The sequence below is a fragment of the Terrabacter sp. Ter38 genome (assembly GCF_024519435.1).
Lineage (GTDB): Bacteria > Actinomycetota > Actinomycetes > Actinomycetales > Dermatophilaceae > Terrabacter.
Genome location: NZ_JALJRZ010000004.1, coordinates 225540 through 337996, shown reverse-complemented (window position 1 = coordinate 337996; position 112457 = coordinate 225540). Strand labels below are relative to the sequence as shown.

The following is a 112457-nucleotide window of genomic DNA, read 5'->3' as shown; positions in this document are numbered from 1 at the left end:
CGACCGGCTCCTGGTCCGGCACCGGCAGGAGTCGGTCAGAGCCGACGCGACCGGTCACGCCGGATCACGACAGCCCGCCTCCTGCACCCGCTGCGCCGACCGATCGCGCGGTCGCGCAACGAGGCCCAGAGCCCACTCGGCACCCAGCCCGCCCGGCACGCCTGACCGGGCGACCCGGCACACGACCACTCAGCCCGTCTGCGCCTTGAGCGCGGCCCGGACGATGTCGACCGCTGCTGCGGCGTCGAGCCCCGCGTCGCGGGCTGCTGCCGCGAACTTCGCCGCGAGCGCCATGACCGCGACGTCGGCCGTGTGCTCTCCGGACGCCACGACGGTCCCGGCCCGACGCCGCGTCTCGACGAGTCCGGCCGCCTCGAGCTCCTTGAAGGCGCGCGCCACGGTGTTGGCGGCCAGGCCGAGGTCCGCGGCGAGGGCCCGCACGGTCGGGAGGCGGTCGCCCGGCAGCAGGCGGCCCGTCGCGATGAGGCCGGCCAGCTGGGCACGGACCTGCTCGAAGGGGGGCTCGGCGACCTCGAGGTCGACGACGATGCGGAGGTCCTCGCTCATCGGGACCCCGCACCCGACGACGAGGCCACTGCCGCAGGCTGATTGGCTGTACGCGAACTCGGCACTGCAGGCGCGTCCCAGAGCAGGCAGAAGAGGGCGACGACCAGGCAGACGAAGCCGAGAAGCGTCAACGAGAAGGCGACGTTCTGCGTCCAGTCGGTGGGCGCGACGGGCGCGGGCGGGAGCTGCGAGCCGCTCACGGCGCCGCGCAGCCGTTGGGTCACGTCGTTGAGCTGCGGGCCGATGGTGAGGCAGAGCCCGGCGGCCGTGACGAGGGACCCGGCGGCCGACCACCGCAGGACCCGCACCCGCGCCCCGAGCCGCAGGGCGCGGTCGAGGGCGCGGTCGTCGGCGTACGCCGGACGGGCATCGGCGACGCGCAGGGCGAGCCACGTGGCGACCGCGAGCAGCGCGAGGGCACCGACCGTCCCCAGCGTGTAGTCGCGGCCGGGGTAGGCGCTCGTCGTCGTGACGACGACGCCCTCCCACTCGCGCATGCCCATCCGACCCCCGGGCGCGGACGTGAGCCACCCGACGAGCAGCCCCACGGCGCAGAGCACCAGCCCTGCGACGTAGTAGCCCGTCAGGCGCACCGACTCGGTGCCCCGGCGGATGTCCAGGGCGGCCTCGCGGCGAGGGCCTGGCGTCGACCGGCGGGGCGCCCAGCGCTCGGCCAGTGCCGCCACGAGGATGCCGGCGATGCCCGCGAGCGCCGGCACGGCCGGGTGGGCTGTGGCGCCCTCCCCCGACGACGACGCGGCGCCCCCGTCGACGCCCGCGCGGGCGACGGCATACGCGAGCAGTGCGCCGACGACGGAGCCCAGCGCGGCCCGGCGGCGGGCTCGCGCGGCGAAGGCATCGAGCCGGCGTGCGCCGAGCCAGCGCGCAAGGTTGACGACCAGCGCCAGCAGCACCACCGGGCCGAGGTACCACGTGACCACGCGCGCATCCATGCCGTTCCCCTTCGTCGGTCTTTGTCGCAATCATTTAACGCATTGATACAAAGCAGGTCAAGCGACCGGGACCGGGGTGAGCGGGGTCACGCCGATCCCTCGACAGCCCGGCCGCCGTCCGCGATCGCACCCGCTAGCATCTACTACGTCATGTAGTTCTGGCGCGACCCTCGCGGAGCCCCCATGGATGCAACGGACCTGGCACGGTGGCAGTTCGCCATCACCACCGTGTACCACTTCCTCTTCGTGCCGATCACGATCGGCATGTCTCTCATCGTCGCCGTCTTCCACACCGCCTGGGTGCGCACGCACAACCCGCAGTGGATGAGGCTGGCGAAGTTCTTCGGCAAGCTCTTCCTCATCAACTTCGCGCTCGGACTCGTCACCGGCATCGTGCAGGAGTTCCAGTTCGGGATGAACTGGAGCGACTACTCGCGCTTCGTCGGTGACATCTTCGGCGCCCCGCTCGCCATCGAGGCCCTCCTCGCCTTCTTCCTCGAGTCGACCTTCCTCGGCCTGTGGATCTTCGGCTGGGGCCGGCTCCCCGAGAAGCTGCACGCCACGACCATGTGGCTCGTGCACATCGGCACGGTGCTGTCGGCGTACTTCATCCTCGCCGCCAACTCCTTCATGCAGCACCCGGTCGGCTACACCTACAACGCCGCCAGCGGCCGCGCGGAGCTGACCGACTTCTTCGCGGTTCTGACCAACAAGGTCCAGCTCGTCACCTTCCCGCACGTCATCTTCGCCGCCTACATGGCCGGAGCCGGCGTCGTCATGGGCGTCTCGCTCTGGCTCATGCGCCGTGAGGCCAAGGCCGCTGCCGACGACGCGCAGGACGTGGCCCGCACCGACGCCCCGATGTATCGCAGGGCGACGCGCATCGGCGCGGTCCTGACGCTCGTCGCCGCCGTCGGCGTCTCCGTCACGGGCGACGTGCAGGGCAAGATCATGACCGAGGTGCAGCCGATGAAGATGGCGGCCGCCGAGGCGCTCTACGTGTCCGTCCCCGCCGGCGAGGGGGCACCCTTCTCGGTGCTGACGGTCGGCTCGCTCGACGGCTCGCACGCCAACGCCCTCATCGAGATCCCCGGCCTGCTCAGCTTCCTGGCGACGGGCAACGTCCAGGGCGCGGTGCGGGGGATCAACGACCTCAAGGCCGAGTACGCCAAGACCTACGGCGCGAGCGGCAACCCCCGGGTGGCCGACGTCGCGACGGCCTTCGTCCCCAACATCCCGACCACGTACTGGACGTTCCGTCTCATGATCGGTCTCGGGATCGCCACGGCGCTGATCGCGATCGCCGTGCTGTGGCTGACGCGCAAGGGACGCACCCCGACCGCGCGGTGGCTCGCGTATGCCGCCGTGGCCGCTCCGCTCCTCCCCGTCTTCGCCAACAGCTTCGGCTGGATCTTCACCGAGGTCGGACGCCAGCCCTGGCTCGTCTTCGGCCTCATGACGACCGCCAACGGCGTCTCGCCGAGCGTCTCGATGGGTGAGGTCATCACGTCGATGGTCGTGTTCACGCTCCTCTACGGCGCCCTCGCCGTCGTCGAGATCAAGCTCTTCCTGCACTACGTCCGCAAGGGAGCCGAACCCTTCGAGGAGCCGCAGGACCCCGCCGACCGGGACGAGGACGCACCCCTCGTCTTCGCCTACTGAGAAGGGCTGAGCTGCCATGGATCTCGCCACCTTCTGGTTCATCGTCATCGGCGTCCTCTGGACGGGCTACCTCGTCCTCGAGGGCTTCGACTTCGGCGTCGGCATGCTGCTGCCCGTCCTCGGCGGCACGCGCTACGCGTCCGACGCCGCCGACGCCGAGAAGCGCCGCCGCGTCCTGCTCAACACCATCGGCCCCGTGTGGGACGGCAACGAGGTCTGGGTGCTCACCGCCGGTGGCGCGACCTTCGCGGCCTTCCCGCACTGGTACGCAACGCTGTTCAGCGGCTTCTACCTGCCGCTGCTGCTCATCCTCGTCGCGCTCATCCTGCGCAACCTCGGCTTCGAGTACCGCCACAAGCGTCCCGAGGCACGGTGGAAGGCCCGCTGGGACCTGGCGATCTTCTGGGGCTCGCTCGTGCCGGCGCTGCTCTGGGGTGTCGCGCTGACGAACATCGTGCGCGGCGTGCCGATCGACGCGAACAAGGAGTTCACCGGCAACCTCTTCACGCTGCTCAACCCGGCCGGTCTCCTCGGTGGGCTCGTCTTCGTCGCGCTCTTCCTCACGCACGGCGCGATCTTCGTGGCGCTCAAGACCGACGGGAAGATCCGTCACGAGGCGCGCCAGATCGCCGAGCGCGTCGGCGTCGTCGCCGCGGTGCTCGCCGTCGCCCTGCTCCTCTGGATCGGCATCACCGACGGCAAGCTCGCCTCGTGGGTCACCACGGTGGTCGCGGCGGCCGCCCTCCTCGGCGGCCTCGCGGCCAACCGGGCCGGGCGCGAGGGTTGGGCCTTCATCGGCACGGCCGTCACCATCGGCATGGCGGTCGCGACGTACTTCCTCGTGCTCTTCCCGAACGTCATGCCCAGCTCGACCAACCCGGACTGGAACCTCACCATCGCCAACGCCTCGAGCACCGACTACACGCTCAAGGTCATGACGATCGTCGCGCTGATCTTCACCCCGATCGTGGTGATGTACCAGGGCTGGACGTACTGGGTCTTCCGGAAGCGCTTGACGGTCAAGCACATTCCCGAGGACGCACCGCGCGAGCCCGTCTCCCGCTGACCGACCGACCTCCACGACCCACCCGTCCGAACCGACCAGAGAGCACAGACTCCGTGAAGCCCTTCGACCCACGACTCCTCCGGGCGGTCCCTGCCGCCCGGAGGCCCGTGGCCGTCCTGGCCGTGACCGGCATCGCGAGCGGTGTCACGACGATCGCCACGGCCTTCGCGCTGTCGGCGGTCGTCGTCGCGGTCGTCGAGGGGACCGACCTCGCGTCGCCCCTCACCTGGCTGCTCGGGCTCTTCGTCGTGCGGGCCGGCCTCGCCGCGTCGACGGAGCGGGTGGCCGCGTGGGCCGGGGTCTCCGTCTCGTCGGCGCTGCGGGCAGCGCTGCTGCGCCGGTGGGGCACCGTCGACGCCGACGCGCGGCTCGAGCCGGGCGCGGCCATCTCGCTCGCGACCGCGGGCACGTCCGCCGTGGAGCCGTACGCCGCCCGATTCCTCCCGACGCTCGTCACCGCGGCCGTCGTGCCGGTCCTCGCCATCGCGACGCTCGTCGTCGTCGACTGGCCGAGTGCGGTCGTCGTCGCGCTGACGCTGCCGCTCCTGCCCGTCTTCGCGGCACTCATCGGCAAGGCCACCGCCGAGTCGACGGAACGCCGCTGGGCCGCCCTCGCTTCGCTCTCGGGCCACTTCCTCGACGTCGTGCGCGGCCTCCCGACCCTCGTCACGTACGGACGCGCCCGGCGCCAGGCCACGACGGTGCGCGAGGTCAGCGACCGACACCGGCGCGCCACCATGGAGACCCTGCGCATCGCGTTCCTGTCGTCCGCCGCCCTCGAGCTGCTCGCGACGATCTCCGTCGCCATCGTCGCCGTCACCGTGGGCCTGCGCCTCTCGCACGGCTCGATGGCTCTCGGGGCGGGACTCGTCGCGATCCTCCTCGCGCCTGAGGCCTACTGGCCGGTGCGCCGGGTCGGCGCGGAGTACCACGCCGCCGCCGACGGTGCCGTCGCCCTCGACGCGATCCTCGCCCAGCTCGACCCCCCCGCGGCCGTGCCCGGGTCCCTCTCGACGCCCGCACCGAACGCTGCGTTCGGTGGGAGGGCGCCGGGGAGTGGGCGGGTCGGGGAGGTGCGGGTCGCTGGCCTCACCTACGCGTATGCCGGGTCGCCGGCTCCCGTGGTCCGTGGCCTCGACCTCGTGGCGGGTCCCGGGCTCACCGTCGTGACCGGGCCGTCCGGAGTCGGCAAGTCGACGCTGCTCGACCTCATCGCCGGGCTGCGCCGGGCCGGCGCCGGGACCGTCGAGGCTCCCCCGTCGCACTACGTGACGCAGCGGCCCTTCCTCTCGACCGGGTCGGTGCGCCAGGCGCTGACGATCGGGCATCCCGCCACCGACGAGCAGCTCTGGGAGGCCCTGCGCGTCGTCGGCGTCGACGGCGTCGTCGCGGCGCTCCCCGGCGGGCTGTCCGCCGACCTCGGCGACGACGGCTTCGGCCTGTCCGCCGGACAGCGCCAACGGCTGGCCCTGGCCCGCGCCTGGCTCGCCCCCGAGACGCTGCTGCTCCTCGACGAACCGACCGCGCACCTCGACCCAGAGGGCGCCGAGCACGTCGCGGCCCTCGTCGCCGAGCTCGCCGAGCGTCGTGTCGTCGTCGCTGTCACGCACCGCGACGAGCTGCTCGCGCACGCCGACCACCACCTCGTCCTCGCCGCCGCAGACGCAACCTCCGTCGAGGTGATCCCGGAGGCGACGGCGCTGTCGACATCACCTCGAACCGCCGGAGAGGAGGACGACCGATGAGCACCGCCTCCACCCCCGACCCCCGCGTCGAGGTGATCGCGCACCCCACGCCGGTGACGGCAGCACCTCGAACCGCCGGTTCGCGGCGGCGCGTCTGGTGGCCCTCGGCCGGCACCGTGCGCGGCGGCCTGCTCGGCGGCATCGCCACGGCGTCGGGCATGGCCCTCACCGCGACATCGGGATGGCTCATCGTCCGGGCGTCCCAGCAGCCCGTCATCCTCACCCTGCTCACCGCGATCGTCGCCGTGCGCGCCTTCGGCATGGCGCGACCCGTCTTCCGCTACTGGGAGCGGCTGACGAGCCACGACGCCGCGCTCGAGATGCTCGCCGAGCGGCGGACCTCCGCCTACGAGGCGCTCGTACCGCTCACACCCGCCCGGCTCGGGCGCCGCCGCCGCTCCGACGTGCTGACCGGGGTCGTCGACGACCTCACCGACGTCGTCGACGCGCAGGTGCGAGTCACCGTGCCGGTCATCTCGACGGCCGTCGCGGGCGGCATCGCCATCGCGCTCACCCTCGTGCTGTCCCGGCCCGTCGGCCTCGTCATGCTCGGGCTCGGCGTCGCCGTGTGCCTCATCAGCGCCCTGGCGGCGCACCTCGAGTCCCGCTCCCTGCCAGAGCTGCTCGCGGCCCGCGCCGAGGTGACCCGCGTCAGCGAGCTCATGGCGAGCCAGTCGGGCGAGCTCCGCGCCGTCGGGGGTTGGGCGACGGCACTCGGTTGGCTCGACGAGGCCCACACCTCGCTCGACCGGGCCACCCGACGCATCAGTCTCGGCCGGGCCGCGGCGGCCTCGCTCTTCCTCGTCGTCGTCGGGGCGGCGGTGGCCGCAACCGCCGTCATCGCGCAGGACCTCGCCGTCTCGACCCCGGTCAAGGCGCTGCTCGTGCTCACCCCGGTCGCCGTCTCCGAGGCCATCACCCCGCTCGTCGACGCCATGCGGGCCCTGGCCCGAGCCCGCGGCAGCGAGCACCGCATCGACGCACTGCTCGACCTCACCCCGGCCGTCGCCGACGAGCCCCACCACGCAGCCGCCGCCGAGGCCGGCCACGCGCCCGACGACACGTCGGGCGTCCGGCCCGAGCACACGGCATACGCACGCAGTGACGTCACGGCGCGGGCACTCACCGCCTCGTGGACGGGCGAGCGCACCGACCTCGCGTCGACCGACCTCGACGTGCCCGCGGGCAGTCGCATCGCCGTCACGGGGCCCAACGGCAGCGGCAAGTCGACCCTGCTGGCCGTGCTGGCCCGCCACCTCGACCCGTCGGGCGGGACCTACCGCCTCGGCGCGACCGACGTGCTCGGTCAGCCGCTCGAGGAGACCCGGGCTCGCATCGCCGTCGTCGACGACGAGACCCACGTGTTCGCCACGAGTCTGCGCAACAACCTGACGCTGGCCCGGCCCGACGCCGACGACGCCGACGTCGAGCGCGCCCTCCGCGCCGCCGGCCTCACCCTCCTCCTCGAGAGCCTGCCGGACGGCCTCGAGACGACGCTCGGGTCCGCCGGCCGCGGGCTCTCCGGCGGCGAGCGGGCCCGCCTCGGCATCGCCCGCGCCCACGTCAGCGGCCGCCCCGTCGTCCTCCTCGACGAGCCGGTCGCCCACCTCGACCCGCCCACGGCCCGAGCCGTCGTCGAGGACCTGACGCGCCTCGGCAGCGCACCGGGTACGACAGGGGTGGCGGGTGCCGCGCCCGCGCAGACGATCATCATGGTGACCCACCGCGACGACGGGGCCGACCTGTTCGAACGTGTCCTCGAGGTGCGCCGCCCGTCATCGGGGACGTTGTCCCCGCCCACCGCAGACCCGGTCCCCCGCTCGGGCGACCGCACGCACGAAGCCGACCCACCCCGTCGGTAGATTGGAACGCCATGCCCAGCACCCCCCGCAACCGTCTCGGCGACCTCGAGCGTGTCGTCATCGAAGAGCTCTGGACCACGGCGGACGCCCATCCCGAGGGTCGCACCGTCCGCGAGGTCCACGACGCGATCGGCGTCGAGCGCGGGCTCGCCTACACGACGCTCATGACGGTCCTCGACCGGATCGCGAAGAAGGACCTCGTCCGCCGCGAGCGCGACGGGCGCGCCTGGCGCTACACCGCGGCGTCGACCCGTGCCGAGCTGACGTCGGAGTCGCTGCACCACACCCTCGGCGAGCTCGCCGGCGACACGCGACGCACCGCGCTGCTGCACTTCCTGGACGAGTCCACCCCGGAGGAGCTCGACGAGCTCAGGGCCGCGCTCGCCGAGCTCGAGGCCCGGCGCCCGGACGAGGCGAAGCGCTGACCGACCGATGACCCCCTCTGCGGCCCGCCGCGCCACCTGACCGTGCTCGTCGTCGCGGCCCTCGTCGTCCTCGCGGTCCTGCTCGCGTGGCCGGTGCCGCGCGCCCTCGCCCGCGCGACGTCCCTGCGCCGCGCGCCCCGGGCCGCGCTCGTGCTGTGGCAGTCCACCGCCGCCACCGCCGTGCTCGCCGCGCTGCTCGCGGCACCGGCCGCGATCCCGCTCCTCGTCGGGAGGCAGGTGCGCCTCTCGGAGCACTGGGTGACGCTCGCCGTGGCCGCCGCGCTCAGCGGGGTCGTCGCCGTGCGGCTGCTGCTCTCGGGCGACCGGGTCGGGCGCAACCTGCGGACGGCTCGCCGGCGCCACCGGGATCTCGTCGACCTGCTCGGCGTGCCCGGCGAGGGCGCCGACCGGCACATGCGCGTCCTCGAGCACACGACCCCCACCGCCTACTGCGTCCCGGGCGTCCGCCGGCGCGTCGTCCTGACCCAGGGCACCCTCGACCGGCTCGGCCCCGACGAGCTGTCGGCGGTCCTCGCACACGAGCGGGCCCACCTCGGTGCCCGCCACGACCTCGTCATGGAGTTCTTCACCGTCGTCCACGAAGCGATGCCCGGCTTCCTGCGCTGCGACGACGCCCTGCGCGAGGTGCACCTGCTCATCGAGGTGCTCGCCGACCGGGCCGCGGTCCGTCACGCCGGGGCTGTCAGCACCGGGCGCGCCATCGTCGCCATGGCCGGCGGACCCAAGCCGGCCGGCGCCATGGCGATGGCCGACAGCACGCGCGTCGCGACCGCGCGCATCGGGCTCCTCGACGCCGAGCGGATCGCCGGGCTGCCGATCCCCGTCGTCGCGGCGATGATGTATGCCGTGTCGGCCGTTCTCATCGCCACGCCGCTCGCGCTCTACCTCGGCGCGATCGCCGAGCTCACGCTCGTCTGAGGGCCTGCCGACGCGCGGGCCCGCCCTCGATAGGGTGGCGCCATGCGCGTACTCGTCAGCGGCGGAGCCGGCTACATCGGCTCGCACACGGTGGTCCAGCTCGTCGCGGCGGGGCACGAGGTGCTCATCGTCGACAACTTCGGCAACAGCAAGCCGACGGTCGTCAACCGTCTCGAGGCCCTGACCGGCACCCACCTCGACGTGCGGTCGTTCGACCTGCGCGACCACGACAAGACCGAGCACCTCTTCGCCAACGAGAAGATCGACGCGGTCATCCACTTCGCCGGGCTCAAGGCCGTCGGCGAGAGCGTCGAGCTGCCGCTCGAGTACTACGAGAACAACCTCGTCTCGACCTTCTCGCTCGTGCGCGCGATGCGGCGACACGGCGTGACGAAGCTCGTCTTCAGCAGCTCGGCCACGGTCTACGGCCACAACAGCCCGCCGCTCACCGAGGAGATGTCGACCGCGGCGACCAACCCCTACGGCTGGACCAAGGTGATGATCGAGCAGGTCCTGCGCGACGTCGCCGCCGCCGACCCGGAGCTGCGGATCGCGCTGCTGCGCTACTTCAACCCGGTCGGCGCGCACGCGAGCGGCACCATCGGCGAGGACCCCCAGGGCATCCCCAACAACCTCATGCCGTTCATCGCCCAGGTCGCGGTCGGCCGACGCGAGAAGCTGCTCGTCTTCGGTGACGACTACCCGACCCCCGACGGCACGCCGTTGCGCGACTACATCCACGTCGAGGACCTCGCCGCCGGCCACCTCGCGGCGCTGACCAAGCTGGGCCAGGTCGACGACCCGGTCTCGACGTGGAACCTCGGCACCGGGCACGGCACGAGCGTCCTCGAGGTGCTGCACGCCTTCGAGCAGGCCGTCGGGCGCGAGCTGCCCTACGAGGTCGTCGGCCGCCGGGCTGGTGACCTGCCCGAGTCGTTCGCCGACCCGTCCCGCGCGCACGCCGAGCTCGGCTGGCGTGCGGAGCGCACCATCGAGGACATGTGCGTCGACCAGTGGCGCTGGCAGAGCGCCAATCCCACCGGCTACCCCGACGCCTGACTCGTCCACGGACGCGACGTCCGTCCCGGCCCCGAGACGCCACCCGCGGCAGCCACGCGAGGGGCAGGCCTGGGGTCAGACTGGGGTCAGGGCTGGGGGTCCAGGGCGTCGTAGTGGCGGAAGGACGACACCCTCGCGACGGAGGCGATGACGAGCACGACGACGAGGACGCCGCCGACGACGGACGGCACCCACGTCGCCGTCAGGGTCGCGAGCGTCCCGGCGAACATCTGACCGAGGCGCGGTCCACCCGTGACGACCACCGTGAAGACGCCCTGCGTGCGGCCGCGCAGGTGGTCGGGCACGGCGGCCTGGAGGATCGACTGCCGGAAGATCGCGCTGATGTTGTCGGACCCTCCGGCCACGGCGAGGCACAGGGCCGCGAGCGCGAGCGCCCAGCGGTTGGCGTCACCGAAGTCCATCGACGCCACCGCGTGCCCGCCCAGCTCGGTGACGGCGAGGACGATGCCGAAGCCGAGGATCGCGAGGCCGTAGGAGACGATCGCGTTGCGGATCGCGAGGCCCTGCCAGCGCAGGCCGGTCACCCGACCGGACCCGAGGCTCGAGACGATGCCGCCGACCGCGAACGACGCGAGCAGGATGCCGGCCGTGACCGACCCGCCGCCGATGACGATCGCGCCGACGGCGGGGAAGAGCACCATCGGCTGGCCGAACGTCATCGCGATGATGTCGACGATGAAGCTCATCCGGACGTTGGGCGAGCGCCGCAGGTGCGCGAGCCCGTCGACGACCGAGCGGAAGCCACCGGTGGTCGGCCGCTCACCCTCGGGCCGGATGCGCGGGAGGGTCCAGAGCCCGAAGAAGCCGGCGAAGAAGAGGACGACGTCGACGGTGTAGGTCCACGCGTAGCCGGCCCGTGCGACGAGGACGCCGGCGATGCCCGGCCCGACCGTCACCATGATCCCGGCCGAGATGCCGAGCAGCGCCGCGGCCTTGGGCAGCTGCTCCTTGGGCAGCAGGCGTGGCGTGATCGCCTGTCGCGTGGCCGAGGCGATCGTCGCCGCCACGGCGTTGACCGTGGTGATGACGTAGAACATCCAGACCCGCTCGGCCCCGAGCCAGACGATCGTCGCGAGGAGCAGGGTCGAGGCCCATGCCACCGTCGAGGCGGACAGGGCCACCGTGCGCCGGTCGAAGCGGTCGGCGATGGCACCGCCGTAGAGCCCGGCGATGACCATCGGCAGCAGGGAGAACCACGCGACGAGCGAGACCATGAAGGTCGAGCGCGTCAGGTCGTAGATGTGCAGCCCGACCGCGGTGTTGGTGACGAAGGTGCCGACCCCGGCGAGCGTGTTGCCGAACCAGAGCCGGGCGAAGGGCGGGCTGACCCGCAGCGGCGTCAGGTCGACGAAGTGCGACCGACGTGCGGCCGGGGCGGGAGCCTCAGGGCCTGGGGGTGCATCGGTCACAGAGTGAAACTACGCCACCGCCAGGTCGCCCGGCGGCGCGGGGAGGCAGGCCTCGGCGTCGCGCAGTCGCGAGCCGTCGCGCACCCACACCCAGCGTCCGTCGACGGTGCGACGAGCCACCTGGGTGCGCACCGTGCCGTCCGGGGCGGTCGACGTCGTCATCGCGAGCCCGCCGGTCACCACGGCGCGGGCCGACACCGCCGGCGCCGGCCCACCGACCGGACCGAGGACTCCCGCGGCCAATGCGGCAGCGAACGCCGTGCGGATGGCGGTGGAGCCCGCCGCCTCGCGACCGCGCGGAAGGCTCACGACCGCGTCGGCGGCATACAACCCCACGATGCCGTCCAGGTCGCCGGACGCGACGCAGGCGGCGAAGCGGGACTCGAGGGCCTCGGGGGCACTGGCCCCCACGGCGGACGGGTGCGCGGTCGTCGTCATGGTCACACCGTCCCACCGGCCACCGACAGCCCCACCTGCCTCACGGCCAACCCCAGCACCGGCGCACCGAACGCCGCCTCGACCCGCTCGGCGCCACCGTGACGAGGTGGGATCGCGCTTCGGGCCTCGCGGCCCGATCCGCGGTGTTCAATGGGCACCATGTCGTCTCGCCCACTCCACGTCACCTTCGTGTGCAGCGGCAACATCTGCAGGTCGCCCATGGGTCACGTGATCCTCCAGCGCCTCGTCGACGACGCGGGCATCGCCGACCACGTCCGGGTCAGCTCGAGCGGCACCGGCGACTGGCACGTCGGCGAGCACGCCGACCCGCGCACCGTCCAGGTCCTCGCCGAGCACGGCTACGACGGGTCCCGGCACCGGGCCCGCGAGTTCGACCCCGACGAGTTCGACGACCTCGACCTCGTCCTCGCCTCCGACGAGGGACACGTGCGCACGCTGCAGCGACTGGCCCGCACCCCGCGCAACCGCAGCAAGATCCGGCTCGTGCGCGAGTTCGATCCCGAGGCCGTCGCCGCGGGCACCCTCGAGACCGGGGACCCGTGGTACGGCGGCCCCGAGCACTTCGCCCGGTGTTTCGCAGAGGTCGAGGCGGCTTGTCATGGCATCCTTCACCACGTCAGGGACCAGCTGGACGGCCGGCTGGCCGGACGCGCACACTCCCAGCACGACCCGGAGCAGCCCTGACCCGATGCGAGACCTGAATCTGACTGTGCCCGACTATCCCTATGGTTCCCCGTGCTGGGTCGACCTGCTCGTCAGCGACGTCCCCCGCGCCCAGACGTTCTACAGCGAGCTCTTCGGCTGGCGCTGGCTGGCCGGCGACCCCGCGACCGGCGGCTACACGATGGCGCTCCTCGACGGCCACCCCGTCGCCGGCATCAGCCGCAAGCCCGAGACGGCGCCGATCCCCAGCCAGTGGACGACCTACCTCCGCGTCGGCGACATCGACGTCGCGGCTCGCGCCATCCACGCCTACGGCGGACGCACCCTCGGACGCCCCGTCTCCATCGGTGCCCTGTCCCGCACCCTCATCGCCGTCGATCCCGGCGGCTCCTACTTCGGGGTCTGGGAGCCCGGCGACCTGCCGGGCAGCGGCATCCTCGACGAGCCCGGGTCGCTCACGTGGAACGAGCTGCTCACCCGCGACTACGAGATGGTGCAGAACTTCCAGTTCGGCGTCTTCGGCCACGAGTTCACCGACGAGACCGAACCCGGCGGCCCACGCTGGGCGACGGCGCACACCGGCGACGGCAACCCGGCCTACGGTCTCGCGGAGATCGACGGCGAGTGGCCCGCCGAGATCCCGCCGCACTGGGTGGCGTCCTTCGCGACCCGCAACGTCGTGCCCGGCCTGGCGCGTGCGCTCGACCTCGGCGCGACGCTGCTCCAGGGACCGTTCGACGGCCCCTACGGCATGGGTGCGGTGCTGAGCGGCCCTGAGGGAGAAGTGTTCTCGCTCCTCGTCCCCGACCTCGACTGACCACCACCCGAGCGTCCACGACCCACTCACCCGCCGACCCATCGACGTCAGGAGCCACCCGTGCCCGTCCACGAGGAGTCCTTCGCACCCGGAACGCCGTGCTGGGCCGACGTCATGGTCGACGACCTCGACCGCGCCCGCGCCTTCTACGGCAGCCTCTTCGGCTGGACCTTCCAGGACCTCCCACCCGAGGCGGGCGGGTACGTCATGGCCCGCAAGGACGGCCACGTCGTCGCGGGCGCCATGGCCAAGAACCCGGACGACCCCGGGCAGGTCAGCGCGTGGACGGTCTACCTCGCGACCGACGACGTCGAGGCCACGGTCGAGCGTGCCCGCGAGGCGGGCGGCGTCTTCTTCCTCGGGCCGATGGACGTCCTGCAGGTCGGTCGCATCGCCGTCGGCGCCGACCCGGCCGGGGCCGCCTACGGCCTGTGGCAGGCCAAGGAGCACACAGGCACCGACCTCGTCGACGAGCCCGGGTCCCTCTGCTGGGCCGAGTCGATGAGTCGCAGCTACGAGGCGAGCAAGACCTTCTACGCCGATGTCTTCGGCTACCGCCTGCAGGAGATCGGCGAGGGCGGCTTCCAGTACTCCGTCGCGACGCTCGAGGGTGACACGCCCATCGGCGGCATCGGCGCCATCCCTGCCGCGGCGCCCGCCGACGTGCCCTCGCACTGGATGACCTACTTCGCCGTGGCCGACGCCGACGCGGCGGCCGACCGGGTCACTGCGCTCGGCGGCACCGTCATGCAGCCGCCCTTCGACACCCCCTACGGCCGGATGGCACTCGTCGCCGGCCCCCAGGGCGAGACGTTCTCGGTCATGCAGCTCCCCGCGCAGCCCGCCGCCGACTGAGACCCCGCGGACGGCGGGCGGATGCCGCCGGGCCCGGACCGCGCTGCACCCGCGGACCGCGCCGGACGGCATACGAACCACGTCTCGCGCTCTGGGAGGATGTCGGCATGGCAACGCTCGCTGACGCAACCCCGCCCATCGCGCTCGGGGCGCTCGACGGTCGCTACCGCGGCGCCGTCGCGCCGCTCGTCGACCACCTGTCGGAGGCAGCGCTCAACCGGCAGCGCGTGCACGTCGAGATCGAGTGGCTCATCCACCAGACGAGCCACGGCGTCGTGCCGGGCGTACGGCAGCTCACCGACGACGAGATCGCAGCGCTGCGAGCCGTTGTCGAGGACTTCGGCACCGCCGAGGTTGCCGAGCTCGGCGAGATCGAGCGGGTCACCGTCCACGACGTCAAGGCCGTCGAGTACTTCCTCAAGAAGCGCCTCACGGCGATCGCCCCGGCGCACGAGGACCAGGGACTCGCCGAGCTGATCCACTTCGGCTGCACGAGCGAGGACATCAACAACCTCTCCTACGCCCTCATGGTCAAGGGCGCCGTCCAGCAGGTGTGGCTGCCCAGGGCGCAGGCACTCGTCGCGCAGGTGTCAGATCTGGCGCGCGAGCTCAAGGACGTGCCACTGCTCGCGCACACCCACGGGCAGCCCGCGACGCCGACGACGATGGGCAAGGAGCTCGCCGTCCTCGCGCACCGCCTCGGCCGACAGCTGCGCCGCATCGAGGAGCAGGAGTACCTCGGCAAGTTCAACGGCGCGACCGGCACCTTCGGGGCGCACGCGCTCGCCCTGCCCGACGTCGACTGGCCCGCCGTGTCGCGCGCGTTCGTCGAGGGCCTCGGCCTCACGTGGAACCCGCTGACGACGCAGATCGAGAGCCACGACTGGCAGGCCGAGCTCTACGCCGACGTCGCGCGTTTCAACCGCATCCTGCACAACCTCTGCACCGACGTGTGGACCTACATCTCGATGGGCTACTTCGCCCAGGTCCGCGGCCACGGCACGGTCGGGTCGAGCACGATGCCGCACAAGGTCAACCCGATCCGCTTCGAGAACGCCGAGGCCAACCTCGAGGTGAGCAACGCGCTGCTCGACGTGCTCGGCGGCACGCTCGTGCAGAGCCGCCTCCAGCGCGACCTCACCGACTCGAGCATGCAGCGCAACATCGGCACGGCCTTCGGGCACTCGATGCTCGCGCTCGACAACGTCGCCCGCGGCCTCGCCGGTCTCGACGCCGTGCCGGAGCGCATGGCAGCCGACCTCGAGGGCAACTGGGAGGTGCTCGGCGAACCGATTCAGTCGGCGATGAGGGCCCTTGGGGCGCAAGGCGTTCCGGGGATGGAGGAGCCCTACGAGCGACTCAAGGAGCTGACCCGCGGTCGCCGCATCGATGGTGACGACCTGCGCGAGTTCGTCCGCGGGCTGGGGCTGCCCGCCGACGTCGAGGCCCGCTTCGTGGCCCTGACGCCGCAGACCTACACCGCCCTCGCGAGCCGGCTCGTCGACGACTACCTCGCCTGACGGCATACCCCTCGGGCTGGCGGCCACGCGCCGACCGACGACCGTTGCTCGCCGAGCCCTCGCGACACGCCGAACGACACGCCGGGCCCGGGCATCGGCGGCGACCAACGGTCGTCCGTCGGCGGCCCAGCGTCAGTCTTGCGGGCGGTCGAGCCGCTCGGCGGCGTCCCGGAGCACCTGGGCGACGCGTGAGCCGAACCGCGCCCCCGGCGTGGGATCGGTCTCGACCTGCTTGCGCAGCGCCTCGGCCTCGGCCTGCGCCGCGGCCCTGACCTCGGGGTCCTCGGACTCGAGGCGCTCGGCGAGCGCCGCCACCTGACGCACCGCGTCCCCGACCGCGGCCACCGCCGCAGCGGGTGACGCCGTCAGCTCCTGGGGCGTGCGCCCGGTCTGCCGGGCCACCCACCGCGTCCCGGGCCCGTATGCCGTCTCTTCCGGTTCGGTGCTCATGTGTCCTCCTGCGCGTCGTCGGTACGCACCCCGAGGAGGTCGCCCGCGTCGCGGTCACCCCGGGCCACGGCTTCGAGGTCTTCGAGCGAGGTGACGACGTGGCCGGCCTCGGGGTGGGCGGTGAGACCCAGGCCGGTGGAACAGCCCCAGACCTCGTCGCCGACGCGGTAGCCGACGAGGGGCACGCCGGCATCGGCCAGGTCGACGTTCACGTCGGCGAGGGCCGGGTCGTCGAGGGTCACCAGCACTCCCTCGAGCGCCCCCGCCGCTGAACGACTCGGTGGGTCGAGGGGGTTGCCGGTCAGGTCCAGCACCTGGAGCCCGTCCAGTGCGATGATGGCTGAGGCGTCGCGGATCCTGTTGCGGCGCAATGACAGGACCTGCAGGGGCAGGCCGGCGACGGGCGAGACGTCGGCGAGGTCACTGTTCTCGACGGCGAGCACGTGGAGCCCGCTCAGGAGAGACAGCACGGAGTAGTCGCCGACGTCGCAGGCGATGAGCGACAGGGTCTCGAGACCGGTGAAGCGCTCGAGCCCGTCGAGGGAGCGAGCGTGCGACACGATGAGGTCGACGACCTCTCCCGGCGTGGTTCCCGCGGCGACCGCACCGGCCTCGACGAGCTCGGCGAGGGCCCGGTCCACGTCGGTCGTCATGCGCCCGTCTCCGCCGCGACGGCAGCGGACGACGCCGCGAAGTTGGCCTGGATCCGTTGCCAGTTGAGGCGCTGCCGGAAGGCGAGCTGCGCCACCGTGAGGGCCGCGTCCTCACCGCTCTCGAGCCGGAAGAGCATTCCGACGGGCTGGCTCAGGGCGCTCTCGGGAATCATGCCGACACCGCCGTCCCAGACACGCCCGGGCAGCTGGGACTGCAGGTGCTGGATGTACGCCAGTGGCCCGAGCCCGTTCTGCGCGTTGAACTCGTTGCGAAGCCAGTCATGGAACTCCTCCGTGCCCATCGTGCCGGTCATCGAGGTCGGGTCCGCCGGGTCTCGGAACGCACCGACGTGGCCCGACATGCGCACCGTAGCCACTGTGCTGTCCGCCGCGCGCATGCCTCGTGGGGCGCGCGAGCTCGTGACGACGGGCGGGTGCAGCACGTAGCGCGTGGGCGACCGCAGCGTGTTGTGCGCGACGACCCACCGGAGGCCGTCGCGGATGTTGCCGGTGTTGGCGGTCTCGACGGCGGTCTCGATGACCCGCGGGATGAACCCCGTCGTGATCCACTCGTGGCTCGCGGGCTCGACCTTGCGGAAGAGCCGCTTGACGTAGTTCTTCGTCTCAGCGCTCGCGTTCCAGACGGCGATGAACTGGGCCCACGTGACACCGTTCGAGCTGCCGGGCGAGACCATGGCGCGCAGGAAGGCGATGACGTCGCCGGCCCGGGTGATCGCCGTCTTGATGAGCGGGTTGACAACGTCGGCCGGGAGCCCGACGAACGACCCCCAGCGGCCACCGGACGCCGTGAAGGTCATCGTCTGGATCTGCCGCAGCAGCGCCGAGTTGTCCTCGGTCGTGATCGAGCGGTTCGCGACTCGGATCATCCGCGTCACCGTGTCGCTGCCCAGCACCCGCAGGAAGTCGGTGCGCACCGTGTGGGCCGGGTCGGGCGAGTCGGTCTCGAAGGCGTGGTTCTTGAAGGTGCCGGACGAGGCGGAGCGTGGGTTGCGCTGGCTGCCGACGAGGAACCACGGCAGCAGCTGTCGGTGCGTCGACGGCTGCCCCAGGTAGCTACGAGCGCCGTCGGTCGAGACCACGCTCGGCTCCCAGATCGGCGTCGTGCCGTCCGGCGCGAGCTTGGGCCGCGCGATGGTCGGCTCCCACTGGGAAGCTACGGTCGCCGCGTACTCCGTGCCGTGGCCCTGGAGGTGCGAGGCGATGTCGCGGAGGTAGTCGTCCGGGTTCTTCTCCTCGAACAGCTCGAAGCACTCGCGCAGGACGGTGGCGAGCCCTCGCTGCCGGGACTCGAGAGCGTTGTCGGACGGCGGCTCCTGCTCGCCCCGCGGGTCGCGGTTCGCCGCCTCGAAGGCCTGGGCCAGGGCGTCGGCCTCGGCGTCCATCGACGTGAGCAGCCCGTCGAGCTCGGTCAGCTTGGCGTCGGCGGCCGAGCGGTCCTCGGCGTTCTCGATGGCGGAAAGACGTCCCCGCCACTCGGCGGCCTTGTCACGGATCGCGGTCGGGGTCGAGGCCACCATGAGCGTCGCGTCGTTGCCGGCTCGGTCGATCCAGGTGCGGTGGGCCTCGTGGGCGGCGCTGAAGCGCACTGTCGTGCCGAGCTCGGTGTCGCCGTTGTGGCCGGCCTGCGCGGGATCACCACCGATTCCCATGCGCGCCAACAGCGCCCGCCCGCGCTCGGCGAGGAAGCCGATGACCCGATCCATCGCGGCATACACGACCGCCTGCATGCGGGTGATGACGTCGGCGATCTCGCCGGGCAGTCCACCGAGGTGACAGAGGCCGGCGAGGAAGTCGATGACCGGCGGGATGAGAGAGGCGAGGGAGCGCTCGACGGCGGCGGCCAGGCCGCCGATGTTGCCGGCGATGACGTCGGCCATGCCGTTGACGATGGCCTCGACGAAGCGGAAGATCCGCGCCGCGTTGCGGAAGATCCACGAGCACACCTGGTAGATGAGGTCGATGGCCTGGGCGATGGCACCGACCGGGTTGAGCATCCCGATGACGCGGACGACGACCTGCTGGATGAGGGTCTCCACGAGATACTGCACCGCGGCCTCGAGGATCATGTTCACGATGTTCTCGGGGGTCAGCTGCTCCTTGACGAGCTCGACGAGCCCCTCGGGTCCGCGTTCGATGAGGACCGAGACGAGCTGCCAGGCGGCCTCGATGACGTCGACCGCGGTGGGTCCGATGTGCCGCACGAGGATCTCGCGGACGCGCGGCCACGTGACGCCCATGAGCTGGAGCGCGAAGGAGAAGAGGGAGCGCGCCGAAAAGTCGCGTGGCATCGGGATCGGGGTCTCGAGCCCGGAGAAGAGCCAGTCCCAGAAGCCGTGCAGCACATGGGTGCCGAAGTGGTCGAAGAACTGCTCGAAGCCCTGCTTGACCCCGGCGACGAGGTTGTTGATGAAGTTCTCGGGGTCGTCGGCGATGTCGGAGATGACCTGCTCGATGCGGGCGATCAACGCCCAGAAGGCCGCCGGGGGGATCCCGACGAGTCGGAGCAGGCCGTTGATGATGGCGCGCACGGGGTCGTCGATGAACTCCTCGATGGCCGCGACGACCCGACCGATGAGCCCGCCGGCCTCGTCCCGGCGGGCCTGCGCCTCGGCATGCACCTCGTTGACCGCCTGGACGGCGCGCTGCGACACGTCGCGCACGAAGCTCGTCTGGGCGTCGGTGACGTGCTGGCTGAGGCCGTCGAGCATCCCGGAGAACCGCGCCCGCTCCTGCGCCGCCCACTCGGGGAACTCCGCCTCCATGGCCCGGAAGGCCGTGTCGATGTCGTCACGGGCATGGTTGATGACGGCCTGCGCTGCGGCGACGACACCGTTGACGTCGCTCGAGATGTCGGTGAGCAGGGCGCAGACGCCGTCGCCGAACTCACGCTCGGCGCGGTTGTACTCGTCCGTCACCCAGTCGGGCAGGCCCCCGATGTAGTCGCCGACGGCGAGGATCGCGCCGCCGACGCCGGAGTGCCGCTCGTCGATCCAGCGCTTGACCCGGTCGAGCGTGTCGTGGAAGTCCTGCGAGAGGTGAGCGAGGCCGGCGTCCCAGCGGGCGATCGCGGTGCGGCTCAGTGGCTCGAGCAGCGCGTTGACCTGCGTCTGCGCCTGGTCGTAGATGCCCTGGGCCCGGGTCGACACCGACTCGCGGGTCTGCTCCTCCGAGGTGACCATGCCGCCCTGGCCGCCCGCGACGGCGCCGACGGTGCCGGACCGCGAGGCCCGCATGGCCGCGACCGCCTGCTGCTGCAGTGCGGCCATGTCGCCCTGGGCGGTGTCGATGGCCTGCTGCTGCTCTGCCTGGATCTGCTGTGGCGTCCGCTGGGCCGCCTCACCGAGCTCCCCCCGAGCGGCGCGCGCCTCGGCGAACGGCCCGTCCGGGATCTCCTGCGTGACCCGGGTGTCGATGCCAGAGTCGGCGATCCGCTGGTCGGTGGCCGCGACGTCGGCGTCGAGTGAGGTGTTCTCCGGCGGGATCGGGTCAGGCGCGGCACCCGCGGCGTCCACGCCCATCCCCGGTGAGGTGGGTGACGGGGCGGCGATCGGGGTCGGGTTCAGCGCGGGTGTCCCCGCCGGGGGGGAGCCCATCGCGTCGTAGCTGCTGCCCACCTCCGCGGTCTGCGTCTCCACGGACCCCGTGATCGTGGCGCCGGCCGCCTGGGCCTCGTGGGTGGGATCGGTCTCGAGGAGCTGGTCCTCGTCCTCGGGCCGGTTCTCGCGGATCGCCGTCCGGATGCGGTCGCACAAGGCGACGATCTCGGGGCTCGGCGCGGGCCGTTCGCCGAGCTCGGCGGCCAGCTCCTCCCTGGCTCGAGCCGCCGTCTCCGCGGGCGGCTCGGTGACGGCGCCCCGGGAGTCGGCGACGTTGGCGTCGGCCGTCGGCAGGTCCCGCGCCGCACCGGCTGCGCTCCGCACCGCCCCGGCGACCGACCCTCCGCGAGCCGTGGCCGCGGGGGTCAGCGTCGTGGGCGGCTCAGGCATGATCAGCTCGACCACCGGCGGGGCCGACTCCCCCTCCGCCGTCGGCTCGCCCGCGTCACCGCCGGGTATGCCGCCCGCCGCGGTCCCCGCGTCGGCGCCCACCGCGTCTGCCCCCACCGCGTCCGTCGCGGCCACCGCCGCGGTGGCCTGCTCCGCGGTCTCACCGGTCGCCGGTGCCTCACCCGTGCGTGCGGCCGCCTCTTCGGCGACCGTGCTCGTCGAGGCGGGCTCCGGCACGGTGGCCGGCACCACGGTCGTGTCGGCCGGGGGTGCCGCCGGGGCGCGCGGGGCGGGTGGCACGAGCGGTGCGGGCTCCCCGGTGACGGCGCCGAAGAGGCCGCCCAGCGCGGCCCTGATCGCGGCGTCGAGCACGGCGAGCATCTCGGGGCTGTCGACGCCGTAGACGCCGGGCGCGAGGAAGAGGTCGGCGTCGGTGACGAAGGCGGGCGCGCCTGCGACGGGGGAGTCCGGGTGGACACGGATGCCGCTGACGTCGACGCCGAGCAGTCCCCGGTAGACCTCGGCCACGCGTGGCGTGAGTGGAAGTCCCGGCGGTGTGGCGTCGCCCGGCAGGTGGATCGTCGCCTGCGCACCGCTCCGGGGCGCGTCGACGCCCTCGGGCGCCGACCAGCCGGCCTCCGCCGGGATGGGTCGCAGGTCGACGCCGAGCGTCGTGCCGCGGAGCGTCACGGCCGGGGCCGCCACGGGCTGCTCGGGCGCCCAGCCCTCGACCCGCCAGGTCGCCTCGCCGAGGTGCAGGCCGAGCAGGCCGACGCGAGCTCGCATCTCGACGCTGCCGTCGAGCGACCCGTCGGACCGGAATCCGGCGCGGCCCGTCAGCTCGGTGAAGGGCCCCCGTCCGCTGAGCACGACGGCGCCACCGTCGACGCCCCACTCGGCCTGCACGGCCGACAGCCCGCCGGCGGTCGTGGCCGGGTCGAGCGCGACGACGGCGGCATCGCCCACCGGGCGCGGCACGCTCCCCAGCACGGGCGGTCCCTCGCCGACCGGTGACCTCGGCGCGACGGCATCCCGCGGCGACCGCGTCGAACCGGCCCGCTCGGCGTTCGGGCCGGGACCCGGTCCCGCGCGGGTCGTGACCGGCGTGCTCACCGTGGCACCGTCCGCCCCGCCTTCTCGAACTGGCGACGGATGCCGTCGAGCAGGTGCGCGGTCGTGACGACCCGACCGTTCGACGCGGCGAGGTAGGCCGCATCGAGCGTCGCGTCGCGGATCTGCGCGCCGGTCAGGGGGAAGCGGCGCGCGAGCTCGCGCAGGTCGATCGCCGGATCCATGGGCAGCGACGCGGGGGCCACAGCGGCCCAGAGCCGCTCGCGCTCACCCGGCCCGGGCTCGGGGAACTCGACCATGACGTGGATGCGCCGCTGGAAGGCCGTGTCGATGTTGGCGAGCAGGTTGGAGGTGAGGACGACGATGCCGGGGTGCTGCTCGACCCGGGACAGCAGGTAGGACACCTCCTGGTTGGCGTAGCGATCGTGTGCGTCGCCGACCTCGGTGCGCGCCCCGAAGACCGCATCCGCCTCGTCGAAGACGAGGACACAGCGCTCGCGCGCCGCTCGCTCGAAGACCTTGGCGAGAGCCTTCTCCGTCTCCCCGATGTACTTCGACACGAGCGCCGAGAGGTCGACGAGGTATGCCGGGAGGCCCGCCGACGCTGCCAGCGCCGCGGCCGTCATCGTCTTCCCGGTCCCCGGCGGCCCGTGGAAGAGTGCGATGAGACCGCTGGCATTGTCGTGGTGGGCGCCGAAGCCCCAGTCGTCGACGACGGTGTCACGCTGGGTGATCCGGGCGGCGAGGTCGTCGATGCGGCTGCGCGCGGTGGCGGGCAGGACGACGTCAACCAGCGTGTGGACGGTCGTGAGCGGGCGCGCCGGGAAGTCCGACGACGCGACGGGCACCTCGACGGGCAGCCCGAGCAGCCAGGCCACGAGGGCGGGGTCGGGACGCAGCACCCCGGACAGGTCGCCGGGCGGGTCGAGGGACAGCAGCCCCTGCGCGCGCAGCCGGCCCTGCGACGAGAGCAGGACGGTGGCGTCGAGCCGCCCGCGGAACGACCGGGCGACGAGGGTGCGGGCCACCTCGCCGGTCAGGCCGACGACGGAGGGGCGATCCGTGAGGGCGCCGTAGCGCACGGCGAAGCGCTCGTCGGCGTGAGGTGCGACCGCGGCCACGAGGATGACCGCCTCGGCGGCGGACAGTCCGGTGAGCGTGACGAGCTCGGCGAGCGGGCCGACTCCCGCAAGGCGTTCGAGCGACGGCAGGCCTTCACCGTCCCCCTCGATGCCGAGCGGTCGGCCGGCGGGTCCACCCCGCCGCTCCTCGATGCGCACGGCCACGAGCGCATCGAGCATCTCGAACGCCGCCCGCAGCTCGGCGACCTCCCGCGCGCCGGTTGCGGCCCGGGAGGTCCCGGACACCGACTCCGGCCCGGCTCTCACCGGAACCTCACGGTGACGGGCGGTGACCATGGCAGCTTGAGCAGGCCGATGGGGTAGGGCAGTCGCGGCAGGAGCACGTCGAGCGGGTGGGTCGCGGCCGTGAGCAGCACCGGGTCGCGGCCGGTGTCGAGCAGTCCGGCACGCACGACCCAGGACGCCCGCACGAAGGCCTCGCTCGACCGCTCGAAGCCCGGCAGCAGTCCCGCGAAGCCGGCGAGCACGCCGTGCGCCGACTCGGCGATCTCGCGGGCTCCGCTGAGCGGCATACGTGCTCGGGGCTCGACGCCGACGTCGGGTGCCCGCCCGGCGAGGAGGCGGACCAGTGGGTCGTCGGCCAGCGACGGGTCATCGGGATCGACGACCGCGGCGAGCGCCGCCTCGCGCACGTCGACCGGGTCGAGCCGCGGGTGCAGCGCCTCGGCACGACGGCAGTGGTCGGCGAGCCACGGATAGAGCAGCACGATGCCGGCGGCGCGAGTGAGGTCGGCGAGCACGACGGGCGCGCCGCTCTCCGGCGCGACCTGGGCGACGGCCGCGAGCCGGGCGAGCACCTCGGCCTCACGGACCGGGCGCGGAACGGTGGTGGGCGCCACGTCCTCCGGCTCGGGTGCGTCCCCGGTCGACACGTCGTCCGGCGCTGGTGCGTCAGGCAGCTGGGGCGGGTCCGACAGGGACCGTGACGGCGTCGTGTCCGCCGCGGCTGCAGGGCCTGAACGTGCCTGCGGGGCAAGGGCCCTCTCGATCGTGTCGACGAGGGCTTTCCACTCGGCGTCGCCGAGCCGCGGGCGGGCCGACGCCGCCACCTGGGGGTCGGCCAGGGCGAGCACGGCGGAGGGAAGCGCTGCGGGACGCGGACCGGCCGTTGCCCTCCAGAGCCTCGCCGCGGTGGCGACGTCGACCGGCGACAGCCTGGAGCCCTGCCCCCGGGACGCGTCCGGATCCCCACCCGGCGCGACGACGTCGCGACGCCCGCCTCCATCGGCGAGCAGCTGCGTGCGGATCGCCTCGGCCCACAGCACTGCGAGCGTCTCGTCGTCGTAGTCGTCGACGGACAGGTCGAGCGTCACGGCCACGTGCTCGAGACGGACGTCGCCGACACCGGCCAGGGCCCGGTCCAGGGCCGCAGGCAGCGTCGTGGCCGCGACGCGCGCGAGTCGTCGTGCGCCCGGCCCGCGCAGGCGCAGCACGTCGACGGCCACGTCGGTCACGGCACCAGGCCCCCGAGGTCACGCAGCTGCGCGTCGAGCTGCCGACCGACGTCCTTCGGGACGCCCGCGGCCTTGACGAGGGTCCGGAGCGTGCCGAGGACCTCGAGCGTCGCTGCCGTCAGGGCGGCGGGTTCGAGCGTCTCGACCGCCTCCTCCGGCGTGTCCGGCGGCGCCACCGCCTGCGCGAGCGCGGCGTGGGCGCGGTCGGCCGCGGCGGCATACCTGCTGAAGCTGCGGTTGCGCGGGTTGGGCAGCGACCGCAGCGCGTCCACAGTCGTGCGTGCGAAGTCGGCAACTCCCTGAGCCAGGTCGCGGTCGACCTGCCCGGACGGCTTGACGATGCCGCCGATACCGCCGATGCCGCCGACGCCCGGACCGCTGATGACGCCCCCACCCCCCGGCCCGCTGATGACACCTCCGCCGATGACGCCGCCCCCGACGTGCGTGCCGATGTTCGGGTCGATGGCGATGACGCCGCCGCCGCCGGCCTTCGGGTCGAGCTTGATGCCGTCGCCGAACTTCGAGATGACCTCGACCTTGCCGGCGAGGACGTCGATCTGGTTCTGCACCGTGTCGATGCGCTTGATGCCGGACTCGAGCTCGCCGAGGCGGTTCGTGATGGTCACCGCGTCGAAGCTGCCGCGGAACGACGTGAAGTCGGTCTGGAGCGTCGAGAAGGAGCCGCCGAGCCCGGCGACCGACTGGTCGAGCTGGCCGAGGTGGGTCTCGAAGCCGGTCGACAGGCCGCGCAGCTCGGTGGCCGCCGCCATCGCCTCGGTCGCGGCGCCCACAGCCGCCGGGAGCGCCGACCCCACGGTCCGGACGTTCTGCACCGTCGGGACGCGGCCCGTCGATACGACGACGCCGTTCGCGTCGGTGCCGAGCACGACGGAGTCCGAGGCCGCGAAGCCTCCGGCGGGCGCGTAGCCGTCGAGGGTCATGACGTCACCGGCCGACATGACGCGGACGTCGGCGATGGCTCCCTGCCCCGTGATGAAGCCGCCGAGCACGGTCCTGACGTCGTTCGCGTCGTGGCCGAGGAAGTCGGTGAGCGGGAACTCCTGCTCGCCGAGCACGTCGATGGGCTGCCGCTCGTAGACGACGTCGGGCCGCTCCCACGTCTTGATCGGCGGGTTCCAGACCGGCTCGCGCGGGTCGAAGACCCACGTGTGCCGCCACTTGTCGGGGATCTCCTTGGGCGGGAAGACGATCTTGACGCACCGGTCGCCGACGCGGATGGACCCGACGGGACAGGCGACGGGCGGCTTGGGGTCGCCGACCGGTGCCGGGTCGGGTGGCGCGTAGCCGGTCAGGAGCGCCTCGACCTCGTCGCGGAAGGCACCCGCCGGGTCGGTGCACGACCCGCCGAGGAAGGCCTCGGTGAACCCCCGCGGCGGCTCCCACGCGTGTCGGTAGGTGCAGTCGAAGACCCACACGCCCGCCACCTGGTGCACCGAGCCGAGGACGACACCCGGCCGCGTCGTGTCGCGGTCCCAGGTGAGCGCCAGCAGGGCGCGGACGCGCAGCAGGTCGAGGGTCGCGAAGAGCACCATGTTGAGCCAACCGCACTTGTAGCCGCGGATGCCCGCCGTGTCGGTGCTTGCGATCGACGTGGCCTGGAGCCTGGCGATGAGGGTGGGGTCGACGAGGGGCGCGGTGCCGTTCGTCAGTCGGGCGGCGATGGCGTTGCGCAGGGTCGGGTAGGAGTTGATCGGCGACGAGTCGAGGGCGAGCCGGATCGGCTCGACGCTGAGCAGCGGCTCGGCCGCGAAGTCCATCCGCGTGCCGGTCACCCGACCGGCGACGATGCGCAGCGCGACCCCACGCGTGTGCAGCTCGGCGTGCCCGGCGCAGCCCGACTCGCCGCAGTCCGGGGTGGGCTCGATCGCGTCGGTGGACTCGAGGACGAGGCTGAACCCTTCGGCCGTGGCATCGACGAAGTCATAGGTCACCGACTCGGCGACGGGCGGCAGGGGCAGTGTCTGCTCCACCCCGAGGAGCAGCGGCTCACCGCGCTGGTCGATTGCCAGGCCGGGCCCGACCGTCAAGGTCGTCGGCGTCGAGACCGTGCCGCCCAGCCCGGCGTTGACGCCGAAGCCCACGAGCCGCCCGACGAGACGGTCGCGCTGGTGGAGGAAGTCCCGGAGGTCGTTGAGCTCGGCCTCGGTGAGAGTCTGGCCGTCCACGAAGACGGGGTACTGGTTGTCTGCCATCGCTGGATTCCCTTCGGGACTCACGTCGTCGAATCGGTCGGCAGGAGGCCGACGCCGAGGCGGTCGATGCCTCGGCCGGCGTCGATGCACTCGTAGAGGTGGATGCCGCTCGCGTGGCTCACGACCGACACGACGGAGCACAGGAGCGCATTGAGGTCGGCCTGCTGCTGCTGGACGGCGAGGGCGTATGCCGTCACCTCGTCCGCCGTGGGCGTGGCCGGGAGCGTCGGCGGGGACGCGAGCACCGCGAGGTCGGTGAAGACGGCCGGGTCGGTGAAGCAGACGCGCAGGTCGACGTGGGCCGGGGCGTAGCGCCGCACGAAGTCGACCGCCTCCTCGCGCCGCTCCCAGTCGACGAAGCCCTTCGCCGTCGACGGGTCACCCGTGCTCGGCACGGGCACGCTCGTCGGGACGAAGAGGGTCGCGGTGTAGGGCTCGGCGGTGAGGCCGGCACCCGGTGCCTTGAAGTGCTCGAGCAGGTAGGGCCGGCCGGCGGCCGGAAGGTCGAACCACAGGCAGAACCAGCTGAGGAACCCGCGTGGGGTGCCGCGGCGGCGCCACAGCCTCGTGCACCGAGCGAGGAGCTCGCGACGCTGCTGGAGGCCTCGCTCGGTGCCCGGCCAGCTGGTCGGGAAGGTGACGCTCGCCCACCGCGCGACCTCGTCGTAGGTCTCGAGGTGGTGCGCCACGAGCGCCTCGGCCCCCGCGTCGAGGGACAGGGCTGCGGGCCAGCGCAGCGTCGCGTCGGGCCCGAGCGCCGTGAGCAGGTCCTCGAGGTGCTCGACGACGGCGTGGCTCAGCTCGTCGGCGAGGCCGAGGTAGGCGTCGACCTGGGCGAACGAGAGCTCGTCCTCCTGGTAGACGGCAGGCAGCTGCGACGCGAGCCGGGTGTGGTCGGGCCCGCGGGCGGGGGTCGCGGTCACCGCGCTCTGGCTACGCATCGCCGCACCGACTCGTCAGCGAGAAGCGCACCCGGATGCAGCGGGCGTCCGCGAGCCGGGGCACCGCGTTGCGCGGGATCGGCAGGTAGCCGTGGCTCGCGGGCATGAAGTCGGGGTCGCCGTCGACCTTCATCGCAAGGTCCTCGACGCCACGCACCAGCGGGTTGCCGACGATCGCCTCGACGACCTCGGTGAAGCGCACCGGCTCCCCCGGCACCCAGCCGAGGATGGGTTGGTCGTGGCGGGGCCACGGACCGTCGACGACCGGCGCCGGGGTGGGGGCGAAGGTCTCGGGTCGACCGCGCTCGAAGAAGGCGGCGATCCGGGCCCGGGCGTCGTCGACGACGGCCTCGCGGTTGGCGCCGACCTCGGTGACGAGGGTCGCCTGGACGAGCACGGGCGCCCGTTCGAGGAGGCTTGCGCCCACCTCGTCGCAGACGACGCGCCGCGGCTCGAGGTCGTCGACGCCGTCGCGCCAGTCGGGGAAGGGCGCGCCTGCCTCCGGTCCGATGGCGATCGTGAGGACGTCGCGCAGGAAGGCGTCCCGACGCGCGGGCGTGGTGGGCTCGGTGCGGCTCTCGACGACGAGCGTCAGCGCGGCGGCGTGCTCGTCGACGGCGACGGACGCGATGGCGTCGGTGGGCAGCCCGTTCCAGGCGATACCGGTCAAACGGCCCGGGACCGTCCAGGCGCGCACGACCTCCGGGTGGGCCCGCGCCCGGCCGGCGTAGTCGTCGGCGGTCACCGGCTCGCACGTCAGCGCCTGCACCGGATGCGGTGGCCAGACCAGCGAGCGGCCCTGTTCGTCCTCGAGGTCCTCGGGGAGCAGGCCCGCCGCCTGCGGGGAGGCCGCGACGGCATACGTCACCTCGTCGGCGTCGAGTCCCGCGAGGGTCAGGGCAGAGCACGTCGCCGCGCGGGTGTCGGTCGTCGTCGCGCGGACGACGTCGAGGCCGTCGACGAGGACCTCGCGCGAGCGCCGCCACCGCTCACGGCGCACGAGGGCGACGACCTCCTCGTCCCAGAGCGGCAGTGACCAGGCGAGCTCTGCGGCGGCCGCGGCATCGACGGCCGGGACGTCGAGCGGCGCGTCGGGATCGGCGCGTCGCGGGGCGGCGGCGACGGCGGCGGCCTGTGCAGCCGTCACGGCGGACGCGACGACACCGGCCTGCTCCTGCGCGACCTGGCGCACGAGCCGGGCGCGCATCAGCGCGACCACGGCCGGACGGTCGGTGGCCCGGAAGGCGCTCGCCCAGGGCTCGGCCGACAGCAGGGCGACCGCGTCGGCGCGCGACCGGCACACCCGGACGAGGGGCTCGAGCACCGTCGCGGACGTCGCCGGGGCGGCGAGGACGGCAGCCACGGCCGACACCGGCGCGAGGTCGGCGGCGGCGAGCGCGGGGTCGGACGGGTCGGTCTCCGGGTCCCACCGTCCCGCGGGCAGCGTGGTGCCCCAGTGCCGCTCCGCGTCTGACGCCCAGGCGCGCACCTCGAGCGGCCAGTCGTCGAGGTGGCGCTCGGCCGCCCTGTAGTGCAGGTCGGCGAGGCCGTAGGCCAGGACCTCGAGCAGCGTGATGCCCGGGTCGGCGGCGTTGTGGTCGGTCCACCCGGGCGTCGCCGTGGCAGTGAGGTGGTCGACCATGCGGGCGCGCACGGTCTCCCAGTCCGCGTCGGGCGCGACCGGCACGAACCGGGTGATCGGCGTGGCCTGCTCGGCAAACGGCCCGGCGGCCGGTCTGGGGCTCACAGCTGCTCCTCGCACAAGAGGTGGTGGTCGCCGGACGAGCAGTAGAGCCCGCGGCACGGGTCGACGGCGACGACCTCGACGGGCCCGCCCGACCCGTCGTGCAGGGCGAAGTCGAGGACGACGTCGACGTCGGGCTGGCGCTCGAGGACGGCGATGAGGGTCGAGGCGTAGAGGTCGCGGCCCCAGCGGACGGGCACGGTGCCCGTCGGGTGCAGCACCCGCTCGAGGGCGGCGGTGAGCGCCTGGGTGCCGGTGAGGGCCGCGACGCCCGGGCGCAGCCGGATCGAGGCGACGACGGTGACGGGACGGTAGTCCGGGCAGAGCACGTGGAGGGTGGCACCGATCGGCGCGCGTGGCTGCACGAGGCCGACGACACGGCCGGCGAGGCTGACGGACGGCCGGGGGGCGACGTCGAGCGGTCGGTCCGGCACGACGACGAGTCCGACGTGGCCGGGAGCGCGCAGCCCGTCGCCGCCGGTGTGTGGCAGGCACAGCACGGCGGCCACCTCGGGGAGCGCGAGCGCGACGTGCTGCTCGAGGTCCCAAGGGGTCAGCGCCCGGTCGCGGTGGCGCACCCGCGCCGAGCCGCGCGCGAGGTACTCGGCGTCCGTCTCGGGCGCACGGCCACGCACGGACGCGAGGTTGGTGACCTTCTTGACGCCGGGAACCGGTGCGAGGGTGCCCTTGATCGTGCCCACCGGGAGGGCCTGCGCCGAGCTGGGGTCGAGGGCGGGATCCGCCGCCCGGGAGACGAACTCGGCCACGACGGCGTCGACGACCACGGCGAGCAGGACGCCCAGACGGTCCGGCTGGTCGGTCTCGATCCGCACCCAGCGACCGGTGTCGGCCGACAGGTCGTCACAGCCGACGGCCCACGCGCGCGGGGCGACGAAGCGGAGCAGACCCGCCTCGCGGAGCTGGTGTGAGCCGTCGGCGACCGCGAGCGGCGCCCACGTCGTGCCGTCCCAGAACTGCCAGGAGGCCACGACCGAGTCGGAGCTGCCGCACGGCGACGCGGAGTCGACGTCGAGGTAGAGCGAGACGCTCGACCCGAGCCCGGCGTCGGGCAGCTCGAGCCCGATGGCGACCATGGCCGTCGCGCCGAGGTCGGACACGACGAGCCGGAACGGCGTGAAGCGTCCGGCCGCTCCGCCGACGCGCCGCTGTCGCCGCCAGCCGCTGCTCGAATCGACGAGCGAGGCCTCGACCGGAGTCGTGGTGTACCGCACCGTCACGGCCGAGGCGATCGGCGGGACCGGTACGGGCGGCATGGTCGGCTTGGGACCCGTGCCTGCGACGGCCCGCGTCGCGAAGTCGGCGACCTTGGCCTGGTAGTCGGTCCAGCCGAAGTCGCCCTGCGCGAGGAAGGCCCGGAGGTAGTGGCCGGCCTGTCCCGCGACCGCGAAGGTCTCGGACGCCACGGCCGACCCGGTCACCGGCGCCGACAGCGTGCCGAAGCTCGACGACGCCGTCCCGACCTGCTTCCACGCGCCGTCCTCGCGGCGCTGCCACACGACCGACGGCGTCGTCGTCGTCGAGACCGCGCCGTAGATCGAGGTCCACTGCGTCTCGACCGACGCGTACTGCGAGCCGAGTGTGTTCTTGATGCTGAGCAGCTGCGTCTTGAGCGTGTCGGCCAGCCAGACGGGGATGCCCGTGCCGCCGGCCGATGACGAGAGCGGCGCACCGCCCTCCTGCATGACCTGCACCGCGACCTCGACGGTCGCCAGTGCCTTGCCGAACGCCTCGTCCGAGCGCACGTAGAAGGCGTCACCGCGCTTCGCGACGGCGCCGAACGGCTGGAACTCCTTCGTGACGTCGACCGCGCCGTCGTTGTAGAAGGCCGCCTCGGGGACGTATGCCGTTCGGTCCGTCACGCGCACCGTGACCCCGGTGAACGAGAAGCCCACAGGCACCGCCGTGCTCGTCGCGACGACGCCCTCGAGCCAAGGCACCTCGCCGTCGCGCGCGCCGCAGCCACCGGTCAGCGTGACCGTGACCGTGCCACCGGAAACGGCGCCGCCGGTCGTCCCGCTCGTCGTGCCGTCGGCGTGCGACCAGCGCCAGACGAGCGCGGACAGGCCCTCGGTGCCGGCCGCACCCGTGAAGGACACCTCGGCGGTGAGGTCACCGGCGTCGAAGGCCAGCGCCGGTGAGTGGATCCGCAGGGAGTGCGCGGCCTCCGGTCCGGCCGAGGGTCGCAGCGGGAAGTCCGGTGCCACGGCCGCAACCCCGTGGGCGCGGACGGGTTCGCCGGGGGCGAAGGACCGCACCCCCGTGAGGGCCGCACCGTGCGCCGTCAGGGCGTCGAGGGTGACGTAGCGGCGCTCGTTGCCGAAGGCGTCCTTGCCACCGCGCAAGGGCGTGCCCGGCGGCAGCACCGCGGGTGCCGCCTTGGGGTCGACGGTCGCGTGCGCGACGATGCGGTCCGGCAGCGCGGGGAGGCGGCCGACGCCGAGGATCTCCTCGAGCCACGTGCGGCGGGTCCGCTCCGGCAACGTCGCGAGGTGCGCGTCGAGTGCGGCGTACTCGGCGGCCACCGCCGCGAGCAGCTCGCGGTCGGGGGCACCTGCCGGCGAAGGCGCCGTCACGCCGTCGGGGTCGGTCGCGAAGAGCACGTCGGCCCAGGTCCCCGCGGTGTCATAGGGCGCCAGACGCGCGGCGGCGGCCATCGCGGCGGCGACCTGCCCGGGGGTGCGTCCGCCCGCGGTCATGACGCACCGGCCAGGTAGAAGGGCACGACGAGACTCGTCGGCCGCCGGTGCCGGTCGATGCGGAACTCGATGGTGACGTCGACCCGGTCGTCGGCCTCACCGGCCGGCACCGCGTCGACGGCGTCGACGATGACCCGCGGCTCGCCGAGCACGAGGGCCCGGCGGACGTCGTCGGCGAGCCGGTGGCAGGCCTCCGACGTGCGCGGCTCGAAGACGTAGCGGTCGACGCCGGCCCCGAGGTCCGGTCGCATGACGCGGCTGCCGATCATCGTGCGCAGGAGCAGCACGAGCGCCTCCCCGACGTGCTCGGCGCCGTCGTTCGTCACGAGCTCGACGGACCCGGTGGTGCCGGTGCCGTCGCCGCCCGCGCGCTCCCAGCGCGGCGGGAACGCCCAGCCGCGTCCGACCTGCGGGTAGTCGCTGGTGCTCATCCGATCACCACCGTCGGGCTGCCCACGACGACCGAGGCGCCGCAGCCGCAGGCATCACCGGCGCGCAGGGCTGGTCGGCCCTGGACGAGGACGGTCGCGGAGCCCGCGACGAACGGGCTGGCCGGGATGTGCGAGGGCGGCGGGATGACGCAGGCGTGCATGTCCCCGAGGACGGCGGCCGGCATCCCGGCGATGAGCACGGTGGCGACGCCCGGCCCGACGACCGTGCCCCCGTGCGCGGTGGTGTCACCGACGCGTGCTGCCCCCGGCATGTCTCCTCCTCGTTGGATGATCGGTGGTGTGGACTGGTCCGGACGTGCGGCGTCCGGTCAGTTGATGGTCACGAGGGACCCCTTGAGGCCCAGGGATCCCGAGGCCTTGACGTCGAGGGTCGCCGAGCTCTCGATGCTCGACGGGCCGGACGCCTTGGCGGCGAGCTTGAGCGAGTCGAGCGAGATGGTCCCGGACGACGACGAGAGGGTGATGTCGCCCTGCGCCGCCGTCAGCTCGATGCCGTCGGCGGACAGGCGGATCGCGTTGCCGCTGTCCTTGTGGGTGATGACGACCTCGGAGTCCTTGTCGGACAGCAGGATCGAGTGGCCCTTGCCGGTCTTGAGAGTCACGGCGCTGTCGGTGCCGTCCTCGAGGCGGAGGGTGTGCTGGTCGGGCGAGACGAGCGCTCGCACGGCGTTCGTGTCCGGGTCGACGGTGAAGGGGGGCTGCTGGCTCCCGTTGTAGAGCGAGCCCAGGACGACGGGGTGTGCCGGGTCGCCGCCGACGAAGCCGACGAGCACCTCTTGCCCGACGGCAGGGGCGATGACGGCCCCGTAGCCGTCGCCCGCGTCGACGTTGGAGAGGCGAGCCCAGACGCCGTCACCGCCGTCGCTGCGCCAGGGCAGGCGCACCTTGACCCGGTTGAGCGACGCCGGGTCGTCGAGCGCCTCGACGAGGCCGATCCCGAGCGCCGGTCCGCGGTCGCCGCGGCGCCCCGACCCGTCGTCGGCCGCTGCCCGCGGCACGAGCCGCGGGGGCGATCCCACCTGGAACTCGGTGACGTAGCCCCGGGCCGAGAGCCGGTGTCGTGCAGCGGTGACGTAGTGCGGTCCGGACATCCGCCGTCCGACACCGGCGATGGAGAGCCAGCCGTCGCAGCGCAGCCCCGGCTCGCCCTGCACGACGCCGGTGCCGTGGACGTGCCCGAGGGCGGAGCGCCTTTGGGCGGCAACGGCTCTCGCGTCGGCCTCGTCGGCGGCACCGACCGCGTCCGACTCGACACGCTCGGCTCGCAGCGGCCACCCGGCGTCGCCGACGGCCGCCGAGTGACTCTGCCGGTCACCGACGTCGAGGTCGGCCGCGCTCGCGCTCTGCTCGCTCTCGGTCGCCTCGGCGGCGTCGACGTCCCAGCCGACCCCGACCGCGGTGTCGATGGCCCGGGTCAGGTCCTCGGTGAGGTGCAGCTCGACGAGCGACCGGGTCCAGTCGAGCTCGAGCGGGTTCTGCGCGGCCGACGGCGGCCGGAGCACGAGCTTCGTGCCGCGGACGAACAGGACCCAGCCGAGCTCGCACGCCCGGGTCGTCAGGGCATCCCAGTCGCTGACCCGGTCGCTGGCCCAGAAGGGGTGGGTGACGCCGTCGGCCGCGTCGGTCTCGAGCGAGTAGTCGGCAGCGACGGCGGAGGCGATGTCGGCGTCGGTGACATCGGCGAGCTGGCGCGACCGCGGCGGGTGGTCCATGAGGACCGACCGCGACCGGCCCTCGACCCGGAGCACGGGAGGGCTGCCGCTCGGGAAGTGCGTCGTCAGCGAGGCGATGACGCCGTCGAAGACCTCAGTGAGGTCGGAGTGGTAGCCGACGGAGACCGCGATGCCCGCTCCGGGAGTGAACGGCCCGTCGTCGCTGTGCCGCACGACGCGCTGGTCGGCGTCCCAGTTCTGGACGAGGAGCGTGAGCCGCCCGTGGCGACCGACCTCCTCGTGCACCTCGAGCTCGACGACGTCGGCGGCGACGATCGGCTCGAGCGCGGTCCCGCCGACCCGCACCTCGAAGGCCGGTCGGTCGCGCTGGGTCGTCGGCGCGGTCATCGGGTCGTCCCCAGCGGCGGGAGCAGGAGCAGCTGCCCGGTGGTGAGCCCGCGCGGGTTGGTCAGCCGGTTGGCCGCCGCCAGCGGGCGCCAGTAGGCGGGGTCACCGTAGACCCGGGCGGCGATGGCGTCGAGGGCGTCGCCGTCCGTGACGAGCCACGTCTGGTAGAGGTCGGGCGAGGCCGGCCGGTCCTCGGCGGCAACCTCCTGCGGTGACAGCGCCTCCTTGAGTGACAGCTTGACCGTCGCCCGCAGCGGCTCCCCCGCCCGGTTGAAGAGCTTGTACGTCACGTCGGCCTGGGTCAGGATGCCGCGGAAGCTGAACCGCCCCCAGTAGCAGTGCACGTAGTAGGGCTGGTGCGTGTCGCCCTGGAACTTCGTCAGCGCGAGGAGGGCGTCGAGCAGCTCACCGATGCCACCGGGCTCGCCGACGACCCCGGTGCCGTCGAGCAACAGGTCGATCTGCACCTGGTCGGGCTCGCCACCGCTGAAGGACTGCTGCGGCGCAGACGTGCCGGCCGACTGCGTCGCCTGGTAGAGGTTCTTGCGCGAGAAGGACAGCTCGGTCGGGTTGAGCAGGGCCTGCCAGCGCAGCCCGGCGGGCTGCTCGAACTTCAGGTCGGCGTACGCGTCGATGGTCAGCTTGGTCAGCTGGGTGGCCGTGAGGTTCACCGGTCCCACTCCCGCCGGAGCACCTCGAGGACCCGCTCCACCGACCGCCGCACGATGGCTTCGATGGCGGCGTCACCGAGCGGCGCGTCGGGCGCCGGCCCGGGGGCATCCGTCCTCGGTGCGACGACGACCTCGGTGACGATCTCGCTGATGACGACGGGCACTCAGACCACCTTCTTGAGGACGAGCCCGTGGTGGGCGATCTCGACGGCCTCGACGGCGACAGCCGAGCTCTGGGCATCGAGGTCGGGGCCGGTGAGCTTGACCGGCCAGCCGCGCGTGAAGGCCCACACGCGGACCGGCGCGAGCGCGCCCTCGACGGTGCTCATGAGCACGACGGTCCCGTCGCGCGGCGTCACGACACCCGTGACGTGGAACTCGTAGAACCAGTCCCACAGCTCCTGGAGGGGGCCGGCGCCCTGGTTGAGGACGAGGTTGGGGAAGGACGCCCGCGTCGGGAAGCGGTGGGCGAAGCGGTTCTCGCCGCCCTCCTGGTACTCCTCGACGGCGACCTCACCCGCGAGCCCGGTGCACTTGCTGAAACTGACGGACGTGAGCCCGTCGATGGCCAGCACGAAGTGCGCCGTCGTGAACGGCACGAGCGCGGGTGAGGCGAGCGGGAGCATCGGCTACTTCGCCTCGATCTCGATGCCCTCGCAGGCGAACTCGACCGACTCGATGGCGACGTCGGTGCCGGTCGACTTGAGGCCGGGGCCCTCGATCTTGACCGGCCAGGCCTCCTTGATCTTCCACGTCATGACCGGCTCGCGCTCCTCGTTGAGGAGGCTCACCGTGACGTCGCGCCGCTCGACCGCGCCGATGGTGATGGAGTTGTACCACTCGAAGAGCCCGTTGCCGGCCTCCGTCGGGGCGATGCCCCGCTTGAGGGTGACGTTGGAGAACTTGCGCAGCCCGGGCTGCTTGCGCGTCGAGAACTGCGGGTCCGCGCCGCCGCGGTACTCGACGACCTCGGCCTCCATCGTCAGCCCGCTCACCTCCGAGAAGCTCGAGGTCTGCTGGCGGTCGCCCCAGCTGACGGTGAAGTGCAGGGTGGTCATGGGATACATGTCAGGCTCCTTGGCTCACAAGAGGATTCAGGCGGCGTGTGCGTCGGCTGGTCACGGCGGGTCACTCGGACAGCCGCTTGTGGCTGAAGCGGAAGACGACGAACTCCGCGGGCTTGGCCGGCGCGATCGCGACCTCGGTGATGATGAGCCCGAGGTCGATGTCCGTCTCCGTCATCGTCTCGCCGAGCCCGACGCGCACGCGGTAGGCCTGCTCCGGCTTGGTGCCCGCGAGCGCCCCTGCACGCCACTGCTGGTCGAGAAAGTTCTCCACCGAGACCTTGACGCGGATCCACGTCTGGGCGGTGTTGGGCTCGAAGACGACCCACTGGGTGGCGCGGTCGACCGACGTCTCGACCATGTTGAAGAGCCGACGGACGTTGACGTAGCGCCACGTCGTGTCGTCGGTCGCGTTGCGGGCACCCCAGAGCCTCGTGCCGCGGCCCGGGAAGGCTCGGATGAGGTTGACGCCGCCGGGGTTGAGCAGGTCCTGCCGGCGCTGGGTGTAGGCCTGCGAGAGCCCGACGATGCCGGTGACCGTCTCGTTCCCGGGCGCCTTGTGCACGCCGCGCAGCCGGTCGGTGCGGGCGAAGACCCCGGCGACGAAGCCCGACGGCGGCACGGTCGTGAAGCGGTCGATCGAGTCGGGGTCGATCGTGACGATCTGCAGGTGCGGCGCGTAGAGGGCGGCATACGTGCTCGAGAGCGTCGTGTTGCGCCACGACAGCAGCTCCGTGTCGTCGAGGTCGGGCGCGTCGACGATGGCGAAGCGCCGGAAGTTCTCGCAGTGCGTCACGACCTGGCCGACGAGGTCGGCCTGCAGGAGCGGGTCGCCGAGCGTCAGCGCGTCCGGGCAGATGACCATGGCCGGCTCGGCGACCTCCTCGAGCCGGGTCAGGCCGGCGCGGAAGTCGTCGTTCGTCGGGGCCTTGTCGGCGCCGATCCGGTCGACGGCCGTGTAGAACGGCGCCGCCGCGAGCGACACCGCCGGGGCACCACTGGCCCGCGCGGTCACGGTGACGAGCGACGAGGCGCCGTTGACGACGTCGTCCTTGGCGAAGTACGCCGGGTGGTCGGGGCTCAGGGACAGGCCGCCGAACGTCTCGGCGGGGGCGCCGCCGACGGAGACCGCCAGCGTGAACCGCGCGGCCACGACGGACGCCGACTCGACGGCATACAGCGGGAAACGCGCCTGGGCGGCGTTGGAGACGGCCGTGCTGGCCGCGAACCGGAGCACGTACGTGTCGCCACCCGCTGCGTCGACGCCCGTGATCGGCGCGTAGGCCGTCCCGAGACCGAGCACGTCGCCGACCCGGGGCGCCACGGCGCATCGGACGGCGATGCCGTCGTCGGCGTCGGCCTGGAGGGTGAACGTCGCGTCCGTGTACGTGTCGGTCGCGACCGGCGCGGGAGCCAGCGTGAACCCGCCGGCCGTCCGGGTCGCGACGACGGCGGGGGTCGACCCCGCGCCGGTGAAGGTCACCTTGGCACCCGCCGGGAGGAAGCCGTACGCGTTGCCGACGTCGGCCGCGGACAGCCCGGTGATGCCGAGGCCCGAGTCCGCGAGCAGGACCGCCGTGACCGCCGCGTTGACGGTGACCGGGCCGCTCGGGGCGGCGGTGGCGCCGACGACGACGAAGCGGTTCGTCTGCCAGGAGGCGGTGCGGCCGTCACTGGTCGTGAGGCGCGCTGCCGCGTGCTCGACGCCGCTCGCCGTCAGCTCGGACGCGATGGGCGCGGTGAGCGGACGGTCGAACGCGAGGGCCGAGGCCGAGACGTTGAGCGACGGCGGTGACCCGGCCGGGGCGCCGGCGATCGTCGCGGTGGCCCGGTAGTCGGTGCGCCGCTGGACGAAGGCCGCGCCGGGGACGGCGCCGAGGGACGCGTCGAGGGTCAGGGTGACCCCGCTGCCGGCGGTCGTGACGTCGGTGACGACCGCGCTCGAGCGCGTGCCGTTGGGGGCGACGGCGACGACGACGTCACCCTTCTTGAAGCCCTTGCCGGACGGGAGGAAGACGGCGGTGGCCGCCGCGGCGGCCGCGCTCGCGACGACCGAGCCAGCGGGGAGGGTGACGGCGGCGCTCGCGCTGCCGACCGTGATCGACGTCGTGGTCAGGGCCGTCACGAGCGCGGTGGGCGGTGCCGCGACCGACCCGCTCGTCGGCGCAGCCACCAGGGCGACGGTGTCTCCGGGCTTGAGCCCCGCGGTCGAGGCGACAGCGATCGTGCCGTTCCCCCCGCTCGCGATGGCGCCCGTCGCCGACGTCGTCGTCGCGCGGTAGAACGAGCCCGACGCGGCCGACTCGTCGGCGGAGACGGCGACCGACAGGTCGTTGCCCCACGTGCCGGGCGAGCTCGCCTCGATGTCGAAGCTCTCCGTGCCCGCGACGTCGAAGACGGTCCACGAGGCGCCGGTCGACGGGTCGACCCGGACGATCCAGGCGGCGGGGCCGCCGTTCTCGAAGTAGCCGAAGACCGACTCCCCCGTGAAGCCCCGCGACGTGGCGGCCCCGAAGGTCCGCACGAAGTCGGCCCATCCCGTGACACGCGTCGGCTCCTTGACGGGCCCGCGGCGCGTCGTGCCGAGCACGGCCACGACGCTCGTGGGGGCGGCTGCGATCGGTTGCGGCCCCGAGGGGACCTCCTCGACGTAGACGCCGGGTGAAAGGTAGGTCGTCACGGTGCCCTCCTCGGCTCGTGCTCTGTCGTGCGGTTCAGGTGGGGTGCGGTTCGGGTGCGATTCGGTCGTGGTGCGGGTCGTGGTGTGGTGCGGTGCGGGTCGTGCGGTGGTTGCCCTTGGCGCCGTCGTCAGGTCGTGTCGACGAGGTGGACGGTCGTCGTCGCCCTCGAGACGTCGACGGAGAGCGTGCGCAGCGGCTGGCCACCGACGAGCAGGTCGAGCGGCGTGAAGGCGGCGGTCCACTCGACGGGCGCGGACCGGTAGGTGCCCGGATCGACTTCGGGGAGCGCGACGCTCGGCTTCGGGTCGGGACCCGAAGTCGCGCGCGCCGTGACGGCGACACCGGTGCGCGGCGCTCCGGTCGACGGGGTCGTGAGGACGACGGTCAGGCTCGAAGGGACGGGGTGGACGACGACCTCGACGTCGGGTGCGGTGAGGTCGACGACGAAGGTCCGCGGGGGTCGACCGGTGAGCGGCGGTACGACGAGGACGTCGGCGAGCGCCCCGTTCGTCAGAGTGACCACGACCCTCGGCGGCACGGCGGGCACCGGGGCGTCGGCGCGGACGGCGACGACGAGGACGTCCGGGAGCACGCGGAGGGTCCAGCCGGCCGGGGCCGGCTCGAGGTGGGCGTCGAGGCCGCGCAGCCGCGCCCCGGTCGAGGCGTGGACGAGGCGCACGGTGTGGCGCAGCGTCGTCGTGACCGTTGCGAGGTGCGGGGCCGCCGGCTGGACGCTCACGTCGCCCCCACCCAGTCGATGCGGTGCTCGCGGACCCGGCCGCGACCGTCCCGCTCGAGGACCGGCACCGGAGCGACGTCGACCTCGTAGAAGAGGGCGAGCCGCCCGGCCCGACCGAGCGACCCCCAGACCTGGTTGCGCTCGTCGGCGTTCGGCGCGAGCAGCCGGACGGCGATGCTCTCGACCTCGTCCGACAGCGGCGGCGTCAGGTCCGGCGGCCGCACGATCGGCGTCGTGTGGAAGGCCTGGACGACGCGGCCGAGCCGGGTCTGCGCCTCGTCGTGGTCGCCGACGTAGGTGACGAGGTAGGTCAGCTGGAGCGACAGCGGCGCCCGGACGAGGCCGGTGAGCCCGTCGACGAGGGGTCGGTTGCGCAGGTGCGGGTGCTCGGCCACCGCGATGAGCGCGAGGATGCCCTTGGTGTCCGGCAGGGCCGTCTTGTCGCCCTGCGAGAGCGAGTGGAGCACGATCCACGTCCCGAGGTCGGGGGTGGCCCGGTGGATGACGTCTCGCAGCGCCTCGCTGACCTCGCGGATCACGGTCGCTCCCAACGCCTCGGGCTCACGCCGTCGTCGTCGAGGCGTGCCTCGACGATCTGCTCGATCTCGGCGAACGATCCCACGTAGGTCTCCTCGTCCGTGGCCATGTCGCGCACCCGGGCCCTGATGACGGCCGGGAGCGTGTCGACGTCGCGGGGCTCGGCCCACACGTCGATGAGGAATCGCCGCCTCCACGCTCGCATCACCAGGCCGTGACCCTTCTGCTCAGCCACGAGCGTCCCGGCAACCGATCACCGACCGCTCACGAGACCCGCGCCCCCCGATCACGACCCGCTCACCGCCTGCTCACCGCCTGATCACCACCGACCCCACCGTCGAGAGGCCACGTCCGGCCCACCTCGTCACGTCGAGAGGCCACGTCCGGCCCACCTCGTCACGTCGAGAGGCCACCTCATGCCGCTCCCGGCGACACGGCATACGCCCTCGTTGCCCGTCAGGGCATGCGGTGCAGGCGGTCGAGCGCGCGGTCGACGATCTCGGCGAGGCGCACGACCTCGCGTCGGGCCCGTTCGAGCTCGGCGACGAGCGCGGCCACCGACGCGGCCTGGCCGGCGTCGCCCCGGGTGATCCGGGCGTAGAGCGCGACCGTCTCGGGCATCGGGTCGGCGCCGAGCTCCGCGAGCAGCGTCAGGCGGCACTGCTCGAACTGCCGCTCGACGAGATCGTGCCGGCCGGACGCCGCGTAGGCGCCCATGAGGTGGCGGTGGATGTCCTCGCGCAGCGGCTCGACGGCGAGCGCGAGCGTCCCGTAGCGGTCGACGGCGGCGACGTCGCCGCGGTTGCCGTGGTGCTGGACGAGGTAGTCGAGGGCGGTGAGGTAGAGGGTCTCGATGCGGTGTCGCGCCCCGAGCACCCACTCGTCGTCGCAGACCTCGACGAGCCGGCCGCGGTGCAGCGCGACGGCGTCCTCGAGCCGGTGGACGTCGTCGTCCGTGAGGTCGACGACGTTGCGGCGCAGGACGGGAGCCAGCAGGTCCTCGAAGCGGACCGCGTCGACGGTCATCGGCACGGCCCGGCTCAACGCGACCGACCGTCCACCGGAGCGGCCGACGAGCTCGACGCCCGTGCTCGCGCGCACCTCGGACTGGAGCCGCCAGACGGCGGTGTTGAACCGGCGGCGGGCCGAGTCCTCGGGGCAGTCGGCGAAGAGCTGGGCAGCCGCGACCGCGCGTTGGCGCCCCTCGCGTGGTGCGAGCGCGAGATAGGCGACGAGCACCGCGGTACCCGGCGACAGCGCCACGGGATCGTCTCCCGAGACGAGCGTCGGAGCACCGAGAAGATTGAGTCTGAGCCCCGAGACGGCCACGCTAACCCCCACACATCGAGGTGGGCTGCTCACCCCAAAAAATACGCCCGAACCGCGACTTTCGTGACCGGTTTGGCCGGATCCGTCGACCTCTGGCCAGGGAGTGCGCGTGGCCCCTTCAGGTATGCCGTCCGGCGGGCTAACGTGCGAAGGCATGGCCCGCTCGCGTCCCGCCCGGCTCAGTGACGTCGACGAGGCAGCCGCCGCGCTGCCCGAGGTGACCCGCGACCCACCGGTCGGCGGTCGACCGGGCTTCCAGGTCAGGGGCAAGACCTTCGCCTTCGCCCGCGGTCCGCGCAAGGACGCCGTCGACCCCGAGACGGGCGAGCCCTACGACGACGTCCTCGCCTTCATGTGCACGCCCGAGGACAAGGAGTCGATGGTCGCCGACCCTGACTCCCCGTGGTTCACGACGCCGCACTGGAACGGCTACAACGCCGTGCTCCTGCTCGAGCGGGACCTCGGCAGGCTCACGGCGGAGGAGATCCGCGAGGTCGTCACCGACGCGTGGCTGACCAAGGCGCCGAAGCGGCTGGCGAAGGAGGTGCTCGGCGGTCCGTGACGGGAGGGGAATACCCCAGAGGGGTATCCTGTTGAGGAGGACGAGGAGGTGCCATGGCTGGATACGCCGGCAGCAAGGACGACTACCTGAAGCGGCTGCGCCGCATCGAGGGTCAGGTGCGGGGGGTGCAGAAGATGGTCGACACCGACACCTACTGCATCGACATCCTGACCCAGGTCAGCGCCATCACCAAGGCGCTGCAGGCGGTCAGCCTCGGCCTGCTCGAGGACCACGTCGCCCACTGCGTCGTCGATGCCGCCCGAGAGTCCGACGAGGCTGCTGCCGAGAAGGTGCGCGAGGCCTCGGAGGCCATTGCCCGACTCGTGCGCAGCTGAGCACCCCACCGACCACCGCCCGAGGAGGCACCCGATGAGCACCACCACCCAGACCGAGGTCACCGTCACCGGCATGACGTGCGGCCACTGCACCGCCGCCGTGAGCGGTGAGCTTTCGGCGCTGCCCGGCGTCGTCGCGGTCGCGGTCGACCTGCACCCCGGCGAGGACTCCCCCGTCACCATCACGAGCGAGGCCCCCCTCGACCCGTCCGCCATCGCGGACGCCGTCGCCGAGGCCGGCTACAGCCTCCGATGACCGAGGGCCAGGCGCCGGTGACCACGGCCGAGCGGACCCCCGACGAGGTCCGCCTCGCCATCACCGGCATGACCTGCGCCTCCTGCTCGGCCCGCATCGAGCGCAAGCTGTCGAAGGTCGCCGGCGTCGAGTCCGCAACCGTCAACCTCGCCACCGAGAAGGCCCTCGTCTCGTTCACCGCCCCCGTCACGATCGAGCAGATCGTCGCCGAGGTGAAGAAGACCGGCTACGGCGCCACCGTCATCGACGGCTCTCGCCCTGCGCCGCCGGCCCCCACCGCCCCGAGCACGTATGCCGTGTCGTCCGACAGTGCCCCGGGCGGCTCCCCGGGTGGCGAGGTGGCGAGGCCCGCCGCCGGTGCGCTGCTCGAGAAGCTGCGCGCCCAGGAGTTGGCTCGCCGGAAGGTCCGCGCCGCCGCTGCGACCACGACGGTCGACGCCGGTCCCGCGACGACCCCGACGCCGCCCGCAGCGCACGAGGACCACGCGGGCCCCTCCGGTCAGGCGGGTCACGAGGCCGGGACGGGTCGCGGCGGCTCCGTTGAGAACCACCTCGACCACACGCCCGCGCAGGACGTCCTCAAGCCCCGGCTCGTCGTCGCCATCGCGCTGACGATCCCGGTGCTGCTGCTCGCCATGGTGCTGCCGACGTTCGGGGCGAGCCCGTGGCTCGAGCTGCTCCTCGCGACGCCCGTCGTCTTCTGGTGCGCGTGGCCGTTCCACCGCGCCGCTGCCGTCAACGCCCGTCACCTCGCCTCGACGATGGACACCCTCGTGTCCCTCGGGGTGCTCGCTGCCTGGGGCTACTCCGTCGTCGAGCTGCTCCAGGGCGGCATGCACCTCTACTTCGAGGTCGCCGCGGTCGTCACGACGTTCCTGCTCGTCGGCCGCTTCCTCGAGGCGCGCGCCAAGGACTCCGGCAAGGACGCCCTGCGCTCGCTGCTCGACCTCGGCGCCAAGGACGTCTCCGTCCTGCGCATCGACCCCCAGTCGCGGATCACGAGCGAGCTGCGCATCCCCGTCGACCAGCTCGTCGTCGGCGACCAGTTCGTCGTCCGGCCCGGTGAGAAGGTCGCGACCGACGGCACGGTGCGCGACGGGTCGAGCGCGGTCGACGCGAGCCTCGTCACCGGCGAGTCGACGCCCGTCGACGTCTCCCCCGGCGACGAGGTCACGGGCGGCTCGATCAACACGACCGGACGCATCGTCGTCGAGGCCCGCAAGGTCGGCGCCGACACGATGCTGGCCGGCATCCAGCGTCTCGTCGAGACCGCCCAGACCGGCAAGGCCGACGTCCAGCGGCTCGCCGACCGCGTCTCCGCGATCTTCGTCCCGGTCGTCCTCGTCATCGCCGTCGTCACCTTCGTCGCCTGGCTCCTCACGGGCCACGACCTCGGCACGTCGCTGGCCGTCGCCGTGACGGTGCTCATCATCGCCTGCCCCTGCGCCCTCGGTCTGGCCACGCCGACCGCGCTGCTCGTCGGAACCGGCCGCGGCGCCCAGCTCGGCACGCTCATCAAGGGGCCGCAGGTGCTCGAGGACACGCGCCGCGTCGACACCGTCGTGCTCGACAAGACGGGCACGGTGACGACCGGCGAGCTGCGACTACGGAGCATCTCCGTGCGCGGCAAGCTCTCCAAGAAGGCCGCCCTCATCGCGGCCGCCGCCGTCGAGCAGGGCAGCGAGCACCCCATCGCGCAGGCCGTCGTCGACGGCGCCCGGCTGGCCAAGCTCGACCTGCCGCGCATCCGCGACTTCCAGTCGAACCCGGGCGAGGGGGCGACGGCGCGGATCAAGGACACCGAGGTCACGGTCGGCAAGGCCGTCCTCTTCGAGAGCGTCGACCCCGAGCTCGTCGCCCACGCCCGCAGTCACGCCGGCACGACCGTCTACGTCGGCTGGGACGGCGTCGCCCAGGCGGCTCTCACCGTCGAGGACACGGTGCGCGACTCGTCCACGGCCGCGATCGCCCGGCTCCGGGCCCTCGGCCTGACGCCCTACCTGCTCACCGGCGACAGCGCCTCCAACGCGCGCAGCGTCGCCGAGCAGGTCGGCATCGACGCCTCCAACGTGCGCGCCGACGTGCTGCCGGCGCAGAAGCACGCCGTCGTCACCGAGCTGCAGAAGTCCGGCCGGGTCGTCGCCATGGTCGGCGACGGCGTCAACGACGCCGCCGCCCTCGCCCAGGCCGACCTCGGTCTCGCGATGGGCTCGGGCACCGACGTCGCCATGGACTCGGCCGACATCGTCCTCGTGCGCACCGACCTCGACGCCGTCGGTGACGCGATCGGTCTCTCCCGCGAGACGTTGCGCATCATCAAGCAGAACCTCGCCTGGGCCTTCGGCTACAACACCGCCGCCATCCCGCTCGCCGCGTTCGGCCTGCTCAACCCGATGATCGCCGGCGCGACGATGGCCCTGTCGTCGGTGCTCGTCGTCAGCAACTCGCTGCGCCTCAAGCGCTGGGGCCGCTGACGCGCTGCTCAGCCCTGCGCGCCCGGGTTGAGGTATCGCGACCGCGAGTCCGGCACCTCGGATACCTCAAGCGGGTGGTGGCGACCGGTGGCGGCTAGGTTCGGGTCATGGTGGCCTTCGTGAAGTCGGTGACGTTCGACTGCGCCGAGCCGTTGCGGCTCGCGAATTTCTGGGCCGCCGCCCTCGGCTCGAACGTCGACGAGGACAGCACGGACGAGCGGGCCTGGGTCGAGCCGGCAGGCTGGGGCGGCCCGACCCTGTGGTTCCAGCCCGTCCCCGAGCCCAAGACCGCGAAGAACCGGCAGCACTTCGACCTGCGCACCATGGACACCGTCGAGGCCGAGGTCGAGCGTCTCGTCGCCCTGGGCGCGACCGTCACCGGTCGCGACGGCGACGTCGTGGTCATGGCCGACCCCGAGGGCAACGAGTTCTGCGTCGAGTCCTGACAGACGCCGCGGGCACGACACTGTCGGTCGACGTGAACGCGCGGCAGTCTCAGCGGCGCGGCTACCTCAACCGGGAGGCGGGGCGTCCCCGGGCGACGACCCCAGCGCCCCACGCGGCGGCGTCCCCGAGTCGCCGGCCGTGAGCTGCGGCGCACCGGAGCCGGTCAGGTACGCATGGACGTTCGCGGCCACCTCGCGCAGCGGGCGGGGCGGCAGGTAGGCCGACGCCCCCGCGTCGAGCAGGCGGCTGACGGGGCCCGGTGCGCTGACGCCGAGCTCGTCGTCCTCGATCTCGGTGACGATGATCCGGGCCCGGGGGAACATCCCGCGCAGCGACCCGAGCAGCTGCGGGCTCACCGGGTGGGTCAGCACGACGTCGGCGCTCGTCGGGGCCCTGAGCAGGTCGAGGACGATGTAGCCGTCGCCCAGCTCGTCGGAGAGTCGCTGGCGCGCGGCCGTCGACAGCTTCGTCGCGGTCGCCACCACCACGACCCCCTCGGGCACCCGCTCCGGACCACGACCGTCGTCCTCGCGACCGACCCGATCCGGCTCCGGTCCGCCCACGACGGTGCCCACCAGGACGCTCGGCTGGTGCACGAGCACGCCGATCTCACGCCCGTCGCGGCGGAGCACGACCTCGTGACCGGCGACCATCGCCTCCACCGCCGCGCGCACCTCGCGGGGCAGCGTCTCGAGGTCGAGGGACGGCACGGCCCCCCGACGGTCGCGTCCCGGCACCGGCAGCTCCAGCGGCATTCAGGCACCGTAACCGAACCGCGCGCGGCTGCCCGGTCCGCGACACGGCATACGCCCTCGGGACGACGAACGGCGGCCACCCCGAAGGGGTGACCGCCGTTCGCGTGCGAGTTGGTGACTCGGTCAGATGGTGACCTTGCCGGCCGGGGTGTCGAAGGTGACCGACAGCAGACCCGGCGTGCCGTGTGGGGCGACGAAGGTGAAGTCGATGCCGCCCTTGTCGAAGGTGTCCTCCGGGCCGAGCCACTCGCGCACGCGCTTGGGGTCACCGGCGATCTGGAGGTTGTCGATGGAGACCGACGTGTCGGCGCCCGCGGAGGGGTGCACCGTCATGTCGTCCCACTCGATGAAGTAGGGGACCTGGGGGTCCGCCATGAGGCCCTTGATGCCGAGCTGGCGCCACTTGAGCTCGGTGCCGTCGGGACGGTGCCGGTTGCCCGGGACCGACTCGCGGCCGAGGCGCTGCTCGACCACGGCGATGTCGTCGACGGCGACGACCCAGCCGAGCCAGCCACCGCCGGCCTCGGACGCGGCGCGGACGGCCTGCCCGAAGGGGGCCTTGTCGGAGGCCGGGTGGTCCAGCACCTCGACGACCTCGAGGTAGTGGTCCTTGGCCAAGGGGAAGATCACGTTGCGCGTGCCGAACCGGGGATGCACCCCTCCGTCGACCGGCGCGACGCCGATGAGCTCGGACAGTCGGGCGGCTGTGGCCTTGAGGCCACCGGCCTCCGCTGCATAGGAGACGTGGTCAACTCGCATACAGAACATCGTGACACACGCCAAGGGGTGCTCTTGACCACCCCTCCCCGTCTCTTGCGGGGCTCGTCACACGCGTCACATGAATGAAACCTGAGTGTCATCTCGTATGCCGTCCCGCTGGCTCCCGGAGGGCCGTCCGGTCAGCGCGCGTCGCGTTGGCGGACCGCCTCGTAGAGCACGATCGCGGCCGATGCGGCGACGTTGAGGCTGTTGGCCTTGCCGTGCATGGGAATCCGGACGCGATGGGTCGCGGCGTCGAGCAGGGTGCGGTCGGCGCCGTGCTTCTCGCTGCCGACGGCGATGGCCACGCGGCCGGTGTAGTCGACGTCGGTGTGCAGCACGTCGGTCTCCGGGGTCGTGACGACGAGCCGGATGTCGTGGCTCGCGAGCCACTCGAGCGCGTCGGCCGTCGTCGCGCTCGCGGCCGGCACGGCGAAGACCGTGCCCTTGCTGGCGCGCACGACGTTGGGGTTGCCCCAGTCGGTGACGGGGTCGGCCGCCACGACGGCGTCGACCCCCGCGGCGTCGGCGGTGCGGAGCATGGCGCCGAGGTTGCCGGGCTTCTCGACGCCCTGGCTGAGCAGGGTGAGGTGGTCGGGCCCGTCGACGCGCAGGTCGCCGAGGGAGACGCCGATGCGGTCGACGACGGCGATGAGGCCGTCGGGTCCCTCGCGATAGCTGACCTTCTCGAAAGCGCCGCGGCTGAGGTGCACGACCTCGACGCGGTCGTCGCGCAGGCGCGCGAGCAGGTCGGTCTGGTGGCCGATGTCCTGGCTCCCGGCTTGGCCGGCGGGGCTGAAGAGCTCCTCGCAGACGTAGACGGTCCCCGGGCGCACGCCGGCCGACAGGGCGAGGCCGATCTCCTCGTAGCCCTCGACGAGCGTCTGGCCGGTCTCCTCGCGCGTGCGTCGGCGGCGCAGGGAGAGCAGGCCCTTGAGGCGCGGGTTGGACGCGGACGTGATGGTGAGCTCGCGGGAGGCGTGGGTCGGGTTCGTCATCTTCGTCATGGCCGGCCCAGCATCCCATCCCCGCAACACACCGAGAAGGTCGCAACACCCCGTGATCCGACCACGGTGTGTTGCGACCTTCTCGGTGTGTTGTCCGGTGGGTGCACTCGGGGGCTGTGCGCGGGCCGCACTTCTATGGTGGAGGTCGATCGCGATCGAGGAGGCTCCGTGACCGAGTTCCCCCGCCTGATGCACACCGCCCTCGACACCGAGGACGCCCGCGCCCTCGCCGAGTTCTACCGCGCGCTGCTCGGCCTGCACTACCGGCCCGGCGACGAGCCCCCGGCAGGCGGGGCCGAGGACGACGCCGACTGGCTCGTCCTGCTCGACGCCGAGGGCGTCCGGCGACTCGCGGTCCAGCAGGTCGACGGTCCGCTGCCGCGCTCGACGTGGCCCACCCACGAGGTGCCGATGCAGCTGCACGTCGACTACGCCGTGCCGACCTTCGCCGAGCTCGAGCGTCATCGGGACCGGGCGCTCTCACTGGGCGCGCAGGTGCTGCTCGACCGTACCGACGACGACAGTGAGCCGCTCGTCGTGCTCGCCGACCCGGCCGGCCACCCGTTCTGCCTGCTCGTCGCGCCCTGAGAGCCACGGTGTCGGTGCGCAGGCGTAGCGTCGTCGGAGCGAGGAACCAGACCGAGACCCGGAGGTGCGAGCCGCCATGACCACCCTCGAAGGACGCCCCAACACCGCACTGCTCGTCATCGACGTCCAGAACGACGTCGTCTCGGGCGCGCACGACCGCGACGGCGTCATCGCCCGCATCAACGGCCTCGTCGACAAGGCGCGCAACGAGCAGGTCCCCGTCATCTGGGTGCAGCACTCCGACGACAACATGCAGATCGACACCGAGGGTTGGCAGTACGTCCCCGAGCTGGCCCGTGCCGAGTCCGAGCCGCTCGTCCACAAGCGCTACGGCGACTCCTTCGAGGACACCGACCTCGAGTCGGTCCTCGCCGAGCGCCGGGTCGGTCGGGTCGTCGTCACCGGCGCCCAGACCGACGCCTGCATCCGCTCGACACTGCACGGCGCTCTCGTGCGTGGCTACGACACGACGCTCGTCGGCGACGCCCACACGACCGAGGACCTCCGTCAGTGGGGTGTCCCCGTCGCCCCCGAGCAGGTCATCGCCCACACCAACACGTACTGGTCCTGGTCGGACGCGCCCGGCCGCACGGGTGATGTCGTGCCCGCGGCCGAGGTCGACTTCGACCCGCGCTGACCAGGGGCGTAGCCCGCGACGGCCGGGCACGAGCGCCGGCCCAGGCTGAAGCCATGCTCGACACGGTGGCCGCGCTGCCCGTCTGGCAGGCGTTCCTCGCGCTCTTCGCGAGCGCGATGGTGCGGTCCAACGGCACCTACTGGGTCAGCCGGCCGCCGTCGTCGGGTCGACCCTCTGGGCGGTGCTCTACGCGACGGTCGGGCTCGCCGTGGTGCAGGCCTGGCTCGCAGCCGAGGCCGGGTCGTGGTGGGGCGTGGTGGTCGTCGTCCTCGTCGTGGCCGGAGCCGTCGTGTGGGTCGTGTCCCATCGCCGCCGTGCCCACCTGAGAGCGCAGCCCGTCCCCGGTCGAGTGAACGCTCCGTTTCCCCCTAGTCAGCGCCCCATCCCCTGACACGACCCGAACACGGGCGTGACGTGCGCGCCGCCTGCGCTCACTACGCTGCGATCGTGTCCACCGAGCCCGGCTCCGGCCCTGAGCGCCGCCCCGACCCCGGCCGCGGTCTCGTGCTCGTCGTCGAGGACGAGCCGGCCATCGCGGACGTGTTGCGGCTCAACCTCCGGGCGGCCGGCTACGGCGTCGAGGTCGTCACGGACGGGGCGAGCGCCCTCGACGCGGCGCGCGACCTGCGCCCGAGTGCCATCGTGCTCGACATCGGCCTGCCGGTCCTCGACGGGATCGAGGTGTGTCGCCGCCTCCGCGGGCGCGGCGACTGGACGCCGGTCCTCTTCGTGACGGCGCGCGACGACGAGGTCGACCGCATCGTCGGTCTCGAGCTCGGAGCCGACGACTACATCACGAAACCCTTCTCCCCGCGGGAGGTCGTGGCACGGCTCGGGGGGGTGCTGCGACGCACCCGCGGGGAGTCCCAGTCACCCGAGGTGCTCAGCGCCGGCGACCTGAGCATCGACCTGACCAGCCACGAGGTGCGGGTCGCCGGGCGCGAGATCGCCTTGACCGCCACGGAGTTCGACCTCCTGACGCACCTCGTGCGCCGTCCGGGGGTCGTCTTCACTCGCGAGCAGCTGCTCAGTGACGTGTGGGGATATGCCGCGACGGCCGGCGGGCGCACCGTCGACGTCCACGTCGCCCAGCTGCGCGCCAAGCTCGGCGACGCCAGCCCGATCCGCACCGTGCGATCCGTCGGGTATGCCGCCGCGCGGGCTCCGCACGAGGGTGCCGCCCCGCCCCCGGACGCCCCGCGAGCGCCCGGGCCGAGACCGTGACGGGCTCGCGCGGGACGCTGTCGCGACGGATCGTCCTGCTCGCCGTCGGCATCGCGGTGCTGACCGCGCTCCTCGCCGGCCTGCTCGCCGTCGGCCTGACCCGCACGTCCGCCGACGACGCGGCCCGGCGCACGCTGTCGCGCATCGCCGACGCCGCCGCCGAGCGCGCCGACTCGGGCGTCGTCGCACGGGCGGCCCAGAACAAGGCGGTCCGCACGCTCGGCGCGCTCGGGATCGAGTCCGCGAGCATCGGACGCGGCGGCGCCATGACGTCGACGAGCGCCCTCGCCCGTGACGCCCTGACCCCGGCCCGGCAGAGGGCCCTCCTCGCCGGCCGCACCCTCTCGACCCGCGACGACCTCGGTGGCGCACTCGTCCTCGTCGAGGGGCGACCGACCGACGCCGGCGGCATCATCCTCGTACAGCGCCGGTCCGATGCGACGGCGGACTCCGACCGGCTCGTGCGCCGCGTCCTGCTCGCGCTCGTCATCGCCGCCGTCGTCGCGGTCGTCGTCAGCATCGCCGTCGCGAAGCGCCTGTCCCGGCCGCTGCGGCGCACGGCCGACGCGGCACACGCCCTCGCGGCCGGTCAGCGCGACGTGCGGGTGCCGGTCGAGGGTCCCGACGAGGTCGCGGAGGTGGCGAGCGCCCTCAACTCCCTGTCGAGCTCGCTGGCCCGGTCCGAGGAGCGCCAGCGCGACTTCCTCCTCTCGGTGTCGCACGACCTGCGCACGCCCCTGACCGGCATCAGCGGCTACGCCGAGTCGCTCGCGAGCGGCGTCGTCCCCGCCGAGGACACCGCCCGGGTCGGCGGCGTCGTCCTCACCGAGGCGAAGCGTCTCGAGCGGCTCGTCGGCGACCTGCTCGACCTCGCGCGGCTCGGCGCCGACAGCCAGAGCGTCCACCCTGAGCGCACCGACCTCGTCGCCCTCGGCCGCGAGGTCGAGTCGGTCTGGTCCCGGCGGTGCGCTGCCGTGGGGGTGTCCTTCACCTTCGTCCCGGCCGTGGCCGTCGTGTGGACGGTCACCGACCCGGCTCGGGTGCGCCAGCTCCTCGACGGGCTGCTCGAGAACGCCCTACGAGTCACGCCGTCGGGCCGCCCGATCGTCGTCGAGGTGCGCCGCGAACCGGGCTCCCCCACGGACGTGGCCGTCATCGAGGTGCGCGACGGCGGTCCCGGCCTGACCGACGAGGACCTCGCCGTCGCGTTCGAGCCGTCGGTCCTGCACGAGCGCTACCGCGGCATCCGTCCCGTCGGCACCGGCCTCGGCCTGGCCATCGTCGGGCGGCTCGCCCACCTGCTCGGCGGGACCGTGCAGGCCGGGCACGCGGCCGAGGGAGGCGCCCGCTTCACCCTGCGCCTCCCCCACGCCACCACGTCCTGACGGCGCCGGCCCGCCGTCGGCAGCGGACGGCATACGCCCTCGGCGCCGTCCGCGGGGCGCGCGTCGCATGGATCGGCGCATCGTCCTCCCTCCGGTGGGGTCAGGACCCCACCGGAGGCCACACCATCGGCAGGACCATCCGGCTCTCGGAATGAGCCGGGCACCCCGTCGGTTGACGAGGCATGACCACCTGGGGCTTCATCGGCAGCGGCAACATCGGCAGCACCGTCGCCCGGCTCGCGATCGCGGCCGGGCACGACGTCGTCCTGAGCAACAGCAGGGGTCCCGAGACCCTCGCGGAGCTCGTGGCCGAGCTCGGCCCGCATGCCCGAGCCGCCACGGCGCAGGAGGCCGCCGCTGCCGGCGACCTGGTCGTCGTGACGATCCCGCTCAAGGCCTACCGCGACGTGCCCGTCGACGAGCTCGCCGGCAAGGTCGTCATCGACACGATGAACTACTACCCTCAGCGCGACGGTCAGATCGAGGCTCTCGACGACGGCTCCACGACGAGCTCCGAGCTGCTCCAGGCGCACCTGCCGCAGTCGTACGTCGTCAAGGCCTTCAACAACATCTACGTCCAGCACCTGCGCGACCTCGCCCAGCCGCTGCTGCCTGCCGGCGCCGACGGCCGTAGTGCCTTGGCGATCGCCGGCGACGGGCCCGCCGCGAAGGACGCCGTGCGCCGCGCTTTCGACGCCATCGGCTACGACACCCTCGACCTCGGCCCGCTCGCCGAGGGCTGGCGCACCCAGCCCGGCCAGCCGGCCTACGGGCTCCAGTACGCCAAGGACGAGGCCGACTGGACTGCCGGGGCCCGCCCGGTCAGCTCCGACGAGCTCGCCGGCCGCGCCATGCGGGCCACGCGCGAGGCCTGAAGGCGACGCTGCCGGCGCGCAACCCTCGACAGGCCGTTTGGGCGGCGGTCGCGCCACCCGTACGATGATCCGCGAGGGGAGTACTTCCTCGCGCGCTCCGGTCAGTACGGTGGTCCGACGACCACCCCGGTCCGCGGCCGACGGCAGTCGGTGAAGGAGACCTCAGACATCACGGTCTGAGGAGACTCATGCTCACTGCCCTATCCGCCGCCACCCCGGCGCCGCCCGCTGGCTCGCTCGAGTCGATCGGCACGCCCACACTGTGGATCGCGACGATCGCCGGGGTCGCCGCCCTCTTCGCGATCGACTTCCTCGTCACCCGCCGCCCGCACGACCCGAGCATGCGCGAGGCGATCGGCTGGTCGGCGTTCTACATCGCGATCCCCGTCGTCTTCGGCGGCTGGCTCTGGTGGCGGTACGGCTCCCAGCAGAGCGTCGAGTACTACGCCGGCTACCTCGTCGAGAAGTCGCTCTCGGTCGACAACCTCTTCGTCTTCATCATCCTGCTCTCGGCCTTCGCCGTGCCGCGCGAGCTGCGCCAGCGGGTGCTGCTCATCGGCGTCGGGGGCGCCCTCGTCCTCCGTGGCATCTTCATCGCGCTCGGCGCGCAGATGATCGCGAGCTTCGCCTGGACCTTCTTGCTCTTCGGCGCGATCCTGCTCGCCACGGCGGTCAAGGTCGGCCGCGACGCCCTCTCGCCCACCGACCACAGCATCGACGTCGACCAGCTGCGCAGCGTCAGGCTGATCCGCCGATTCCACCCCGTCACCGACACCTACGCGGGCACCAGTCTCGTTGTCCGCCAAGGCGGCCGGCGCGCCCTGACGCCGCTCGCCCTCGTCGCCGTCGCCATCCTCGGCACCGACATCGTCTTCGCCATCGACTCGGTGCCGGCCGTCTACGGCATCACCGGCGACCCCTACCTCGTCTTCGCGACGAACGCCTTCGCGCTGCTCGGCCTGCGCGCGCTCTACTTCGTCCTCGAGGGCGCCCTGGCCAAGCTCGTGCACCTCGGCCACGGCCTGTCGCTCATCCTCGCCTTCATCGGCGTCAAGCTCGTCCTGCACTGGGCGCACGGCGTGTGGCCGGCCGTTCCCGAGATCCCGACGCTGCTCTCGCTCGGTGTCATCATCGGCATCCTCGCGGTCGTCACCGTGACGAGCCTGGCGGCCAACACGCGGTCGGCCGAGCAGGCCGACGAGCCCGAGGACGAGGCGTCGTCCGTGCCGCACGCCTGACCGGACGTGGGCCGGCCGGCCACACGGCATACGCGGTCGTATGCCGTGCCGACGGCCACGAGGGAGGCGTCCCGTGGGGCGGCCGGGACGCCTACATCGACTGCGCACCCCGTCCGGCCCGTCCCCGGACGGGGTGCCGCGTCTCAGCTCGTCGCGCTCGGGGAGGGAGAGCCGCCGGGCTGGGACGTCGTGACCTTGAAGACGACGAGACGGGCCGTCGGGTTCGTCGCGCCGATGCCGGTGACGAGCGCCTTGGCCCCGACCGTGACGGCCCCGATGGTCGAGTCGACGCCCTTGCCGTTGGAGCGGACGCGAACCTTGGTGTCGGCTGCGATGGCGAAGGTCTGCGAGAAGCCGTCCTTGGCCTTGACCGTGATCGAGCCCTTCGAGACGGCGGTGACGTCGCCGCGGATCGCCTGGTGGGTGACCGGACCGGACGTGGCCTCGGTGACCCACGTGCCGTGCAGCGCCCGGAGCATCCGGGCGCGCAGACCCTTGCGGTCACCCTTCACGGCGGCCGCCCCCTGGCTCGAGTCGTCGAGGGCCGGGGTGGCTACGGCTGCCGAGACGAGGTCGATGGTGTCGCCGTCCGTCGCGGCCGCGTCCTGCACGGCCGTGGCACCCACGGCGCTGGCTGCGGGGCCGGTCGAGTCGGTCTTCGAGCAGGCGCCGAGCGCGAGGCTGCCGAGGACGAGGACCGCCGCACCGAGGGCGGTGGAGGAGCGCTTGAGGCCGGTCGCCCGGCGGGTGTCGGTGTTCATGGCCCCTACGTTCGCGCACCCAGGTGAAGCCTCGGTCCGGGTCGTGTTCGGATCGTGTTCGGGCGGCGGCCGCTGGGCCAGAGCGCAGGCGCAGCCGGTCGGAGTCAGCCACACACCGGACGCGGCGGGTGGCTGGCTCCACGGTGTGCGCCACGAGCGATGGACGCGCCCACCGCACGCCAGGGGCGTGTGCCGTCAGGCGAAGACCGGGCCCACCGCGGCGTAGGCGCCGGTGAGGGCCGTGCGGACCGCCGAGAGGGACGGCACGTCGCTGCCACCCTGGAAGCCGGTGTCGAGCCGCATCGGCTTGCCCCACGCGGTGAGGTCCTCGATCGTCGTGCCGGTCGCGGCACCGGACAGCTGCCCGAACCAGTCGGCGCGGCCGTACGTGACGTCGCCCCCGATGCAGACGAGGTCGACCCACGACGGGTCCGCGAGGCACACGTTCTCGTAGGGGTCCGGGTGGTGCCGTTCCAGCACGACGAGGTCGGCGGGGCGGCCCTGCGCGACGGAGCCGAGGTGGTCGTCGAGCCCGGCCAGCCGCGCAGCGACGGAGGTGACCATGGCCACGAGGTCGGCGGCTGCGATCGAGTGTCCCTGCCGAGCGAGCTCGCGGCGGGCGACCTTCATCTCGGCGAGCAGGCTCGTGGAGCCCGAGGGCAGCCAGTCGGCCCCGAGGGCGACCGGCATCCCGGCCGCGATCGCCTCGCCCGCGAGGGTCGTCTCGCCGTAGAGGCGCAGGTTGGACTGCGGCGACCACACGAGCCGGCAGCCGAGCTCCGCGACGGTGTGCAGGTCGTCGGCGGTCAGGGTGCTGCCGTGGATGATGTTCGTCGCCGACGTCGCCCCGCCGAGCGTCAGGAAACGCTGGAACTCCTTGGCGCTCACAGCATCCCCACGCCTCCCCTCGCACAGGTGCAGGTAGAAGGCGTTGACGTCTCCGGCCGCGATCCGCGCCATGACGGCCTCGAAGCTCGGCAGCCCGAACGACCCCGAGGGCAGGTCGATCATCGAGCGCGCGCGGTGTGCACCGAAGGCCCACTGGTCGAGGTTGCGCACGAGCGGCTCGGACGACGCGCTGCTCGCACCCGACGCGCCCTGGATGCCCGTGACGCCGCCGACGAGCGCGCGCACCTCGGCGTAGCGGGTCTGTGTCTTGGGCGGCACCTGCGTGAGCAGGAGGTTCTGCGGGTCGCGGACGAGAGCCTGGTAGGGCTTGGACCGCCGCCACGCGTAGCGGTTGTCGTAGAGCTTCGGCGGCTCCCACGCGGCGAAGACGTTGAACTCCGGGTGACCGTGCAGGTCGAGCAGGCCGGGCAGGATGACGCCGTCGGTCTCGAGCACGGCGACGTCGGTCGGCTTGCGCTTGGAGACTCGGTCGATGAGCCCGCCCGCGACCGTGACGTAGCCGCTCGACCACGCCCCGTCGGGGGTGATGACGGCGCCGTGCAGCGCGAAGGGTGCCGGCGGCAGCGCCCGGGAGCGGCGCGTCGGCTCGGGCAGCTCCTCGGTGATGCCGCGGGCGTAGGCCTTGGCGAACGGCCCCGGGCCTGCGCCGGACCCGCCCGGCTCCCAGTGCTCGTTGGCGGACGTCGTGCCGGCGCTGGGTCGCGCCGGTCGGGTCACAGAGCTGGCCATGTGCGGGCTCCCTTCGGGACGACGACGGTGATCGTCGCGCGCTTCGTCTGCTTGTCGTCGCCGGTGCGGCTCGCCCACGCGTCCACGTCGCGCCACCACGCGGGCGCACCGGGCGGGAGGTCGACCTCCGGGATGGGCGCGAGGTCCGTGGGACCCCACGTGGCGGCATACGGGGTCAGGTCGGTAGGCCCCTCGGGGGTGACGTGCGCCGCGAGGTCGGCGAGGTGTTCGTTCCAGTTGGCGATCTGAGCGGCTGTCGTCTCGGCGAGCGGCTTGCCGGAGGCACGTGCGAATCCCTCGGCGTACGTGGGGTGCCGGATCGCTGCGAGGTGCAACGATCCAGCGGTGTCGGGCTGGGTCCGCGCCCATGCGGCGTACGCCGTGGCCGCGAGGTCGCCGAGCGCGACGACGGCGGTGACGTCCGTGCCGACGAGAAGGGCGTCGAGCCAGCGGTTCCGGTAGGCCGCGATGGCGGGGTCCTTGGCGTGGCGGCTCCCGGCGGCCTGCCCGAACACGCTGTAGAGGTAGACGTTGACCATGGCGTATGCCGTGTGGACGCCGACCTTGGCCAGCAGCCCCTGGACGCGCTGCCCGGCCTCACCGACGAGGATGCGGCGCGAGATCGCTTCGTGGGTCGCCGGATCCTGACCGAGGACGAGCACGCGGGCGCTGCCGTCGAGCCGGCCACGGTGGAAGACAGGCCCCCACTCGGTGCGGAAGTCGTCCGACGGGTAGACGTCGTCGCCGGGATAGTCGGAGACGAGCGACGCGAAGGGCTCGGCGCCGTAGCCGACACAGCTCTGGTGCACCACGGCCATGGCAGACCTCCACCCGATCGACAGCCGTTGTCAGTGCAGGGTGTCTCGACGGTAGTCCTGATACATCGACCTCGTCGGCCGTTTCGTGTCTGTGGCGTTCAGTCCTCGCGGGCCGCCCGGCGCAGGAGGAGCGCCCTCTCGGCGTCGTTCTGCGTCATGCCGGCAGCGCGGGCGAACTCGGCGCGGGCCTCCTCGTCGCGGCCGAGGCGGGCGAGCAGGTCGCCACGGACGCTCGGCAGCAGGTGGTAGTCGGCGAGCGCGCCTGACGCCACGAGTCCGTCGACGACCTCGAGTGCGGCGGCCGGCCCGTCGGCGTAGGACAGGGCCACCGCACGGTTGAGGTCGATGACGGGCGACGGGCGACTCGCTCCCAGCTGCGCGTAGAGCGCGACGATGCGCGGCCAGTCGGTGGCCTCGGGCGTGCGGGCGCGGGCGTGGCAGGCGGCGATGGCGGCCTGCAGCACATAGGGACCGGCGGGCCCCCGGGCAGCGTCGACGAGCGACACGGCCCGATCGAGAGCGGCGAGTGCATGGCGGATCAGGGCCCAGTCCCACTTCGTGCGGTCCTGGTCCAGGAGCAGGACCGGCTCGCCGTCGTGACCGATGCGGGCCCGGGTGCGCGAGGCCTGGATCTCCATGAGGGCGAGCAGGCCGTGCACCTCGGGCTCTCCGGGCGCCAGGGCCGCGAGGACGCGCCCGAGCCGGATGGCCTCCTCCATGAGGTCGCCGCGCACCCAGTCGCGACCTGACGTGGCGGCATACCCCTCGTTGAAGATGAGGTAGACGACCTCGAGGACCGACGCGAGCCGTGGTGCCAGCTCGGCGCCCGACGGCACCTCGATGGTGACGCCGTCCTGGCTCAGGGTCTTCTTGGCCCGCGAGATGCGCTGGGCGATGGTCGGCTCGGTGGTGAGGAAGGCACGGGCGATCTCACGCGTCGTCAGCCCACCGATCATCCTCAGCGTCAGGGAGATTCGCGCCTGAGCGGTCAGGGCGGGATGGCACGCGGCAAAGACCAGGCCGAGGACGTCGTCGTCGATGTCCTCGAGCGCGGCGTCGAAGTCGCCCTCGGCCAGCTCGGCCACGCGCAGCTCCTCCACGTGTCCCACCTGCTGCAGCTTGCTCGCGAGGTTGACGTCGCGCCGGATGCGGTCGATGGCGCGCCGCCTCGCGGTCGCCGTCAGCCAGGCACCCGGCTTCGTCGGGATGCCGTCGCGGGGCCACTGCTCGAGCGCCTGCACGAACGCGTCCTGCGCGAGGTCCTCGGCGAGACCGACGTCCCCGACGACGCGGGCGACGACGGCCGTCACCTTGGCGGCCTCCATGCGCCACACGGCCTCGAGCGTGCGCTGGACGTCGTCGTGCGATGCGCGGGTGGCCTGTGACGCGGTGGTCTCGTGGGTCTGGTCGGCGGTCGATGACACCCCGACACTCTGGCACGGACCGGTGTCGTTCAGCCCCGGGCGGCGTTGCGCGCGGCCTCGGCGCGCATCTGCTCATCGCGCTCGCGCATCTCGGGTGTGAAGGCGTCGCCGAAGTCCTCAGCGGCGAACACCTGGCGCAGCTCGAGCGCCTGACCGGGGTCGGGCGCGCACGACACCGGCCACTTCCGGATCCACTCGAGCGCCTCCTCGCGGGAGCTGACGTCGATGATCGTGAAGCCGGCGACGAGCTCCTTGGCCTCGGCGAACGGCCCGTCGGTGACCACCCAGTCGCCGTCCTCGTACGTGACGCGCGCACCCTTGGCGGTCGGGTGCAACCCCTGCCCGTCGACGAAGACGCCGGCCTTGAGCATCTCCTCGTTGTAGGCCTGCATGTCGGCGAACTGCTGCTCCGTGCCGGTCGTGCCCTGCTCGGTCTCGGGGGTGCTGTGGACGATGATCATGAAACGCATGGCGGTCTCCTCCTGCAGTCGGTGCACGGTCGTCGGACCGTGCTCACCTCTACGTCGAACGGGGCGGACCGTTCTCGACACGACACCCGAGAGTCCTTCGGCGACGTCTCGGTGGCCTACCGGGTCTAGAGCTCGAGCCGCGCGGTCGCGGCCGACTCGACGCCGTCGCGGAAGGGGACGCCTGCCCGCGCGGCCTGCCCGACGGCCTCGAGCACGGGGACGAGGCCGTCGTCGTCGACGTGGCCGGTCACCTCGTCGGCGACGGCCTTGACCTGGTCGGGGGCGTTGCCCATGGCGACGCCCCACGCAGCCCAGTGGAGCATCTCGAGGTCGTTGCGCTGGTCGCCGCACGCGACGGTGTGGATCGGCTCGACGTGCAGCTGGCGACGGACGAGCTCGAGCGCACTCGCCTTGGACACGCCCTCGGGGTTGATGTCCAGCCACGCTGACCAGCCGACGGCATACGACACCCCGTGCAGACCGGCGCGCTCGACCAGCTCCATGAACTCCTCGGCCGTGGCCTCGGGCTGGCGCAGGGTGACGCGGGTGACGGGGTGCGCGATGAGCTCGTCCCAGTCGACCTCGCGCGACTCACCCATGAGCTCACCGTCGGGGAAGTGCTTGCTCACCTTGAAGCCGACGCCCGGCTCCTCGACGGCGATGAGCGCGTCGGGGAGGGCGACGCGCATCTTCTCGAGCACCGCCCGCGGGTCGAAGGTCACCATGTCGATGATCGAGTAGCCCTCTGCCGCAGAGGGGTCGATCCTGAGCGTCAGTGCGCCGTTGGAGCAGATGGCGTATCCCTGGCGCAGGCCGAGCGCCTCGAGGATCGGCGTCGTCGCGATGATCGAACGGCCCGTCGCGATGACGACGGCGACGTCGTCGGGCAGCGCCTGGACGGCGTCACGGACGCGGTCGGAGAGCTCGCCCATGTGGTTGAGAGTCGTGCCGTCGAGGTCGAGGGCGAGCAGTCGCTGTGCCATGCGCTCACCGTATCGTCCGGCTCGAGCCGCCCATGCAGGCCCGGACGCTCGTCGCCGGAGCGCCGCGCAACCGTCACAGCCCCGTCACCCGAATGTCGCCTGCGTCACTGCTCCACCACACGGAGCAGTGACGCAGACGCGACCCGCTGACGTCGGCGACGCGGGGCCTCAGGCGAGGCGGCCGAGCGCGTCCTCGATGCCGCGGTGGAGCGTCGGGTAGGCGTAGATCATCGAGCGGAGCCGCTCGATCGGGACCTCGCCGTGCACGGCCACGGCGAGCGCCCCGAGCACCTCTCCCCCAGCCGGGCCCATCGTCGTGGCACCGACTAGGACACCGCGGTCGGCGTCCGCGACGACCTTGATCAGGCCGTCCGCCTTGGCGATCCAGCCGCGCGTCGTCTCGCCCAGCGGAGTCACGCCCACCTGGACGTTCGCGAGCTTCTCGCGAGCCTGCGCCTCCGTCATCCCGACGGCGCCGACCTCGGGATCGGTGAACGTGACGCGCGGGAGGGCGGCATACTCCGCCGGGGGGCCGTCGTCGCCGAGGACGTCACGGATGACGACACCGGCCTGGTACATCGAGACGTGGGTGAAGGCGCCCTTGCCGGTGATGTCGCCGACGGCCCAGACGCCATCGGCGACGCGGCAGCGGTCGTCCACGGGCGCGGTGCGCGAGTCCCTGGCGACGCCGACCGTGTCGAGACCGACGGCGGCGGGGTCGGCGCGGCGGCCGGTGGCGACGAGGAGCTTCTCAGCTGCCAGCGTCGAGCCGTCGCCCAGCGTGACCGTGAACGTCGAGCCGTCGTGGGTGACCTTCTCGGCACCGACCCCCTCCCGCACCGTGATGCCGTCCGCCTCGAGAGCACTCTTGAGGTGCTCGGAGGCCTCCGGCTCCTCGAGCGCGAGGATGCGGTCGGCGGCCTCGACGACCGTCACGTCGACGCCGAACCGGGCCATGACCTGGCTCAGCTCGCAGCCGATGGCACCACCGCCCAGGACGACGACCGACCCGGGCAGCTCGGTGGCTTCGACGATGTCGTGGTTGGTCCAGTAGGGCGTGTCCGCGAGGCCGTCGACGGGTGGGATCGCCGCCGTCGTGCCGGTGTTGACGACGATGCCCGTGGTCGCCGAGTAGGCGGTGCCGTCGACGTCGACGCGTCCCGGGCCCGCGATCCGGGCCGTGCCGCGCACGAAGGTCGCGCCCTTGCCGGTCAGGCGCTCGACGGCGACCCTGTCGTCCCAGGTGTCGGTGGCCTCCTCGCGGATGCGCGTGGCGACGACCGACCAGTCCGGCGTGACGTCGCCGACCGATCCGGCCAGCCCGTCGACACGGCGGGCCTGGGCGAGAGCATCGGCGGCGCGGATCATCATCTTCGAGGGGATGCAGCCCCAGTAGGGGCACTCGCCGCCCACGAGTCTGCGGTCGACGCCGAGCACGCGCAGGCCGCGCTCCGCGAGGCTCCCGGCGACGTGCTCACCGCCCGGTCCGAGCCCGATGACGATGACGTCGAAGGTGTGGTCGGTGTCGGTGGCCATGCCACAGCCTTACCCGCCGGGGCCCCGCTGGGAAGAGCGGGCGTATGCCGCCGGGTCGACGCGCGCTCGCCGGCCGACCGGGCGCGACGGGAGAATCGGGCCCGGACCGGCTCCTGCGCGGCGAGGACGCTGCCGATGACGAGGACCATGGCGACGAGGTGCACCGGACCGAAGGGCTCGCCGAGGAGCGCGACGCCGAGCAGGACGCCGACCACCGGGTTCACGAGGCCGATGATCGAGGCGGAGGTCGGGCCGAGGATCGCCAACCCCCGGAACCACAGGACGTAGGCGACGCCGCTGCCGAGGAGACCGAGGTAGGCGAGCGCCCCCGCAGCCGGCAGGTCGAGGGCCGGCGGTGCCCCCTCGACGACGAGCCCGATCGGCAGCAGCACGAGCCCACCCGCGACGAGCTGCCACGACGTCATCGTGACGACGTCGACGGTGGGCGCCCACTTCCTCGTGAGGACGAAGCCGCACGACGACAGCACGACGGCGAGGAGCCCGGCTCCGAGACCGACCGGGTCGAGTGGCTTGTCGAGTCCGTTCTGGAGCACGAGCAGCGCCACCCCGACGAGGCCGACCAGGCCGGCCGCCCCCGAGACCCGGGCAGGTCGCTGGTCAAGGAGCAACCACGAGACACCCATCGTCACCATGGGAGCGGTCGCGACGAGCGTGGCCCCGAGGCCGCTCGGGAGGCGGTAGGCCGCGACGAAGAGGAGCGCGTAGAAGAGCCCGATGTTGAGCGAGCCGAGGACGAGCGAGCGCCACCACCAGTCGCCCCGAGGCAGGCGCCGGAGCCACAGGAGCATGAGCAGGCCGACGGGCAGGGCCCGCACGGTGGCGGCGAACAGCGGACGGCCAGGGGGGAGCCACTGCTGCGTGACGGCATACGTCGATCCCCAGATGGCGGCGGGGAGCGCCGTCAGCGCGACGTTCGTCCAGCTCCTCCGATTATCTTCCATGGAAGGCAAACTACCTTCCGGGGAAGATATATTCCACCCATGGAGCGACGCGAGGACCACGCACAGCACGTCGTCGACCAGTGGGCGGTCGTGCGCCCTGAGCTCGACGTCACCCCCGTGCTCGTCATCGGCCGGCTGCACCGCGTCGCCCTGGCCCTGACGACCGAGCTCGTCAAGGTCTACAACGCACACGGTCTCGGCGAGGGCGACTTCGACGTGCTCGCGACCCTCCGTCGCACCGGCGAGCCGCACGAGCTGACCCCGACCGAGCTCATGGACCAGACGATGGTGACGTCGGGCGCCGTGTCCAAGAGGCTCGACCGCCTCGAGGGCGCCGGCCTCGTCGAGCGCCGCGTCGCTGGCGGCGACCGCCGCAGCCGCATCGTCGTGCTCACCGAGAAGGGGCGTGAGCTCATCGATCGCGCGGCGCCCGAGCACTTCGCCAACGAGGCGCGCCTGCTCGAGCCACTCACCGCGTCAGAGCGCGCCACCCTCGCGCGCCTGCTCGGCAAGCTCGGCGCCTCGCTCGGGGTCTGACGGGGCCTACGCTCCGATTCCATGACCGTCACGTCGCTGGCACTGCTCGGCGTCGCCGCGCTGCTCATCGGCTTCGCCAAGACCGCCATCGGCGGAGTCGCAAGCATCTCCATCGCGATCTTCGCCTTCGTGCTGCCGACGAAGGAGTCGACGGCGGCGATCCTGCTGCTGCTGCTCATCGGTGACGTCGTCGCCGTGTGGCACTACCGCCGCGACGCCGACCTCGGTCTGCTGAAGCGGCTCATCCCCGCCGTGCTACCCGGACTCGCCCTCGGAGCCCTCTTCCTCTCGTGGGTCGACGACGCGACGCTGCGCCGCGCCATCGGCGGCCTCCTCCTCGTCCTCGCGGCCCTCCAGCTCGTCCTCACGTGGCGCGCCCCCGACACGGCCCGGGTCGGCTCCTCACGCGCTGCCGCGCTCGGCACGGGGGCAGCCGCGGGCTTCGCCACGATGACGGCGAACGCTGCCGGCCCCGTCATGACCCTCTACCTCGTCGCGCAGGGCGTCGAGAAGCGCCGCTTCCTCGGCACGGGCGCGCTCTTCTTCTTCGGCGTCAACCTGTGCAAGCTTCCCTTCAGCATCGGGCTCGGTCTCTTCAGCACCGAGACCCTCTGGCGCACAGCCCTGCTCGCCCCGCTCGTGCTCGTCGGCACCTGGGTGGGGCTGCACACGGCACGGCGTCTCAGCCAGACCCGCTTCGACCAGCTCGTGCTCGCCGCGACCATCGTCTCGGCGCTCGCGCTCGTCGTCCGCTGAGGCTCGCCGGGGTTCGCGCCTTAGGGTGCTCATCATGAGCCGCGACGCCGACGACGACCTCGATCTGATCCGCGCCTCTCGACAGGCCTGGGGAGGTCTCGAGACGCTCCACGTGCTCGGCTACTTCGCCGACGAGGTGCGCGACGCCTATGTCGCCCTCGGCCTGCACCCTCGCCTCAGCTACTTCGCCGCGCGGTCGGCCGCCTTCGGGGCGGTCGGGCCGGAGGTCCCGACCGCGACGTTCTACGTCTTCGCACCGTGGCTGCACGCCAAGGCGCTGCCCGCGTCGTGGGCGGTGGCGAGCCCCGAGCAGGTGCAGCGGGCCCGTCGGGACGGCATGACCGTCGTGCTCGACCGCGTCGTCGGGGACACCGACGTCACGGAGCTGCTCGACCTCGGCCGCACCGTCTGCGCGGGCCTCACGGCCCCCGGCCGTCCGTTGTATGCCGCCCACGCAGGGCTCGCGTGGCCCGACGAGCCCCGCCTCGCGCTCTGGCACGCCGCGACCCTCGTCCGCGAGCACCGTGGGGACGGTCACGTGGCAGCCCTGCTCCGCGCCGGGCTCGACCCCGTCGAGTCGATCGTCATCGGCGGCCTCTTCTCCGGCAACACCGGCTTCATGAGGTCGAGCCGCGGCTGGTCGGACGACGAGTGGGCGGCCGGCGTCGAGCGGCTCACCGACCGGGGACTCGTCGACGGCGACGGGCTCACGGAGGGAGGGCTCGCCTTCCGCAAGGACCTCGAGCGCGAGACGGACCGGATGGCCCTCGAGGGCTGGGTGCACCTGGGGCTCGAGGGCACGCGCCGGGTCGCCGAGCTGACCGCGCCGCTCCGGGCGGCCGCGCTCGGCAGCGGCATCCTCCCCGACTGGGTCAGCTCCCGCGGCTGACATGCCCCCATCGCGGTTCGAGGTGATCCTGCGACGCACGTCGGTGTCGGGATCACCTCGAACGAGCCGGCGCCCCCGCGGGTTCGAGCCGACGTCAGGGGGTGAAGGCGTCGCGGAAGCGTTGCAGCGCTTGCTCGTCGTCGCCCGACGCGAAGCCCTCGAGACCGACGGGGCCCGTGTAGCCCATCTCGACCAGGGCGCGCGCGATGGCTGGAAAGGCGATCTCGCCGGTGCCGGGCTCGCGACGGCCGGGCACGTCGGCCACCTGGATCTCGCCGATGTGCGGCAGGGCCCGGCGGCAGAGCTCGATGAGGTTTCCCTCGCCGATCTGGGCGTGGTAGAGGTCGAGCATCAGCGTGAGGTGCGGGCTGTCGACGGCCTCGACGAGGGCGAGGCAGTCGGCGGCGGTCGCGAAGGGCACGCCGGGATGGTCGACGGCGGTGTTGAGGTTCTCGAGCACGAACGTCACACCCTCGCGCTCTCCCAGCGCGGCGATGCGCCCGAGGGTGCGCTCGGCGGTCAGCCACATCGGCCCGGTCGCGACGGGCTCGGGCCGCACGGGCAGTCCCCGGTCGTCGAGGCCCGTGCCGTGGAGGTTGAGCCTCGGGATGCCGAGCCGCTGCGCCACCGGCACCGACTCGGCGGCGGTCGCGAGCAGCTCGTCCGCCCCCTCCGCGTCGCCGAGCCGGCCGCGGGCGTAGCCGGTCATCGACGAGTAGACGACGCCCTCGTCGCGCAGGGCGACGAGCTCGTCGACGTCGTGACGCGTCCAGTCCCAGATCTCGACCTGGAAGCCGAGCGCGTGGATGCGGCGCACCCGCTCGGCGAAGGGCAGGCCGAGGTAGACCATCTCGGCGCTCACCGCGAGCGTGAACGGGCTCGCCATCAGGCACCCGCTCCGGTCGCCACGCGGTCGGCGTCGCGGATCGTCACCGTGCCGCCCGTCTCGACGGCCTCGATGCAGGCGAGCGCGATCCGCAGCGCGGCACGGGCGTCCTCACCACCGACCTGCGTGGGCCCACCGGCACGAACCGCGGCGCAGAAGGCCGCGAGCTCGGCGGCATACGCGTCGGTGAAGAGGTCCGTGTCGGCGCGGGCCGTCGGGGCGGCGACCCCGGCCGCGCTCCAGTGCGCCGTGCTGAGGTGGGCTGGGCTGCCGACGGTGACCATGCCGGCCGAGCCGAAGACCTCGGCCCGCACGTCGTAGCCGTAGGCGGCCGAGAAGCTCGCCTCCGCGACGGCGATCGCGCCGTTGTCGTAGCGGATGGTCACGACGGCGGTGTCGAGCAGGCCGGCGTCCTTGAAGTCGGGCGCGACGAGGGCGTCGGCCATGACGGAGACCTCGACGGCTGTCGCACCGGCGTTGAACCAGTTGAGCGCGTCGAAGTCGTGGATGAGCGTCTGGGTGAAGATCGTCCACGGCGGCACACCGGCCGGGTCGGCGAGCCCGGGGTCGCGGGTGACCGAGCGGAGCAGCTGCGGCGTCCCGATGCCCCCCGCGGCGACGGTGTCGTGGGCGGCGGCGAAGTCGCGGGCGAAGCGCCGGTTGAAGCCCACCTGCAGGGGTATGCCGGCAGCTCGGGCCGCGGAGACGGCGCGGTCGGCGTCGGCAAGGGTCATCGCCATCGGCTTCTCGACGAAGACCGCCTTGCCGGCCTTGGCGGCAGCGACGACGAGATCGGCGTGCGCCGTGCTGGCGCACGTGATGGCGACGGCCTCGACCCGTGGGTCGTCGAGGAGGACCTGCGGGTCGGTGAGCCAGTCGACGCCGAGCTCCTCGCCGAGCCGCTCGGCCGCGGCCGCCCGGGGGTCGGCGACGGCGACGAGCTCGGCCTCCCCGAGCCTCCGAGCCAGCGTCGTGGCGTGGTGGGTGCCGATGCGGCCGGCTCCGATGAGACCGATCCGGACCGGGTCGATGCGCGTCATGGGCTGCTCCTTCGCAGATGATGACTAGAGCGCTCTAGTTCGTGACTCATTGAAGCGCCCCACCGCCACGCCGGTCAAGGGCTGGCCGACATTCATGGAGCGCTCTAGAGTCGCGGCGTGGGCAGCGAGAGAGTGACGATGGAGCACGTCGCCGCACGTGCGGGCGTCTCGCGCGCCCTCGTCTCGATCGTCTTCCGCGGTGTCGCCGGCGCGTCCGAGGCGACCCGCGAGCGCGTCCTCGCCGCCGCACGCGAGCTCGACTACCGCCCGGACACCCGCGCCAGCCGCCTCGGCAGCAGCCGCACCCGCACGCTCGGCGTGACGTTCAGCGTCGGCCACGCCTTCCACGGCGACCTGCTGGAGAGCCTCTACACGCACGCCGACGCGGCGGCCTACGAGCTCGTCCTGAGTGGCGTCACGCCGTCACGCTCGGAGGCGGCCGCGGTCGAGACCCTCCTCGCCGAGCGGTGCGAGGGCATCATCCTGCTCGGCAGCAGCCAGGAGACGGCCCAGCTCGAGCGACTCGCCGCACGCCTTCCGGTCGTCAGCGTCCTACGGCCCGTTCCCGGCGGTGAGGTCGGCGTCGTGCGGACCGACGACGCCGCCGGGCTGCGCCTCTCGGTCGAGCACCTCCGTGGCCTCGGCCACCGCCGGATCGCCTTCCTCGACGGCGGTCGCACCGCGGGGGCGGCCGAGCGGCGACGCGGCTACCGCACGGCGATGCGCCGCTCACCGCCCCTGACCGAGATGGTCCTGCCCGGCGGTGTCAGCGAGCTCGAGGGTGCAGAGGCGGCCCGCGCCTTCCTCGGAATCGGCCCGCGCGAACGCCCCACGGCTGTCGCCGCCTTCAACGACCGCTGCGCGATCGGCTTCGTCGACGTGGTGCGGCAGGCCGGGCTCCACGTGCCCGGCGACGTGTCCGTCGTCGGCTTCGACGACATCACCGAGGCTGGCTACCCGCACGTGGCCCTGACGACGGTGCGCCAGGACGCCGAGCGGCTCGGGGCCGAGGTCGTGCGCACCCTCGCCGACCGGCTCGACAGCGGGTCCCCGGACCAGAACATCGGCACGACACCGGCCGCCCCGGTGGTCATCGAGCCCGAGCTGGTCGTGCGTGCCAGCACGGCTCCGGCCACGCGCCGCGGTGCGCGCTCGTGAAACCGCGTGCTGGGCTCGGCCGCGACGTCGGGCCGGATGTGCGCATGCAGTTCACGAGCCTCCCGGGCCGGGTCGTGCGGTCGTTGGCCCTCGGCGGGGACGCGCCCCGCACGACGCCGCTCGTCGTCGTCCTGCCCGGTCTCGGTCTGCCGTTCTACACGATCCCGACCGCGCGGGCCGTCGTCGCCCGCGGCCTGGCTTGCACGGTGCTCGACCTGCCCGGCTTCGGCTCCGACCTGCCGCGGCCGACGAGCCCCTCGATCCACGCAACAGGCCTGACTGCGGCACGGTGGATCGAGGCCCAGGCCGCCGGACGCCCGGTCGTCGTGCTCGGTCACTCGACGGGCGGGCAGGCCGCGCTGACCGCCGCCCTCGCCCTCGGTGCCCGCCGTCGCGACTTCTCGCTCGTGCTCGCCGGGACGACCTTCGCCCCGGAGCAACGCCGCCTGCACCGACTGGCCCTGGCTACCCCCTTCGCCTACCGCGACGACGGCCTCGACGAGATCGACCCCACGGAGGTCTACCGAGGTCGTGCCGGCATCATCGCGATGCTCCGGTCGGGGATCCACGACGTCCCCGAGGAGCGCATCGCGCACCTTCCCGTGCCCGTGACGGTGACCGCTGGGGTGCACGACGCCTTCGTGCCGGTCGCATGGCTCGACCAGCTCGCCTCGTCCGCCCTCAGCGCGCCGAGCGTGCGCACGTCACTGCTCGGCGGCTCGCACAACAACCTCTTCACGCACCCGGAGGAGATCGCCGGGCTCGTCGTGCGGGCGGCAGCCGACGCGACGGCCGCGGCCTCCGTCTGAGCCGTCCGGACTGGCAGGGTGGACCCATGCCGACCTACCTGTCCGACGACGGCACCGAGCTCGCCTACCGCACCGAGGGCACCGGAGACCCGCTCGTCGTCTGGCCTGGCGGCCCCGCCCGTGACGCGGCGTACCTCGGGGACCTCGGCGGACTCGCGCGAGTGGCCGGGCGCACGCTCGTCGTCCCGGACCCGCGCGGCACCGGCGCCTCCCCGGAGCCGGCCGACCCGACGGCATACGGCCCGTCGCGGCTCGCCGACGACCTCGACGCGCTCCGCGGCCACCTCGGGCTCGAGCGCGTCGACCTCCTCGGCCATTCCGCCGGGGCATCCGTGTGCCTGCTGCATGCCGCACGCCACCCTGCACGCGTCGGTCGCCTCGTGCTCGTCACCCCCGGCACCTCGGCGGTGGGCCTCGACATCAGCGACGACGACTGGGAGGAGCGCGTCGCGCTGCGCTCCGGCGAGCCGTGGTTCGCGGCGGCCAGGGTCGCCCTCGACTCCGACGACGACTCCCCGGCGACGCGGCAGGCGATGTCGCCCTTCCTCTACGGGCCGTGGACCGAGGCCGCACGGCGGCACGCCGTGACGGACGAGGCCCAGCGCAACCGCGGGGGCACCCTGGCCTTCCGCGCCGAAGCCGTCGACACGGCCACGACGCGGGCGGCACTCAGGTCAGTGACCGCCCCGGTGCGCGTCATCGTCGGCGAGCTCGACCTCATGCCGGGCCCGGAGGTCGGCGCGGAGCTCGCCGCGCTCTTCGTCGACGGCCGCTCCGTCGTGCAGCCCGGTGCCGGCCACTTCCCCTGGGTGGACGACCCGGGCCGCTTCGCGCGTCTGGTGTCGGCCGCGCTCGAGAACTGAGGAGCGTCAGCCCGGAACGGGGTCACGGCCTTGCCACGTGCAAACGCACGCCTCGTTGCCCTCGGGGTCGGCGAGGATCCAGAAGGCCGGCGCCCGGTCGTCGGAGACGAGGTGGCCCCCGGCGGCCAAGGCCCGCTCGATGCGTCCGGGCGCCTCGTCGTGGGCGACGGTGACGTCGAGGTGGATCCGGTTGCGCTGCGGCCGTGGCTCGTCCATCTGCTGGAACCACACGGCCGGCCCCAGCCGGAGCGGGTCCTGGACGTCGTTGGGGGCGATGACGTCCCAGCCGAGGACGGCGTCCCAGAAGGGGCGGACCGCGTCGATGTCGATGGCGTCGATGGCGATCTCGACGACCGTGAGGGTGCCTGGTTGCGACGTCAGCCCCATCTCGTCGACCACGGCGTCGACGGCCCGGCCGACCGCGATGTCGGCGTCGCTGACACCGCCGGCCGGCTCGGTCGACACGGCCAGGTGCACGACGGCACCGCGCACGTCGAGGTCGGGCTGCCGGCCCAAGGGTGCCGCCGCGGCGCCGACCCGCGCGACGAAGTCGAAGGCCGTCGCGACGTCGTGCGCCCGCACCGTGAGGTGCAACCGCTGGAGCAGGAAGCGCCACGTGGGGAGGGCGTCGGACGCCGCCTGTCGAGTCAGCTTGTCGGCCATGCCCCGACGGTAGTCCGCTGCACCGACGCGCGGGTCCTCACGGCTCGCGTATGCCGCCGCCCCGGGTCGTCCTGTCACCGCGCGGGGCCGTCGTGCCGCGGACCACGAGCTGCGGCTCGAGGACGAGCTCGATGGGCTCGGTGCGCCCCTCGTCGAGGCGCTGCGTCGCTGCCTCGACCGCGGCGGTCGCCATCGCCTCGGGGATCTGGCTGACGCTGGTGAGGTCGACGGTCGCGAGCCGGGCGATGAAGCTGTCGTCGTAGCCGACGACCGAGACGTCCCCGGGGACGTCGACACCGTTGCGCCGCAGGCGGTCGAGGAGGCCGAGCGCGGCCCGGTCGTTGAACGCGACGACGGCGGACGGCATACGCGATCGGCCAGAGGTGGCCTTTCGAGGGCCGGAGAGCGGCGCGGCGTGGCCTCTCGACGGTTCAGGGGGGAGGGCGAGGGGGAGGGCTGCGGCGGCGCTGGCGCCGGACTCCTCGTCTCCCCCGCCGTCGACGACCAGCATCTCGTCAGCGAGACCCAGGCGCTTCATGGCGCGGCGGTAGCCCTGCCGGCGCAGCGTGGCGATCGGACCGCGCGGCCCGTCGACGAAGGCGATGTCGCGGTGGCCGAGCCCGACGAGGTGCTCGACGGCGAGGCCGACGCCGGCGTCGTCGGCCGCGCGCACGACGTCGACCCCGGTCGCCCGGGCCCGGCGGCCCACGGCCACGACGTGCTGCTCCTCCGCGAGGGCCGCGAGCTCGGCGTCGGGCAACCGGGGACCGAGCAGGAGCAAGGCCTCGCAGCGGAAGTCGAGGAGCGACTCGATGGCGCGGCGCTCGTCGCGGGTGCGGGTCTGCGGGCTGACGACGATGTCGTAGCCGCGCTCGTCGGCGGCCGCCTGGAGGTCCTCGAGCAGCTCGGCGTGGAAGGTGCTGCTGACGTCCATCGTCACGCCGAGGAGCTGGGTGCGCCGCCGGGCGAGGAGGCTCGCGGTGCGGTCGGCCCGGTAGCCGAGCTCTCGGGCGGCGTCGAGGACGGCCTCGCGCGTCGCGGCACCCGGACCCGGGCGTCCACGCAGGACGAGGGACGCCGAGGCGGTGCTGACGCCGGCCCGGGAGGCGACGTCCTCGAGGCGGGGGCGCGCGGGGCGGGACGGCATACGGCTCCTTCGGGTGGCGGCGTCGCGACGGTTCAGGACAGATTGTCAGAACAAAGTGTTGACAGGCGCGGGCGGCGCTCAGCACACTGGAGCCATCGTAACTTAAAGCGCTTTAAAACGAGCGTGTTGCGCACCCAGACCGAGATGTCCAGAGAGGTACATCCCATGACGCAGTCACCCATCGGCGTCGCCGTCATCGGCGCAGGCATGGCGGGGCGGGCGCACTGTGCCGGCTACCGCACCGCCCCCACGCTCTTCGACCCGCCGCTGCCGCCCATCCGGTACGCAGCCGTCATCGACGCGAACGAGGCCGTCGCCAAGGACGCTGCCGCCCGCTACGGCTACGAACGCCACGGCGCCGACTGGCGCGAGCTGCTGACGGCCGACGACGTCCAGGTCGTCAGCGTCGTCGTCGCCAACCACCTGCACCGCGAGATCGTCGAGGCCCTCCTCGACGCCGGCAAGCACGTGCTCTGCGAGAAGCCGATCGCGGCGAGCATCGACGACGCCCGGGCCATGATCGCCGCGGCCGAGAAGCACCCGGAGCTCGCGACCGGCACGGCCTTCGTCTACCGGCGCCAGCCCGCCGTCGCCGCGATCCGCGACCTGCTGCGCGACGAGCTCGGCGAGGTCAGCCACTTCAACGGCCGCTACTGGTGCGACTACGCCCGCAGCCCGGAGACCCCGATGGCGTGGCGCTACAAGGGCGGTCCCGGCACCGGAGCCCTCGCCGACATCGGCAGCCACCTCATCGACCTCGCCGAGTTCCTCTGCGGGCCCATGGACTCCGTGAGCGGCGCGACGTTCACGACGAAGGTCACGGAGCGCGCCGTGCCGCTCGGCACGACCTACGGCCACGCCAGGGCCGAGCTGTCCGATGTGCGCGAACCGGTCGAGAACGACGACGTCGCGACCTTCACCGCGCACTTCGAGTCCGGCGCCCTCGGCACCTTCTCGATCTCGCGCATCGCGCCGGGCCACGCGAACTCGCTCGCCTTCGACCTCATGGCCGAGCACGGCGCCGCGAAATGGGACATGGACCGACCCGCCGAGTTCTCCGTCATCCGCAAGCTGCGCGACGACGGCCTCGACGGCTACAACCAGGTGCTCGCCGGCCCGGCCCACCCCTACGTCAAGGGCGGCCTGCCGATGGACTTCCCCGGCGTCTCCTTCGGTGTCGGCGACCTCTTCGGCTACCAGTGCCGCGCCTTCCTCGAGCAGGTCGCCGGCATCGAGGGTCTGCCGCCCGTCGCGACCTTCGAGGACGGCCTGCGCGACCTCACCATCATCGACGCGGTCACCCGCTCGGCCGCGGCCGACGGGGCGTCCGTCTCGCTCGCCTGACACGCGCTCGAATCCCTCACCACCCCCGACGCTTTCGAAAGGTACGACCATGCAGCTCGGCGCCTACAACGCCTGCCTCGGCGACAAGCCCCTCGGCGAGGCCCTCGACCTGATCGCGAGCCTCGGGCTCACGAGCGTCGAGATCAACTCCGGCGGCTTCCTGCCGCCCATCCACCTGCCCGTCGACGACCTCCGGGCGAGCGAGCAGGCCCGGCAGGACTACCTCGGCGAGTTCAGCTCGCGCGGCCTGACCCTGACCGCCCTCAACTGCAACGGCAACCCGCTGCACCCGGCTGCCGGCTTCCCGCACTCGCAGGACCTCGTCGACTCGATCGAGCTCGCCGCGCTCCTCGGCGTCCCGCGCGTCATCACGATGTCCGGCGCTCCTGGCGGCGAGCCGGGCACCTCTGTCCCCGTGTGGAACCCGCTCCCGTGGTGGAGTCCCTTCCTCGATGTGCAGGACCACCAGTGGAGCGTCGCCGTGCCCTACTGGAAGGACATCCAGGCCCGGGCCGCCGCGGCGGACGTCCGCGTCGCCATCGAGATGCACCCGGGCAACATCGTCTTCAACGCGCGGACCCTGCACCGCCTCGTCGCCGAGACCAACGCGACCCACGTCGGCGCCGAGATGGACCCGAGCCACCTCTTCTGGCAGGGCATCGACCCCGTCCTCGCCGTGGCCGACCTCGGCGAGCTCGTCTTCGTCGCCGCGGCCAAGGACACGCGCATCAACGACGCCGCCAAGGTGAACGGCGTCATCGACGACTCCTTCCACCGGGTCGCCGAGGGCCAGCCTGGCTACCTGCCGCTCGGCGGCGGCACGACCCTCAGCGGTTGGCCCAAGACCCCGTCGTGGGACTTCGTCGCGGTCGGCCGCGGCCACGACACGCCCTACTGGACCGAGTTCCTCCGGGCCCTGCACAAGATCGACCCGGACATGCCCGTCAACATCGAGCACGAGGACCAGGAGCTGGACCAGCTCGAAGGCCTCCGCTTCGCCGCCACCACCCTCATCGAGGCCGCGAACGGCATCTGACCCGGCAGTCCGACCACCCGGTCGAGGTAGGCGCACCGCAGATGCTGCGGCAGCGATACCCCAACCGGGTGGTCGGTCAGCGGACCGTCAGTGCTGGCGGTCGCCGTTCCAGCTGATCTCCCACGTCGTGTTGTCACCGTGCTGCTGGGTCCAGAACGTCCGCCAGGAGGCCGATGTCGTGGGCTGGGGCAGCTTGGCGCCGAGCAGACCGCCGACCGTCGGGTCGCCGTCGGAGACGTGGATGCCGGTGATCTCGTTGTCGCCGTCGTTGTAGGACGGGCCGCTCATCGAGTCGAACGTCGCGGACGCGTCGCGGCCCTCCGCCAGGAAACGGACGGGCTTCGGAGCACGACTCGGCCCGGCGGCATACGACCGCTCCTGCTCGCGACCGTCGGCGAGGTTGAAGACGTAGCCCGAGTCGAGCGCGTTGCGCTGGGTGTGGAGGCCGTCGCCGGCGTCCTCGACGACGAGCAGGTCGTCCTTCGTCGCGAAGGCGATGTTGTCGAACCCGGTGTGCTCGACGTCGCCGACCGCGGCGATCGAGATGCGGCCGGTGTCGGAGGTCGAGCTCGCCTGCGAGATGCGGAAGACGCCGCCGTACGCGCCGGGGAGGGTGCTGGAGGTGCTCGTGTCACCGGTCTCGGTGAAGTAGAACTCCTTGAATCCCGTGCCGGGCCGGAAGACGCCGTTCTCGGGGCGCTTGAGCGGCGTCGCGTTCGCGGCCTTCGCCGCAGCCGTCGCGTCGAACGCGTCGCCCGTGCCGGTGTGGATCGTCACCCACGTCGTCCGGAAGGACGAGCCGTAGGTGTGCAGCTGGCTGATGAAGGGATCGGACGGGTTCGCCTGGAGCTGCGACGTCGTGGCCGGTGTGCCGTCGGAGCGCTTGATCTGCAGGGCCTGGAGCGTGCCTCCCCGGGCGAGGTCGTTCTTGTCGTCCGGCACGAAGCGGTAGACGAAGCTGTTGGGCACCTTCCCGCCGCTCGAGCCGGCTCCGCCGATGTCCTCGAGCATCCAGACGTTGCCGGCGGCGTCGTTCTGGATGCCCTCGAAGCCACCGGAGCCGAGCGCCGCGAGCCGCGTCGCCCTGCCGCCGTCGACCGGGTCGCCGTTCGCGTCGAGGCCGACGGCGAAGACGCCACCCTTGGGGGCGCTCGACTCGGCCGTGAGGAGGAGCTGGCGGGTGAACGGGTCCCAGGTGATGCCGTCGATCGTCGGGTAGGCGTTGCCCGCGACGTCGGTGTCGGAGACCAACGTGACCCTCTTGAGGGGGTCGGTCTCGTCGAGGTTGATGCGCGTGACGTAGCCGCGCGGGCCGGTCTCGTGGCCCTGGTAGAGGTAGTGCCTTCCGCCGAGGACGAGGTAGACGTTCTTGTCGGGCTCCGTCTTGTGGGCCTCGTTCTTCGTCTGCGTCAGAGGCGCACCGTCGAGGGTGTTGAAGCCGTAGTGGGTCACGCCGTCGGCGGTGTCGGGGTTCGTCAGCGGCAAGTTGCCCCAGGCGACGGACGTCTGGCTGGCCGACGGGGTGAGGACGTTGTTCTGGACGCCGAACTTGGGGTTGGCATGCGTCACGTTGACGACGGGCAGGCCGCCGTGCGCGTCGGCCGACGAGCCGCCGAGGGCGAAGGCGGCGGCCGCGGCGAGGGTGCCGACGAGCCCCGCTTTGACGATGGTGGGAGTGTTCACGGAGAAGCCTCTCGTGCGCCCGGTGTGAGTGCCCGGGGTGGGTGAGTTGAGACCTCTCCACACTTTCGGCGGAGTCTGGGAGAACCCTTCGGATCCCGTGAACGGCGTGGAAGATCGCGCCGACGGGCCGGTGAAGTCTCGGCGACCGCGCGGCCCAGGAGGGGCCAGCGGCTCGGAACGGAAGTAGCGCCTGGGCCGGCGGCCTTGCGTTGGAGCGCACTCCAACACCTAGCGTCGATGGGATGACCGATACCTTCCCCCTGGCAGACCGCACCGTCCGACGCGTGGGCTTCGGCGCCATGCAGCTCCCTGGCGCCGGGGTCCTGGGACCGCCCCGTGACCGCGACGAGGCATTGCGGGTGCTCCGCCGAGCCGTCGAGCTCGGCGTCAACCACATCGACACGGCCCAGTTCTACGGGCCCGACGTCAGCAACGAGCTGATCCGCGAGGCCCTCCACCCGTATGCCGACGACCTCGCTCTCGTCTCCAAGGTGGGGGCGCGTCGTGACTCGGCCGGCGCGTGGCTGCCGGCCCAGAAGCCTGCAGAGCTGCGCGCCGACGTGGAGGCGAATCTGCGCGCCCTCGGGGTCGACCGCCTGACGGCGGTGAACCTGCGTCGGATGGACGCCGACGCGCCCGGTGCCGGTGAGGTGCCGCTCGAGGACCAGGTCGCCGAGCTCGCCGCCCTGCGCGACGAAGGCAAGATCGCCGGGGTCGGCCTCTCGACGGTGTCGGCTGCGGATCTCGCTGCGGCGCAGACGATCACGGAGATCGTGTGCGTGCAGAACCCCTTCAGCCTGGTCGACCAGACAGACGCAGACGTCCTCGACGCGTGCACGTCGGCCGGGATCGCGTACGTGCCCTACTTCCCGCTCGGGTCGGCCTTCCCGCACCTACCGAAGGTCGTCGACCAGCAGGCCGTCCAGGCCGTGGCGGAGCGCCGCGGCGTGCCGGCGGCGAGGGTCGGCCTGGCCTGGCTGCTGGCCCGCGCCGACAACGTGCTGCTCATCCCGGGCACGTCGTCGGTCGCGCACCTCGAGGAGAACATGGCCGTCGCCGAGCTCGAGCTGACCGACGCCGACCTGGCCGAGCTGGCGACGGTCGCCGCCTGACCGGCGCTCGGGCGCCAGCGGCGGCGTCAGCGGCGCGTCAGGAGGACGACCGGGATGACCCGGTCGGTCTTCTGCTCGTACTCGGCGAAGCCCGGGTAGCGGCGCTTCTGCTCCTCCCAGACCGGCTCGCGGTCCTCGGGGGTCATGACCTTCGCGTGCACGTCGATCGTCTCGACCTCACCCTCGGCGCCCACCTCGATCGCCACGTCGGGGTGGGCCTTGAGGTTGTGGAGCCACGCCGGATTCACGTCGAGGCCGGCGTAGGACGCGAAGACGGCCCAGCCTCCGTCGACGGCTTGGTACATCATCGGGTTCACGCGGGACTCCCGCGACTTGGCGCCGGTGGTGTGGAGCAGGAGCAGGGGCGCACCTTCGAAGTTGCCCCCGACCTTCCCGCCGTTGCCCCGGAACTCGGCGATGACCTTGTCATTCCAGTCGCTCATGGTCGGAACGCTACGCCGGCCGTTCCCGTCCTGCGCCTTCGGACGCACACTGGACGGATGGTCGCCTCGTCCCGGCCGAGCCGGCAGACCAACATCGCACTCCTGGTGCTCCTGTCAGGGGCCTTCGTGACGGGCTGGCTGGCCTTCGGCGTCGAGAGCTCGCCGGGGTCCCTGGCGGTCAGCATCACCCACGGCATCCTGGGCCTGGGCATCCTCGTGCTCGCCCCGTGGAAGAGCGTCATCGTGCGGCGCGGGATGCGTCGTCGGCGCCGGCACGCTGCCGCGATCGCCTTCTCGCTCGTCGTCATGGTCACCCTGCTCTCGGGGCTCGTGCACGCCACGCTCGGTCCGGTCGAGATCGCGGGGGTCAACGTGCTCGCCGTGCACGTGGCCTCCGCGGTGGCTGCGGTGCCGTTCGCGCTGCTCCACGTGGTCCGGCGACGGCAGCGGCTCCGGGCGACCGACGTGTCCCGGCGGACCGCCTTGCGAGCCCTGGCCGTTGGAGGCGCCTCGGCACTCGTCTACGGCGCGGTGGAGTCCGTCTCGACGGGAGCGGGTCTGCCCGGTGCCCGCCGTCGCGCAACCGGGTCCTACGAGGTCGGATCCGGTGTGCCCGCCGCGATGCCGGTGACCCAGTGGTTCACCGACGGCGTGCCCCGCGTCGACGTGACGGCCTACGAGCTGCTCGTCGGCGGGCCGGACGCCTCGACGCTGCGGGTGCCCTACCGCGACCTGCTCGCGATGGCGGGCACGACCCGGGCGACGGTCCTGGACTGCACGGGCGGTTGGTGGGCCGAGCAGGCCTGGCGCGGCGTCCCGCTCGACGCGCTGCTCGGGACGCCGGACCACGGGTCGATCGTGGTGCGTTCGGTGACCGGCTACACCCGGCTGTTCCCCGCCGAGGATGCTTCCGCGTTGCTGCTCGCCACCCACGTCGGCGGCGCCCCGCTCTCGCCCGGTCACGGCGCGCCGGTCAGGCTGGTCGCCCCCGGACGCCGCGGCTTCTGGTGGGTCAAGTGGGTCGAGGAGGTGAGCGTCGACCCACGGCCATGGTGGTCGCAGTCGCCGTTCCCCCTGCAGTGACACGTGTCCGGCGGCGCGCTGACAGCGCTCTCAGCCGAAAGTCGCGTCCACGGGGGTGGGGGGCTGGGCCTGCGGTGGAGCCTCGTCGTATGCCGGGTCGTGGCTGGCCACCTTGCGGGCTTCGGTCAGGTGCCCGCCGAGGTAGGCGCCCACCCCCGAGATGGCTGCGCCGGCGAGCGCCAGACCGGCACCGGTGCCGTGCCGACCCCGTCGCCGCGCGACCCACGACGCGGCATACACGCCGATCGCCACGGCGTTGGTCGCCGCGTGCACGATGCCCACCCGCTTGTCGCGCGACCCCGCTGCCGACCACTCGGCCCATCCGGCCCACGCTGTCGGTGCCACTGCGAGGAGGCCGGTGCCCACGAGCCTCTGGGCCGCCGCGGACGACTCACGGCCACCGAAGAGGTCGAGCACGGTGGCCGAGGTCCAGGTGCCGAGGACGACGTCGGTGAGCACGGGGTGGATCGAGTGACCCAACCACTCGCCGCGCAGCACGGAGCCGCGCCGGCCGGTGCCGAACGCGGATCGTATCGTCGGCTCGAGCACCTGCACGGCGCCGTCGAGCGCGGCCGTCTCCTCGAGCCGCAGGGTCCAGCGCACGATGGTCGGGGGCCGTTCGACTGAGCTCATTTCGCTTCTCCTCGTGGGCCTGGGTCTACCGCTACGTCCTGTCCAACCCGTACCCCCGCGGCCGCCTCATGGTCAACCAGGGGTCGGCGGGGCGGGATCGGTGCCGACACGATCAACCCAGCAGGGGCCTGATCCGTCTTCCTGGGGAGATGTGCAGGACTGGCCGCGGTCCCGACCCCGGTGCTGGCGGGCCGCGCCATCAGATCCGCAGCACGGAGTCAGGACGTCGGATGCACGCAGGGTTCGGACGCTCGACAGGCCGCCCCGTGTTCGGCAGCGTAGGCGGTATGGCTGAGACCAAGAAGAAGACGAAGAGCGGGTTCAGTGCCGAGGAACGCGCCGCGATGAAAGCGGCCGCCGCCGAGCGCAAGGCGTCACAGAAGCAGGAGGACCTCGACCGGGCCCTCGCAGATGCCATCGCCCAGCTTCCCGACGACGAACGGGCGATGGCAGAGAAGATCGACGCGATCGTGCGCGAGCACGCCCCCGTGCTCGCGTCGAAGACGTACTACGGCATGCCGGGATGGGCGCGTGAGGGCAAGGTCTGCGTGTTCATGCAGCCGGCGACGAAGTTCAAGGTCCGGTACTCCACGATCGGCTTCGATCCGACGGCGCACCTCGACGACGGCAACATGTGGCCGACCGCGTTCGCGATCCTCACGATCGGACCGGCCGAGGAGAAGAAGATCATCGAGCTGGTGAAGCAGGCCGTCTCCTGACGGCCCTCTGAGCGGGGAGGTCGGATCCGCTCAGGGGCATCCGACCTTCAGGTCGACGCACCGAGTCGGTGCCGCACCACCCTCCGGCGGAGGGTGGGCGAGGCCTCGACCTCGTAGCCGGCGTCGAGGAAGACCTGGAGCAGCCCGACCGACGCCTCGTCCCAGATCACGGTCTTCCCGGGAGGCGGCTCCGTCGGGTAGCCCTCGAGGACGCGAGCGCCGACCTGTCTTCCGTATTCGACGGTGGCGGCGGCGAGCTCGTACATCAGTCCTTGTCGACGGAAGCCCTTGCGCACGACGAAACAGGTGACCGACCAGACCCCCTCGAGCTCGGGGTCCATCCGCATCCACGCCTTCTGCCGGGCCCAGATCCTCGGGTAGTTCTCTCGCGGCTCGACCGCGACCCAACCAGCGGGCTCGTCGTCGACGTAGCCGACGAGTCCGGACGTGGGGCCGCTCGTGCCGCAGCCGGCCTGCTCCAGGAGCGCGGCGTCGCGCTCGTCCTGGGTCGTGTCGCGCCAGATCCAGCCCGGGACCTTGAGCGCCTGACAGCGGCACTTGGCGGCGCCGCCCGCATCGAACACGACCTCGACGTCCGCGATCGTCGCGTCGTTGGCCGGTCGCCAGCTGAACTCGGGCACACCCTGAGACTAGTAGCGGCCACGGGCACGCGCCCGGACGAGCGGCCGGCTGTCGGCGGGCGCTGGCAGACTCAGGCCGTGTCCAGGCCGCCGCGCATCGAGCCCTCCGGAGACGTCGTCGCGCGCATCGGGTCCAGGGCGCTGGCACTGCCCGACGCCTACGAGGAGGACGCCTGGACCGGCATACGCTGGCGGGTCCGGGCCAAGACGTTCGCCCACGTCCTCGTGGCCCAGGAGGGATACACCTCGGCCTACCGCGACGTGACCGGGGTGACCGAGCCGACCACGGTGCTGACCTTCCGCTCGTCCGGCGACGAGCTGTCGGCCCTCATCAACGCGGGGCCACCGTTCTACCGGCCGCCCTGGTCACCGACCGTCGTCGGCATGGTGCTCGACGATGGCACCGACTGGGACGAGGTCGCCGAGCTGGTGACCGAGAGCTACCGGTTCTGCGCGCCCGACAAGCTGAGGCGCCTTCTCGACCGATGACGGCGCACGGCGTGGCTAGAGGAAGTCGGCCGGGTCGAAGTCCTCGATCGCGATGACCCGGATGCGCGGCAGCGACTCCCTGAACGCCTGCACGTCGTACTCGAGGTCGAAGGTGGCCAGACCCTGGGCCGTCAGCTCCAGGAACGTGTTGCTGCGGAACTCCTGGAACCCGACGACGCCCACCCGCCGACCGTCCAGCAGATCGCCCACCTGGTCGACGAAGTCCCCGTCGTTGCTGACGAGGAGCACGTCCGCACGGCGTTGACGGATCTCGACGAGCGTCCGCTGGATGGCGATGTCGACGACCTTCTCGCCCGGCGCTCCGGAGAGGGGGACGGGCCGGTAGCCGATGGCCATCAGCGCCTGGACGAACGGCATCGGGAGCTCGTTGTTGGCGGCGAGGAAGAAGAGCCCGGCGGCCGGCTGGTTCCACAGCTCCTGCGCGAACTGGAGGAGCCGTTCCCACCTCGGTCGCTCCTCCGGGCGCGGGCGCCGTCCCAGGATCGAGGTCCCGAGCGTGGCGTCGATGTTCTCCCCGTCGATGAGGACGTACGTGATGCGAGGAGACTCAGCCATGGGACGGAGCCTACGTGCCCGGCCGCCCCCGTAGCCGCGCCGACGGTAGGCGAGCCGCCCCTAGGGCCAGTTGGCCGTGAGGTAGGCGACGACGAGGACGCCGAGCGAGACGGCCACGAGGAGCGCGCCGACCTGCGTCTCCCTGCTCCGCCGTGCCGAGAGGTCCTGCCCGGACCGTCCCGGCCCCGACTGCGAAGCCCACACGATCATGCCGAGGCCGACGACGAGCAGCACGCCGACGACGACCCAGACGTACGTCATCGACCGGGTCCGGATGCACTCGAGGCTGGGCAGCCCATGGCAGGCCGGCTCAACAGTCGTCGCCGTTCGTCAGTCGCCGCGTCCCTTCCAGTCGAACAGCGTCGAGCAGGTCCTCCCTGAGCCCGAGGGCGCGCAGGACGGTCGGCGCGATCTGTCGCAGCGAGACGGGGCAGCTGAGGGTCCGACCGCCCTTGCGACCGGGTTCGATGATCACCAGAGGGACGTGGGTGTCTTCGGCGCTGCCGCTGCCGTGGTCGACCAGCTTCGCATTCGGCGCCGCACAGACGACCCCGGTCGCCGGCTGCACGACGACGTCGGGGATCCGGCTCGCGTTGCCGCCGAGCTGCCCGGCGAAGAGCTCAGCAACTGCGGCACCGCTGGTGACGGTGCTGGCCCCCACCGTCGCGGCGTTCGCCTCGAGCACGGCCGCCACGTCGGCTGCCCGGGTGCGATCCTTGAGCCAGATGAGCGCCATCGTGTCCGCCGTCACCTGTGCGGTCAACCCGGGCTGGACGCTGTTGATGAGCGGAGCGAAGCCGGATGGGTCTATCCACCGCAGGCTGGACCGGTCGACCGGGCTGTTGGCGTGCTTGGCGGTCAGGATGATCATCGTGTCGCCGATCAGCCCGTCGGACTCGATCCGATCCAGCATCCGGCCGACCGCGCCGTCCACGTAGTCGAGCGCCTGCGCCAGCCCGGGGGCACTCCCGGCGAGGGGCCCGATGGTGGTGACGCTCTGGGGAATCGTGCCGGCGCCGTCGACGTAGCCGGAGAACTTCTGCCCGATGTTCGGTGCCTGGAAGTTCATGCCGAAGATGGCTGGGACGCCGACGACCGCGGTGCCGTCGTGGTCGAGCCCGTCGATCTCGTTCAGCACTGCGCTGACCTTGAGCTCGTCGTTGGCCATGATCTTCGTGATGTCGGCCTTGGCGGCGTTGAACTCGGGACCGTAGAAGTCGTCGATGCCGGTCCCGGAGGGACCGGACAGGATCTCGTAGCTCGGGTGCTTGTCGGCGACTGCCGTGCGCAGCCCCGCCGCGTGGGCCACCTCGTAGATCGTGTTCACCTTGAGGAACTGGTGCGGATAGACGATGCTGCACCCGTGGTCCGGGTCGCGCGGCAGCTTGGCCGGGTTGATGTCGGCGACGCTGTCGCCCGTGTTGGCGTTGACGTTGATCGTCTGGTTGAACGGAACGAGGGCGCCCCGCGTGCTGCAGTCGGAGCCGGCCGGCGAGAGGCTGTTGTCCCAGGACACGTCGTAGTAGACCCCGGTCGACCGCGGTGACCCACCTGTCGCCATGGCGAGCGTGCCGGGAAACGAGTCAGACGGTGTCTGGGCCGCCGCGTTCGAGTAGCGACGTCCCCGTGCCACGACCTCCGCCAGGGCGGACGTCGGATGCGCCGCGACGTAGGTCGTCAGGTCGACGTCGTGAAACCCGTCGAGGCTGAGCAGCAGCACATGCTCCACCTTCGGATTCAGCTGCGTCGACGCCGAACCGACCGGGGCAAAGGACAACGCCCCGACGATCGGCACCGTCACCCACGCACCAACTCGCCATCCGGTAGTACGCACGGCTCCCCCTTAGGGCCGAAGACTTTCCGACCTCAAGACGTTAGCGCCGGAATGGCCCGGTCTGACACCGTTTCGCACACATCCGTCAGCGATGACGCAGTCGCCGGCGCCGCAAGGGATGAACTGCCCCAGGTGCGAGGCCGGCCTGATCTGGACAGGGCGGCACCGCCTCGCCTCGCGCGTGCCGATCAGCCGGCGCGGCGGCCGAGGTCCAGGAGCTCAGCGCGCAGGGCCAGGGGGTCGGCGCCGATGGTCCGCATCAGCAGGGTCACCGCCTCGTCGTCGGCGCGCAGCAGCCCGAGGGCGATGTGTTCGGTGCGGATCTCGCGGTCGCCGGCGCCGATCGCCTCGCGCAGTGCCAGCTCGAGGACCGTCTTCGAACCACGTCCGAACCGGATGCGACCACCCCACCCGAACCAGCCCTCGGCGTCTCGTGAGTCGGCGTCAGCGGCTTCTCGCGACAGAGCGGTGCGGCCCGCGTCCCGGGTCGCTCCGGTGACCGGCTCGTCGAGTGCCCCGTGGCCGAAGCGACGCTCGGCCGCCTCACGGATGGAGTCGAGATCGATGCCGAGTGATCGCAGCGCCGCCGCGTCCTCCTCGCCCAGCGGAACCCCCTGCTGAGGTGGCGCCACACCCAGGCACTCGGCGACGGCATCGGTCGTGACGCCGTGGGCGGCGAGCACGTCTGCGACCGCGCTGCCTTCCTCTGTCAGTGCGAGGAGGAGGTGCACCGGGCGCACGTCCTCGGCTCCGAGGTCGCGGCCGCGGACTCGGGCCGAGACCACGACGGCGCGCGCATCCTGGGCGAAGCGTTCGAACATGGTCTACCTCCGGGCGTGCTTGCGGTGGACGGTCTGCTTCGAGACACCGAGCGCGTCGGCGATCTCCTGCCAGGACCAGCCCTTGCCCCGGGCGTTGCGCACGTGCAGAGCCTCGAGCTGGTCGAGCAGCCGACCCAGCGCGGCAACGGCCCGCAGTCCGACCCTCGGGTCGGAGCTGTCGAGGTCGCCTGCAAGGTCCGTGGCGGTCCTGGTCACGCCTGTCAGCATATGCTGACGACACCCAGGCCGTCAACACATGCTGACAGAGGCGCCCCACAGGGGTGACGCTCCCCGAGCCCCCGCCGAGATACGGCCCGGAAGGTGGCAGGACGCCCGTGGTCGCAAGACGATGCTCACTGCGTCGTCGGACTGCTACCGTCCGAGGGATCGTGATCCGTCGGCAGGAGGTGAGACCCGTGAACGCAGCAACCGCACCGGGCGCTCCCCCGAAGTCCACGATCGCGCGACTGACGTAGCCGCCACTGGGACGCCCTCCGAGCACCCCGCGAAAGGCATTCCCATGGACACCACCTCCTCGTCGGCGCCACGGAACCCACGGCACGGGAACTGGTCGACCCCCCAACCAGCCAAGCCCACAAGCGAACCCGCCCATCCCGACCAGCGCGCCCTCGTGCTGGCGGGCGCGGGAGCTGCCGGCAACGCGTGGGAGCTCGGCCTCATCGCCGGGCTCTCGGACGCCGGGGTCGACCTCACCGAGGCCGACCTCGTCGTCGGCACCTCGGCCGGGTCCACCGTGGCCGCCCAGATCACGGGCGCCGCCCGCCCCACCGAGCTGTATGCCGCCATCCTCGCCGAGGCGCCCCCGCCACCGTCACGCGGTGGCGCGGCCCACCGACGAGGCGCACCGAACGCCTCGGGCCCGAACTACCTGGAGTGGTCGGACACGATCATCGCGACGTCGGAGAGCGCATACGACATGCGTCGCCGGATGGGTGCGGCTGCCCTGGAGCGGGAGGCGGCCAGCCCGTCCGAGCCGACGCGATGGCGCGACATCGTCGCGGCCCGGCTCCCGCACCACGACTGGCCGCGACAACGCGTCCTCATCGCCGCCGTCGATGCGGACACCGGGGAGCCCGTCGTCTTCGACCGGGACAGCGGTGTCGACCTCGTGGACGCCGTTGCTGCCAGCACCTCGGCCATGACGCCCTACCGGATCGGCGAGCACCACTACCTCAACGGCGGCTACCGGCGCAGCGAGAACGCCGACCTCGCTGCCGGCCACGGGCGGGTTGTCGTGCTGTCCCCCTTCAGCGGCCGGACGCGCATGCCGCTCGAGTGGGGCATGGACCTGGCCAGTCAGGTCGCGGAGCTGAGGGCGGGCGGCAGCAGCGTCGAGACCGTCTTTCCGGACAGCCGCGCGGGTGACGTCTTCGGCGCCAACGCGCTCGACCCGTCGACGCGCCTGCCTGCCGCGCGGGGCGGCTACGACCAGGGCCTCGACCTCGCGGCGCACCTCGCCGAGTTCTGGCGCTGACCCCGGCGCCCACCGCACCCGGGTCCTGGGCCCTTCGCCGGGAGAGACCGGGCGCCGTCGCGGGACGAGTTCGCAGGTCGCTGTCCGACCGAGGCGGTCCCGTTCGTTGCCAGAGTGAGAGCAGGTCACACGCACCCACAGTGGAGAGGAACCACCACCATGTCCGACGTTGTCGCCATCATGTCCATGTCGCTCGACGGCTTCGTCGCCGGTCCCGACGACGACGTGATGCAGGTCTTCGACTGGTACTTCGCCTCCGGTGACGTCGAGTTCACCACGGGCGGCTCGGACCCCATGACGTTCAGGGTGTCCGAGCCGAGCGCCCGGCACCTCCGCGAGCTCACGCCCCAGCTCGGGGCCGTCCTCACCGGACGCCGCACCTTCGAGGTCGCCCAGGGCTGGGGCGGGAACCACGCGTGGGGCCCGGCCTTCGTCGTCACGCACGACGTCCCGGACGGGTGGCCCCGGCCCGACTCGACCGTCCACTTCGTGACGGACGGCCTCGAGAGCGCCGTGCGCCAGGCCAAGGACGCCGCCGGTGCGAAATCCGTCGGCGTCCACGGCGCCGACACGATCCAGCAGCTGCTCAACGCCGGACTGGTCGACTACCTCCAGATCGACGTCGCCGCCTTGCTGCTCGGCTCCGGGGTGCGGCTCTTCGACCATCTCGAGACGACCCCGGCCGTCCTCGGGGACCCGAGCGTCATCGCCGGGGTCGGTGTGACGCACCTGCGCTACCCGGTGCGCCCGGCCCAGTCCGCCTGACGGCCGCTCGCCCGGATCGGCCGCGCCGCCGACCCGACCGTCGTTGGCGAATCCTCGCCGCGGGCAGCAGCACGGGACGCATAATGCCGATCAGGACGACTCGCTCCCCCCTCGAGCCAGGCTGTCCGGCCCGACGATCCACGGCCGAGGAGCCCAGGAGATGCCTGCAGACGAGCACGGCGGCCACCGGCGTGGACGCCCCCGAGCGCGCGGCAGCCTGCTGGCGCTCGCCGTCGTGATCCTCTTCTTCGGCCTCCTGGGGTTCCTCGTGGCGCGGAACATCCTCCCTGCCTGGATGCCGGTCGCCTACCTCCTGCTCAGCGTCACCGCCTTCGCCATGTACCGCGCCGACAAGTCCGCGGCATCGGTCAGCGGCAAACGGCGTACGCCCGAGTCCACCCTGCACACGGTCGACCTCCTGGGCGGCTGGCCGGGAGGGCTCGTCGCCCGGCACGTCTTCCGACACAAGACGATCAAGCAGCCCTTCCGCACCGTCTTCTGGCTCACCGTCCTCGCGAACGGCGCGGCCCTCGCCTGGCTCGTGCACGAGCTGTCGTCCGACTAGCGTCACGGCCGTCGGCCTCTGAGCCGTTTCGCCGGCGCAACCCTGGTCGGCGTGGGGCCGGTCAGCCTGCGCGCACTGACCGGCTCGTGCACGCCACGCCTCGCCATCGCGCCTCGGGCGACGGACTCGGTCTTGGCCCGTTCCTCCCCCGCACGGGCCGGGCAGGAGGATCCTGAACCCATGGCTGACAGCAAGCCTGCGAAGAGCCTGGCGATCCCGTTGGCGGCGTTCGCCGCGGGCGCCGTCGTCGCCCTGCTCGTCGGGATCTTCGGCACGGTCCACGACCCGACGCTCGCCGGCACGACCACGTTCGGCTTCCGCACGGTGATCGACATGAAGGTCGTGCTGTCCGTCGTGATCGGGGTGCTCGCGCTGCTCCAGCTCATCGGTGCCTTCTGGCTCTACGGCAGGCTCGGCATCGGAGCCCCGTCGTGGCTCGGCACCGCCCACCGCCTCTGCGGCGCGGTCGCCCTCGGGCTCGTCGTCGTCGTCGCCTACCACTGCCTCTGGGCCCTCGGCCTCGAGTCGGGGACGCTCCGTGACGGGGAGCCCGTCTCCACGCGCACCGTCGTGCACGGCATCCTCGGGTGCGCCGTCATCGGTGCCGTCGTCGTCAAGGTCGTCGCGGTCCGGTCCCGGCGCGCACCCGGCTGGTTCCTTCCCGTCGCAGGGGGCCTGCTCTTCGCGTTGCTCATCAGCGCCGTGCTGACGTCGGCCGTCTGGTACATCGCAGTCCGGGGCTGGCCGGGCTCGGGCGGCTACGGCTGACCAGCACCAGGAGCGTCACCGTCGTGTGCCGGGTGCGTCAGGCCCGGCCGCCCTGCCGACTCACCCAGCGGGACGGGACGCCTCCGAGTCCGCCCGCAGAGTGTCGCTGCTGTCGAACTCGCCCGTCTGCGCCACGGTGACGGCCACCGACCGGAGCTTCTCGTTCAGCCGCTGGGACGTCCGTCGCAGGACGTCGAACGCATCCTCCGGGGTGAGCTTCAGCCGCTCCATGAGGATCCCCTTGGCCTGACCGATGACGTCCCTGGACATGAGTGCCTGCTGCAGCCCGCCGGCCAGAGCTGTGAGGTCGCGACGGTCGTGGGCTGCTCCCGCGGCCAGGCCCGCGTGCGCAGCCAGGATGAGACCGATGTTCCGCGCGTCGTCGTTGAACGCATCCGGTTCGGTCCCGTACGTGTTCAACGATCCCCCTCCGCCGTCGGTCCACAGTCTCGGCGCGGCCAGGCGGTAGGAGGCGGCGGACTCGACGCCGTGGTCGACCGGACGTGACGCCAGCGTCGGCCAGCGGGTGTCGGGGAAGGCCCGCGCGTACACGAGGGCTTCATCCACCGCGTCGAGGCAGGGGCCCTCGCGTGCGTCGTACTGCGCCTCGTCGACGGCCGATGCCGCCAGGGCCGTGGTCGCCGCCGTCCGGAACGCTCCTCCCTGCTTGAGGGTCACGCTGGCCATCTGGCATCCCGCGACGGTGCTCACCGCAGCCTGGGCGATCCGCGACAGGACCTCGTCGAAGGAGTCGGCGGCGTAGAGGTGCTCGGCGACCTCGGCGAACGCAGCGGCCAACCTGGTCGTCGGATTGGCAGCGAGCCGTCGCTCGCCAGCCTGGTCCCGGTCGACCTCGGAGGCATCGCGTGCGGCGGCCATCTCCTCACGGTGCTGGCGCGCCCGCGCCCGGCCGGCCCGGTCGGCAACCCGTGAAACAGCCGATTCAACACTGTCACCTGTAGATCCGAGCTCGGCCGCGCGGACGTCAAGCTGCCGTTCTCGCTCGTCCAGCCGAGCTTGTCGCGCGTCCGCGAGCGCGTCCATCGCGTCCGCGACGGCGTCGCGCTCCGCTGCGAGCTCATCACGTCGGGCAGCGACGAAGTCGCGCTTCTCGGCCGCCCACTGGCGCTCGTCCTCGACCGATTCCGATGTCATCGTCGTGGCCTCCTCCCAGACGCCCGGATGCTTCTTCGACTCTACGCGTCGAGGCGTGTGGATCAGATCGCTACGCGTGAAGCACCCACCGCGCGAACCGACTCGCGGCGCGCCCGACGCAGATGCGGATGCGGGCCCGCCCGCGGTTGGGCCGCACCACCGTCGGGTAGGACTCGGAGGACCAGCAACCTGACCGAAGGAGTGCACATGTCGGATGACGAGAAGGTCGCCAAGGACCTCGTGGAGACGCTGAAGGACGGCGAGCGCGGATTCGCCTCGGCTGCAGAGAAACTGCGGGACAGCGACCGCGCCGAGTGGGCCACCACCCTGCAGCGGCTCTCCGAGCAGCGCGCGGGCTTCCGCCGCGAGATCGTCGAGATGGGCCACGAGTACGGCGACGACGTCGACGAGAGCGGCTCGGTCGCAGCAACCGTGCACCGTGGCTGGATCTCGCTCAAGGACGCCCTGACCGGCGACGACGCAGGCGGCGTCCTCGGAGCGGCCGTGACCGGCGAGGACCACGCGGTCTCGGAGTACGAGAAGGCCGAGAAGGCCGACCTCAGCGACGGCTTCCGTGCCGTCGTGTCCCGCCAGCGCGCCGCGATCGTGGCTGCCCGCGACGAGATCAAGGCCCTCCAGATCGCCGACTGACGGGCTCCCGAGCACGACCCGGGATGACCCCTCCACCGGACTCGGTCCGGTGGAGGGGTCATCCCGTGGGCACGGCGCTACTGTGGCGACGAAGCCCCGAGACCAGGAGGTATGCCGTGTCGTACGTCGTCGACTTCGTTGACGTGTCCACCGAGGGGCTCGAGAGCTCCCCCGTCGCGGAGGCGCTGGCGGGCCTCCGGGCCAACGAGGCGCGCTACTACAGGAACAAGTACGACCACGTCCTCACCGTCGAGCCCGCTGCAGACGCGAGCGAGATCGTCGACTACGTCCACCACGTCCTCGCGGAGGAGCGTGACCTCACCATCGAGTCGCGACCCCTCGAGGCCACGGCGTTCGAGGTCGACGGGCTCAAGATGGCCTACGTCTTCTACGAGTCCGGGCTGGCGATCAACGTCATGTACGCGATCGACCCGGCCGGCAAGCGCGCCGTCGGGTTCAAGCTCTCCGACGGCATGGAGGTCCCCGAGGAGCTCGCCTCCCGGTTCAAGTTCGCCCGCCAGAAGTCGAAGCTCGCCGGCACGATCCGAGGCTCCTACTTCGTCATCAAGGGCGAGTACTGACCCGACCGACCACGGCCGATGGTGCCCGCCCGGGCCCGAGCGACTAGACAGGTCACGTGCACCTCGACCCGACCGACCACTTCGTCCACGTCCGCGGAGCCAGCGAGCACAACCTCAAGACCGTCGACGTCGACCTACCGCGCGACGCGATGGTGGCCTTCACCGGTGTCTCGGGCTCGGGCAAGTCCTCCCTCGCCTTCGGCACCCTCTATGCCGAGGCGCAGCGGCGCTACTTCGAGTCGGTGGCGCCCTACGCCCGCCGGCTGCTCCAGCAGGTCGGCGCCCCGCACGTGCAGGAGATCACCGGCCTGCCCCCGGCCGTCGCGCTCCAGCAGCGCCGCGGCGCCCCGAGCTCACGCTCGACCGTCGGCACGCTGACGACTCTCTCCAACCTCGTGCGGATGCTCTACTCGCGCGCCGGAACCTACCCCGACGGCGCGACCCGCCTCGAGGCCGAGGCGTTCTCCCCCAACACGGCCGCCGGCGCGTGCCCCCAGTGCCACGGGCTGGGCGAGGCCCACGACGTGGCCGAGGACCTGCTCGTCCCCGACACGTCGCTCAGCATCCGCGACGGCGCGATCGCGGCGTGGCCGGGCGCCTGGCAGGGCAAGAACCTCGTGCGCGTCACGAGGACCCTCGGGATCGACGTCGACACGCCGTGGCGCGACCTCCCCCGCACGGACCGCGACTGGCTGCTCTACACCGACGAGCAGCCGCGGGTGCTCATCGACCGTCGCGGTGAGGCCGACGACACCACCGGTCGCGACTACCACGGCACCTTCTGGAGCGCCCGCAAGCACATCCGCCACACGCTCGCCGACACGAAGAGCCAGATGATGCGCGACAAGGCCCTGCGCTTCGTCCGCAGCGTCCGGTGCCCGTCGTGCCACGGCACGGGACTGCGGGAGGACGCCCTCGCGGTCACCTTCCGGGGACTGAGCATCGCGCATACCAACGCGCTGTCGTTCACCGACCTCGCGACGCTGCTCCGCCCGGTCGCCGAGCTGACCGAGGCCGGCGCGGCGACGTCGTCCGCCGCGTCCGGCGAGGCCACCGAGGTTGCGGTACGCCTCTGCAGCGACCTCGTCGCGCGCGTCCAGGTGCTGCTCGACCTCGGGCTCGGCTACCTCTCTCTCGGGCGCAGCTCGACGACGCTCTCACCCGGCGAGGCGCAGCGCCTGCGCATCGCGTCGCAGCTGCGGTCGGGTCTCTTCGGCGTCGTCTACGTCCTCGACGAGCCGTCTGCGGGACTGCACCCGGCGGACGCCGCGCCGTTGCTCGAGGTGCTCGACGCGCTCAAGCGCTCGGGCAACTCGCTGTTCGTCGTCGAGCACGACCTCGACATCGTCCGCCGAGCCGACTGGGTCGTCGACATCGGCCCGGGCGCGGGCGAGCAGGGCGGCCACGTGCTCTACTCGGGCCCGGTCGACGGGCTCGAGCACGTCGAGGCATCCGTGACCGGGCAGCATCTGTTCGGCCGCGCCGAACGACCCCCACGTCCGCAGCGCGAACCCCAGGGATGGCTGCACCTGCGCGGCATCAGCCGACACAACCTCGACGACGTCTCCGTCGACGTCCCGCTCTGCGTCCTGACGGCCGTCACCGGCGTCTCGGGGTCGGGCAAGTCGACGCTCGTCACGCAGGTGCTCTCCGAGCTCGTGCGCCGCCACCTCGGCCAGAGCCCCGACGACCCCGAGGAGACGGAGCTCGAGATCGACGTCGACGACGCCACCGGCCTCGAGTCCTTCGACCGGCTGGTCCGCGTCGACCAGCGCCCCATCGGGCGTACCCCGCGCTCCAACCTCGCCACGTACACCGGACTCTTCGACGCCGTGCGCAGGCTGTATGCCGCCACCCCCGAGGCGCGCGAGCGCGGCTACGGCGCGGGCCGCTTCTCCTTCAACGTCGCCGAAGGACGCTGCGAGACGTGCCAGGGCGAGGGCTTCGTCTCCGTCGAGCTGCTCTTCCTGCCCGGGACGTATGCGCCGTGCCCGACCTGCCACGGGGCGCGCTACAACGCCGAGACCCTCGAGATCACCTACCGCGGCAAGAACGTCGCCGACGTGCTGGCCCTCTCCGTCGACGAGGCCGCCGACTTCCTCGCCGACGTGCCGGCCGCCGCGCGCAGCCTCACGACCCTGACCGAGGTGGGGCTCGGCTACCTGCGTCTCGGTCAGCCCGCCACCGAGCTGAGCGGCGGGGAAGCCCAGCGGATCAAGCTGGCGACCGAGCTGCAGCGGGCCCGACGCGGGCACGCCCTCTACCTCCTCGACGAGCCCACGGCCGGGCTGCACCCGGCGGACATCGCCCTGCTGCTGCGTCAGCTCCATCGGCTCGTCGACGCCGGCAACACCGTCGTCCTGGTCGAGCACGACCTCGACACGATCATCAGCGCCGACTGGGTCATCGACCTCGGCCCGGGCGGCGGCGACGCCGGAGGTCGTGTCGTGGCGACGGGCACCCCCGAGCAGGTCGCGGGCGTCGAGGAGAGCGCGACGGCGCCCTACCTCGCCGGCCAGCTCACCTCGCACGCAGCTCGGTAGCAGCCGGATCCCTCTGACGCCGTTGGCAACTCAGCTGGCGCGGGGGGCCGGCACGAGGTAGACCGGCACCGGTGCCGACCGGATGATCTTCGAGGCGCGGGAGCCGAGGAAGAGCCGGGCTGCCGGTGCGGTCGAGCTCGGCCCGACGACGAGCAGGTCGCCGTCGCTCCACTGGACGTCCCAGATCGCCGTGCTCCACGAGACGCCCTCCCCGATGACGAGCGACCGGACGAGACGCTCGGCCAGGGCTGCGTCGTGGGCTCCCACCTGGGCCCGGAGTGCACTCGTCGTGCGAGCCACCCACCGGTCGACGACGAGGTCGTCGGCCGACTCCTCGACGCTGCCGTAGATCCGCTTGGGCGGCCGGACGGCGAACGACACCGCCCGCAGGCTCGCACCGAAGCCCTCTGCGACTCGAGCCCCCGCGGCCGCGACGTGCGACGCATCCGCTGACCCGCCGAAGCCGACGCTCACCCGGCGGATGCGAGAGCCCGGAGTGGGTCGGTAACCGAGGGGGGCCAGGAGCACCGGCAGAGGTGCGGAGTGCACGAGCCGGTCGGTCACGCTGCCGAAGGAGATGCGACCCAGCGCACCCTTGCTCGACGAACCGAGCACGAGCGCGGCCGCGTCGACCTCGGCCGCGAGCTCGAGCAGACCGGCAGGGATCGACGATGCCGCCCGCACGACGAAGCTCGCCTCGACGTCCGGAGGCAGCGCCGTCCGGGCCTGCTCGAGGACCGACTCGCCCCACTCACGGAGCGGTGCGAGATAGTCCCCGTCGACGAACGCTGCGGCCCCGGCCGCGTGAGGGGTCGTCACGACGACGGCCACGGTGAGGGACTCGCCCGTCGACCGTGACAGCACGGCGGCCAGCTCGAGCGCCGACGTGCCGCTGTCCTGCGCCGTGTAGGCGACGACGATGGTCACGGCTCACGCCTGCGTGACGAGCGAGGCGGCCTCGACGTGGGTCACCGGCAGGCCGAGCTCGCCGGCCCGGTCGACGACCTCGAAGCGCTGCCAGATCGAGTCCGAGGCGGGCAGGGTCACGATGACGATCTGGTCAGGGTCGAAGTGGTTGACCGCCGCCCGGAGAGCGCGGAGCGGCCGGTAGTCGCCGAGCCCGCCGGTGGCGTCGAGGTCATGTGCGGTGAGCGCGTCGAGCGTCCGGTCCAGCCGCGCCTGGGCCGCCTCGGTCGTCGCCTCGGCGACGGACACCGCGCCGTGCGTCGAGGCCGTCCCCGTCTCCACGGCGCTGGCCGGGACGCACACGTAGTAGGTGGCCTTGCCCATCGCGTCGATGCGCTGCAGCTCGCGCATCAGCTCGTCGGCCTCGAGGGTCTGGTTGGCGAGCACGAGCACGCGACGCGCCTCACCCGTGTGGTCGGGCGCGACCCGCTCGGGCAGGCGCGCGATGCGGGCGCGGTTGATGAAGAAGAGGATGAGCACGATGCCGAACGACACGAGGCTCAGAACCAGCTGGATGCGCACGTCCTCCGTCAGGCCCATCTGGACGAGCACGAGGATGATGCCCAGAGCGGTGATGACCGACAGGGCGGGGAACCACCACATCTTCACCTTGAGCGTCGACGCGTCGGCCCGGTGGCGCAGGATGATCTGCGAGACGGCGATGAGCAGGTAGACGAAGAGGATGACGGCGCCGGACGAGTTGAGCAGGAACGAGAAGACGGTGTCGGGCGACACGGCGGCCATGATGACGGCGAGGAAGCCGACGACCGACGAGGCGAGGATGGCGACCATCGGCACGCCACGGGAGTTGACCGAGACCATCGACGCGGGCGCCTCACGGCGAGCGGCCAGCACGAAGAGCATCCGGGACGCCGTGTAGAGGCCGGAGTTGAGGCACGAGAGCACGGCCGTCAGCACCACCGCGTTCATCACGTGGTCGGCATACGGGATTCCCATCTCCTGGAAGGCCGCGACGTAGGGCGACGCCTCGAGGGTGGCCGAGTTCCACGGCAGGATCACCGCGAGCAGGAAGATCGATCCGACGAAGAAGATCGCGATGCGGGTGATGACGGAGTTCGCAGCCTTGGAGACGGCCCGCTCCGGGTTGTCCGACTCTGCCGCGGCGATCGTCGCGATCTCGGCGCCCACCATCGAGAAGATCACCGTCACGACACCCGCGGTGACCGCCAGCCCGCCGTTGGGGAAGAAGCCGCCGTGCGCGGTGAGGTTGCTGAAGTCGAGGTCGGCGTTGGGCCAGATCCCGAACACGAAGAGGGCTCCGCAGGCGAGGAAGACGATGATCGCCGCGACCTTGATCCCGGCGAACCAGAACTCGAACTCCCCGAAGGACGAGACCGAGATGAGGTTGGTGCCCGTCATGAGGAGCATGAGCAGGAGGCTCAGCACCCACGTCGGCACCCCTGGCAGCCAGAAGTTGATGACCTTGGCGCCGGCGACGGCCTCGAAGCCCACGACGATGACCCAGAAGTACCAGTAGAGCCAGCCGACGGAGAAGCCGGCCCAGTCACCGAGTGCCTTGCGGGAGTAGTCGGCGAAGGAGCCCGTGGACGGGTTGGCCACGGCCATCTCGGCCAGCATCCGCATCACCATGATGATGAGGACGCCGCACAGGGCGTAGGTGATGAATGCCGCCGGGCCGGTGTCGTGGATGACGGTGCCCGACCCGACGAACAGGCCCGCCCCGATGACCCCGCCCATGGCGATCATCGTCAGCTGCCGCTGGTTGAGCGACCGCTTGAGCTCCGGCCCCGCGCCGGCCACGTCAGGCCGTCCGATCCGTGATGGCAGATGCCAAGGGGTTCACGTGACGAGACATGGGACAGCCCTCTCGATCGGACCGCGGAGGCTGACCGCCCCCGCGACGATCTGCCCAAAGTAGCCACGCCCTGACCATCTGTCCACGCGAGACGAACGTCGACCGGATCAGGTCGGAGCCGCCATGACTGCGGTCAGGCGAGGGGCAGCCGCACCGTGACTCGGAGCCCGCCGCTCGGCCTCGTGGTGAGGGTGAGCGTCCCGTCGTGGGCCCGGGTGATGCTGTCCACGATGGCGAGGCCGAGGCCGACGCCCGCGTCGTGGGTGCGGGTGCGCCCGGCGCCCCGCTGGAAGGGCTCGGTGAGCGTGGCGACGAAGGGTGCGGCGAGGAGCTCGCCGGTGTTCTCCACGGCGAGAACCACGCCGTCCGGGCGTGCAGTGGTCGTGATCCACGCGGTGCCCCCATCGGGCAGGTTGTGGACGATCGCGTTGTGCAGCAGGTTCGTCGTCAGCTGCTGCAGGAGCGTCACCGAGCCGCGGGTGGGACTGGGTTCGCCGGATGTCACGATGGTGACCCCGCGCTTCTCGGCCAGTGGCAGGAGAGTCTCCGCTGCGTCCTCTGCGCACAGCGACAGGTCGACGCGTTCGGGCGTGAAGGAGCGCTGGTCGGCACGGCTGAGCAGGAGCAGGGCCTCGGTCAGGCCGATCGCGCGGGCGTTGACGTCGTGGAGGCGGCCGACCAGCTCCGCGTGGTCGCGGTCGGGGTCCTGGCGCGCCACGTCGAGCAGGGTCTGGGTGATCGCGAGCGGGGTGCGCAGCTCGTGCGAGGCATTCGCCGCGAACCTCCGCTGCTCCGCGACGTGCGCCTCGAGACGCGCGAGCATCGCGTCGAACGCGTCTGCGAGCTCGCGGAACTCGTCATTGCGACCCTCCAGCCGGATCCGGTGCGAGAGCGAGCCGGCCGCTGCTGCGCGGGTGGCCTCGGTGATCCTCGTGAGCGGTGCGAGCATCCGTTCGGCGAGGAGCCAGCCGCCGACGAGGCCGACGGCCAGCAGGATCCCCAGCGCCTGGAAGGCTCGTGGCGCGAAGGCGTCCAGCAGGTCGGAGCGGGTGGGGCTGAAGGGCCCGGGAAGACCCGGCCCGGTGCGGGTCCGCTCGGGCACGTAGCGCAGCAGGAACACCCACACGGTGGCGAGGAGCAGGATGCCCGCGACCATGAGGAAGCTCGCATAGCTGAGGGTGAGCTTGAGGCGGACGCTCGGGCCGGGTCTCCTAACCACCGTCTACCCGTTCCGCAGGTCGGCCGCCCTCGCCACCGGCGCCGCCCCGACCGCTGCCTGGCGCGCCGTCGATGCGGTAGCCGACTCCGGGAACGGTCGCGATGGCCCACGGTTCGCCGAGCCGCTTGCGCAGTGCCGAGACGGTGATGCGGACCGCGTTGGTGAAGGGGTCCGCGTGCTCGTCCCAGGCACGCTGGAGCAGCTCCTCGGCGCTGACCACGCCACCGTCGGCGGCGACGAGCACCTCGAGCACCGCGAACTGCTTGCGGGTCAGGCCGACGTACCTGCCGTCGCGGAAGACCTCGCGTCGGAAGGGGTCGAGCCTCAGTCCCGCGATCTCGCGGACGGGTGGCCGGTTGTGGCCGCGCCTGCGGTCGAGCGCCCGCAGGCGCAGCACGAGCTCCCGCAGCTCGAACGGCTTGGTGAGGTAGTCGTCGGCGCCGAGCTCGAAGCCCGAGGTCTTGTCCTCGATCCGGTCGGCGGCCGTCAGCATCAGGATGGGCATGCCCGAGCCGGATGCCACGATCTGGCTGGCGATCTCGTCACCCGAGGGCCCCGGGACGTCGCGGTCGAGGACGGCGATGTCGTACGTGTTGAGGCCGAGCAGCTCCAGCGCGGTCTCGCCGTCTCCCGCGGTGTCGGCCGCGATCGCCTCCAGCCGCAGGCCGTCCCGGATGGCGCCTGCGAGCAGGGGCTCGTCCTCGACGACCAACACGCGCATGACCCAAGGATAGGGAGGGGAGCCATATCGTCCGTGTAAGGAAAACGGCATACGTGCTGGCAACGCCGCCCCGTCTTGGCTGGGGGCATGTTCCCTCTGCAGCTCCCTGCGTCCCGACCCCACACCCGAGCGACCCTCGTGACCGTGGTCGGCGCCGCCATCGCGGTGGTCGGCGTCCTCAGCAGCTGTTCGTCGAAGGAGGCGTCAACGGCACCTCCCAGCTTCGCAAAGCCCCCTGCGTCCGCCTCGCCGGAGGGGACGCGCTGCGTCGCTCCCCCGCACCCGCCCGGCGAGGATCCCGGTCCCCTCCGCGACTCGCCCACCGGCTCCGGGCGAGCCTCGTCAGGCGTCGCCGACGGCCGGCTCCCTGACGGCGTCGAACCGTTCGACGACCGCTACCCGGCCCTGACGAGGCTCGACCCCGCGCTGCTCGGGGCCCTACGTGAAGCGGCCCGGGCCGCCGGACGCGACGATGTCACCATCCACGTCAACAGCGGCTGGCGCTCGTCGGCCTACCAGCGGCGGCTGCTCGACGAGGCCGACTCGACGTACGGCGGCGGCGACGACGCCGCCCGGTGGGTCGCCGGTGTCGGCACCTCTCCCCACGTGTCGGGCGACGCGGTCGACGTCGGTGACGCAGGCGCGACGACCTGGCTGTCAGAGCACGGGGCGGCCTACGGCCTGTGTCAGGTCTATGCCAACGAGCCGTGGCACTACGAGCTGCGCCCCCACGCCTCGAGCCGGGGCTGCCCGGCCATGTACCTCGACCCGACGCACGACCCGAGGATGCAGCAGTGACCCGCCCGCCCGCACGGTCGCGGTCCCTCGTCGTGCTGTTCGCCGTCTACCTCGTGCTCCTCGTGTGGACGGTGCTGTGGAAGCTCGAGGTCCCGTGGGTCGGCGGAGACACGATGGTCAAGCTCGTACCGTTCGTGCGCACCCACGAGGCGGGCCCGAGCGCCCCGGTCGAGGTCTTCGTCAACCTCGCCCTCTTCGTCCCCTTCGGCGTCTACCTCGGCCTCCTCGCGCCGAGCCGCCCGTGGTGGGCGCCCGTGATCGTCATGGCGGGGGCAAGCCTCGCCCTCGAGGTCGCCCAGTACGTCCTCGCGGTCGGCAGGTCGGACACCACCGACGTCATCGCCAACACCGCGGGTGGTCTCGCCGGACTCGGCCTGCTGGCCGTCGCCCGGCGCGGGCTCTCTGCCAGGACGACAACGGTGATGCTCCGGGTGTGCTCGGTCGGGACGGTGCTCGTCCTGCTCGGCGGAGGGCTGTATGCCGTCTCGCCCTGGCAGCCGGTGCACGTACGCGACGTCGGTCCGCTGTCCCGCGTCGATGCACCGGACGGGCACCATTCCCGCGAATGACCGGCGGGGATCGACGCCCGGGTCGTCCCCCGCGTGCTTCGTGCGTTGTCCCCGGGTGAGCCGGAGGTGGTTCGTCAGGCGTAGAAGTCGGGCTTGGCGATCATCTCGACCTTGACGACGCCCTCGTCCGTGAGCGCGCGGACACCGGCGTCACAGACGCACGCGGCGGCATACCCGTCCCACGAGGTCGACCCCGTGTGCTCGCCCCGCGCGACCGCTGAGATCCACTCCTGCACCTCCGTGACGAACGCGCCCCAGAAGCGGTCGTTGTGGTCACGGGCGATGGCGTTGCGCACCCCGACGCCGTCGCGCACGACGATGGCGTTCTGGTCGCCCAACGACACCGTGCCCTTCTCGGCGACGGCCTCGCAGCGGATGTCGTAGCCGAACTGGCAGTTGACGAAGATCTCGTCGTCGACGCGCACCCCCGACTCGGTCTCGAGGATGAGCACGAGCGGGTCCTGGAGGTGCTCGAAGCGCAGCGACGTCTTCTTGGGCTTGTCGACGCGCGCCGAGACGAACTCCTCGCCGAGCAGCCAGCGCATGGTGTCGACCTCGTGGATCGCGGTGTCGTTGATGGCCATGTCCCACGTGTAGTGCTCGGGCACGGTCGGGTTGCGGTGCGCGCAGTGGACCATGAGCGTCTCGCCCAGCCGGCCCGAGTCGAGCAGCGCCTTCATCTCGCGGTAGCTCCGGTCGAAGCGACGCATGAACCCGACCGTCACGAGCCGCCGACCGGCGGCCTGCTCGGCCTCCATGATCCGCAGCGCCGCCTCCGCCGTCGGCGTGAGTGGCTTCTCGCAGAAGACGGGCTTGCCCGCCGCGATGGCCGCGAGGACGTCCACCTCGTGCGCCGGCCCGTAGCTGCAGATCATGACCGCGTCGACCTCGTCGGCGGCGATCAGCTCGGCCGAGGACGCGTATGCCGTCCCGTCGATCCGCGACGCCACCTCGGCCGCGCGCGCCGGGTCGACGTCGGAGACGGCGACGACCCGGGCGCCCGCGATGACGGTGTGGATCCGGTCGATGTGGGCCTGGCCCATGCCGCCCGGGCCGATCATGCCGATGCGTACGGTCATGGGTGTGACTCCTTCGTCAGCGAGAACAGGGGCTCAGCGGAGGCCGAGGCCGATGGACGCGAGGTACTCGCGGGTCTGGATGGCGTTCGGCAGCGGGTAGGACGGCTCGCACGGGTACATGTCCTGCTCGCACACGACGTAGAGCTCCTTGTCGAGGTCGGCCAGGGCCTCGATGAGTGACGGCATGTCCGGCGCGCCGGCCGGCGGCGCGACCGAGCAGCCTTTGGCGACAGCGAGACCGAAGGGCCAGTCCTCGTCGTGGGCCTGCCTGACGAGGCCTTCGTCCATCGCCTTGATGTGGACGTAGGAGATGCGCTCGGGGTACTTGCGGCACAGCTCCATCGGGTCCCCGCCTCCGTAGACGATGTGGCCGGTGTCGAGGCAGAAGCCGACGTAGTCGGGGTCGGTCGCCTGGAAGACGCGATCGATGTCCTCGGGCGTCTCGATGTGGCTGTCGCCGTGCGGGTGCAGGACCATCGTGAGGCCGTAGTCCTCCTTCATGATGCGACCGAGCTTGTCCGCATTGGAGATGTAGGCGTTCCACGCCTCCGTCGACAGCACGCGGTCGTCGGTGAACTCCCACGTCTTGTCGTCACGGAAGAGCGGCGGCAGGTGCACGATGTACTCCGCCCCGACGGCGGCGTGCGTCTCGGCGATCTCCCGGAAGGTCTTCTCCGTGTCGGCCCAGGCCTCCGGCTTGTGCAGGACGCCCCAACCGGTGCCGGCGACGACCTGGAAGCCGCGCTGGTCCATCTCCTCCTGCAGGCGTTTCGGGTCCTTGGGGAAGTAGCCGAACGGCCCCGTCTCCATGACCGAGAAGCCGGCCTGCGCCATCTCGTCGAGGGCGGTCTCCCAGTGGATCTGCTTCTCGTCCTCGGGGAACCAGACACCCCACTGGTCTGGACAGACACCGATCGTCAGCTTGCTGTAGCGGTCGTCGGTGTTGCGGGCCTTGGACTCGGCCATGGTCAGTCGTTCCTCTCGAAAAGTGTTGCGGATCAGTCGTTCTGGGGGAAGCCGAGGTTGAGGCCGCCGTGGCTCGGGTCGAGCCAGCGAGACGTGACGACCTTGCCGCGGGTGAAGAAGTGCACGCCCTCCATGCCGTGAGCGTGGGTGTCGCCGAAGAGGGAGTTCTTCCACCCGCCGAAGGAGTAGTACGACACCGGCACCGGGATCGGCACGTTGACGCCGACCATGCCGACCTCGACCTTGCGCTGGAACGTGCGGGCCGCGCCGCCGTCGTTGGTGAAGATCGCCGTGCCGTTGCCGTAGGGGTTGCTGTTGATGAGCGTGAGACCCTCGTCGTAGGACCCGACGCGCACGACTGACAGCACGGGGCCGAAGATCTCGTCGTCGTAGAGCGACATGCCCGGCTTGACGTGGTCGAAGAGGGTCGGCGCGAGGAAGTAGCCCTCACCGTCGGACTCGTAGGAGTCCTGGCGGCCGTCGACGACGAGCGTCGCGCCCTCCGACACCCCGGCGTCGAGGTAGGACGTCACCTTGTCGCGGTGCTGCGACGTGACGAGCGGACCCATGTCGCAGCCGCGGGTGCCGTCACCGGTGACGAGCTTGCCCATGCGGTCCTTGATCTTCGAGATCAGCTCGTCCGCGATGGGTTCGACGGCGACGAGCGCCGAGATCGCCATGCACCGCTCCCCCGCCGAGCCGAAGCCGGCGTTGACCGCGGCGTCCGCGGCGAGGTCGAGGTCGGCGTCCGGCAGGACGAGCATGTGGTTCTTGGCGCCGCCGAGGGCCTGCACGCGCTTGCCGTGCGCGGTGCCCGTCTCGTAGACGTACTTCGCGATCGGCGTCGAGCCGACGAACGACACCGACTTCACGTCGGGGTGGGTCAGCAGCGCGTCGACGGCCTCCTTGTCGCCGTTGACGACCTGCATGACGCCGTCGGGCAGCCCTGCTTCCTTCCACAGCGCCGCGACCGCGATCGCGGCCGAGGGGTCCTTCTCGGACGGCTTGAGGATCACGGCGTTGCCGCACGCGATGGCGATGGGGATGAACCACATCGGCACCATGGCCGGGAAGTTGAAGGGCGAGATGACCGCGACGACGCCCAGCGGCTGACGGATCGAGTAGACGTCGACGTTCGTCGAGGCGTTCTCCGAGAAGCCACCGCGCATCAGGTGCGGGATGCCACAGGCGAACTCGGCGACCTCGAGACCGCGCGTCACCTCGCCGAGCGCGTCGGAGAGGACCTTGCCGTGCTCGGCGGTGATGAGCGCGGCGATGTCCTGCTTGCGGTCGTTGAGCAGCTCGCGGAAGGCGAAGAGCACGCCCGACCGCTTGGCGAGCGAGGCGTCGGCCCACTCCTCCCACGCGGAGGCGGCGGACTTCACGACCTCGTCGACGAGCGAGGCCGAGGCCAGGTCGAGCACCCCCGACTGCTCCCCCGTCGCGGGGTTGAAGACGGGCGACGTGCGCTCGGCGGTGCCGCTCCACGGCTGTCCGTCGATGAGGTGGGTGATGCGGGTAGGCGTGCTCATGAGGATTTCCTTCTCTTGCAAACTGGTTCAGGGGTATGCCGCGTGGCGGCCTTCAGGGAGAGACGAGCGTGGGGGGCGTCGACCACTTGTCGAGGTAGGAGCGGATGGTGTCGCGCATGTAGGTGCTCGACTCACGCGCGCGGTCCTCCCAGGCGAAGACGCAGGAGGTGACGATGCCGTCGAAGCCGATGCGCTCCAGGCCGGCGAAGAACTGGCCGAAGTCGACCTCGCCCTGCCCGATGTCGAGGTGCTGGTGCACCGTGACCTGCGACCCGGGCGGGTTGACGATGTAGCGCAGCCCGGACGACGCGGTGTGGTCGTAGGCGTCGGCGACGTGGACCATCGTCAGCAGGTCGCCGGCCTTGTCCATGATCCCGTCGGGATCGTTGCCCTGGTGGAAGGTGTGCGGCGCGCAGTAGAGGAACGACACGTTGGGGCTGTTGATCCCCTTGATGAGGTCGACCGCACGCTTGCCGTCCTCCTCCCAGTCGTCGGGGTGCGGCTCGAGCACGAGCCGGATCCCCTCCTTCTCGAAGACGGGCAGCAGCTCCTCCATCGACTGCCAGAACATCCGCTCGCACACGGCCGCCTCGCGCGGGTTGCCGTTGAACTCGGAGTTCATCGTGTCGACGCCGAGGTCGCTGGCGATCTGGATGGCGCGCGTCCAGTAGCGCACGGCGGCCTTGCGGTCGTCCTCGTCGGGACCCGACCACCGGAAGAGCGGCAGCACCGACGACACCCCGACACCGGCCGAGCGCAACGCCGTGCGGAAGGCCGCGACGCCCGCGTCGTCGACGCGAGGGTGGTTGAAGAACGGGATGAAGTCGTCGCGGGGCGAGAGCTCGATCCACTCGTAGCCGAGATCGGCCACGAGAGAGGGCAGCTCGAGCAGCGGCGTCTCACGGAACATGTAGGGATCGAGGGCGAGCTTCATGACGCGGACTCCGGGTGAGAGGGGGTGCCGACGGGAGTGATGAGCGGACGCTGGGTGGCCTTGTGGTCGACGTACTCCGCGTACGCCGTGCGCGTCGTGTCGAGGTCGCTGACCGCCGAGACCGGCACGTCCCACCACGACGCGCTGTCGGGTGCGTGGACGAGCGGGTCGGTCTCGACGTGGATGACGACGGGGCCACCGTCGGCCGGAGCGGCCTTGGCCTCCTTGATCGCCTGGTGCAGCTCGTCGAGGGAGTGCACCTCGATGACGTGCGCGCCGAGGGACCGCGCGTTGGCCGCGAGGTCAACGGGCAACACGTCGCCGTCGAGCCGCCCGGACGACTCACCGCGGAAGCGGTAGCTCGTGCCGAAGCGCTGCGAGCCCAGCGACTCCGACAGCGACCCGATCGAGTGGAAGCCGTGGTTCTGCACGAGCACGACGATGACCTTGATGCGCTCCTGGACCGCCGTGACGAGCTCGGTCGGCATCATGAGGTAGCCGCCGTCGCCGACCATGGCGAAGACGTCGCGCGACTCGTCGGCGAGACGGATGCCGAGCGAGGCCGGCACCTCGTAGCCCATGCAGGAGTAGCCGTACTCGACGTGGTAGGCCTTGCGGTCGCGCACCCGCCACAGCTTGTGGATGTCGCCCGGCATCGAGCCCGCCGCACAGAGGACGACGTCGCGGGGATCGGTCAGCTCGTTGACCGCGCCGAGCACCTGGCCCTGGGTCAGCAGGCCGTCGGCCAGCCGGTCGGTGACCTCCGGAGCCGGGTGGAAGGCCGACTCGACCGAGGCGTCCCACTCGGCCCACAGCGCGGCCTGGCGCGACCGGTAGGCGTCGTCGACGGCATACCCGTCCAGGGCCGAGGTCAGCGCGACGAGCGCCTCCCGGGCGTCGGCGACGATGGAGAGCCCGGAGTGCTTGCCGGCATCGAAGCGCCCGACGTTGATGTTGACGAAGCGGACCCCGTTGTCCTGGAAGGCCGTCCGCGACGCCGTGGTGAAGTCGCTCCAGCGCGTGCCGATGCCGATGACGACATCGGCCTCGGCGGCGAGCGCGTTGGCGGCCGTCGTGCCGGTCGAGCCGACCGCACCCATCTCCTGCGGATGCCCGTGCGGGAGGGACCCCTTGCCGGCCTGAGACTCACCGACGGGGATGCCGGTGGCCTCGCAGAACGCGCGCAGCGCCTCCTCGGCGCCGCTGTAGTGCACGCCGCCACCGGCTACGACGAACGGACGGCGCGCCGACCGGATGACCGCAGCGGCGTCGGCGACGTCGACGGCCTCGGGCAGCGGACGTGCCACCCGCCACGTGCGCGGTGCGAAGAGCTCGACGGGCCAGTCGTGCGCCTCCGCCTGCACGTCCTGCGGCAGCGAGATCGTCACAGCGCCCGTCTCGACGGGGTCGGTGAGCACCCGCATCGCGCCGAGCAGCGCCGACGGCAGCTGCTCGGGACGGCTGACCCGGTCGAAGAACCTCGACAGCGGGCGGAAGGCGTCGTTGACCGTCACGTCGGCGGCATACGGCAGCTCGAGCTCCTGGAGCACCGGGGACGACACCCGTGTCGCGAAGGTGCCGGACGGGAGGAGCAGCACGGGCAGACGGTTGATCGTCGCGAGCGCCGCACCGGTCAGCATGTTCGTCGAGCCGGGACCGACGGATGCGGTGCACGCCCACGTCTGGAGGCGGTCCTTCTGGCGGGCATAGGCGACGGACGTGTGGACCATCGCCTGCTCGTTGCGGGCGAGCACGTACGGAAGGTGCTCCTCCCCGTCGGCGAGCTCGTTCTGCAGCAGCGCCTGGCCGATCCCGGCGACGTTGCCGTGGCCGAAGATCCCGAAGCAGCCGGCGAAGAGCTTCTGCCGCTCGCCGTCGCGCTCGCTCCACTGGTTGGCGAGGAAGCGCACCACGGCCTGGGCCACGGTCAGACGCACCGTCCCGGCCGCGTGGGTGTCGCTCGTCATCGAGCACCTCCAAGGGGAAGTCGGGGGTCGACCGGCTGGCCGGACCACGTGTCGCGGACCCAGCCGTGTGCGGGGTCGTCGCAGATGAGCCAGGCCCGCTCGGCACCCGGGCCGGCCATGACGTTGAGGTAGTAGAGGTCGTAGCCGGGGGCGGCCATCGCCGGGCCGTGCCAGCCGTGCGGCACGAGGACGACGTCGCCCGAGCGCACCTCGGCGAGCACGTCGATCGGCCGGTCGTCGGTGCCGTAGACCCGCTGGTAGCCGACCGGGCTCGTGCCTGCAGCCTCCGGAGCACCAGCCGACGGGGCGACCTCGAAGTAGTAGATCTCCTCGAGCTCCGTCTCGACCCCCGGCCGCTCCTCGTCGTGCTTGTGCGGCGGGTAGGAGCTCCAGTTGCCGCCGGGGGTGATGACCTCGCAGGCGATGATCGAGTCGGCGGCGAGGACGCCCGGGATCGCGAAGTTGCGGACCTCGCGGGACGCGACGCCGGCGCCGCGCAGCTCGACGGGCACGTCTGCGACGCCCACGTGACGGAACGGCGGCGTGTGCCGTCGCGCCGCGCGGGCGCCGCAGACGGCGACCGAGGCGGGACCGCCCTGGGCGGTCACCGTGACGTCGCAGTCGCGCGTGGCGTAGGCGACGTCGGTGGGCCCGGCGAAGACCGAGGCCCGACCGGCGAGGACGGCCTCGTGCTCGAGGCCCTCCGGGTCGACGGCGGTGACGGCGACGGATCCCGAGAGCGGCACGACGACGTGCTCCCACTCCCCGGCCGCGACGGTGCGCCTCTCACCGGCAGCCAGCTGGGCGGCATACAACCGGGTGTGCGACCACCCGTCGACGGCGTCGTCGATGGCCACCGACCACTCCGATGTGCCGGCGCTCCCCCGGGGGCGCACCCAGCGCTCGTTGTCGCTCACGCGCCGACCCCGCTCCCGTGCACCAGCTCCGCAGCGATGTCGACGGCTGCGGCGACGTCACCGCCGGGCGGGAAGAGCAGGGCGCGTCCGACGACGAGACCGCGCACGGCAGGCAGGTCGAGCGCGTGGGCCCACGAGGCGTAGGTGTCCTGCGGATCGCCTTGGGGGTCCCCGCCGAGGAGAAGCGTCGGCAGGGTGGTCGCGTCCATGACGCGGTCGAGCTCGTCGACGACGGGCAGCTTGAGCCACGTGTAGGCGCTCGAGGCACCGAGCCCCGCGGCGATGTGGACCGACTTGATGGTCGAGTCGGGGTCGAGCTGGTTGACGACCCGCCCGCCCTCACGCGTCGACAGGAACGGCTCCACCATGGCCATGAGCTGGTGCTCGGCGAGGTCGGTGACCGCCTTGGCGCTCGCCTCGAGGGTGGCCACCGTGCCCAGGTCGTCGAGGCAGATGCGCGTCAGCATCTTGCCGCCGTCGATGCCACGTGCCGCGATCTCGGCCGCCGTGTAGGCGGTGAAGCGGTCGTCGAGCTCGAAGGTCGCGCCCTGGAGGCCGCCCCGGTTCATCGAGCCGATGGCGACCTTGTCGTCGAGGGCGCCGAGCAGGAGCAGGTCGTCGAGGACGTCGGGCGTGCCGAGCACGCCGTCGACGCCGGGCCGCTGGAGGGCCGTGACGAGGCGCTCGAGCAGGTCGCTGCGGCTCGCCATGGCGGCGCCGGCACCCCGCACGCCGAGGGCGCCACGGGCGGGGTGGTCGGCGGCGACGAGGAGCATCCGGCCGTCCTCACGGACGAGTGGGCGACGGCGGCGCGCGGCCCACGCGGCGGCGATGCGCCCGGGTTCGCGCACGCGGATCTCGGTCAGGTCTGCGACCCGGACGGTCGGGCTGACGGCGGGCTCGTGCTGCGTGGTGGTCATCGCGCCTCCTCGGCGGTGGTGGCGAACGGTGAGGCCTGCGGGCCGGCGGCGGCCAGGCGCTCGTCGACCTCGGCGGAGGTCGGCATCGCTGTGGAGCACTCGAGCTTGCTGGCGACGATCGCACCTGCGACGTTCGCGAACTCGAGGACGCGCCGCAGGTCCCAGCCCCCGAGCAGGCCGTGGCAGAGGGCGCCGCCGAACGCGTCACCGGCACCGAGGCCGTTGACGACGTCGACGGGGAAGGGCGGGACCTCGAGCCGCTCGTCGCGGGTCGCGGCGAGCACCCCCCTGGGGCCTTGTTTGACGACGGCGAGCTCGACGCCGCGCTCGAGCAGCGCGTCGGCCGCCCGCTGGGGGTCGGTCTCGCCGACGGCGACCTCGCACTCCTCGCGGTTGCCGACGGCGACGGTCACGTGGTCGAGCGCGCGCCCGACCTGCGCGCTCGCCTCGGCCGGGTCGGACCAGAACATCGGGCGGTAGTCGAGGTCGAGCACCGTGTGGGTCCGGCGGGCCCGGGCCTCCCAGGCCCGGAAGTGCGCGGCGCGGCTCGGCTCCTGAGACAGCCCTGTGACCGTCGCCCAGTAGACGCCGGCGTCACGGATCGCGTCGAGCGGCAGCTCGTGCGGCTCGATCATGAGGTCGGGAGCCGTCGGGTAGCGGTAGAAGTACAGCGGGAAGTCGTCGGGCGGGAAGACCTCGCAGAAGGTGACGGGCGTGGGCGGCCCGGCAACGGCAGAGACGAAGGCGTCGTCGACGCCGAAGTCGCGCAGCGCCTCGTGGATGTAGCGGCCGAACGCGTCCTGCCCGGTCCGTGTGACGAGCGCGGTCCGGTGCCCGTGGCGGGCCGCCGCCACCGCGACGTTCGTCGCGCTGCCCCCGAGGAACTTCTCGAACGTGCGTACCTTCTCGAGCCCCACGCCGTGCTGGAGCGGGTAGATGTCGACGCCGGTGCGACCGATCGCGACGACGTCGTATGCCGTGTCGCCGGCCGCGGGGGTCGTGGTGTCCATGGCGTCCACGTCGCTCACAGGCTCGGGATCTCGTCGAGCGAGACGACGCGACCCTCGCGCCGGGAGAGCTCGCAGGCATCGGCGACGCGGAACGCCTGGAGCGCGTCGTCGACGGTGCACGGCGAGGCCAGCGCCCCGCGGGCGACGGCCGCGAAGGCCGTGAGCTCGGCGCGGTAGGCCGGCAGGAAACGCTCCATGAACGACCAGTGGCGAGGGCCGACCGGGTAGGTGGCACCGGGCTCGGCGGAGGTGACGGCGAGCGAGTCGTCGTAGCCGACGCCGATCGTGGCGTCGCTGCCGAGGACCTCCATGCGCACGTCATGGCCAGCGCCGTTGTAGCGCGTCGCGGAGAGGTTGACGAGCGTGCCGTCGTCGAGCGTCAGGACGGCCGCGGCGGTGTCGACGTCGCCGGCCTCGGAGAAGAATGCGGCGCCCTTGTTGGCGCCGGTCGCGTAGACCGAGGCGACCTCGCGTCCGGTGACGAAGCGGATGATGTCGAAGTCGTGGATCGAGCAGTCGCGGAAGAGGCCACCGCTCGTCGGGATGTAGGCGGCGTGGGGCGGCGCCTGGTCGTGCGTCTGCGCCCGGATGCTGTGGACGAAGCCGAGCTCGCCGCCCGCCACCGCCTGCTGGGCGCGCTGGTATCCGCGGTCGAAGCGTCGCTGGAAGCCGACGTGGACGGGCGTGGTCGTCGTGCGCACGAGCCGTGCGAGGTCCAGCGTCTCGTCGAGCGTTGCCGCGACGGGCTTCTCGCAGAAGGTGGGGACGCCGGCCTCGAGACCGAGACGGATGAGCGGCGCGTGTCCCGGCGTCGCCGTCGCGATGACGAAGCCGTCGACGCCCTGGGCGAGCAGCTCGGCCGGCGAGGCGGCGAAGCCGACCTCGAGCTTGTCCGCGACGGCGCGGGCGGCGTCGGCGTCCAGGTCGGAGACGACGACCTCGTCGACGTCGGACAGGTCCCGGAGGGTCTCGGCGTGGAACGCCCCGATGCGGCCGACTCCGGCCAGTCCGATGCGCATGTGCACTCCCTTGGATCTTCGCGGTGGGCGGCGGTCCGGTGGGGGTGGTCGCCGCAGGTTCCGGTCGGCGAGCGCCTCGACGTCGTCGTCCCTACGAGAACGATGGTCGTGCCGAGCACCATGCCGTGTCAAGCAAATGTTAGGACATTCTGATGTTTGATCAATGTCTTGACATGACGCCCGTCGGGGGAGCATTCTCCAATCGCTGGCACCGACGCCGGGACCGCGAACCGCCTCCGGCAGAGGGCCGCCAGATCTGAAGAGACGAGCCACGCGGACCCGCCGGGCCACGTGCGATGGATTCGCACCCGGAGCTTCCGCGAAACCCCTCCCGCAACAGCTGATCGGCGGGATCCACCGTCAGAGAAACGTCGCGCCACTTCGGCGACCGGGCCACCGCGACGCAACGAAAGGAATCAACGATGACTCCGACTCGGACTCGCAAGAGCCTGACCGTCGCAGCCGGCATGGCCACGGCTGCCGCCCTCGCCCTCGCGGCGTGCAGCAGCGGCGGTGCCCCCGCCAGCACCGCCAACGCCGGGAGCGGCAGCGGAGCCGGCGACAACTCCGGCTACACGTTCGCCATGGTCACCCACGAGACCCCGGGCGACACGTTCTGGGACAAGATCAAGGCCGGCGCCACCCAGGCAGCGAAGAACAGCGGCATCACGCTCAAGTACTCCAACGACCCCGACCCGGCCAAGCAGGCCACGCTGATCCAGAATGCGGTCGACTCCAAGGTCGACGGCATCGCCACGACCCTCGCCACGCCAGATGCACTCGCCGGTGCGGTCAAGTCGGCCAACGACGCCGGCATCCCGGTCGTCGCCTTCAACTCCGGCATCGACCAGTACCAGGAGGTCGGCGCCAAGATGTACTTCGGCTCCGACGAGAACCTCGCCGGTGAGGCGACCGGCAAGCGCATCGCGGCCGCCGGCGGCAAGAAGGTCCTCTGCGTCATCCAGGCCGCGGGCTCGGTCGCGCTCGAGGCCCGGTGCGCCGGCGTCAAGAAGGGCATCCCGGCGACCGAGAACATCCAGGTCAACGGCGCCGACGACCCCTCGGTCGTCTCGGCCCTGCAGGCCAAGCTCGCCCAGGACAGCTCGATCGACTGGATCGTCACGCTCGGGGCACCGATCGCACTCGACGCCCTCAAGGCGATGGACGCAGCCAGCAGCAAGGCCAAACTCGCCACCTTCGACCTCAACGTCGACGCGGCCCAGGCGATCCAGGACGGCAAGATCCAGTTCTCGGTCGACCAGCAGCCCTACGTCCAGGGCTACCTCGCCATCCAGTCCCTCTACCTCAACAAGAAGAACGGCAACGACATCGGCGGCGGCCTTGCCGTCCTGACCGGCCCCTCGTTCGTCGACAACAAGAACATCGCCGTGATCCTCCCGTTCGCCAAGAACAACACGCGCTGACCCACCGGGCGGCCCGCCCGGGCCACCAGGACGGGCCGCCCCTCGCACCTCACTCCTCGCACGTCAAACGGATCGGAGAGGTCCATGAGTCAAACCACCAAGACTCCACCCTCGGCACCAGCCGAGGCGTCGAACCGGGTCACGCTCGGCTGGTCGAACCGCCTGCTCGCCCGCCCCGAGGTCGGGGCGCTCGTCGCGGCGATCGTCATCTTCGTCTTCTTCCTCATCGTCGCCCCGGCCTTCCGGTCACCCGCGTCGTTCTTCACCGTGCTCTACCAGTCCTCCACCATCGGCATCGTCGCGGTCGCCGTGGGAATGCTCATGATCGGCGGCGAGTTCGACCTCTCCGCCGGCGTCATCGTCACCACGGCGGGGCTCGTCAACGCGATGTTCTGCTACCAGCTCGGCATCAACCTCATCGTCGGCGCCGTGCTCTCGCTCGTCTTCTGCCTCGCCATCGGCTTCCTCAACGGCTACCTGGTGGTGAGGACCGGCATACCGAGCTTCCTCATCACCCTGGGCACCTTCTTCGTGCTGCAGGGCGCCAACCTCGGGGTCACGAAGCTCGTCACGGGCTCGGTCTCGACGCCCAACATCAACCAGATGGACGGCTACAAGACCCTCGACGCGATCTTCGCCTCGAGCTTCAAGGTCGGCAGCGTCACCGTCGAGATCACCGTGCTCTGGTGGTTCCTCTTCGTCGCCCTGTCGGCCTTCATCCTCCAGCGCACCAGGATCGGCAACTGGATCTACGCCGTCGGCGGCAACGCCGACTCGGCGCGCGCCGTCGGCGTCCCGGTCAAGGCCGTCAAGATCGGCCTCTTCATGTCGGTCTCGTTCCTCGGCTGGTTCGTCGGCATGCACACGCTCTACAAGTTCGACACGCTCCAGGCCGGCAACGGCATCGGCAACGAGTTCCTCTACATCATCGCCGCGGTCGTGGGCGGCACGCTGCTCACCGGCGGCTACGGCAACGCGATCGGTGTCGCCATCGGTGCGTTCATCTTCGGCATGACGAGCCTCTGCATCGTCTACGCCGGCTGGGACCCCAACTGGTTCCGCGCCTTCCTCGGCGTCATGCTCCTGCTCGCCGTGATGGTCAACCTCTACGTCAAGAAGCTCTCGACCGCCCGAAAGGTGGGCTGACATGACTGACACCCTGTCCGAGCACGCGGACCCGGAGCTCCACTCGGGGGAGCCGCTCATCGAGATGAAGGACGTCGGCAAGACGTACGGCGCCATCCGCGCCCTCAAGGGCATCAACCTCACGGTGCGCGCCGGCGAGGTGACGTGCGTCCTCGGCGACAACGGCGCCGGCAAGTCGACCCTGATCAAGATCATGGCCGGCCTGCACCCGCACAACGAGGGCACCATGAAGGTCGACGGCAAGGAGGTCAGCTTCTCCTCGCCCCGCGAGTCCCTCGACCACGGCATCGCGACCGTCTACCAGGACCTCGCCGTCGTCTCGCTCATGGAGGTGTGGCGCAACTTCTTCCTCGGCTCCGAGCTGACGAGCGGCAGGGGCCCGTTCGCCACCCTCCGGATCGCCGACATGAAGCGCATCGCCGACGAGGAGCTGCGCAAGATGGGCGTCGTCGTCAAGGACATCAACCAGCCCATCGGCACCCTCTCGGGTGGCCAGCGCCAGTGCGTCGCGATCGCCCGGGCCGTCTACTTCGGCGCCCGGGTGCTCATCCTCGACGAGCCGACGGCGGCCCTCGGCGTCAAGCAGTCCGGCGTCGTGCTCAAGTACACGGCGGCGGCCCGCGACGCCGGCCTCGGCGTCGTCTTCATCACCCACAACCCGCACCAC

At 72.2% G+C, this 112457-nt stretch carries 110 protein-coding genes and 1 pseudogene (2 of these 111 cut by a window edge); 47 read left to right on the top strand and 64 right to left on the bottom strand.

The annotated features are described in order from the left end of the window. On the top strand, positions 1-165 hold the 3' portion of the coding sequence (locus tag NR112_RS11400; RefSeq protein ID WP_256794440.1) for a hypothetical protein. The gene continues 57 nt to the left of window position 1, outside the view; 165 of the gene's 222 nt are visible here — the last part of the coding sequence; the start codon falls outside the window, past its left edge; its stop codon occupies positions 163-165. Positions 166-189: 24 nt separating this feature from the next. Here the strand turns inward: NR112_RS11400 and NR112_RS11395 are convergent, their stop codons facing one another. Both NR112_RS11395 and NR112_RS11390 read right to left on the bottom strand, forming a co-directional pair. Further along, on the bottom strand, positions 190-567 hold the full coding sequence (locus tag NR112_RS11395; protein ID WP_256794438.1) for a GntR family transcriptional regulator: 378 nt from the start codon (positions 565-567) through the stop codon (positions 190-192). Further along, on the bottom strand, positions 564-1520 hold the full coding sequence (locus tag NR112_RS11390) for a hypothetical protein (RefSeq protein ID WP_256794436.1): 957 nt from the start codon (positions 1518-1520) through the stop codon (positions 564-566). The genes NR112_RS11395 and NR112_RS11390 overlap by 4 nt, the downstream gene beginning before the upstream one ends. Before the next feature lie 183 nt (positions 1521-1703). On the opposite strand from NR112_RS11390, the gene NR112_RS11385 reads away from it, so the two are divergent. Genes NR112_RS11385 through galE form a run of 7 tightly spaced genes read left to right on the top strand, consistent with a single transcriptional unit; the run spans position 1704 to position 10278 of the window. After that, positions 1704-3182 (top strand): cytochrome ubiquinol oxidase subunit I, encoded by a 1479-nt coding sequence (locus tag NR112_RS11385; protein ID WP_256794434.1) that lies wholly within the window; start codon positions 1704-1706, stop codon positions 3180-3182. 16 nt (positions 3183-3198) lie between these two features. Next, positions 3199-4248, top strand: coding sequence for a cytochrome d ubiquinol oxidase subunit II (cydB, locus tag NR112_RS11380; RefSeq protein WP_256794433.1), 1050 nt, complete (start codon positions 3199-3201; stop codon positions 4246-4248). A 53-nt stretch (positions 4249-4301) separates the two neighbouring features. Continuing rightward, positions 4302-5993 (top strand): thiol reductant ABC exporter subunit CydD, encoded by a 1692-nt coding sequence (gene cydD / locus NR112_RS11375; protein ID WP_256794430.1) that lies wholly within the window; start codon positions 4302-4304, stop codon positions 5991-5993. Further along, a complete protein-coding gene (gene cydC, locus NR112_RS11370) occupies positions 5990-7855 on the top strand; it encodes a thiol reductant ABC exporter subunit CydC (RefSeq protein WP_256794428.1) in 1866 nt (621 codons plus the stop codon). The genes cydD and cydC overlap by 4 nt, the downstream gene beginning before the upstream one ends. An 11-nt stretch (positions 7856-7866) precedes the next feature. Further along, the gene (locus NR112_RS11365; protein WP_256794426.1) at positions 7867-8280 is read left to right on the top strand and encodes a BlaI/MecI/CopY family transcriptional regulator; all 414 of its coding nucleotides are present in this window, start codon (positions 7867-7869) and stop codon (positions 8278-8280) included. A gap of 42 nt (positions 8281-8322) precedes the next feature. Then, positions 8323-9219: a M56 family metallopeptidase gene (locus tag NR112_RS11360; RefSeq protein WP_256794424.1), complete on the top strand. Its 897-nt coding sequence runs from the start codon at positions 8323-8325 to the stop codon at positions 9217-9219. Positions 9220-9261: 42 nt separating this feature from the next. Beyond that, positions 9262-10278 (top strand): UDP-glucose 4-epimerase GalE, encoded by a 1017-nt coding sequence (gene galE / locus NR112_RS11355; RefSeq protein ID WP_256794421.1) that lies wholly within the window; start codon positions 9262-9264, stop codon positions 10276-10278. Between the two features lie 86 nt (positions 10279-10364). On the opposite strand, the gene NR112_RS11350 is transcribed toward galE, so the two are convergent. The 3 genes from NR112_RS11350 to NR112_RS11340 are packed head-to-tail and all read right to left on the bottom strand — an operon-like array spanning position 10365 to position 12367. Beyond that, positions 10365-11708 carry an MFS transporter gene (locus NR112_RS11350; protein WP_256794420.1) on the bottom strand — a complete coding sequence of 448 codons (1344 nt, stop codon included), beginning with the start codon at positions 11706-11708 and terminating at the stop codon, positions 10365-10367. A 9-nt stretch (positions 11709-11717) separates the two neighbouring features. Next, positions 11718-12146, bottom strand: a complete 429-nt coding sequence (locus NR112_RS11345; protein ID WP_256794419.1) for a hypothetical protein — start codon at positions 12144-12146, stop codon at positions 11718-11720. Positions 12147-12148: 2 nt separating this feature from the next. Then, a complete protein-coding gene (locus tag NR112_RS11340; protein WP_256794417.1) occupies positions 12149-12367 on the bottom strand; it encodes a hypothetical protein in 219 nt (72 codons plus the stop codon). Here NR112_RS11340 and NR112_RS11335 point away from each other — a divergent pair. From NR112_RS11335 to purB, 4 genes are all read left to right on the top strand, one after another. Beyond that, the gene (locus tag NR112_RS11335; RefSeq protein WP_256794413.1) at positions 12366-12851 is read left to right on the top strand and encodes a low molecular weight protein-tyrosine-phosphatase; all 486 of its coding nucleotides are present in this window, start codon (positions 12366-12368) and stop codon (positions 12849-12851) included. The two genes, NR112_RS11340 and NR112_RS11335, sit on opposite strands and share 2 nt — an antisense overlap. A gap of 4 nt (positions 12852-12855) precedes the next feature. Continuing rightward, positions 12856-13647, top strand: coding sequence for a VOC family protein (locus tag NR112_RS11330; protein WP_256794411.1), 792 nt, complete (start codon positions 12856-12858; stop codon positions 13645-13647). A 60-nt stretch (positions 13648-13707) separates the two neighbouring features. Next, positions 13708-14502: a VOC family protein gene (locus tag NR112_RS11325; protein ID WP_256794409.1), complete on the top strand. Its 795-nt coding sequence runs from the start codon at positions 13708-13710 to the stop codon at positions 14500-14502. Between the two features lie 107 nt (positions 14503-14609). After that, the gene (purB, locus tag NR112_RS11320) at positions 14610-16022 is read left to right on the top strand and encodes an adenylosuccinate lyase (protein WP_256794407.1); all 1413 of its coding nucleotides are present in this window, start codon (positions 14610-14612) and stop codon (positions 16020-16022) included. Positions 16023-16154: 132 nt separating this feature from the next. Here the strand turns inward: purB and NR112_RS11315 are convergent, their stop codons facing one another. From NR112_RS11315 to NR112_RS11215, 21 genes are all read right to left on the bottom strand, one after another. Then, on the bottom strand, positions 16155-16472 hold the full coding sequence (locus tag NR112_RS11315; RefSeq protein ID WP_256794405.1) for a hypothetical protein: 318 nt from the start codon (positions 16470-16472) through the stop codon (positions 16155-16157). After that, complete coding sequence (locus NR112_RS11310; protein WP_256794403.1) at positions 16469-17125, bottom strand: protein phosphatase 1 regulatory subunit 42; 657 nt, start codon at positions 17123-17125, stop codon at positions 16469-16471. The genes NR112_RS11315 and NR112_RS11310 overlap by 4 nt, the downstream gene beginning before the upstream one ends. Next, a complete protein-coding gene (locus NR112_RS11305; protein WP_256794402.1) occupies positions 17122-22245 on the bottom strand; it encodes a hypothetical protein in 5124 nt (1707 codons plus the stop codon). The genes NR112_RS11310 and NR112_RS11305 overlap by 4 nt, the downstream gene beginning before the upstream one ends. Beyond that, positions 22242-23591 carry an ATP-binding protein gene (locus tag NR112_RS11300; protein ID WP_256794400.1) on the bottom strand — a complete coding sequence of 450 codons (1350 nt, stop codon included), beginning with the start codon at positions 23589-23591 and terminating at the stop codon, positions 22242-22244. The genes NR112_RS11305 and NR112_RS11300 overlap by 4 nt, the downstream gene beginning before the upstream one ends. After that, complete coding sequence (locus NR112_RS11295) at positions 23588-24799, bottom strand: contractile injection system tape measure protein (protein WP_256794398.1); 1212 nt, start codon at positions 24797-24799, stop codon at positions 23588-23590. Before NR112_RS11295 ends, NR112_RS11300 begins: the two co-directional genes overlap by 4 nt. Beyond that, positions 24796-27012: a hypothetical protein gene (locus NR112_RS11290; RefSeq protein WP_256794396.1), complete on the bottom strand. Its 2217-nt coding sequence runs from the start codon at positions 27010-27012 to the stop codon at positions 24796-24798. The genes NR112_RS11295 and NR112_RS11290 overlap by 4 nt, the downstream gene beginning before the upstream one ends. Positions 27013-27032: 20 nt before the next feature. Next, the gene (locus NR112_RS11285) at positions 27033-27935 is read right to left on the bottom strand and encodes a hypothetical protein (protein ID WP_256794394.1); all 903 of its coding nucleotides are present in this window, start codon (positions 27933-27935) and stop codon (positions 27033-27035) included. 10 nt (positions 27936-27945) lie between these two features. Beyond that, positions 27946-29700: a hypothetical protein gene (locus tag NR112_RS11280; RefSeq protein WP_256794392.1), complete on the bottom strand. Its 1755-nt coding sequence runs from the start codon at positions 29698-29700 to the stop codon at positions 27946-27948. Next, complete coding sequence (locus NR112_RS11275; RefSeq protein WP_256794390.1) at positions 29697-32414, bottom strand: baseplate J/gp47 family protein; 2718 nt, start codon at positions 32412-32414, stop codon at positions 29697-29699. Before NR112_RS11275 ends, NR112_RS11280 begins: the two co-directional genes overlap by 4 nt. Next, positions 32411-32845: a GPW/gp25 family protein gene (locus NR112_RS11270; protein WP_256794387.1), complete on the bottom strand. Its 435-nt coding sequence runs from the start codon at positions 32843-32845 to the stop codon at positions 32411-32413. The genes NR112_RS11275 and NR112_RS11270 overlap by 4 nt, the downstream gene beginning before the upstream one ends. Next, positions 32842-33117 carry a PAAR domain-containing protein gene (locus NR112_RS11265; protein ID WP_256794385.1) on the bottom strand — a complete coding sequence of 92 codons (276 nt, stop codon included), beginning with the start codon at positions 33115-33117 and terminating at the stop codon, positions 32842-32844. Before NR112_RS11265 ends, NR112_RS11270 begins: the two co-directional genes overlap by 4 nt. Before the next feature lie 57 nt (positions 33118-33174). Continuing rightward, positions 33175-34926: a phage baseplate assembly protein V gene (locus tag NR112_RS11260; RefSeq protein ID WP_256794383.1), complete on the bottom strand. Its 1752-nt coding sequence runs from the start codon at positions 34924-34926 to the stop codon at positions 33175-33177. After that, positions 34923-35597, bottom strand: coding sequence for a hypothetical protein (locus NR112_RS11255; RefSeq protein ID WP_256794381.1), 675 nt, complete (start codon positions 35595-35597; stop codon positions 34923-34925). Before NR112_RS11255 ends, NR112_RS11260 begins: the two co-directional genes overlap by 4 nt. After that, the gene (locus tag NR112_RS22925; protein WP_256794379.1) at positions 35594-35761 is read right to left on the bottom strand and encodes a DUF5908 family protein; all 168 of its coding nucleotides are present in this window, start codon (positions 35759-35761) and stop codon (positions 35594-35596) included. Before NR112_RS22925 ends, NR112_RS11255 begins: the two co-directional genes overlap by 4 nt. Then, complete coding sequence (locus NR112_RS11245; RefSeq protein ID WP_256794377.1) at positions 35762-36223, bottom strand: phage tail protein; 462 nt, start codon at positions 36221-36223, stop codon at positions 35762-35764. 3 nt (positions 36224-36226) lie between these two features. Beyond that, positions 36227-36664, bottom strand: a complete 438-nt coding sequence (locus tag NR112_RS11240; protein WP_056774549.1) for a phage tail protein — start codon at positions 36662-36664, stop codon at positions 36227-36229. Positions 36665-36725: 61 nt separating this feature from the next. Then, on the bottom strand, positions 36726-39341 hold the full coding sequence (locus tag NR112_RS22920; RefSeq protein ID WP_256794373.1) for a phage tail sheath subtilisin-like domain-containing protein: 2616 nt from the start codon (positions 39339-39341) through the stop codon (positions 36726-36728). Between the two features lie 128 nt (positions 39342-39469). After that, positions 39470-40081: a hypothetical protein gene (locus NR112_RS11230; RefSeq protein WP_256794371.1), complete on the bottom strand. Its 612-nt coding sequence runs from the start codon at positions 40079-40081 to the stop codon at positions 39470-39472. Further along, on the bottom strand, positions 40078-40620 hold the full coding sequence (locus tag NR112_RS11225) for a Pvc16 family protein (protein ID WP_256794370.1): 543 nt from the start codon (positions 40618-40620) through the stop codon (positions 40078-40080). Before NR112_RS11225 ends, NR112_RS11230 begins: the two co-directional genes overlap by 4 nt. After that, the gene (locus NR112_RS11220) at positions 40617-40853 is read right to left on the bottom strand and encodes a hypothetical protein (protein ID WP_256794369.1); all 237 of its coding nucleotides are present in this window, start codon (positions 40851-40853) and stop codon (positions 40617-40619) included. Before NR112_RS11220 ends, NR112_RS11225 begins: the two co-directional genes overlap by 4 nt. A 221-nt stretch (positions 40854-41074) precedes the next feature. Continuing rightward, a complete protein-coding gene (locus NR112_RS11215; protein WP_256794367.1) occupies positions 41075-41881 on the bottom strand; it encodes a bacterial transcriptional activator domain-containing protein in 807 nt (268 codons plus the stop codon). Positions 41882-42101: 220 nt separating this feature from the next. On the opposite strand from NR112_RS11215, the gene NR112_RS11210 reads away from it, so the two are divergent. The 5 genes from NR112_RS11210 (at position 42102) to NR112_RS11190 (ending at position 46020) form a co-directional block, all read left to right on the top strand. Further along, a complete protein-coding gene (locus NR112_RS11210; protein ID WP_256794365.1) occupies positions 42102-42509 on the top strand; it encodes an MmcQ/YjbR family DNA-binding protein in 408 nt (135 codons plus the stop codon). A gap of 53 nt (positions 42510-42562) precedes the next feature. Further along, positions 42563-42844 carry a metal-sensitive transcriptional regulator gene (locus NR112_RS11205; RefSeq protein WP_256794363.1) on the top strand — a complete coding sequence of 94 codons (282 nt, stop codon included), beginning with the start codon at positions 42563-42565 and terminating at the stop codon, positions 42842-42844. Between the two features lie 34 nt (positions 42845-42878). Beyond that, entirely contained in the window at positions 42879-43100 is a 222-nt protein-coding gene (locus tag NR112_RS11200) for a heavy-metal-associated domain-containing protein (protein WP_256794361.1), read from the top strand. Continuing rightward, positions 43097-45574 (top strand): cation-translocating P-type ATPase, encoded by a 2478-nt coding sequence (locus NR112_RS11195; RefSeq protein ID WP_256794359.1) that lies wholly within the window; start codon positions 43097-43099, stop codon positions 45572-45574. The genes NR112_RS11200 and NR112_RS11195 overlap by 4 nt, the downstream gene beginning before the upstream one ends. Before the next feature lie 107 nt (positions 45575-45681). Next, complete coding sequence (locus NR112_RS11190) at positions 45682-46020, top strand: VOC family protein (RefSeq protein ID WP_256794357.1); 339 nt, start codon at positions 45682-45684, stop codon at positions 46018-46020. A 66-nt stretch (positions 46021-46086) separates the two neighbouring features. Here NR112_RS11190 and NR112_RS11185 read toward each other — a convergent pair whose 3' ends face one another. From NR112_RS11185 to NR112_RS11175, 3 genes are all read right to left on the bottom strand, one after another. Further along, entirely contained in the window at positions 46087-46776 is a 690-nt protein-coding gene (locus tag NR112_RS11185) for a hypothetical protein (RefSeq protein ID WP_256794355.1), read from the bottom strand. 123 nt (positions 46777-46899) lie between these two features. Beyond that, positions 46900-47535: a VOC family protein gene (locus NR112_RS11180; RefSeq protein ID WP_020143723.1), complete on the bottom strand. Its 636-nt coding sequence runs from the start codon at positions 47533-47535 to the stop codon at positions 46900-46902. Positions 47536-47675: 140 nt separating this feature from the next. Next, positions 47676-48533, bottom strand: coding sequence for an RNA methyltransferase (locus NR112_RS11175; protein WP_256794504.1), 858 nt, complete (start codon positions 48531-48533; stop codon positions 47676-47678). Between the two features lie 177 nt (positions 48534-48710). Between NR112_RS11175 and NR112_RS11170 the strand changes: the two genes are divergently transcribed. The 6 genes from NR112_RS11170 to NR112_RS11145 all read left to right on the top strand — a co-directional run bounded on the left by NR112_RS11170 (position 48711) and on the right by NR112_RS11145 (position 54489). Beyond that, a complete protein-coding gene (locus tag NR112_RS11170; RefSeq protein ID WP_256794354.1) occupies positions 48711-49130 on the top strand; it encodes a VOC family protein in 420 nt (139 codons plus the stop codon). A 76-nt stretch (positions 49131-49206) separates the two neighbouring features. Beyond that, a complete protein-coding gene (locus NR112_RS11165) occupies positions 49207-49767 on the top strand; it encodes a cysteine hydrolase family protein (protein ID WP_256794353.1) in 561 nt (186 codons plus the stop codon). 447 nt (positions 49768-50214) lie between these two features. Further along, positions 50215-50991 (top strand): response regulator transcription factor, encoded by a 777-nt coding sequence (locus NR112_RS11160; RefSeq protein WP_256794351.1) that lies wholly within the window; start codon positions 50215-50217, stop codon positions 50989-50991. After that, entirely contained in the window at positions 50988-52376 is a 1389-nt protein-coding gene (locus NR112_RS11155) for a HAMP domain-containing sensor histidine kinase (RefSeq protein ID WP_256794349.1), read from the top strand. Before NR112_RS11160 ends, NR112_RS11155 begins: the two co-directional genes overlap by 4 nt. A gap of 182 nt (positions 52377-52558) precedes the next feature. After that, a complete protein-coding gene (locus tag NR112_RS11150; RefSeq protein ID WP_256794348.1) occupies positions 52559-53251 on the top strand; it encodes an NADPH-dependent F420 reductase in 693 nt (230 codons plus the stop codon). A 188-nt stretch (positions 53252-53439) separates the two neighbouring features. Then, positions 53440-54489: a TerC family protein gene (locus NR112_RS11145; protein ID WP_256794347.1), complete on the top strand. Its 1050-nt coding sequence runs from the start codon at positions 53440-53442 to the stop codon at positions 54487-54489. A 143-nt stretch (positions 54490-54632) separates the two neighbouring features. Here the strand turns inward: NR112_RS11145 and NR112_RS11140 are convergent, their stop codons facing one another. The 8 genes and pseudogenes from NR112_RS11140 to NR112_RS11105 form a co-directional block, all read right to left on the bottom strand. Then, the gene (locus NR112_RS11140; protein WP_256794345.1) at positions 54633-55250 is read right to left on the bottom strand and encodes a hypothetical protein; all 618 of its coding nucleotides are present in this window, start codon (positions 55248-55250) and stop codon (positions 54633-54635) included. 195 nt (positions 55251-55445) lie between these two features. Beyond that, positions 55446-56888 (bottom strand): amidohydrolase family protein, encoded by a 1443-nt coding sequence (locus tag NR112_RS11135; protein ID WP_256794344.1) that lies wholly within the window; start codon positions 56886-56888, stop codon positions 55446-55448. Beyond that, positions 56873-57706: a uracil-DNA glycosylase family protein gene (locus NR112_RS11130; protein ID WP_256794342.1), complete on the bottom strand. Its 834-nt coding sequence runs from the start codon at positions 57704-57706 to the stop codon at positions 56873-56875. Before NR112_RS11130 ends, NR112_RS11135 begins: the two co-directional genes overlap by 16 nt. Positions 57707-57804: 98 nt before the next feature. Further along, positions 57805-59130, bottom strand: coding sequence for a sigma-70 family RNA polymerase sigma factor (locus NR112_RS11125; RefSeq protein WP_256794340.1), 1326 nt, complete (start codon positions 59128-59130; stop codon positions 57805-57807). 29 nt (positions 59131-59159) lie between these two features. Continuing rightward, positions 59160-59600: a YciI family protein gene (locus NR112_RS11120; RefSeq protein WP_256794339.1), complete on the bottom strand. Its 441-nt coding sequence runs from the start codon at positions 59598-59600 to the stop codon at positions 59160-59162. Positions 59601-59725: 125 nt separating this feature from the next. Continuing rightward, positions 59726-60583 (bottom strand): HAD family hydrolase, encoded by an 858-nt coding sequence (locus NR112_RS11115; RefSeq protein WP_256794337.1) that lies wholly within the window; start codon positions 60581-60583, stop codon positions 59726-59728. A gap of 168 nt (positions 60584-60751) precedes the next feature. Further along, the gene (locus tag NR112_RS11110) at positions 60752-62119 is read right to left on the bottom strand and encodes an NAD(P)/FAD-dependent oxidoreductase (protein WP_256794335.1); all 1368 of its coding nucleotides are present in this window, start codon (positions 62117-62119) and stop codon (positions 60752-60754) included. 134 nt (positions 62120-62253) lie between these two features. Further along, positions 62254-63081, bottom strand: a pseudogene (locus NR112_RS11105) (DMT family transporter); the annotation flags it as partial. Positions 63082-63120: 39 nt separating this feature from the next. Here NR112_RS11105 and NR112_RS11100 point away from each other — a divergent pair. The 3 genes from NR112_RS11100 to NR112_RS11090 are packed head-to-tail and all read left to right on the top strand — an operon-like array spanning position 63121 to position 65263. Next, positions 63121-63618, top strand: coding sequence for a MarR family winged helix-turn-helix transcriptional regulator (locus NR112_RS11100; protein ID WP_256794333.1), 498 nt, complete (start codon positions 63121-63123; stop codon positions 63616-63618). 21 nt (positions 63619-63639) lie between these two features. Next, a complete protein-coding gene (locus NR112_RS11095; RefSeq protein WP_256794331.1) occupies positions 63640-64374 on the top strand; it encodes a sulfite exporter TauE/SafE family protein in 735 nt (244 codons plus the stop codon). A gap of 34 nt (positions 64375-64408) precedes the next feature. Continuing rightward, positions 64409-65263 (top strand): hypothetical protein, encoded by an 855-nt coding sequence (locus NR112_RS11090; RefSeq protein WP_256794329.1) that lies wholly within the window; start codon positions 64409-64411, stop codon positions 65261-65263. A 94-nt stretch (positions 65264-65357) separates the two neighbouring features. Here the strand turns inward: NR112_RS11090 and NR112_RS11085 are convergent, their stop codons facing one another. Together NR112_RS11085 and NR112_RS11080 are read right to left on the bottom strand one after the other, a co-directional pair. Beyond that, positions 65358-66149, bottom strand: a complete 792-nt coding sequence (locus NR112_RS11085; protein ID WP_256794327.1) for a TIM barrel protein — start codon at positions 66147-66149, stop codon at positions 65358-65360. Beyond that, on the bottom strand, positions 66149-67189 hold the full coding sequence (locus NR112_RS11080) for a Gfo/Idh/MocA family oxidoreductase (RefSeq protein WP_256794325.1): 1041 nt from the start codon (positions 67187-67189) through the stop codon (positions 66149-66151). Before NR112_RS11080 ends, NR112_RS11085 begins: the two co-directional genes overlap by 1 nt. 117 nt (positions 67190-67306) lie before the next feature. Between NR112_RS11080 and NR112_RS11075 the strand changes: the two genes are divergently transcribed. From NR112_RS11075 to NR112_RS11065, 3 genes are read left to right on the top strand one after another with little or no spacing between them, the layout of a single operon-like run. Then, positions 67307-68347, top strand: coding sequence for a LacI family DNA-binding transcriptional regulator (locus tag NR112_RS11075; RefSeq protein WP_256794322.1), 1041 nt, complete (start codon positions 67307-67309; stop codon positions 68345-68347). A 44-nt stretch (positions 68348-68391) separates the two neighbouring features. Beyond that, on the top strand, positions 68392-69156 hold the full coding sequence (locus tag NR112_RS11070) for an alpha/beta fold hydrolase (protein ID WP_256794320.1): 765 nt from the start codon (positions 68392-68394) through the stop codon (positions 69154-69156). 26 nt (positions 69157-69182) lie between these two features. Next, positions 69183-70019, top strand: coding sequence for an alpha/beta fold hydrolase (locus tag NR112_RS11065; protein WP_256794318.1), 837 nt, complete (start codon positions 69183-69185; stop codon positions 70017-70019). 6 nt (positions 70020-70025) lie between these two features. On the opposite strand, the gene NR112_RS11060 is transcribed toward NR112_RS11065, so the two are convergent. Together NR112_RS11060 and NR112_RS11055 are read right to left on the bottom strand one after the other, a co-directional pair. After that, complete coding sequence (locus tag NR112_RS11060; protein WP_256794316.1) at positions 70026-70682, bottom strand: VOC family protein; 657 nt, start codon at positions 70680-70682, stop codon at positions 70026-70028. A 37-nt stretch (positions 70683-70719) separates the two neighbouring features. Next, positions 70720-71829: a LacI family DNA-binding transcriptional regulator gene (locus NR112_RS11055; protein WP_256794314.1), complete on the bottom strand. Its 1110-nt coding sequence runs from the start codon at positions 71827-71829 to the stop codon at positions 70720-70722. A 165-nt stretch (positions 71830-71994) separates the two neighbouring features. On the opposite strand from NR112_RS11055, the gene NR112_RS11050 reads away from it, so the two are divergent. After that, the gene (locus NR112_RS11050) at positions 71995-73173 is read left to right on the top strand and encodes a Gfo/Idh/MocA family protein (protein WP_256794312.1); all 1179 of its coding nucleotides are present in this window, start codon (positions 71995-71997) and stop codon (positions 73171-73173) included. Between the two features lie 49 nt (positions 73174-73222). Then, positions 73223-74209, top strand: a complete 987-nt coding sequence (locus NR112_RS11045; RefSeq protein WP_256794310.1) for a sugar phosphate isomerase/epimerase — start codon at positions 73223-73225, stop codon at positions 74207-74209. 87 nt (positions 74210-74296) lie between these two features. Here NR112_RS11045 and NR112_RS22915 read toward each other — a convergent pair whose 3' ends face one another. After that, positions 74297-75892 (bottom strand): alkaline phosphatase PhoX, encoded by a 1596-nt coding sequence (locus NR112_RS22915; RefSeq protein ID WP_256794309.1) that lies wholly within the window; start codon positions 75890-75892, stop codon positions 74297-74299. 242 nt (positions 75893-76134) lie between these two features. Between NR112_RS22915 and NR112_RS11035 the strand changes: the two genes are divergently transcribed. After that, the gene (locus tag NR112_RS11035) at positions 76135-77004 is read left to right on the top strand and encodes an oxidoreductase (protein WP_256794308.1); all 870 of its coding nucleotides are present in this window, start codon (positions 76135-76137) and stop codon (positions 77002-77004) included. 26 nt (positions 77005-77030) lie between these two features. On the opposite strand, the gene NR112_RS11030 is transcribed toward NR112_RS11035, so the two are convergent. Next, positions 77031-77447: a nitroreductase family deazaflavin-dependent oxidoreductase gene (locus NR112_RS11030; protein WP_256794307.1), complete on the bottom strand. Its 417-nt coding sequence runs from the start codon at positions 77445-77447 to the stop codon at positions 77031-77033. A 57-nt stretch (positions 77448-77504) separates the two neighbouring features. On the opposite strand from NR112_RS11030, the gene NR112_RS11025 reads away from it, so the two are divergent. After that, the gene (locus tag NR112_RS11025; RefSeq protein WP_256794306.1) at positions 77505-78530 is read left to right on the top strand and encodes a molybdopterin-dependent oxidoreductase; all 1026 of its coding nucleotides are present in this window, start codon (positions 77505-77507) and stop codon (positions 78528-78530) included. Positions 78531-78560: 30 nt separating this feature from the next. Here the strand turns inward: NR112_RS11025 and NR112_RS11020 are convergent, their stop codons facing one another. After that, complete coding sequence (locus tag NR112_RS11020; protein ID WP_256794305.1) at positions 78561-79163, bottom strand: DUF2231 domain-containing protein; 603 nt, start codon at positions 79161-79163, stop codon at positions 78561-78563. 287 nt (positions 79164-79450) lie between these two features. On the opposite strand from NR112_RS11020, the gene NR112_RS11015 reads away from it, so the two are divergent. Further along, complete coding sequence (locus NR112_RS11015) at positions 79451-79882, top strand: hypothetical protein (RefSeq protein ID WP_256794304.1); 432 nt, start codon at positions 79451-79453, stop codon at positions 79880-79882. A gap of 47 nt (positions 79883-79929) precedes the next feature. On the opposite strand, the gene NR112_RS11010 is transcribed toward NR112_RS11015, so the two are convergent. Beyond that, positions 79930-80523 carry a GNAT family N-acetyltransferase gene (locus NR112_RS11010; RefSeq protein ID WP_256794303.1) on the bottom strand — a complete coding sequence of 198 codons (594 nt, stop codon included), beginning with the start codon at positions 80521-80523 and terminating at the stop codon, positions 79930-79932. A 78-nt stretch (positions 80524-80601) separates the two neighbouring features. Between NR112_RS11010 and NR112_RS22910 the strand changes: the two genes are divergently transcribed. After that, on the top strand, positions 80602-81012 hold the full coding sequence (locus NR112_RS22910) for an MmcQ/YjbR family DNA-binding protein (protein WP_256794301.1): 411 nt from the start codon (positions 80602-80604) through the stop codon (positions 81010-81012). A gap of 15 nt (positions 81013-81027) precedes the next feature. Here the strand turns inward: NR112_RS22910 and NR112_RS11000 are convergent, their stop codons facing one another. From NR112_RS11000 to NR112_RS10975, 5 genes are all read right to left on the bottom strand, one after another. Continuing rightward, on the bottom strand, positions 81028-81588 hold the full coding sequence (locus NR112_RS11000) for an NYN domain-containing protein (RefSeq protein WP_256794299.1): 561 nt from the start codon (positions 81586-81588) through the stop codon (positions 81028-81030). A gap of 60 nt (positions 81589-81648) precedes the next feature. Further along, complete coding sequence (locus NR112_RS10995) at positions 81649-81849, bottom strand: hypothetical protein (protein WP_256794297.1); 201 nt, start codon at positions 81847-81849, stop codon at positions 81649-81651. Positions 81850-81898: 49 nt separating this feature from the next. Further along, the gene (locus tag NR112_RS10990) at positions 81899-83317 is read right to left on the bottom strand and encodes an alkaline phosphatase family protein (RefSeq protein WP_256794296.1); all 1419 of its coding nucleotides are present in this window, start codon (positions 83315-83317) and stop codon (positions 81899-81901) included. A gap of 293 nt (positions 83318-83610) precedes the next feature. Then, the gene (locus NR112_RS22540) at positions 83611-84243 is read right to left on the bottom strand and encodes a Clp protease N-terminal domain-containing protein (RefSeq protein WP_306217045.1); all 633 of its coding nucleotides are present in this window, start codon (positions 84241-84243) and stop codon (positions 83611-83613) included. A gap of 3 nt (positions 84244-84246) precedes the next feature. Continuing rightward, a complete protein-coding gene (locus tag NR112_RS10975; protein WP_256794295.1) occupies positions 84247-84471 on the bottom strand; it encodes a helix-turn-helix domain-containing protein in 225 nt (74 codons plus the stop codon). 292 nt (positions 84472-84763) lie between these two features. On the opposite strand from NR112_RS10975, the gene NR112_RS10970 reads away from it, so the two are divergent. From NR112_RS10970 to NR112_RS10955, 4 genes are all read left to right on the top strand, one after another. After that, positions 84764-85738 (top strand): patatin-like phospholipase family protein, encoded by a 975-nt coding sequence (locus NR112_RS10970; RefSeq protein WP_256794293.1) that lies wholly within the window; start codon positions 84764-84766, stop codon positions 85736-85738. Between the two features lie 159 nt (positions 85739-85897). Then, complete coding sequence (locus NR112_RS10965) at positions 85898-86503, top strand: dihydrofolate reductase family protein (RefSeq protein WP_256794291.1); 606 nt, start codon at positions 85898-85900, stop codon at positions 86501-86503. Positions 86504-86663: 160 nt separating this feature from the next. Continuing rightward, entirely contained in the window at positions 86664-87068 is a 405-nt protein-coding gene (locus tag NR112_RS10960) for a DUF1294 domain-containing protein (protein ID WP_256794289.1), read from the top strand. A gap of 180 nt (positions 87069-87248) precedes the next feature. Continuing rightward, positions 87249-87836, top strand: a complete 588-nt coding sequence (locus tag NR112_RS10955) for a DUF6529 family protein (protein ID WP_256794287.1) — start codon at positions 87249-87251, stop codon at positions 87834-87836. A gap of 60 nt (positions 87837-87896) precedes the next feature. On the opposite strand, the gene NR112_RS10950 is transcribed toward NR112_RS10955, so the two are convergent. Continuing rightward, positions 87897-88991, bottom strand: coding sequence for an ANTAR domain-containing protein (locus tag NR112_RS10950; RefSeq protein ID WP_256794285.1), 1095 nt, complete (start codon positions 88989-88991; stop codon positions 87897-87899). A 207-nt stretch (positions 88992-89198) separates the two neighbouring features. Between NR112_RS10950 and NR112_RS10945 the strand changes: the two genes are divergently transcribed. The 3 genes from NR112_RS10945 to uvrA all read left to right on the top strand — a co-directional run bounded on the left by NR112_RS10945 (position 89199) and on the right by uvrA (position 92766). Beyond that, positions 89199-89642: a PA2169 family four-helix-bundle protein gene (locus NR112_RS10945; protein ID WP_256794283.1), complete on the top strand. Its 444-nt coding sequence runs from the start codon at positions 89199-89201 to the stop codon at positions 89640-89642. Positions 89643-89758: 116 nt separating this feature from the next. Continuing rightward, positions 89759-90223, top strand: coding sequence for a phage tail protein (locus NR112_RS10940; RefSeq protein WP_256794503.1), 465 nt, complete (start codon positions 89759-89761; stop codon positions 90221-90223). Positions 90224-90279: 56 nt separating this feature from the next. After that, positions 90280-92766, top strand: coding sequence for an excinuclease ABC subunit UvrA (gene uvrA / locus NR112_RS10935; protein WP_256794281.1), 2487 nt, complete (start codon positions 90280-90282; stop codon positions 92764-92766). A gap of 30 nt (positions 92767-92796) precedes the next feature. Here the strand turns inward: uvrA and NR112_RS22905 are convergent, their stop codons facing one another. From NR112_RS22905 to NR112_RS10915, 4 genes are all read right to left on the bottom strand, one after another. Continuing rightward, a complete protein-coding gene (locus NR112_RS22905; RefSeq protein WP_256794279.1) occupies positions 92797-93693 on the bottom strand; it encodes a universal stress protein in 897 nt (298 codons plus the stop codon). 3 nt (positions 93694-93696) lie between these two features. After that, complete coding sequence (locus NR112_RS10925) at positions 93697-95514, bottom strand: amino acid permease (protein WP_256794277.1); 1818 nt, start codon at positions 95512-95514, stop codon at positions 93697-93699. Between the two features lie 188 nt (positions 95515-95702). Then, positions 95703-96788 (bottom strand): HAMP domain-containing sensor histidine kinase, encoded by a 1086-nt coding sequence (locus NR112_RS10920; protein WP_256794275.1) that lies wholly within the window; start codon positions 96786-96788, stop codon positions 95703-95705. Beyond that, the gene (locus NR112_RS10915) at positions 96781-97509 is read right to left on the bottom strand and encodes a response regulator transcription factor (protein WP_256794273.1); all 729 of its coding nucleotides are present in this window, start codon (positions 97507-97509) and stop codon (positions 96781-96783) included. The genes NR112_RS10920 and NR112_RS10915 overlap by 8 nt, the downstream gene beginning before the upstream one ends. 87 nt (positions 97510-97596) lie before the next feature. Here NR112_RS10915 and NR112_RS10910 point away from each other — a divergent pair, with 87 nt between their 5' ends. After that, on the top strand, positions 97597-98307 hold the full coding sequence (locus NR112_RS10910) for a M15 family metallopeptidase (RefSeq protein WP_256794272.1): 711 nt from the start codon (positions 97597-97599) through the stop codon (positions 98305-98307). After that, entirely contained in the window at positions 98304-98876 is a 573-nt protein-coding gene (locus NR112_RS10905; protein ID WP_256794270.1) for a VanZ family protein, read from the top strand. Before NR112_RS10910 ends, NR112_RS10905 begins: the two co-directional genes overlap by 4 nt. Positions 98877-98950: 74 nt before the next feature. Here the strand turns inward: NR112_RS10905 and NR112_RS10900 are convergent, their stop codons facing one another. Genes NR112_RS10900 through NR112_RS10860 form a run of 9 tightly spaced genes read right to left on the bottom strand, consistent with a single transcriptional unit; the run spans position 98951 to position 109220 of the window. Continuing rightward, complete coding sequence (locus NR112_RS10900) at positions 98951-99955, bottom strand: Gfo/Idh/MocA family protein (RefSeq protein WP_256794268.1); 1005 nt, start codon at positions 99953-99955, stop codon at positions 98951-98953. A 33-nt stretch (positions 99956-99988) separates the two neighbouring features. Next, positions 99989-100921 (bottom strand): TIM barrel protein, encoded by a 933-nt coding sequence (locus tag NR112_RS10895; protein ID WP_256794266.1) that lies wholly within the window; start codon positions 100919-100921, stop codon positions 99989-99991. Between the two features lie 32 nt (positions 100922-100953). Continuing rightward, positions 100954-102453, bottom strand: a complete 1500-nt coding sequence (locus tag NR112_RS10890) for a CoA-acylating methylmalonate-semialdehyde dehydrogenase (RefSeq protein ID WP_256794257.1) — start codon at positions 102451-102453, stop codon at positions 100954-100956. A gap of 52 nt (positions 102454-102505) precedes the next feature. Next, positions 102506-103387, bottom strand: a complete 882-nt coding sequence (locus NR112_RS10885; protein WP_256794254.1) for a sugar phosphate isomerase/epimerase — start codon at positions 103385-103387, stop codon at positions 102506-102508. Next, entirely contained in the window at positions 103384-105354 is a 1971-nt protein-coding gene (iolD, locus tag NR112_RS10880) for a 3D-(3,5/4)-trihydroxycyclohexane-1,2-dione acylhydrolase (decyclizing) (RefSeq protein WP_256794251.1), read from the bottom strand. Before iolD ends, NR112_RS10885 begins: the two co-directional genes overlap by 4 nt. Further along, entirely contained in the window at positions 105351-106271 is a 921-nt protein-coding gene (iolB, locus tag NR112_RS10875) for a 5-deoxy-glucuronate isomerase (RefSeq protein WP_256794250.1), read from the bottom strand. The genes iolD and iolB overlap by 4 nt, the downstream gene beginning before the upstream one ends. Next, positions 106268-107191: a deoxyribose-phosphate aldolase gene (locus tag NR112_RS10870; RefSeq protein ID WP_256794249.1), complete on the bottom strand. Its 924-nt coding sequence runs from the start codon at positions 107189-107191 to the stop codon at positions 106268-106270. Before NR112_RS10870 ends, iolB begins: the two co-directional genes overlap by 4 nt. Then, positions 107188-108201 (bottom strand): 5-dehydro-2-deoxygluconokinase, encoded by a 1014-nt coding sequence (gene iolC / locus NR112_RS10865; protein WP_256794248.1) that lies wholly within the window; start codon positions 108199-108201, stop codon positions 107188-107190. Before iolC ends, NR112_RS10870 begins: the two co-directional genes overlap by 4 nt. A gap of 14 nt (positions 108202-108215) precedes the next feature. Next, the gene (locus NR112_RS10860; protein ID WP_256794245.1) at positions 108216-109220 is read right to left on the bottom strand and encodes a Gfo/Idh/MocA family oxidoreductase; all 1005 of its coding nucleotides are present in this window, start codon (positions 109218-109220) and stop codon (positions 108216-108218) included. A 422-nt stretch (positions 109221-109642) separates the two neighbouring features. Here NR112_RS10860 and NR112_RS10855 point away from each other — a divergent pair, with 422 nt between their 5' ends. The 3 genes from NR112_RS10855 to NR112_RS10845 all read left to right on the top strand — a co-directional run. Continuing rightward, the gene (locus tag NR112_RS10855; protein ID WP_256794243.1) at positions 109643-110644 is read left to right on the top strand and encodes a substrate-binding domain-containing protein; all 1002 of its coding nucleotides are present in this window, start codon (positions 109643-109645) and stop codon (positions 110642-110644) included. A gap of 84 nt (positions 110645-110728) precedes the next feature. After that, positions 110729-111790 (top strand): ABC transporter permease, encoded by a 1062-nt coding sequence (locus tag NR112_RS10850; protein ID WP_256794241.1) that lies wholly within the window; start codon positions 110729-110731, stop codon positions 111788-111790. A 1-nt stretch (position 111791) separates the two neighbouring features. Continuing rightward, positions 111792-112457, top strand: partial view of an ATP-binding cassette domain-containing protein gene (locus NR112_RS10845; protein ID WP_020143647.1) — the 5' portion only. The gene runs 150 nt beyond the window's last position; 666 of the gene's 816 nt are visible here — the first part of the coding sequence; it begins with the start codon at positions 111792-111794; its stop codon lies off the right edge, out of view.

Excerpts from the sequence above, each read along its gene's own strand:
- NR112_RS11395 (WP_256794438.1), bottom strand. The coding sequence starts at position 567 with ATGAGCGAGGACCTCCGCATCGTCGTCGACCTCGAGGTCGCCGAGCCC.
- NR112_RS11390 (WP_256794436.1), bottom strand. The coding sequence starts at position 1,520 with ATGGATGCGCGCGTGGTCACGTGGTACCTCGGCCCGGTGGTGCTGCTG.
- NR112_RS11385 (WP_256794434.1), top strand. The coding sequence starts at position 1,704 with ATGGATGCAACGGACCTGGCACGGTGGCAGTTCGCCATCACCACCGTG.
- cydB (WP_256794433.1), top strand. The coding sequence starts at position 3,199 with ATGGATCTCGCCACCTTCTGGTTCATCGTCATCGGCGTCCTCTGGACG.
- cydC (WP_256794428.1), top strand. The coding sequence starts at position 5,990 with ATGAGCACCGCCTCCACCCCCGACCCCCGCGTCGAGGTGATCGCGCAC.
- NR112_RS11365 (WP_256794426.1), top strand. The coding sequence starts at position 7,867 with ATGCCCAGCACCCCCCGCAACCGTCTCGGCGACCTCGAGCGTGTCGTC.
- galE (WP_256794421.1), top strand. The coding sequence starts at position 9,262 with ATGCGCGTACTCGTCAGCGGCGGAGCCGGCTACATCGGCTCGCACACG.
- NR112_RS11345 (WP_256794419.1), bottom strand. The coding sequence starts at position 12,146 with ATGACGACGACCGCGCACCCGTCCGCCGTGGGGGCCAGTGCCCCCGAG.
- NR112_RS11335 (WP_256794413.1), top strand. The coding sequence starts at position 12,366 with ATGGGTCACGTGATCCTCCAGCGCCTCGTCGACGACGCGGGCATCGCC.
- NR112_RS11340 (WP_256794417.1), bottom strand. The coding sequence starts at position 12,367 with ATGGGCGACCTGCAGATGTTGCCGCTGCACACGAAGGTGACGTGGAGT.
- NR112_RS11330 (WP_256794411.1), top strand. The coding sequence starts at position 12,856 with ATGCGAGACCTGAATCTGACTGTGCCCGACTATCCCTATGGTTCCCCG.
- purB (WP_256794407.1), top strand. The coding sequence starts at position 14,610 with ATGGCAACGCTCGCTGACGCAACCCCGCCCATCGCGCTCGGGGCGCTC.
- NR112_RS11315 (WP_256794405.1), bottom strand. The coding sequence starts at position 16,472 with ATGAGCACCGAACCGGAAGAGACGGCATACGGGCCCGGGACGCGGTGG.
- NR112_RS11310 (WP_256794403.1), bottom strand. The coding sequence starts at position 17,125 with ATGACGACCGACGTGGACCGGGCCCTCGCCGAGCTCGTCGAGGCCGGT.
- NR112_RS11290 (WP_256794396.1), bottom strand. The coding sequence starts at position 27,012 with ATGGCAGACAACCAGTACCCCGTCTTCGTGGACGGCCAGACTCTCACC.
- NR112_RS11275 (WP_256794390.1), bottom strand. The coding sequence starts at position 32,414 with ATGACCGCGGGCGGACGCACCCCCGGGCAGGTCGCCGCCGCGATGGCC.
- NR112_RS11270 (WP_256794387.1), bottom strand. The coding sequence starts at position 32,845 with ATGAGCACCAGCGACTACCCGCAGGTCGGACGCGGCTGGGCGTTCCCG.
- NR112_RS11265 (WP_256794385.1), bottom strand. The coding sequence starts at position 33,117 with ATGCCGGGGGCAGCACGCGTCGGTGACACCACCGCGCACGGGGGCACG.
- NR112_RS11260 (WP_256794383.1), bottom strand. The coding sequence starts at position 34,926 with ATGACCGCGCCGACGACCCAGCGCGACCGACCGGCCTTCGAGGTGCGG.
- NR112_RS11245 (WP_256794377.1), bottom strand. The coding sequence starts at position 36,223 with ATGCTCCCGCTCGCCTCACCCGCGCTCGTGCCGTTCACGACGGCGCAC.
- NR112_RS11240 (WP_056774549.1), bottom strand. The coding sequence starts at position 36,664 with ATGTATCCCATGACCACCCTGCACTTCACCGTCAGCTGGGGCGACCGC.
- NR112_RS11210 (WP_256794365.1), top strand. The coding sequence starts at position 42,102 with ATGGCCCGCTCGCGTCCCGCCCGGCTCAGTGACGTCGACGAGGCAGCC.
- NR112_RS11205 (WP_256794363.1), top strand. The coding sequence starts at position 42,563 with ATGGCTGGATACGCCGGCAGCAAGGACGACTACCTGAAGCGGCTGCGC.
- NR112_RS11200 (WP_256794361.1), top strand. The coding sequence starts at position 42,879 with ATGAGCACCACCACCCAGACCGAGGTCACCGTCACCGGCATGACGTGC.
- NR112_RS11195 (WP_256794359.1), top strand. The coding sequence starts at position 43,097 with ATGACCGAGGGCCAGGCGCCGGTGACCACGGCCGAGCGGACCCCCGAC.
- NR112_RS11190 (WP_256794357.1), top strand. The coding sequence starts at position 45,682 with ATGGTGGCCTTCGTGAAGTCGGTGACGTTCGACTGCGCCGAGCCGTTG.
- NR112_RS11185 (WP_256794355.1), bottom strand. The coding sequence starts at position 46,776 with ATGCCGCTGGAGCTGCCGGTGCCGGGACGCGACCGTCGGGGGGCCGTG.
- NR112_RS11180 (WP_020143723.1), bottom strand. The coding sequence starts at position 47,535 with ATGCGAGTTGACCACGTCTCCTATGCAGCGGAGGCCGGTGGCCTCAAG.
- NR112_RS11175 (WP_256794504.1), bottom strand. The coding sequence starts at position 48,533 with ATGACGAACCCGACCCACGCCTCCCGCGAGCTCACCATCACGTCCGCG.
- NR112_RS11165 (WP_256794353.1), top strand. The coding sequence starts at position 49,207 with ATGACCACCCTCGAAGGACGCCCCAACACCGCACTGCTCGTCATCGAC.
- NR112_RS11150 (WP_256794348.1), top strand. The coding sequence starts at position 52,559 with ATGACCACCTGGGGCTTCATCGGCAGCGGCAACATCGGCAGCACCGTC.
- NR112_RS11145 (WP_256794347.1), top strand. The coding sequence starts at position 53,440 with ATGCTCACTGCCCTATCCGCCGCCACCCCGGCGCCGCCCGCTGGCTCG.
- NR112_RS11140 (WP_256794345.1), bottom strand. The coding sequence starts at position 55,250 with ATGAACACCGACACCCGCCGGGCGACCGGCCTCAAGCGCTCCTCCACC.
- NR112_RS11135 (WP_256794344.1), bottom strand. The coding sequence starts at position 56,888 with ATGGCCAGCTCTGTGACCCGACCGGCGCGACCCAGCGCCGGCACGACG.
- NR112_RS11130 (WP_256794342.1), bottom strand. The coding sequence starts at position 57,706 with ATGGCCGTGGTGCACCAGAGCTGTGTCGGCTACGGCGCCGAGCCCTTC.
- NR112_RS11120 (WP_256794339.1), bottom strand. The coding sequence starts at position 59,600 with ATGCGTTTCATGATCATCGTCCACAGCACCCCCGAGACCGAGCAGGGC.
- NR112_RS11115 (WP_256794337.1), bottom strand. The coding sequence starts at position 60,583 with ATGGCACAGCGACTGCTCGCCCTCGACCTCGACGGCACGACTCTCAAC.
- NR112_RS11110 (WP_256794335.1), bottom strand. The coding sequence starts at position 62,119 with ATGGCCACCGACACCGACCACACCTTCGACGTCATCGTCATCGGGCTC.
- NR112_RS11100 (WP_256794333.1), top strand. The coding sequence starts at position 63,121 with ATGGAGCGACGCGAGGACCACGCACAGCACGTCGTCGACCAGTGGGCG.
- NR112_RS11095 (WP_256794331.1), top strand. The coding sequence starts at position 63,640 with ATGACCGTCACGTCGCTGGCACTGCTCGGCGTCGCCGCGCTGCTCATC.
- NR112_RS11090 (WP_256794329.1), top strand. The coding sequence starts at position 64,409 with ATGAGCCGCGACGCCGACGACGACCTCGATCTGATCCGCGCCTCTCGA.
- NR112_RS11085 (WP_256794327.1), bottom strand. The coding sequence starts at position 66,149 with ATGGCGAGCCCGTTCACGCTCGCGGTGAGCGCCGAGATGGTCTACCTC.
- NR112_RS11080 (WP_256794325.1), bottom strand. The coding sequence starts at position 67,189 with ATGACGCGCATCGACCCGGTCCGGATCGGTCTCATCGGAGCCGGCCGC.
- NR112_RS11070 (WP_256794320.1), top strand. The coding sequence starts at position 68,392 with ATGCAGTTCACGAGCCTCCCGGGCCGGGTCGTGCGGTCGTTGGCCCTC.
- NR112_RS11065 (WP_256794318.1), top strand. The coding sequence starts at position 69,183 with ATGCCGACCTACCTGTCCGACGACGGCACCGAGCTCGCCTACCGCACC.
- NR112_RS11060 (WP_256794316.1), bottom strand. The coding sequence starts at position 70,682 with ATGGCCGACAAGCTGACTCGACAGGCGGCGTCCGACGCCCTCCCCACG.
- NR112_RS11055 (WP_256794314.1), bottom strand. The coding sequence starts at position 71,829 with ATGCCGTCCCGCCCCGCGCGCCCCCGCCTCGAGGACGTCGCCTCCCGG.
- NR112_RS11050 (WP_256794312.1), top strand. The coding sequence starts at position 71,995 with ATGACGCAGTCACCCATCGGCGTCGCCGTCATCGGCGCAGGCATGGCG.
- NR112_RS11045 (WP_256794310.1), top strand. The coding sequence starts at position 73,223 with ATGCAGCTCGGCGCCTACAACGCCTGCCTCGGCGACAAGCCCCTCGGC.
- NR112_RS11035 (WP_256794308.1), top strand. The coding sequence starts at position 76,135 with ATGACCGATACCTTCCCCCTGGCAGACCGCACCGTCCGACGCGTGGGC.
- NR112_RS11030 (WP_256794307.1), bottom strand. The coding sequence starts at position 77,447 with ATGAGCGACTGGAATGACAAGGTCATCGCCGAGTTCCGGGGCAACGGC.
- NR112_RS11025 (WP_256794306.1), top strand. The coding sequence starts at position 77,505 with ATGGTCGCCTCGTCCCGGCCGAGCCGGCAGACCAACATCGCACTCCTG.
- NR112_RS11020 (WP_256794305.1), bottom strand. The coding sequence starts at position 79,163 with ATGAGCTCAGTCGAACGGCCCCCGACCATCGTGCGCTGGACCCTGCGG.
- NR112_RS11015 (WP_256794304.1), top strand. The coding sequence starts at position 79,451 with ATGGCTGAGACCAAGAAGAAGACGAAGAGCGGGTTCAGTGCCGAGGAA.
- NR112_RS11000 (WP_256794299.1), bottom strand. The coding sequence starts at position 81,588 with ATGGCTGAGTCTCCTCGCATCACGTACGTCCTCATCGACGGGGAGAAC.
- NR112_RS10995 (WP_256794297.1), bottom strand. The coding sequence starts at position 81,849 with ATGACGTACGTCTGGGTCGTCGTCGGCGTGCTGCTCGTCGTCGGCCTC.
- NR112_RS22540 (WP_306217045.1), bottom strand. The coding sequence starts at position 84,243 with ATGTTCGAACGCTTCGCCCAGGATGCGCGCGCCGTCGTGGTCTCGGCC.
- NR112_RS10975 (WP_256794295.1), bottom strand. The coding sequence starts at position 84,471 with ATGCTGACAGGCGTGACCAGGACCGCCACGGACCTTGCAGGCGACCTC.
- NR112_RS10970 (WP_256794293.1), top strand. The coding sequence starts at position 84,764 with ATGGACACCACCTCCTCGTCGGCGCCACGGAACCCACGGCACGGGAAC.
- NR112_RS10965 (WP_256794291.1), top strand. The coding sequence starts at position 85,898 with ATGTCCGACGTTGTCGCCATCATGTCCATGTCGCTCGACGGCTTCGTC.
- NR112_RS10960 (WP_256794289.1), top strand. The coding sequence starts at position 86,664 with ATGCCTGCAGACGAGCACGGCGGCCACCGGCGTGGACGCCCCCGAGCG.
- NR112_RS10955 (WP_256794287.1), top strand. The coding sequence starts at position 87,249 with ATGGCTGACAGCAAGCCTGCGAAGAGCCTGGCGATCCCGTTGGCGGCG.
- NR112_RS10950 (WP_256794285.1), bottom strand. The coding sequence starts at position 88,991 with ATGACATCGGAATCGGTCGAGGACGAGCGCCAGTGGGCGGCCGAGAAG.
- NR112_RS10945 (WP_256794283.1), top strand. The coding sequence starts at position 89,199 with ATGTCGGATGACGAGAAGGTCGCCAAGGACCTCGTGGAGACGCTGAAG.
- NR112_RS10915 (WP_256794273.1), bottom strand. The coding sequence starts at position 97,509 with ATGCGCGTGTTGGTCGTCGAGGACGAGCCCCTGCTCGCAGGCGCCATC.
- NR112_RS10910 (WP_256794272.1), top strand. The coding sequence starts at position 97,597 with ATGTTCCCTCTGCAGCTCCCTGCGTCCCGACCCCACACCCGAGCGACC.
- NR112_RS10900 (WP_256794268.1), bottom strand. The coding sequence starts at position 99,955 with ATGACCGTACGCATCGGCATGATCGGCCCGGGCGGCATGGGCCAGGCC.
- NR112_RS10895 (WP_256794266.1), bottom strand. The coding sequence starts at position 100,921 with ATGGCCGAGTCCAAGGCCCGCAACACCGACGACCGCTACAGCAAGCTG.
- NR112_RS10890 (WP_256794257.1), bottom strand. The coding sequence starts at position 102,453 with ATGAGCACGCCTACCCGCATCACCCACCTCATCGACGGACAGCCGTGG.
- NR112_RS10885 (WP_256794254.1), bottom strand. The coding sequence starts at position 103,387 with ATGAAGCTCGCCCTCGATCCCTACATGTTCCGTGAGACGCCGCTGCTC.
- iolD (WP_256794251.1), bottom strand. The coding sequence starts at position 105,354 with ATGACGAGCGACACCCACGCGGCCGGGACGGTGCGTCTGACCGTGGCC.
- NR112_RS10870 (WP_256794249.1), bottom strand. The coding sequence starts at position 107,191 with ATGACCACCACGCAGCACGAGCCCGCCGTCAGCCCGACCGTCCGGGTC.
- iolC (WP_256794248.1), bottom strand. The coding sequence starts at position 108,201 with ATGGACACCACGACCCCCGCGGCCGGCGACACGGCATACGACGTCGTC.
- NR112_RS10860 (WP_256794245.1), bottom strand. The coding sequence starts at position 109,220 with ATGCGCATCGGACTGGCCGGAGTCGGCCGCATCGGGGCGTTCCACGCC.
- NR112_RS10855 (WP_256794243.1), top strand. The coding sequence starts at position 109,643 with ATGACTCCGACTCGGACTCGCAAGAGCCTGACCGTCGCAGCCGGCATG.
- NR112_RS10850 (WP_256794241.1), top strand. The coding sequence starts at position 110,729 with ATGAGTCAAACCACCAAGACTCCACCCTCGGCACCAGCCGAGGCGTCG.